A 112,731-nucleotide genomic window follows, 5' to 3' on the forward strand; every position below is an offset into this window, starting at 1 on the left:
CTTCACCACGGCGACGACGGTCGGCGCACCCTGGGCCTGGAAGGCCTGCGCGATCTGCGGCTGCGCCTGGAGGTCGACGTTGGCCAGCAGCATCCGCCCGTCGAACTCGACGGCGACGGCCTCGAGCACAGTGGTGACCTGGGTGGACTGGTCGCTGTAGGTGGCGCGGAGGTTCACGACCACGGGCACCTGCGACGAGAGCTGCACGAGCTGCGGGAAGGTCTGTTCCGTCACCTCGACGATGTACGGGCTCGGCGCGGCGGCCTGGCGTGCCGCGGCCGGCCGTGCGGCCGCATCCGCGCGTGCCTTGAGGGCGGAGAGGTCCACCGCTCCCCGCAGGTTCATGCTCGACGGCGGCATCCCGCCCCGCTGTGCTGGTGTGGACAATGCTCTGCCTTTCTGTGACTGCTACTGGTTGGAGCCGGAGAGGACCGGGAAGGGCGCGGGTCAGCGGAGGGTGGCCGACAGCAACTGCTGGGCGGCACCGATGACCCGGATCCTATCCTCGCTGCCGGCGGGCGGTACGTACATCATCACGGCCTCGCCGTAGTTGACGTCGATGCCCTTCCCGCTCACGGCCTTCCCTGTCAGTGACTGGTACACCGTGCCCTTGAGGTCGATCGTGTCGCCGCGTGCCTTCGGGACGCTGGAGTAGGTGTGGGTGAGGTATCCGAAGACCATGGCCCCGCCGTCACCGGTCAGGAGCGCCTGCGTCTGGTCCTCCTGTGCCGCGTGCGTGAAGGTGATCCTCGCCGCCTTGTTGCCGGGATCCGCGACGACGTCGGCCTGGAACCCGGTGATCGCCTCGGCGAAGGAGTTCTCCTCGAACGTCTCCGCGTTCGGGCCGGAGGGCTTCGTGAGGAAGTCGGCGATGGACGCGACGGAGGCCTGCGGTGCGCTCGCCAGGACGCCGGCGTCGTCGAGGGGCACGGGTCCGGTGGCGCCCGGAGCCGGCGGCGAGGGGAACGTGCTGCCCGGCAGCATCTGCACGGCCGAGGTCAGCCGGTAGTTCTCCCGCGGCGCCTCCTGGACCAGCAGGAGCGCCTGCGGCACCGGGTTGTCCTCACCCTGCGTCAGGGCGACGATCGTCCGGGGCCACCCGGTACCCGTGGGGACCATGTCGAGCAGGAGCGGCGTCGCGGCGACGGGCACGGGCGCCGTGGCCTCCTTGTCCTTGGCGCCCACCGCGTAGGCGCCGGTGCGGAGCTCGAGGGCTGCGCCGTCGACCCGGGGGGCGAGGAGTTCCGCGTCGGCGGCCGCGTCGGCGTCGGTCACGGTGGACGCGACGGCTCCGAGGATGCGGTCGAGCTGGGCGTCGAGGACCACGGGCGGTCCGCTGGCCTCGCTGCCGGCCGACGGCGCCCCGTTGACGGCGGCCGCGGAGGACGGCGCGGGCGACGGCGTCGTCGTCGCCATCGAGGGAGCGATGCCCAGGAGCGACCCCGACCCCACGAGGCCTGAGACCAGAAGGGCCGCGCCGGGGGCTGCGATGCGGGAGGCTCCGCCGGGAGTGCCGGCCGCGGCGTGCCGGCGGGCGTAGGCGCGCGTCCCCTCGACGGGTGCGGGCCGGTTCCCGTTCCCGGGTCGGCGGGGCGGGATCAGGAGGAGCGCGATGCCGAGCACGACGACGACTGCGCCGCCGATGATGAGCGGCAGGGCGAGGGGGGTGGACTGGTCGTTGGGAGTGGTGACGGACACCTGCGTGGGGGCGGGTGCGTCGCCGTCGGCCGCGAGCAGGATGGACCAGTCGCCTTCGATGGGCGCGTTCCAGCGGTAGGTCAGCGATCCGTCCCCGGATTCCTCCGCGATCCAGAGATCGCTGCCGCGCGGATCCGGTACCGAGTCCTCGCCCTCGGAGAATCCGGATTCCAGCGCCTCCTCGCCGGGCCCCGTGATACTCAGGTGCGCTGCGTCGCCCACCCACGCCTCCACGTCGGACGCACGCCCGACGGCGAGGGTGAAGGGACCCTCGGCCTCGACCGTCACCTCCACCGGGCCCTCGACGTCCCCTCGGGCGCCGGGCTCGATCACCGTGACCGGTCCGGCCTCGGCGTCCTGTGCGACGCCGGCGGTCACGGTCTCGGCAGGAGCCCAGACCGTCCGCTGTCCGATGCCGAGGAGCATCAGCAGGAGCCCTGCCACGATGATCGGTACTGCTGTCTTCACGCGCACTCGTTGCCTATCGTTGTCCGTGACGGCGGACCGCGTGGCCCCTTCCGCTCTGATTCCGCTCGGGTGGTGCCGCATGCCGCTGCGGCCCCACCCCGGAACAGTTCCTCAATGGTAACGACAATCGTCCGACCGATCCGGCCCCGCGCGAGCCCGGCGCACCCGGACCGTCGTTCGTCAAGAACCCGGCCGTCGGGACCCGGCTGTTAGGGTTTCGCTAGTCCTTCCTCCCGCGGCCGGACACCGCGCACGTGAAAGCAGAGCCCTTCGTTGACAGACCCCCAGGACGTCCCGCTCGATCAGCCGCTCCCGCGGCCCGAGGCGTCCGCGAACGGCAGCGACGAACGGTCGACCGACGATCAGGCACGGCCGGCCACGCGGCCGTCGTCGGCGTGGCGCTCCCTCTTCACCCTCGCCCGGAACTCGTTCCCGTCCGCCCAGCCGCGCCCCCGCTTCGAGTTCCCGCCGGACGTGGAGCCGTCCGAGGTGGCGGTGGACCATGACGTGTCCCTGGCCGACGAGCGCCTGAAGTTCGGAGGCAACAACGCGCCCACCATGCGCGCGCACCCCATCCACTTCGGTTTCATGATGAGCGTCGGCGTCGGGCTCGCGCTGCTCGCCTTCTTCATCATCACGAATGTCGGCCAGCTCCTGGTCTGGATCGGAGCGGCGCTCTTCATCGCCCTCGGCCTGGACCCGATCGTCCGCTGGCTCGAGACGAAGTACGTCCCGAGGCCCGCCGGCATCGCCGTCTCGCTCCTGATCCTCATGGGCGTGGTGGTGGGGTTCTTCGCGCTGCTCATCCCGACGATCGTGAGCCAGACCTCGCAGATCGTCGACCGCGCGCCGGGCTACGCGGACAGCTTCCTGAACTCGGAGTTCTTCACCAGCGTCGACCGGCAGTTCCAGGTCCGCGAGCGCGTCAGCTCCGAGATCGACAAGTTCTTCGCCAACAGCGAGGCCGTGGGCGGGATCTTCGGCGGCGTCCTCGGGGTGGGGACGGTGATCGTCAACGGGCTCTTCGGAGCGCTCGTGATCCTGGTCCTCGCCCTCTACTTCCTCGCATCCCTGCCGGGCATGAAGAAGTGGGCCTACCGGCTGGCCCCCCGCTCCCGCCGGCCGCGCGTCGAGGTGCTCTCGGAGGAGATCACGCGCAGTGTGGGTCTCTACGTCATCGGCCAGGCGTGCGTGGCGCTGCTCAATGCCACGTTCGCGTTCATCGTGATGTCGATCGCGGGTGTGCCGTTCTCCGTGCTGCTGACCTTCGTCGTCGTGCTCCTGGCCTTCATCCCGCTGATCGGTGCGGCCACCGCGGCCGTCCTCGTCTCCCTCATCGCCCTGACGGTGGGCTGGCAGACGGCCCTGCTGTTCGCGATCCCGTACGTCGCCTACCTGCAGTTCGAGGCGTACTTCATCTCCCCGCGGATCATGCACCGCGCGGTCGCGGTGCCCGGGGCGGTCGCGGTGATCGCGGTCATCGCGGGCGGCAGCCTCCTCGGCGTCCTCGGCGCCCTGATCGCCATCCCGACGGCGGCAGCGGTGATGCTGCTGCTCAAGGAGGTCTTCATCGCCCGCCAGGACCGTCTGTAGACCGGTCCGCCATGCGCGCGGGCCCGGTCAGCGCGTTGCCGGTGTGGACGGTGCGACGGCGGACGGGCCGGTCCACTGCGTGGGCAGCGGGAGGTCCACCTCGGGGCGCACGACGCCGACGATCTCGTTGAGGGCGCGCGCCGCGTACTTCTCCCCCACCCACAGGTGCTTCGCCCCGTCGATGCCGACGACCTCGGCCTGCGGCACGCGGGAGAACCGGGCGGCGGCAGCGTCGGGCACCAGGTAGTCGTCGAACTCCGGCACCAGGACCTTCAGGGGCAGGCCGCTGGCAGCCCAGGCGTCGAGGTCGGCGTCGCCCGCGCGGTGCAGCGGTGGCGACAGCAGGATGGCCCCCTCGATGAGTTCCGCCACCGGGTCCTGGGCGCCGTACTTCAGGCACAGCTCGGTGCCGAAGGACCAGCCCACGAGCCAGATGTGGTGCAGCCCCTGCGCCACCGCCCAGTCGACGGCCGCCTGCAGGTCCAGCCGCTCGCCGTCGCCGCCGTCGAACTCCCCGTCGCTGCACCCGCGCGGGGAGCACGTGCCGCGCGTGTTGAAGCGCAGGACGGCGATGTCGGCGAGGGCGGGCAGCCGGAAGGACGCCTTCCTGTAGACGTGGGAGTCCATGAAGCCGCCGTGCGTGGGCAGCGGGTGGAGCGTCACGAGGGTGGCCTTCGGGGTACGGCCGCCGGCCGGCGCGGCGAACTCCCCCACGAGCGTCAGACCATCGGCAGTGTGCAGCTCGATGTCGCGCCGATCGGCGGGCAGGACGGTGGACGCGCGGATCTCGATCGGCTCGTCGGTGGTGGAGGTGTGGTCGGTGATGTCGCTCGCCATGCCCCCAGTCTAGGTCGGGGCGGACCGCGGCCCGGCGCGCGAGGGCTGGACGCGTGCGCGGTCAGTAGCGGAAACTGCGGGTCTGCCAGCACCGCACGTGCCAGTGGCGGCGCTCGGCCAGCGCGGTCTGCGGACCGAACAGCGAGTCCTCCCGCCAGACGACGAGATGCGCGATCCCCGGGAGGATGAACGAATGGCACCCCGGACAGGTGTAGGTCTTGGCGGCGTTCCGCTCCGTGATGCGGCGCACCGACCACTCGCCGTCGGGCGCGCTCTCACGGCTGGGGATGCCCGCACGGGCGCGCTCGAGGTCCAGTTCGGGCGGCGGGGTCCACTTGCTCCGCGCACCACCACCGGGCCGGCTGGGTCGGTTGGAACGGGGCACCGCTCCAGTCTGCCACCCGGCCCGGTGCTGAGGCGGTCCTACCGGGGACCGGTCCGCGAATCATGCGCTGCGCTCCCCGCCCGGTAGAGTCGTCCCCGTGCGTCTTGTCATTGCCCGCTGCTCCGTCGACTACATCGGCCGCCTCCGCGCCCATCTCCCGCTGGCCACCCGGCTCCTCATGGTGAAGTCGGACGGCTCCGTGCTGGTGCACTCCGACGGCGGCTCGTACAAGCCCCTGAACTGGATGAGCCCGCCGGCGAACCTCCGCGTGAGCGCGCCCGACGAGGCCGATCGCGCCGAGGGCATCACCGAGGTGTGGACGGTGCAGCACGCCAAGAGCGACGACCGGCTGGTCATCAACATCCGCGAGCACCTGCACGATTCCTCCCACGACCTGGGCGTCGACCCTGGCCTCGTCAAGGACGGTGTGGAGGCCGACCTGCAGCGCCTCCTCGCCGAGCAGATCGAGTTGCTCGGGGCAGGGTTCACGCTGATCCGGCGCGAGTACATGACGGCCATCGGTCCCGTGGACATCCTCGCCCGCGACGCCCAGGGCCGCACCGTGGCCATCGAGCTGAAGCGCCGGGGGGACATCGACGGCGTCGAGCAGCTCACCCGCTACCTCGAGCTGCTGAACCGCGACCCGCTCATGTCCCCCGTGCGGGGTGTGTTCGCGGCCCAGCAGATCAAGCCCCAGGCCCGCGTGCTCGCCACGGACCGCGGCATCGACTGCCTGACGCTGGACTACGACGCCATGCGCGGAGTCGACGACAGCGCGTCCCGGCTCTTCTAGGGCGGCCGCGCCCGGGCCCCTACACTCGGACCATGGCTCTCTCCAGCAGAACGCCCACCGCCCTGTCCGGCCGACTGGTGACCGGCGAGGGTATCGTCGACGACGGCGTCCTGCGATGGCAGGGCTCACGCATTACCGAGGCCGGGATGTCGCACGGCGGCGCACCCGGGGAGCAACTGCCCGAGGGCTACTTCATCCTCCCGGGGCTCATCGACCTGCACTGCCACGGCGCCGGCGGGGGCGATTTCACCTCGGGCTCGGACGCCGACATTGCAGGCGCCGCGGCCCACCTGCATCGCAGTGGTTCGACGACGGTGCTCGCGAGCACGTGCGCGGCGCCGCTGGTGGACCTCGAGGCCGCGTTCGGCAGGCTCGCGGGGGCCGCGGAGTCGGGGCTGATCGCCGGCATCCACGCCGAGGGTCCGTTCCTGTCGAAGAAGCGCCACGGCGCCCAGGATCCGGCCTTCCTGATCCTGCCCACGCAGGAGGACGTCGCGCGCCTCGTCACCGCGGGCCGAGGGCACCTCACCTCGATGACGTACGCCCCGGAGCTGCCGGGCTGCGACGTCCTGGTCTTCGAACTCGTGACCCACGGCGTGATCCCCTCGATCGGGCACACGGACAGTTCGACGGAGGAGACCTCGGACGCCCTGGACCTCATCAACGAGGAACTCGCCTCGACCGGTTTCGCGGGCTTCAGCGGACGCCCGACGGCGACGCACCTGTTCAACGCGATGCCCGTGATGCATCACCGCTCCCCGGGTCCGGTCCCCCTGCTCCTGCAGAGGGCGCGCGCCGGGGAGATCGCCGTCGAACTCATCGCCGACAACGTCCATCTCCACCCGGAGACGATCCGCATGGCCTTCACGATCGCGGGCTCCGAGAACATCTGCCTCGTCAGTGACTCGACCGCGGCAGCGGGCCGCACGTCCGGTGAGTACCGCCTCGGTCGGGCCGCCATCACCGTCGTCGACGGCGCGGCCGTGCTGACGGCCACGGGTGTCCTGGCCGGCGGTGCCGGGAGCCTGCTGGACGTCGTCCGGTGCACGGTCGGAGCGGGGGTCGACGTCGTCGACGCGGTGCGCGCAGCGACCGCGGTGCCCGCGATGGTCCTGGGGCTCGGCGACGAGGTGGGCAGCCTCCACGTGGGGTTGCGCGCCGACGCGGTCGTGGTCTCGCCCGACCTCCAGCTCAAGGGCGTACTGCGCGACGGGACGTGGGTCAGGCCGATCGAGGACTGAGGCGGGCGCCTGCAGGATGACGCCGCCGGGGATCAGCGCCAGGTACCGATGCCGATGACGGGGCCGGCCTCGATCCAGGAGGAGAGGCCCGCGTACACGTCGTAGCGCATGGCGAGGTCGAACGGCTCGCCCTCGTGGGCCAGCTGGACGATGATGGCGCCGGGCTGGATCCGCACGCGTTCGGCTTCGGTGGGCGCACGCCAACCCTCGACCTCGAGGGAGCTCCGGAGGAACCGGAACTTCGGGATGGGGCTCAGCGAGAGCAGGCTGAGCCACTCCAGGTGATTGTCCGTGTAACGACAAACCCCCACCCGCCATCCCTGGGGAGGGAGGCGGATGGAGGCGTCGAATGTGCCGAGCGCACGATTGAGCTGGAACCGGCGGAGGAGGAATGCTCCGATCACGAGCACGAGCAGGCCGAAGGCGACCGCAAGGCAGATGAACGTCACACCCAGTGCCTCCATGCTGGAAGGCCTAGGCGGATTCCGGAGTCACCGAACCGCCGACCCTGGCGTTGTCCGCCACGATCACGACGCGGTTGGAATCGACCGAGAAGAATCCTCCGTCCACGCCGACCACCAGGCGCTCGCCGCTGACCGGTTCCACCGAAATCTCGCCGGCTTCAAGGATCGCGAGGATCGGTGCGTGACCGGGGAGGATCCCGATCTGTCCGTTCGCCGTGCGTGCGTTGACCTTGCGTGCCGCGCCCGACCACACGAAGTGGTCGGCCGCGACAACTTCGACCTCGAGTTCGCCCTGTGATGCCATGGGCGTTACTTACCGGTCTGCTGTTGGATCTTGGCCCACTGGCGCTCGACGTCATCGAGCCCGCCGATGTTGAAGAACGCCTGCTCCGCGATGTGGTCGAGGTCGCCGTTGCAGATCGCCGCGAAGCCCTCGATGGTGTCCTTGATGGAGACCGTCGAACCCTCGACGCCGGTGAACTGCTTGGCGGTGTAGGTGTTCTGGGAGAGGAACTGCTGGATGCGGCGCGCACGCGCGACGACGACCTTGTCCTCTTCGCTGAGCTCGTCGATGCCGAGGATCGCGATGATGTCCTGCAGTTCCTTGTTCTTCTGCAGGATCTGCTTCACGCGCACGGCCGTGTTGTAGTGGTCGTGGCCGATGTACTGCGGATCCAGGATGCGCGAGGTCGAGGCGAGCGGGTCCACGGCCGGGTACAGGCCACGGGACGCGATCTCCCGGGAGAGCTCGGTGGTCGCATCGAGGTGCGCGAACGTGGTTGCCGGAGCCGGGTCGGTGTAGTCGTCGGCGGGGACGTAGATCGCCTGCATCGAGGTGATCGAGTGGCCCTTGGTCGAGGTGATGCGCTCCTGCAGGAGACCCATCTCGTCGGCCAGGTTCGGCTGGTAGCCCACGGCGGACGGCATACGGCCCAGCAGGGTCGACACCTCGGAACCCGCCTGGGTGAACCGGAAGATGTTGTCGATGAAGAGCAGCACGTCCTGGTTCTGCACATCGCGGAAGTACTCCGCCATGGTCAGGGCCGAGAGCGCCACGCGGAGACGCGTTCCGGGCGGCTCGTCCATCTGGCCGAAGACGAGCGCGGTGTCCTTGAGGACGCCCGCCTCCTCCATCTCGACCCAGAGGTCGTTGCCCTCACGGGTGCGCTCGCCCACGCCGGCGAACACCGAGGTGCCACCGAAGTTGCGGGCCACACGCGTGATCATCTCCTGGATGAGCACGGTCTTGCCGACACCGGCACCACCGAACAGGCCGATCTTCCCACCCTTGATGTACGGCGTGAGCAGGTCGATGACCTTGATGCCGGTCTCGAGCATCTCCGTCGAGCCCTCGAGGGAGGCGAAGCTCGGGGGCTTGCGGTGGATGGGCCAGCGCTCCGTGATCTGCAGCTCGGACTCGTCGACGTCGAGCGGCTTGCCCAGGACGTTAAAGATGTGTCCCTTGACGCCGTCGCCGACGGGCACCGAGATCGCCGCTCCGGTGTCCTGCACCACGGTCCCCCGGACGAGGCCGTCGGTGGCCTGCAGGGAGATGGCGCGCACGAGGTTGTCGCCGAGGTGCTGCGAGGTCTCGAAGGTGATCAGGCGGGTCTCACCGTTGAGAGTGATCTCGGTGGTGAGGGCGTTGTACATTGCGGGGATTGCGTCGGCCGGGAACTCGACGTCGACAACCGGGCCGATGACACGTGCAATACGGCCGGTGGCGCCGGGGGCAACTGAGTCCGTACCGTGTTCAACAGTCTGGGCAGTCATCTCTCTCACTTCATTTACGTAGATGGCGTGGAACTAAGTCTAGCTGTGCACCCGGCACCCTCGAGGGCCCGGATGGGGAGGTGCGTCAGGAGGCGCTCAATGCGTCCGCGCCGGCCACGATCTCCGAGAGTTCCTGGGTGATCTCGGCCTGGCGGGCCGTGTTGCGGAGGCGGGTGTACTTCTTGATCAGCTCCGTCGCGTTGTCGCCCGCGGACTTCATCGCCCGCTGGCGGGCGGCGAGTTCGCTCGCAGCCGCCTGCAGCATGGCGGCGAAGATGCGCGATTCGATGTAGCGCGGCAGGAGGGCGTCCAGGACCTGCTCCGGCTCCGGTTCGTACTCGTACAGCGGCAGGAGGTCACCCTCCTGGGTGACTTCCTCCTCCACGACCTCGAGCGGGAGCAGACGCATGACCGACGGCTCCTGCACGACCATGGAGCGGAACTTCGTGTAGACGACGTGGATCTCGTCCACGCCGCCGTCCTCGTAGTCCTTCAGGAATGCCGCGAGCAGCGCCTCGCCGACCTCGCGGGCCGTAGCGAACTCGGGAGCGTCGGTGGAACCCGTCCAGACCTTCTCGTAGTCGCGGCCACGGAAATCGAAGTAGACCTGGGACTTCCGGCCGACCAGGAAGGCCTGGATCTCCTTGCCCTCCGATCGGAGCGTCTCGAAAAGACCCTCCGCCTGCTTGAGCGCGCTGGCCGAGTACGACCCGGCGAGACCGCGGTCCGAGGTCATCACCAGGACGGCGGCACGTCGGACCTCGCCGTGCTCGGTGGTCAGCGGGTGGTCTATTTCAGACTGCGACGATACGGCCGAAACGGCACGGGTGATCGCGTTGGCGTACGGCAGTGCCGCCGCCACACGCGAACGTGCCTTGCCGATGCGAGAAGTCGCGATCAGCTCCATCGCCTTGAAGATCTTCCGCGTCGACGTGGTCGAGGCGATCTTCTGGCGGTAGACCCGGATCTGGGCTCCCATTGTTGTCCTTTCCTCCGCCCCCGCTACGGGAAGCGATCAGGCCAGGGTCCTGCCGACGGGAGGGGCCGTGCCCCTCCCGTCGTGCAGATCCTCTAGCGCTTCTGTCGAACGATCTTCTCCTGCTCGACCGAATCCGCGTCGATCGCCTGGAATTCCTCGTGACCTGCGCCGAAGCCGTCCGCCCCGGCACCGAAGAAGCCCTGCTTGAAGCCGGTGATCTGCGACTTCAGCTCCTCGGCGGTCGAATCCTCGAGCTTGCCCGTCTGGGCGAGCGTGGTGAGGATCTGCGACTTGTGCCCGAGGTGCTCCAGGAACTCCGTCTCGAAGCGGTTGATGTCCTCCACCGGGACATCGTCGAGGTGGCCGTTGGTCCCGGCCCAGATGGACACGACCTGCTGCTCGACCGGCATCGGCGAGTACTGGCCCTGCTTCAGCAGTTCCATCAGGCGTGCGCCGCGGGTCAGCTGCTGGCGCGACGCCGCATCCAGGTCCGAGGCGAACATGGCGAAAGCCTGCATGTCGCGGTACTGGGCAAGGTCCAGCTTCAACGTGCCCGAGACCTTCTTCATCGACTTCACCTGTGCGGCACCGCCCACGCGGGACACCGACACGCCGACGTCCACGGCGGGACGCTGGTTGGCGTTGAAGAGGTCCGACTGCAGGAAGATCTGGCCGTCGGTGATGGAGATGACGTTGGTCGGGATGTACGCCGAGACGTCGTTGGCCTTCGTCTCGACGAGCGGGAGGCCCGTCATCGAACCGGCACCGAGCTCGTCGGAGAGCTTGGCACAACGCTCCAGCAGGCGGGAGTGCAGGTAGAACACGTCGCCCGGGTAGGCTTCGCGTCCCGGCGGACGCCGCAGCAGGAGGGACACCGCACGGTAGGCCTCGGCCTGCTTCGACAGGTCGTCGAACACGATGAGGACGTGCTTGCCGCCGTACATCCAGTGCTGCCCGATGGCGGAACCGGCGTAGGGGGCGAGGTACTTGAAGCCCGCGGGGTCGGAGGCGGGAGACGCGACGATGGTCGTGTACTCCAGGGCGCCCTTGTCCTCGAGGGTCTGGCGGACGGCGGCGATGGTCGACGCCTTCTGGCCGATGGCCACGTAGATGCAGCGGACCTGCTTGTTCACGTCACCCGAAGCCCAGTTGGCCTTCTGGTTGATGATGGTGTCCACGGCGATCGCGGTCTTGCCGGTCTGGCGGTCGCCGATGATCAGCTGGCGCTGTCCACGGCCGATCGGGATCATCGCGTCGATGGCCTTGAGGCCGGTCTGCATGGGTTCGTGCACCGACTTGCGCTGCGTGACGCCAGGAGCCTGGGTCTCGAGGGCACGGCGTCCTTCGGCGACGATCTCACCGAGGTCGTCGATCGGCTGGCCCAGGGGGTCGACGACGCGACCGAGGAAGGCGTCACCGACGGGAACCGAGAGGATCTCGCCCGTCCGGTGTACTTCCTGGCCCTCTTCGATCCCGTTGTAGTCACCGAGCACGACGACACCGATTTCCCGGGTGTCGAGGTTCTGGGCGAGTCCGAGCGTGCCGTCCTCGAACCGCAGCAGCTCGTTGGCCATGACGGAGGGAAGACCCTCGACACGGGCAATGCCGTCACTGGCGGTGGTCACGCGGCCGACTTCGACGCGCTCCGCGTTTCCGGGCTCGTAGGACGCCGCAAAGTCGTTCAACGCACTACGGACGTCTTCGGCGTTGATGGTCAATTCGGCCATCTCAGTCCCTGCTCTCCTGTGTTGTGATCACCATGGGATGCGTGGCGACCGGTGTGTGATTCAGTGGGTGTGGCGCGGATCGGACAGGGCGCGAGCGCCCTATCCCGCCAGCTTGCGGCGCAGTTCGGACAGCCGCGTGATGACGGTCGAATCGACCATCTCGTCGCCCACGCTGACACGGACTCCGCCGATCAGTGTGGGGTCTACCTTGACGTTGACCTTGAGCTCGCGGGCGTACATCGCGTTGAGGCCGGACTCCAGCCGCTCGAGCTGGCTTGCCGTCAGCGGACGGGTGACGCTGACGTTGGCAATCCAGCGCTGCTGGCGCGCGGCGACCAGTTCGAGGAACCGTTCGACGAGGATCGCGGGCTTGAGTCCGCGCGGCGAGCGCACGGCCTGGCTGATGAGGAGCCTGCCCGCGGGCCCGGCCTGCGGCACGAGCTTCAGGCCGAGGACGACCTTCGATTCCGGGGTGGCCTGCGCATCCGAGAGCGCCCTCTGCAGGGCGTGGTTCGAGGCGACCACCTGGGTGAAGGAGTACAGCTCGTTCTCGAGCCGGTCCAGGCCCTCCACACCGCTGCCCTGCTCGGCCACCGCGATGACCACGGTCGCCGCGAGGGTCTCCAGGGCATCACCGATGTCGCGGGCGTTGGCCCACCGCTCGCTGACGAGGTCCCTGACCACGGCTGCGGCTTCGGACGAGACACGGCCGGCGATCAGCTGGTCGACGAGCACCGCCTTGTCCTTGCCGGTGCGGGACGGGTCGGTGAGCGCACGGCGCAGACCGGCGTTGGTGTCGAGGATCGACAGCACGCCGAACAGCTCTTCCGCGAGGCCGAGGGTTGCGCCCTGCAGTCGGGACTCCAGCCCTTCACGGACCGTTGCCAGGGACTGGCTCGATACTCCTGCCATTACTTCGCCGCACCTGCACTGTTCGAGACCGCACCCTGCGACGAAGTCTCGAGGTCGGCGAGGAAGCGGTCGATGACGCGGGAGGAACGGGCGTCGTCGGCGAGGGACTCCCCGACGATCCGGCTGGCCAGATCGGTCGCGAGCGTACCGACCTCGGTACGGAGCGAGACCACGGCGGCCTGGCGCTCGGCCTCGATCTGCACGTGGGCCTGCTCGGAGATGCGTGCCGACTCCGCGGCCGCCTTCTCCTTCAGGTCCGCGAGGATCTGCGCACCTTCGGCGCGCGCTTCCTCACGGATGCGGTTGGCCTCGGTGCGGGCATCCACAAGCTGCTGCTTGTACTCCTCCAGCGCCGCGTTGGCTTCCGCCTGGGCGGCTTCCGCCTTGGCGATACCACCCTCGATGGCAGCCGTTCGTTCTTCGAACGTCTTCTCGAATGCCGGCATGACGTACTTGATGACGATGAACATCAGCACGGCGAAGCCGGCCAGTGTCACGAGGAACTCCCACCAGTTCGGTGCGAGCGGGCTCGAGCCCTCCTCCGCCGCCATAATCGCTGCGTTAAGCATTTTTCACCCGTCTTTCTTCAGCTTGTCTTCGGTCGGTCAGGGCGGCCTTGTCAGGCGCCGATGACGAAGGCGAAGACGAGGCCCAGGATCGCGAGGGCTTCGGTCAGCGCGAGGCCGAGGAAGGCGATGGGCTGGAGGACACGCTGTGCCTCAGGCTGGCGAGCTACGCCATTGATGTAGGCCGCGAAGACGAGACCCACACCGACACCACCGCCGATTGCGGAGAGACCGTATCCAACGAGGTTGAGGCTACCCTGTACTTCCATTGTGTTCCTTTCAAGATGCCGCCTTGATGCGACAGGTTGTTTGGGATCATCCCCGACGGGGAAGACTTGTGTGAATCAGTGGGCGTCGGCGTTGAGCGCGCCTTCGATGTAGATCGCGGCCAGCAGCGTGAAGACGTAGGCCTGCAGGACCATGATCAGGGCCTCCAGCATGTACATCGCGACGGCGCCGAGGAGGACCAGGACGCTGGTGCCCTGCAGCAGGATGTTGCCCGTCATCACCATGTACTCGATGGCGGATCCAGCGAGGGTCACGATCAGGTGGCCGGCGAGCATCGTGGCGAACAGTCGCAGCGAGTGGGTGACCGGACGGACGATGAAGTTCGAGATGATCTCGATCGGCACGACGATCGGCAGGATGTACCAGGGGACGCCCGAGGGGACGACGGCCAGCTTGAAGTACCGCAGGCCGTGCTTCCGGATACCGATGCCTACCCAGAGGAGGTAGAAGATCGCCGCGATGGCGTAGGCACTGCCCGGGTGCGAGAAGGTGGGCAGCTGCAGGAACGGGATGGCCCCGAAGATGTTGTTCACCAGCACGAAGAAGAAGGCGGTGAAGAGCCACGGGACGTACTTCATGAAGTCCCGGCCGCCGATGATGTCCTTGCCGATGGAGTTGCGGACGAAGCCGTACGCCGACTCACCGAGGAACTGCACCTTGCCGGGGACCATCTGGCGGCGTCGTGACGCGATCAGGAAGAAGGTGGCGATGATGACCACGGACAGGATGACCATGAGCATCTGCTTGCCGAAGCCGGGGTCGAACCAGACGCCGTAGGGGTCACCCCAGGGGAGGATGTCCCGGTAGTGGGTGTCCTCGATCGTCGGGGCTACGAATCCCTCTTCGGTAGTTGCGGCCGGGAGCGCAAGCGCGATCAACGCGTTTCCTCTCTGCAGTGTCCATCGTTGGGCAAGATCTGTTCGGCCGCAGCGTGACTGGTCCGACTCATGAAGTTATGGGGATTCACTACGGTTCTTCCTCGGCACCGGGCGTCGACCGGGATCCGCCGTGCGGATTCGGTGTGTGGTTCCGGGTGAGGTTGTGCATGTGGGAGAGATAGAAACCCCCTGCTGCACCTAAGAACGCTCCCGCCAGCACTAACCAGCGCGTGTCGAGGAGATTATCCAGCCCCCAGCCTATCAAACTCCATACCGCGATCCCGCCAATCATGTAGCTCAGGACGGCGATGCCGGCGTTGTAGCCGCCGTTGGAGAAACGGGCCTCGCCCGGCGCCGGACTGCCGTCGGCGGGGTCGTCGGGACCCGGGGAGACACCGCTCATATCAGGGTCCTTCCGGTGGCCGCGTGGCCGGGCGCGTCGCGGCCGTCCCGGGCTGGTCGTCGTAGAGGGGCGTGCGGAGCCGCGAGAATGCGACGACCTCGGCCACTTGCCAGACGATCACGGTCGCGAGGGCGCCCCAGAAGAACCACGTGCGCTCGAGCCAGTCCGGGGTGCCGAACAGGAACAGGACGGCGCCGAATCCGACGACCTTGATGGCGTAGGTGACGGCGAACAGTCCGAGCGCCCCGGACGGATTGGTCCTGCCCGTGAAGTGGCCGATCAGGAGGCTGATGCCGAAGAACACGATGACGAGGGCCGCGCCGAACAGTACGCTCAGGCCGGCGGTGGCTGAGGCGGCGACCAGCGCCGCGGCAGCAAGCAGGACTGCGGTCGCCGCGCCCCCGGCGGCACTCCACCCGAGGATGCGGAGCCAGGGACTCCGGGTGGGTCCCGACGCCGGGATGAGCGTGGCGTCGTCGGCTCCGGTGGCCGGGTTCTCCGGTCGTGGCACGTGCTGTCCGCTCTGTTGGCTGCGCCGTGGGCGCCCTGCTGGTCCCCGGTCGACGGCGTCGTGAGGGTTGGAGCCGGATGCGCGGGACCGCAGGTCACCGCGCCCGGCGCCTGAAATTCTACCCCACGGCGGGGTTCGCGCCCCGGCTCAGGCCCCCACCGCCGTCCGACGACGGGCGATGGCGCGGAAGATCCTCGGCGAGAAGAGGTACAGCGCGACCACGGCCGCGGCGAACAGCGAGGCGGGCACCGCGAGGGGTGCGGCGGCGGTGGCGAGCACGAAGCCCGCGGCCCCGGTGAGCGAGGACAGGACACTCACGAAGAGTGCGACCTGCACGTGGGTGAGCCCGGTGTCGGTGAGCCTCTGGTACACGTGCTGACGGTGTGCGACGTAGAGACGCTCCCCGCGTCGTGCCCGGCGCAGGAACGTGGTGAACGTGTCGGCGAGATAGATGAGCACCGGCGAGAGGAGGTACTCGAGGTAGACGCCCGCGAGGAGCCCCGTGACCGCGATGGCCGCGATCGACGCTCCGAGCAGGTAGCTGCCGACGTCGCCCAGGAACACGAAACCCCGGCCGAGGTTCCAGGGCAGGAAGCCCGCGAAGGCGGCCGCGACCACGAGCCCCGCGACCGTCAGCCACAGCTGGTCGCTGAGGACCCCTGCCCACGAGTAGAAGAGGCCCACGACCACCCCGTGCATGCCGGAGATCCCGTTGATGCCGTCCATGAAGTTGGCCGCGTTGATGTAGGTGGCCACGGCGACGGCCCCGACCGGCACCCACCAGTAGCTGCTGTCCTCGATCGTCGTGGCGAGGACGATCGTACCGAGCGCACCGATCAGGAGCTGCGCGGCGGCGCGCACCCTGACGGACAGTCCCCTGAGGTCCTCGATCCAGCCGAGCGTCGCTGCGGCGGCCACCATGCCGATGACGACGAGCACGAGCGAGCGGTCGACGGCGACCAGGCGGATGGCGAGGGAGACGGCAAGGGCCACGAGGATCGCGATCGCGACGGCCATCCCCATGCCCCGGATCACGACGGTGCTGTGCGAGGAACGGCTGTTGGGGATGTCGACCACGCCCCACCGCTTCAGCAGGGGCTTCACGACGAAGGGCAGCGCGAGGGACAGTCCCAGGGCGACGAGCCCGACGATCACCAGTTGCGCGGTCATGCGGCGGGCCCTGCGGTGCCGGCGGTGGACGGTGCGGTGCGGGCGGAGTGCTCCACGGCGTCACCCAGGAGGACACCGATCTGCCCCTGTCCGAAGCCGCCCTCGGCCTTCCAGCGCTGGAGGCTCAGCGTCTCCGGATGCAGCGGCGCCACCGACGTGTGGGAGATCTTCGGGTGGAGGGGGCGGGAGTCGTTCTCACCGACGCCGATCAGGTCCTCGTGCATCTTCTCGCCGGGCCGCAGGCCCGTGAAGACGATGTCGATGTCCTTGCCGGACATCGCGATCATGCGCTGGGCGACGTCGAGGATCTTCACGGCCTCGCCCATGTCGAGGATGAGGACCTCCCCTCCCCTGCCGATCGCCCCCGCCTGGACGACGAGCTGGCAGGCCTCGGGGATGGTCATGAAGAAGCGCGTCACCTCGGGGTCGGTCACGGTGATCGGACCGCCGTTGCGGATCTGCTCGGTGAACAGCGGGAGCATGGACCCGCGGCTGCCGATCACGTTGCCGAAACGGACCGACACGTACCCCCTGCCCGTGTCCTCCGCATGCCACGAGGTGAGTTTCTCGGCGACGCGCTTGGAGTGCCCGAGGACGCTCGTGGGGTCCGCTGCCTTGTCCGTGGAGATGTTGACGAAGTTGGTCACGTCGACGGCGGCCGCGGCACGGAGGACGTTCAGCGAACCCTGGACGTTGGTCTTCCAGGCTTCCTCCGGATACTGCTCCAGCAGCGACACGTGCTTGAGGGCGGCCGCGTGGAAGACGACCTCGGGCTTGCGGTCCTCGAAGATGTTCAGCAGCGCGTCCGCGTCCCGGATGTCGGCGAGGACGGTGTCACGACCGGTCAGCAGGCCGCGCCCGGTGAGGGAGATCTGCGTGGACTGGAGGCCCGTCTCGTCGCGGTCGAGCATGATGAGCTCCGCCGGGGCGAAGGTCGCCAGCTGGCGGCACAGTTCGGAGCCGATCGACCCGCCGGCCCCGGTCACGAGCACGCGCTTCCCGGTGACGTACCCGGCGACCTCGTCCGGATGGATGTCCACGGGACGGCGACCGATGAGGTCCTCGACGGCGACCTCCCGGAAGTCCGCGATGGCGGCGCCGGCGGCGCCGAGCATGTCCCGCAGCGGTGGCAGGACGAGCACCCTGATGCCGAGCCCCGCGACGAGGTCGGAGACGCGGCGCACCTGCGCGGCCTCCACCTCCGCGAACGCGATGACCAGGACCGAGGCCTGCGTCCTCGCCGCGATGTCGCGCAGGTCGTCGACCCGCCCGAGGACCGGCACGGTGGAGAGCCGCAGGTGCTTCTTGGCAGGATCGTCGTCGATCAGGCCGACGGGGAAGTAGGGAGAGCCCGGGTCCTGCATCATGCGGCCCACGAGCGAGTTGCCGAGGAACCCCGCCCCGTAGATCAGCGTGCGCTGCGCGTCCTCGCCGGGCTTCGCCTTGCTCTCCACGTACATGCGCTTCAGGTAGCGGGTGGCGGCCAGGAACATGCACGCGAAGGGGAAGGCGATGATGCCGATGCTGCGCGGGACCTCGATCACCGTGAAGAACGCGACGCTGACCAGCACCAGGATGACGGCGACGAGCACCGCCACGATGACGAGCAGCTTCGCCTCGTGGAAGCTCCCGAAGCTGTACCTCCCCCGGTACAGCGCGAAGCTGAGCCCCACCACCAGCTGGGCGACGACGGCCACCGCGCAGAACGTGGCGATACCCGGGACGTTGATCTCCTTGACGAGGAGCTCGTAGCGGAGGATCAGCGCGAGGAGGATGGCCACGATCCAGGCCGCGGCGTCGAGCAGGTACTGCGACCACAGCCAGATCGCCGGTTTGTCGCCGGAGGAGGCTACGGCCGTGGAGCCGGGTGTCCGGGCGGAGGCCCGGCCTTCGTTGAGTCCCATGATTCCTAACGGTGTCATGCAGGCGTCCACCGCGTCACCGGGCGTGGCTGCGGCCCGGAAGCCCCGCACCCGTGGTGTGGGGACACGTCCGACCGGGGCTGGAACACGGTGTAATAGACTGCTATTACCCCAGAATACTAACTGCCCCACCTGTGCCAGGCCCGTTGCGCACTGTCAGGGCGCGGTCCGGAAGGAACAGGTTGCACGTCCCCGACGCCGGCTCGCCCCGTGTCTTCCTCGTGATCACGACGTTCAACCGGGCGGCCCTCCTGCGGGAGCTCCTCGACTCGATCGCGGCCCTCGAACCCGCGCCGGCCGGCGTCGTCGTGGTCGACAACGCCAGCACCGACGCCACCGGCGACGTCCTCGCCGATGCGCACCTCCCGGTCCCCCTCTTCGTGGAACGCCTGCCCGTGAACGTGGGCGGCTCGGGCGGGTTCGCGGCCGGCGTCGCGCGCGCCCTCGAGGAAGGAGCCGACTGGCTCTGGCTGATGGACGACGACGTCGTCGCCCTCCCCGACGCCCTCGCGTCCTTCGCGCCCTGGATGGGGCGGTACTCGTGCATCCACGGACGCCGCTACGACGCCGCCGGCCGGCCCTTCTTCTGGCAGCACGTCCTCGACGAGTTCACCGGCGTCCACTTCCCGGTGCGGGGTGACGTCTTCGCGGCGTCGCCGGTCTTCCACACCAATGTCGCATGCTTCGAGGGCATGCTGGTCGCGGCCGACGTCGTCCGCGAGATCGGCCTGCCCGACGCCCGGTTCTTCCTCAACGGGGACGACCTCACGTACGGGTGGCTCGTCTCGCAGCGGTACCCGGTGGCGTACGTCGACGCCTTCGTCCTCCGGAAGACGCGCGCGCAGCGGCAGGTGGACCTCGGCGTCCGGCACCTGAACGAGTCGAGCGACCTGTCACGGTTCTGCGGCATGCGCAACCGCGGGTACCTCGCGCGGTACCTCCGGCTGCACGGCCGCTACCACCGGGTGGGGTTCGGCCTCGGGACGCTCCTGTCCGCCGGCAAGGAGCTCGTCCGCCTTCTCGCCGTCGAGCGCTCCGTCTCCGGCGCCTCCCAGGTGTGGCGCGGGTGGAGGGCCGCCCGGGTGATCCTGCGCGATCCCGACTGGCAGCCGGAACCGCCCCTGCGGGACCCGGCCGGCCGGACGGGCAGATCCTGATGCGCTGGCTGGTGCTCGGCGGTTCCGGCTTCGTCGGCTCCGCCGTGCTGCGGACCCTGCACGCGGCGGGCATCGACGCGCACGCGCTGCCGGCGCCACGGCTGGCGACGACCGCCGATGCGCCGCAGGCACTCCTCGCCGCCGCGGATGCCACGGACACCACCGGGCTGGAGGCCGCGATGGCAGGGTACGACGTCGTCGTGAACGCGGCCGGCCTCGCCACCCCCTCGGCGACCGCCGGGGCGGACCTGCTCGGCGCGAACGCCCTGCTGCCCGCCGTCCTCGCCCGGGCAGCGTCGGCCGCCGGCGCGCGGCGCCTCGTCCATCTCAGCAGCGCGGCCGTGCAGGGCCGGACGCCCCTGCTGGACGAGACCGGGACCGTGCGACCCTTCTCGGCGTACTCGCGCAGCAAGGCGCTCGGCGAACAGGTCCTGGACCTCGTGGCGGCGCGGGAGCAGTCCCTGTCCGTCGTGACGGTGCGGGCCACCTCGGTGCAGGGCGAGGGGCGTCCGACGACGGCGGCCCTGGCGCGTCTCGCCCGCTCGAACCTCGCATCCGTGGCGTCCCCGGGCACCGCACGATCGCCGATCACCTCGGTGGACTCCCTCGCGGACCTGGTGCTGGCCCTCGGTGCCCACCCCGGGGCTCTTCCGGCGCGGGTCCTCCAGCCCTGGGAGGGACTCACCGTGCGGACTGTCCTCGAGGCGGCGGGCGGACACCCCCGGGTGCTACCGGCGGCGCTGTGCCGGGCGGCGGTCCGTGGCGGCTACGTGGTGTCGTCCCTGGTGCGCGGTCGCCTCGACGGGCATGTTCGCCGCGTCGAACTCATGTGGTTCGGTCAGGACCAGGTGCCCGGGTGGGCCGACGCGCAGGGCCTGACCCCCACGGCCCGGATCCGTCAGGTCCTCGCCGGCGCGGACCGTGCGGCGAAGGATGCCGGCGGGCTCTGACCTACTGCCCGGCGGCGGGCTCGGACCTACTGCCCGGCGTCCCCGCGTCCGGCCCGGCCGGGGTCCCGCCGTCGATCCCTACGACGCCGGGCACCACGTCCCGCAGCTGCTCGAGCGACACGGTGCCCTGCCGGACCACCCGGAGCACCTCCCCCGTCGTGTCGACGATGGTGGATCCCGTGCCTCCGGCGTCGGCCCGCGGCCCGGCGTCGAGGTAGACGGCCACCGACTCGGCGAGCTGCTCGGCGGCCTCTGCGGCCGTCGTCGCGGCCGGCCGGCCCGTCCGGTTCGCGGAGGACACCGCGAGCGGTCCCGTGAGCGTCAGCAGTTCGAGGGCGACGTCGTCGTCGGGCATGCGGAGCGCGACGGTCCCGAGGGTGTCGCCCAGGTCCCAGGTGAGTGACGGTTGTGCCAGGCAGATGAGGGTGAGGCCACCGGGCCAGAACGCCTCGGCGAGACGGCGGGCGTCGGGGTGGATCTCGGTCGCCAGGCCGTCGAGCGTTTGGATCCGCGGGATGAGCACCGGCGGTGGCATGTTCCGTCCGCGTCCCTTGGAGGCGAGCAGGGTGGCCACGGCCTGCGGCGAGAAGGCGTCCGCCCCGATGCCGTAGACGGTGTCGGTCGGCAGGACGATGCATTGCTTGAGCGCTACCGCGCGCTGGGCGGCCGCCAGCCCTTCGCTTCGCTGGGTGGGCTCGGAACAGTCGTAGCTCGTTGTCACCCGATCATCCTTTCACTGCTACCCGCGGCCATGCACATCGGCGCATCCGCCGGCCGGCCGGCGGGCGATCAGGACGGGGGCGGCGGCCCGAAGCCGGTGCCGCGGAGCCCCGCGGAATACGCCGTGAACCACGCGCGCAGGCCGGTGAGGTCGCGCTGCGTGATGAAGTAGTAGGGGAAGCCGATGACGTCCGCCCCGAACCACCGGAGGTTGCGGTACTTGCGGGCGAGGTAGGCGCGGTTCCGGAAGTAGGAGAAGCGCTTGAAGTCGCCGTCGGGGATCACCGGGGTGATGAAGCCACCGAAGATCGGCTTCATCTCCGACCACGTGGCCGGGTGGCGCACCGCGACGGTCGCGAGCGTCCCGTACCTCAGGCCGGCCTTCCGCACGCGCGCCAGGAAGTCCACCTCGTCGCCGCGGATGAAGAACTTCATGTCCGGCAGGCCGATCTTCGAGAACACGTCCGCGCGGATCAGCGCGCCGTTGAAGAAGTGCACCATGTCGGGCAGGTAGCCCCTGGACTCGAGCACGGCGCGGTCGTTGGTCAGCAGCCCGTTGATGCGGAAGTTGAAGGACAGCCGCGAGGGGTCCGACGTCGCGGCGACGAGCGGGCTCACGATGTCGAGGTCGTGTTCCAGCGCGGCCTCCAGCAGCTCGGCGAGGCAGCGCCCGTCCTCGGGGTGGCCGTCGTCGTCCATGAGCCAGATCCACTCCGCTCCGCTCGCGATGGCCGCGAGGACGGCGAACGCGAAGCCCCCTGCTCCGCCGAGGTTGGCCTCCGACCGCAGGTAGTGGATGGTGCCGCCGGCCGCCGTGGCGGCGTCGACGACGTCCGTCGCGGGCTTCGTCCCCGAGTCGACGAGGGCCACGGTCCCGATCGGCGCGGTCTGCTCCGCGAGGGACCGCAGGAGCTGTGCCAGCTCGTCGTGCCGGTCGTAGGTGACCGCTGCGACGGCGACCGTCGCCTGCGGGGCGGCGTCCGGCCGTCCGGGTGGGGTGTGCTCCGTCATCGGTGTGCCTCTCGGGGGGTGTCGGGGGATGTGCGGGCGGTCGTCGACACGGCACTCGTGGCGCGATCGCGGCCGCTGAGGTCCTGATGCGTGGTGATCGCGGTCCAGGCGCCCGTCCGCTCGAGGTAGGCGGCGACCCACGGCGCCTGCACCTCCGCGTGCTCCATCACGAAGTACCCGCCGGGCCTGAGCAGGCGGGCCGCGGACCGGGCAGCCGCGCGGGGCAGTTCCATGCCGTCCGCTCCCCCGCCGTACAGCGCCATCCGTGGATCGTGCTCGGCGACCTCCGGTTCGTTGGGGACGGCCTCCGCGGGGATGTAGGGCGGGTTGGAGACCACGACGTCGAAGGTCCCATCGTGCTCCGGCAGGGCGGTGGCGAGGTCGCCCTGCACCAGGTGGACCCCGAAGCGCGCGAGGTTCGGTCCCGCCCAGGCGAGTGCGAGGTCGCTGAGTTCGACGGCGTACACCTGGGCGCCGGGCACCTCGTCGGCGACGGCGGCGGCGATCGCCCCGGACCCCGTGCCGAGGTCGACGATCCTGGGCGCGGCGAGACCCAGCGCCCGATCGATCACGAGTTGCGCGACGGTCTCGGTCTCCGGCCGCGGGACGAAGACACCGGGCCCGACGGACAGGTCGACGCGGCGGAAATGGGCCACCCCCGTCAGGTGCTGCAGCGGCACGCGCCGGGCACGCTCGTCGACGAGGGCCTGGAAGCCTTCGGGGACGGGCGTGCCGATCAGGGCCAGGGCACGCACCCGACCGCGTGAGACTCCCAGCAGGTGGGCGGCCAGCAGCTCGGCGTCGACCCGCGGACTGGGCACCCCCGCCGAGCGCAGCTGCCGTTCGGCGGCCCGCAGGGCCTCCTCCACGGCTACTCGTCCGCGCCGATGGCGTCCAGGCGGGCCTGCTCGTCCATCTCGATGGCCGACTGCACCACCGGTTCCAGGTCGCCGTTCATGACGGCGTCCAGGTTGTAGGCCTTGTAGCCGGTCCGGTGGTCGGCGATCCGGTTCTCCGGATAGTTGTACGTGCGGATGCGCTCCGAGCGGTCCATCGTCCGGATCTGCGACTTCCGGATGTCCGAGTTCGCGGCGTCGATCTTCTCCTGCTCGTGGGCGAGGATGCGTGAGCGGAGTACCCGCATCGCGGCCTCGCGGTTCTGCAGCTGGGACTTCTCGTTCTGCATCGCGACGACGATCCCGGTGGGGAGGTGCGTGATGCGAACGGCCGAGTCGGTGGTGTTCACGGACTGGCCGCCCGGGCCCGAGGACCGGTAGACGTCGATCTTGAGGTCGTTCTGGCTGATCTCCACCTCTTCGGGCTCGTCCACCTCGGGCAGGACGAGCACGCCCGCGGCCGATGTGTGGATGCGGCCCTGCGACTCGGTGACGGGTACGCGCTGGACGCGGTGCACCCCGCCCTCGAACTTGAGGCGGGCGTAGACGCCCTCCGCGGGGTCGTTCGAGGACCCCTTGATGGCCATCTGGACATCCTTGTAGCCGCCGAGATCCGACTCGTTGGCGGAGAGGAGCTCGGTCTTCCAGCCACGGGACTCGGCGTAGCGGGTGTACATGCGCAGCAGGTCGCCGGCGAACAGTGCGGCCTCGTCGCCGCCCTCACCGCCCTTGACCTCGATGATGACGTTGCGGCTGTCGTTCGGATCGCGCGGGATCAGGAGCCGGCGCAGCTTCTCCTGCGCTGTTGCGAGCTGCTCCTCGAGGACGGGGACCTCGGCCGCGAACTCGGGATCCTCGGACGCCATGCCGCGGGCCGCCTCGAGGTCGTCGTCGAGCGCGCTCCAGCGGTTGTGCGCGTCGACGATGCGCCCCAGCTCGGCGTACCGGCGTCCGAGCCTCCGGGCCAGCGCCTGGTCGGCGTGGACGGCCGGGTCGGCGAGCTGGTCCTGCAGCTCGGAGTGTTCGTCGAGCAGGCCCTGGATGGACTCAAACATCGGATGTACCTCTTTCGGCTTGTGCAGCCAGTCTACGAAGGTCGAGAAGGCAGAGAGGACCACGCGGCGGTGCTCCATCCGGCCGATCCAGCCGTCTCGACGCAGGATGCCGGTTAAAGGAGGAAGCCGTCCGGGACGAGCCGGCCAGGATATGGCCCGCTCGTCCCGGACGGCTGCCCGGTGCTAGTCGGAGTCCTTGGAGCCCAGGGTGGTCTTCTGGACCTGCATCAGGAACTCGACGTTGGACTGCGTCTCCCGGATCTTGTTGGTGAGCAGCTCCAGTGCCTGCTGGGTCTCGAGACCCGACAGCACGCGGCGCAGCTTCCACATGATCTTGACCTCGTCGGGCGAGAGCAGGTTCTCCTCGCGACGCGTGCCGGAGGCATTGACGTCGACGGCGGGGAAGATGCGCTTGTCGGCGAGGTTCCGCGAGAGGCGGAGCTCCATGTTGCCGGTGCCCTTGAACTCCTCGAAGATGACCTCGTCCATCTTGGAACCGGTCTCCACGAGGGCGGTCGCGAGGATGGTGAGCGAGCCACCGTTCTCGATGTTGCGCGCGGCACCGAAGAAACGCTTCGGCGGGTACAGCGCCGCGGAGTCGACGCCACCGGAGAGGATACGGCCCGACGCCGGAGCGGCCAGGTTGTAGGCGCGGCCGAGGCGGGTCATGGAGTCGAGGAGGACGACGACGTCCATGCCCATCTCCACGAGGCGCTTGGCGCGCTCGATGGAGAGTTCGGCGACCGTGGTGTGGTCGTCGGCGGGGCGGTCGAACGTCGAGGCGATGACCTCTCCCTTGACCGTCCGCTGCATGTCCGTGACTTCTTCGGGACGCTCGTCGACCAGGACCATCATGAGGTGGACCTCAGGATTGTTGATCGTGATGGCGTTGGCGATCGCCTGCAGGATCAGGGTCTTGCCGGCCTTGGGCGGCGACACGATCAGGCCGCGCTGGCCCTTGCCGATCGGGGCCACGAGGTCGATCACGCGGGGACCGATCTTCTTCGGGTCCGTCTCGAGGCGCAGACGGTCGGAGGGGTAGAGCGGCACGAGCTTCGCGAACTCGACGCGGTCCTTCAGCTCCTCGGCAGGCTTGCCGTTGATGGAGGTGACGCGGACCAGGGCGTTGAACTTCTGGCGTGCGCTGGCCTGGGTCTCGCCCTCGCGGGGGGCGCGGATGGCGCCCACGACGGCGTCGCCCTTGCGGAGGTTGTGCTTCTTGACCTGGGCGAGCGAGACGTAGACGTCGTTCGGGCCCGGCAGGTAGCCGGAGGTGCGCACGAAGGCGTAGTTCTCGAGGACGTCGAGGATGCCCGCGACGGGCAGCAGGACGTCGTCGTCGGTGACCTCGACGTCGTCGACCTCGGGGTTCTGGTTCCGGCCACGACGGCGGTCGTTGCGCTCGTTGCGGTCGCGGAACCGGCTGTTGCGGTCCTCGGGGCCGTTACCACCGTTGCGGTTCGCACGGTTGCGGCGGTTGCGCCCGCGACCCTCGTCCTCGTTGGAGCCGTTGCGGTTGTCACTGCGCTCGTTGCCGCTGCGGCCGCCGTCGTTCTGGCCGTCGTTGGTCGACTGGCTGGTCGACGGGCTGTTGAACTGGCTGCCCGACTGGCCGTTCGACTGGTTGCCGGACTGGTTGTTGGAGCCGTTGCCCGAACGGTCGTCGTCGCGACCGTTGCGGGAACGGCTGCGTCGCTCACCGCGGTCGCTGCGCGCGTCGCCCTGCTGCCCGGACGGGGACTCGGCCTGCGCCTCGCCCTGCCCGGCGTTCTGGGACTCGCCCTGCGAACCGTTCACGGACTCGTTCTGGCCCGACTGCGCGTCCGGGCGGTCCTCGCCGCGACGGTTGCGACGGTTGCGCTGGTTACGCCCGCCGTTCTCGCGGTCACCGCGGTCCTGCTGCTCGGAGCCCGAGCCGTCCTCGGCGCCGTCCCGCGACGGGGCTTCGGCCTGGTCGGCGGTCTCGGTCGTCGGCACGGACACGACGCCGTCGCTGCCTGCTCGGCGGTTGCGGTTGCGGGTGCGGGGCTGGCGCTCGGCCGGGGCGGACTGCGCGTCCTGGTCCTGGCCGTCCTCTGCCCCGCCCGGGGTGCCCGCCGTGGCCGGGCGCTCGGCGTCGGCGCTGCGCTCGGTGCGGACGCTGGGGGCCTTCTGGCGGTCGGCGACCGCGGAGCCGCGCTGGTGGTCCGAGATCGCGGAGACGAGATCGCTCTTGCGCATCCTCGATCCACCGGTGATGCCGAGCTGACCGGCAAGCGCCTGCAGCTGGGCGAGCTTCAGGCCGGCAAGACCGCTGCTCTTGGAAGTTGTTGCGCCGGTTTCTTCAGCGTCTTGGGTGGCCACACCTGGTAACAGGTCAGTGGTTTCAGTCACGAAGGATCCTTCCCCCTCGTCGGGCGGCCACATGATCAGTGGTCCGCGGTGGTTTGCCCCGTGCCGCATATGAAGCAGGCGGGGGATCAGCCGAACCGGATGAGATCCGGCAGACCTGGGTGATGCTGGGAGCCTGAGAATGTCCCTGCGCGGGAGGTTGAGTCCATACGCTCCGGGATAGATCGGAGGCTACACCGTCAGGATGTGCTGCTGCTGATGGGACCTGCAGTGTTGCGGCGGTCCAGACAGGACGGCCGACTCAACAGAAGCACACGGTACTTCCCGAAACGTACTCTTCGAGATGCACAGTAGGTCGGCGTGACCGCCTCGCTACCCCTGGTGCCCTCTTATTTTAGCACCTTCCCGCTCCACTGCCAGCCGGAGGACCCGCCACGCCCCCGGCGTGTCGCCGGTATCGATCAGGCGTCGGAGTTCCCCCTCGGCGGCGTCGGCACCGGACTCCCCCACGGCGAGGGTCAGCACGCTGGGTCCCGCCCCGGAGATGGTGCTGGCGAACCCGGCGGCACGCAGCCCGCGCAGCAGGGTGGCACTCGGCAGCATGGCCGGGGCGCGGTAGTCCTGGTGGATCGCATCCTGCGTGGCGGGGAACAGCAGGGACGGATCGGTGCCGAGCGCGTGCACGATCAGGGCTGCCCGCCCGGCGTTGGCGGCGGCACTGGCGTGGGACACCGACGCCGGCAGCAGCGCCCGGGCGCTCTCGGTGGACAGCGCCCGGTCCGGAACCGCGAGGATCGGGATGACGTCCGGGTGCACCTCGACGCGCGTGCTGTGGAACGCCCGCCCGCTCTCCCAGGAGATCGCGAGGGCGCCCACCAGGGCGGGAGCCACGTTGTCCGGGTGTCCCTCGATCGAGGCCGCCCACTGCAGGAGGTGTGCGGCGTCCGTGCGTTCCCCGACCGGCAACAGCGCGTTGCCTGCGAGGACCCCCGCGACGATCGCCGAGGCCGAGGACCCCATGCCCCTGCCGTGCGGGATCACGTTCACCGTGTCGAGTTCGAGCCCCGGAGCGCGGCGCCCCGCCCGGTGGAGGGTGCTGATCAGGGAGCGTGCCACGAGGTGGCTCCCGTCGAGCGGCAGGTCGCCGGCGCCCTCCCCGGTGGGTCGCACCGTCACCGAACCCGAGGTCGTCGTGCGGACGCGCACGGTGTCGTAGAGCGAGAGAGCGAGTCCGAGCGCGTCGAAGCCCGGTCCGAGGTTCGCGCTCGTCGCGGGGACCCTGACCTCGACGTCCTGGCCGGCGTCGACGGTCGGGAGGTCGAGCACATCCTCCGGCAGGGGTGCCGCGTGCAGCATGTCAGTCCTCGAGTCCCAGCGCGGCGGCGACGCTCACGACGTCGAACTCCACCTTGGTGGGCTCCACGTCGGCACCGTCGGCGGTCCGCAGCGCCCACTGGGGGTCCTTGAGGCCGTGGCCGGTGACGGTGATGACGATCGTCTTGCCCTCCGGGACGAGGCCCTCGGCGTGCTTCTTCAGCAGGCCGGCCACGCCCGCGGCGGACGCGGGCTCCACGAAGACGCCTTCGCGGGAGGACAGCCAGCGGTGGGCGTCCAGGATCTGGTCGTCGGTCACGGCCTCGATGAGTCCGCCGGACTCGTCACGTGCGGCGACCGCGAAGTCCCACGACGCCGGGTTGCCGATGCGGATGGCGGTCGCGATGGTGTCCGGCTCGGTGATGGGGTGCCCCTTGACGAGCGGTGAGGCGCCCTCCGCCTGGAAGCCCCACATGATCGGGGTGTGCGTGGCGACGGCGGGGAGCTCCCCGTGGTACATGGAGTCGTAGGGCGCGGCGTACTCCTTGTAGCCCTTCCAGTACGCGCTGATGTTGCCGGCGTTGCCCACGGGCATCAGGTGGTAGTCCGGGGCGTCGCCGAGGGTGTCGACGACCTCGAAGGCCGCCGTCTTCTGACCCTCGAGCCGCGCGGGGTTCACCGAGTTCACGAGGAACACCGGGTACGCCTCCGCGAGCTTCCGGGCGACGTCGAGGCAGTTGTCGAAGTTGCCGTTGACCTGCAGCAGCTGCGCGCCGTGGGCGATCGCCTGGCTCAGCTTGCCCATCGAGATCTTGCCATCCGGCACGAGCACGGCGCACGTGATGCCGGCCTGCGTGGCGTAGGCGGCGGCCGAGGCGGAGGTGTTGCCCGTGGACGCGCAGACCACGGCCTTCGCCCCGGCGGCGACGGCGGCGGTCATCGCCATGGTCATGCCGCGGTCCTTGAAGGACCCCGTGGGGTTCATCCCCTCGACCTTGAGGTAGACGGTGGACCCCGTCAGCTCGCTCAGGTGCCGGGCGTGCACGAGCGGCGTGCCGCCTTCGCCGAGGGTGATGACCTCGGTGGCGTCGGTGACAGGCAGGCGTTCTGCGTATTCGCGGATGACTCCGCGCCACTGGTGGGCCACTTAGATTCCCTCTACTCGGAGCACGGATGAGACGGCGGTGATGACGTCGAGCGCGGCGACCTGCCGGACGGTCGCGGCGAGGGACGCCTCGGGCGCGCGGTGGGTGACGATGCGCAGCTCGGCGGTGGTGGCGCCGTCGGGTCCGCCCTGGTGGATGCGCTGGCGCATCGTCTCGATGGAGACGCCGTTCTCGGCGAAGATCTGGGCGATCCGGGCCAGGACGCCCGGCTGGTCCGCGACCTCGAGCCCGATGCAGTAGCTCGTGCGGACGGTGTCGATGCCGAGCGGCGGGACGTGCCCGGTGGTGGTCTCGGTGCGGCCCGGGCCGCCGAGCACCATGCGGCGGGCGGCACTGACGACGTCGCCCAGCACCGCCGAGGCCGTGGGGGTGCCGCCGGCGCCCTGGCCGTAGAACATCAGTTCCCCGGCGTTCTCCGCCTCGATGAACACGGCGTTGAAGGCACCGCGGACGGCGGCCAGCGGGTGGGAGCGCGGCAGGAGGGTGGGGTGGACGCGCACGCCGATCCCGGCCTCACCGGCGTCGTCGGTGAGGATCTCCGCGATCGCCAGCAGCTTGATGACGTAGCCGTCCTCCGCCGCGGCCGCGATGTCGTCGGCCGTGACCGAGGTGATGCCCTCGCAGTGGACGTTGTCGAGGGCGAAGCGTGTGTGGAAGGACAGGGAGGCGAGGATCGCGGCCTTCGCGGCGGCGTCGTGGCCCTCGATGTCGGCCGTGGGATCCGCCTCGGCGTAGCCGAGGTCCTGGGCTGCCTTCAGCGCATCCGCGAACTGGGCTCCCGTGGAGTCCATCTGGTCGAGGATGTAGTTGGTGGTGCCGTTGACGATGCCGAGCACCCGGGTGATGCGGTCGCCGGAGAGGCTGTCCCGGATGGGCCGCAGGATCGGGATCGCACCGGCGACGGCGGCCTCGTAGGAGAGCTGGACGCCGGCGGCGTCGGCCTGCTCGTAGAGCTCGGGGCCGTCCTGCGCGAGGAGCGCCTTGTTGCCGCTGACCACCGTCGCCCCGTGCTCGATCGCGCGGAGGATCAGCGACTTGGCCGGCTCGATGCCACCCATGAGTTCGATGACGATGTCGGCGTCCTCGACGAGCTTCTCGGCGTCGAGCGTCAGGAGCCCGGCGGGCAGCCGGACGTCGCGCTCGGCGTCCAGGGTGCGGACGGCGACCCCGATGAGTTCGAGGGGCGCTCCGGCACGGCGGCCGAGGTTCTCCGCGTCCTCGAGCAGGATGCGGGCAACCTGCGAGCCGACGTTGCCGCAGCCGAGCAGGGCGACGCGGAGGGGCTGGCGGGAAGGCGTGGCTGGAGTGTTCATGCGGTCCGAGGGGCTCCTGGTTCCGGGGCGGGCAAGGCGGGGTCGTGCGGGGCCGGGTGACGCTGGACGTCCCTGCGGAACAGGTCCTCCTCGGTCTCGCCGCGCACGATCAGCCGGGCACGGCCGTCGGCCACCGCCACGACGGGCGGACGGGTCAGGTAGTTGTAGTTGCTCGAGAGCACCCAGCAATAGGCTCCGGTGCCCGGCACGGCGAGGAGGTCACCGGCACCGGTGTCCTCGGGGAGGTAGACGTCCCGCACCACAATGTCACCGCTCTCGCAGTGTTTCCCAACCACGCGGGAGAGCACGGGGTCCGCCTCGGGCGTCCGGGACGCGAGGACGGCCGAGTAATCCGCGCCGTAGAGCACCGGACGGGCGTTGTCGCTCATGCCGCCGTCCACCGACACATAGCGTCGCGGGTGCGTAACGGAGGCGTCCTGCAGCTCCTCGGAGCCGTGGGCCGCGGCGTCCACCCGGACGGTCTTCGTGGTGCCGGCGGTGTACAGCGTGAACGTCGTGGGGCCGACGATGGCGCGGCCCGGTTCGATCGAGATCCGGGGGACCTGCAGGCGCAGCTCGCGGCAGGTCGCGCCGACGACGGACGCCATGGCGCGGGCGATCTCCGCTGCCGGTCGCGGCTCGTCCTCCTCGGTGTAGGCGATGCCGTAGCCGCCGCCGAGATCGAGTTCGGTGAGCTCGACGCCGTGCCGGTCCCGGACCTCCGCGAGGAAGCCGAGCAGCCGCTGCGCCGCCAGTTCGAAGCCCTCGGGCTCGAAGATCTGGGACCCGATGTGGCAGTGCACACCGAGGAGGTTGATGCCCGGGTGGGCGAGGGCGTCCGCGACGGCGCGCGCGGCGGGTGACGAGGCGCCGTCGTCCTCTGGCGGGCGTCCTCCCCCGACCTGGCCCGGGCCCTGCTCGGTGGTCAGCGACAGGCCGAACTTCTGGTCCTCGTGCGCCGTGGCGATGAACTCGTGGGTGGAGGCGTGGACCCCCGGCGTCAGGCGGAGCATGACGTTGGCGCGGCGCCCGCGCTGCACGGCCAGGTCTCCCACGAGGGCGACCTCCTGCAGGCTGTCGACGACGATCCGGCCGAGGTCGGCGTCGATGGCGCGCGTGATCTCCGCCGCCGACTTGTTGTTCCCGTGCAGCCCGAGCCGGTGGCCGGGCATGCCGGCGCGGAGGGCGACGGCGAGCTCGCCGCCGGAGCAGGTGTCGAGCCCGAGTCCCTCCTCCCGCACCCAGTGGGCCACCTCGGTGCACAGGAAGGACTTGCCCGCGTAGAACACGTCCACCCCTCCGCACAGGTCGCGGAAGGCCTCGTTGAAGGCGTCGCGGAACGTGGCGGCACGCGAGCGGAAGTCGCGCTCGGACATGACGAACAGCGGGGTGCCGTAGTCCGCGGCGAGATCGGCCACGGAGACGCCGTCGACGCGCAGGACGCCGTCGTCGCCGCGCTCCACGTCCTCGGCCCACAGCTTCGGCTCCAGCCGGGCCTGGTGCTCAGGGAGCGACAGCCAGGCGGGCGCGAGCGGTGACGCTCCGTCCGGCGCGGTCATGCCGCTCACATCCTCTCCGGCGCGGAGACACCGAGGAGGTCGAGGCCGTTGGCCAGGACCTGCCGGGTGGCGTTGTTCAGCCAGAGGCGTGAGCGGTGGACGTCCTCGATCGGTGCGTCGCCGAGCGGCGCGACACGGCAGGCGTCGTACCAGCGGTGGTAGGTGCCGGCGATCACCTCGAGGTGGCGGGCCACGCGGTGCGGCTCCCGGAAAGTGGCGGCCTGAGCGACGACGCCGGGGAACTGGCCGAGCGCGGCCAACAGCTCACCCTCCGTGGGGTGGCTGAGCGACGCCGCGTCGAAGGAGCCGGTGTCCACTCCCGCCGAGACCGCGTTGCGGGCGACGGCGTGGGTCCTGGCGTGGGCGTACTGCACGTAGAACACGGGGTTCTCGTTGGTGTTCTTCCGCAGCAGCTCAGGATCGATGGACATGGCAGAGTCGGCCGGCGAGCGCCCCAGGGAGTACCGCAGCGCGTCCTTGCCCAGCCAGTCGAGCAGATCCCGCAATTCGATGATATTGCCGGCACGCTTGGAGAGCCGGGCGCCGTTCACCGACACCATCTGGCCGATCAGGACCTGGATGTTCTGTTCCATGTCGTCGCCGGCACAGGCTGCGATGGCCTTCAGGCGGCCGATGTAGCCGTGGTGGTCCGCCCCTAGGAGGTAGATCTTCTCGGGGAAACCACGGTCCTTCTTGGAAAGGTAGTAGGCGGCGTCGGAAGCGAAGTAGGTGGGTTCACCCTTGGCTCTGATGAGGACGCGGTCCTTGTCGTCACCGAAGTCGGTCGTACGGAGCCATACGGCGCCGTCCTCGTCGAAGACGTGTCCCTGTTCCCGCAGGCGGTCGACTGCCTGCTCCACGGCGCCGCCGTCGTGCAGCGCCGACTCCGAGAAGAACACGTCGAAGTGCACACCGAAGTCCGTCAGCGTCTCCTTGATGTCGGCCATCTGCGCTTCGTAGGCGAGGGCCCGCACGATCGGCAGCGCGGCGTCGTCGTCGAGGTCCGCCACGTCGGGGCGGGCGGCGAGCACCGTGCGGCCGAGATCGGCGATGTATTGGCCCGGGTAGCCGCCCTCGGGTGTCGGGCGGCCCTTGATGGTCGCGAGGACGGAGTCCGCGAAGTTGTTCATCTGCGTGCCGGCGTCGTTGATGTAGTACTCGGTGGTCACGTTCGCGCCGCTGGCCCGGAGGACGCGGGCGATGGAATCACCGAGGGCCGCCCAGCGTGTGTGGGCCAGGTGCAGCGGTCCGGTCGGATTCGCCGACACGAATTCCATGTTGACGGTGTGGCCCGCGAGCGCCTGGTTGGTCCCATAGGCAGGGCCCGCCTCGACGATCGTGCGGGCGAGCTCGCCCGCTGCTCCGGCGTCGAGCGTGATGTTGAGGAAGCCGGGGCCCGCGATCTCCACGCTCTTGACGCCCTCGATACCGGCGAGGCGCTCGCTGAGGATCTGGGCGAAGTCGCGGGGATTCATCCCCGCCTTCTTGCCGAGCTGCAGGGCGATGTTCGTCGCCCAGTCGCCGTGCTCACGATTCTTCGGCCGCTCGACCCGCACCTCCGAGGGAAGGTCGATGGTGAAGTCACCGGCCTCGACGGCGGCCTTCAGGCATGCGGAAATGGCGGCAGAGAGTTCTTCGGGAGTCACTCGTCCAGCATAGCGGCGCGGCCCCGGCCCCCCGGATTTTCGTGACGAGGGTCAAGCGCACGCGGAATCCACGGTTGAACCGTCCGCAGCGGCCACGGAAACGAATGGACGCATAGATCGTTGGGCTGACCACTGATGTTAGTTTCAGGTTCAATGATGTCGACGGTTCGGATGCCCGCTCCGTCCCGTCGCGGCACCCCGACAGGAGCACCCAGTGACCAGAACAGGCCTGACCCGAACGGCTGCCCGCGCGGCGGCCGGCACGCCCGGCTTCCCCCGCCATAGGAGGGTCCTGACGGCGCTCGCCGCCGTCTCGATCCTCGGCGCTGCAGGCTGCGCCGGCGCCGACGCAGAAGAACCCGCCCCAGGAGCGCCGGCCTCCGGACAGCCGGCGGCCGACGCCCCGGCCGAGACGTCGGCTGCCGGCGGATCCACCGGCGAGGCCTACAGGGACGGCACCTACACCGGGACGGGCAGCTACCAGTCCCCCGCCGGGCAGGAGGAGGTGGGCGTGACGCTCACGCTCGAGGCCGACGTCGTCACCGCCGTCGAGGTGGAGCCGATGCCCGACAACCCCACCACCACCGAGTACCAGGGCCGTTTCGCGGGCGGCATCTCCGACGTCGTCGTCGGGAAGAAGCTGGACGAACTCTCCGTGGACAAGGTGGCCGGTTCGTCCCTGACGAGCGGCGGGTTCAACGACGCCCTGGGCAAGATCAAGAACGAAGCGCAGCTCTAGGCGAGTCGGCGTGGCGGACTCCTTCGGCTTCGAGGCGATCGGCACCGGCTGGCGCGTGGACACCGGCGCTGCACTGGTGCCCGGCCAGCGGGCACAGCTGCTACGCCTTGCCGGGGAGTACGACGCCCTCTACTCGCGGTTCCGCGCCGACTCCGGCGTCACGGCCCTGGCCGCTGCCGGCGGCTCGCTGCCCCTGCCTCCCCACGGCGCGGAGCTCGGGCTCCTGCTGCGCTCGCTGTACGACCTCACGGACGGCGGCGTCTCGCCGCTCGTGGGTGACCCTCTCGCCGCGCTGGGCTACGACGCCGACTACTCGCTGACGCCCGCGAAGGAGCCTGCCCCCGCCCGGGCCTGGGACGACGTCCTGACCTGGACGGACGACGGCGTCACGCTGCGCGAACCGGCGATCCTGGACGTCGGTGCCGCCGGCAAGGGACAGCTCGTCGACCTCATGCTGGAGTACCTGTGCGCCGAGGGTCACGGGGACGTCGTCGTCGATGCCAGCGGGGACATGCGCAGGGCGGGCGACGGAACCATCACCGTCGCCCTCGAGCACCCCTACGACCCGTCGTCGGCGATCGGTGCGGTTCGCCTGGGGACCGGCGCGCTGTGCGCGTCCGCGTCGAACCGCCGAGCCTGGGGCGATGGCCTGCACCACGTCCTGGACGCGAGGACCGGCCGGAGCGTGGACACCGTCGTCGCGACCTGGGTTCTCGCGGAGGATGCGATGACCGCCGACGGCCTGTGCACCGCCCTGTTCCTCACCGATCCCGCGGACCTCGCGGGATCGTTCGAGTTCGACTACGTGCTGATGTACTCGGACGGACGCGCCCGCTATTCCGCACCCCTCGCAGGAGCCCTGTTCTCATGACCGCAGCACTCGACGGCCTCCTGGGCCGCATCACCATGTACCGGCTGACGCTGACACTCCTGGCGATCCTGACCGTCGAAGCGCTGGTCCTCTCGCTGGCCGGCCTGCTGGCGTTCACCCCCGCCGAGATCGGCGGAACCCTGGTGGCTGCCGTGGGCGGCACGATCATCGGCACCCGCCTGATGGCGCTGATCCTCCGGCTCCGGCCCCACGGCGAGTCCTCGCTCATCACGGGACTGATCCTGTTCCTGATCATGTTCCCGTCGGGCACGGGAGCCGGACTCGGGGGCATACTCGCCGCGGGCGTGGCGGCAGGAGCCTCGAAGTTCCTGCTGGCCGTCAGGGGACGCCATGTCTTCAATCCGGCGGCGACGGGGGCAGTTGTCGCCACCCTCCTCGGAGTGGGGGTTGCCGGGTGGTGGGTCGCGAACGCCTACATGCTCCCCGTCGTCGCGGTCGGCGGTGCGCTCCTGCTCCACCGGACGCGGAGGATGTCCATGGCGGCAGCATTCCTCGTGGTCACCGTCGGCATCCTGCTCTACGGCCTGGTGCAGAACGGCATGATGCCCGGAGCCGGCCTCCAGCTCATCCTGACCTCGTACCCTGTGCTGTTCCTGCTCGGCTTCATGATGACGGAGCCGCTGACCCTGCCGCCGCTCCGGTGGCAGCAGTGGCTCGTCGCCGCCGTCGTGGGCGTGGTGTTCGCCCTTCAGCTGTCCATCGGCCCGGTGTTCCTCGGGCCCGAGTTCGCCCTCGTGCTCGGCAATGCCGTCGCGTTCGCCATGGGGCAGCGCCGGGGCGTGCGGCTGTCCCTTGCGGGAAGGCGGCAGTTGACTCCGACCAGCACGGAGCTGGTCTTCGCGACCCGGCGCCCCGTACGGTTCCGGGCCGGGCAGTACATGGAGCTGGACCTGCCGCATCGCGGGGTCGACGGCCGCGGCAGCCGCCGGGTCTTCAGCATCACCTCCGCGCCGCAGCGGCGCGATGCCGTGACGTTCGGCCTGCGGACCACGGAGGCGGGCAGCTCCTTCAAGAACGCCCTCCTCGACCTCCCGGACAACGCGCAGGTCACCGGGACGCTCGTCGGGGGCGACTTCCGCCTCCCCCGCGATCCGGCGGTCCCGGTCCTGCTGGTGGCCGGAGGTATCGGCGTGACGCCGTTCATCAGCCAGCTCCGTGACCTCGGCGAGCGCGGCGAGGAACGCGACGTCGTGCTCGTCTATGCGGTCCGCAGCGAGCAGGAGATCGCCTTCCGCGACGAGCTGACCGGCCTGGGGACGCGCGTCGTGCTGTACATGCCGACGTCCGGTGATGCCCCGGCCCTGCCCGCGGGGTGGACCCTCGCGGGGGCCGAGCCGACGGCGGACAACCTCCTCGCGGCGGTGCAGGACCTCCCCCGCCGCAGGGTCCTCGTCTCGGGCTCCCCCGCCTTCATCGGACGCCTGCGTGCGGCGGTACGCACGGCGGGCGTCTCCCGTGTGACCACGGACGCCTTCCTGGGCTATTGAGCCGACGGTTGATCGGCAGCCCGGTTCGGGGCCTGTTCCGCACCCGCGATGCGGCATACTCTGGGCCTCACGGTGGTCGGTGAGGAAGAGGAGTGAGCGATGAAGATAGCCCTGACGAGTCTGTTCGTCGATGACCAGCGGGAGGCACTCGCCTTCTACACCGATGTGCTGGGCTTCGTGAAGCGCCAGGACATCCCTCTCGGCATCCATTCCTGGCTCACCGTGGTGTCCCCCGAATCGCCCGACGGACCCGAGTTGCTCCTGGAGCCGTCCAGCCACCCGGCGGTGAAGCCGTACCGGGACGCCCTTGTCCATGACGGCATCCCGCTGGCCCAGTTCGCGGTCGCGGACGTCGAGGCCGAGCACGCCCGACTGACCGGCCTGGGCGTGGTCTTCACCCAGCCGCCGCTCGACATCGGCGCCGCCGTCGTCGCGATCTTCGATGACACGTGCGGCAACCTCATCCAGCTCATGGAACCGAAGCCGGACGAGTGATCGCTCCCGACTCCGGTGCCGGGGTTCACCGCCTTCGACGACCGAGGGGGCGCGGCGCGTGGTCCGTGCCAGCCGCCCTTGCCGCGTGCGCCCTCTCGGGATGTGGCTACGGGTCCGTCTCCTGCCCCAGCTGGGCGGGCTTTCCGACGCCGCAGGAGAAGTACGACGCCGCCGACCTCGTGATCGTCACGTCGTCGAGCACGCGCGACGGGACAGCGCGCATCTTCGGGGTCGATGCCCACGCGTACGAGGTCCGGGCGGACGAGGTCCTGAAGGGCCGGGTCGATGGAGGAAGCGTGCGTATCTCGTCGATGCCCGACTCCTGCAGCGGCACCGCGGAGTACCCGGACGGCGACCCCCTGGATACCTCCGATGCTCTGCTCGTGTTCGCCACCCGGCAGGACGGCGAGTGGTTCACGCTGACACCGCTCGACGGCACCCTTCCCTACACGCAGGAAGCGGTCGATGCCCTCGCCGGATAGGTCTCGTGGCGACGAAGCACGTCGATCCCTCGGCGGGGCATCGGCGAGGTCGATCCGACCGTGCTCGTGCGACATGGCAAGCTGGCGGGATAGCTGACGCAGCGTGGCACCAGGCGATCGACCGCTTCTACGAGCAGGAGTTCGACGACGCCGATCCGCAGGGCTCGATCGCGAGGATGCGGGATCTCGTCTCGGTTCGGCCCGAGGGCGATGCAGAAGCACTTTTCGAGTTGGGCGGGGTCCACGATGCTCTCGGGCTCGAGAACGAGGCGATCCCGCTGTACCGGCGAGCCATCGGAGCAGGGCTGGAGGGCTCGAGCGCGCTGCGCGTCTCCATCCAGCTGGCGAGCACGCTGCGCAACACCGGCAACCCCGCCGAAGCCGTGGCGATCCTCGAATCGATGCCCGACGCCGGCGTCGATGAAGGCGCACGGCAGGCCTTCCTTGCCCTGGCACTGCATGACGCAGGCCGCCACGGGGACGCACTGAGGACAGCGCTCCTCGCCCTCATCCCCACCCTCGACGGTTACCGCAGGGCGCTCACCGACTACGCGGCTGAACTGCCGGGTACGGTCACGAAAAGCTGAGGGAGCCGCACCCCTCGGGACGGCATCCGGTGCGTCACCTGTGCGAGAGTGGCGCCATGACTCTGGATGACGAGCTCGACCTGATCGTCGGGCGTCGGGACCGCGACAACATGCGGCCGACCATCGATGCGCTGCTCCCCCTCCACGCCGCATACCCCGAGGATGCGCGCGTACTCTACGAGGTCGGCGGGGCCTACGACACCGCCGGCCGGGAGGACCTCGCGCAGGCATTCTATGAGAAGGCTCTTGCTGCCGGGCTCGAGGGGGACCTGCTGCGCAGGTGCTACCTCCAGTACGGATCGACGCTCAGGAATCTGGGCGAGTACGGGACGTCGCTCGAGGTCCTCGGAACCGCGCGCGGATTGTTCCCCGACTCCCCTGCCCTGGCGGTCTTCGAAGCCATCAGTCTGCAGGCTGCGGGCCGGTCGAACGAATCCGTCGCGTCACTGCTCGATCTGGTGGTGGCCCACCTCGGCGCTTCCGATATCGGGCGTTACGAAGCGGCGATCAGCGGCAACGCGGCCTGCATCCGCTCGATGGAAGGGGCCGTGGAACACCTTCCACGAGCAGTGGACACGGACGAGCCCCTGGCCTGATGGACTCACGGCAGGGTCCCGGACCTCCGGAGCGCGAGCGACGTCACGGGACAACGACCACCTTGCCGAGCGCGCGCCCCTCGCCGACATGGGTGAGGGCCTGCGGTACCTCGCCGAGCGGGAAGGTGCGGTCGATGTGGATGTCGAGATCGCCGTCGATGCACTGCTGCGCGACGGGTTCGAAATGCGCTGGGCCCTGTCTGACAGCGAGGACGCCGAGCCGCCGCCCGGTGAGGAAGCCCGAAGCGGCTCCGACGGCGACAACCTGCAGGAGCGTTCCCACGGTTCCGCCCACGCAGAGATACCGGCCGCCGCGGGTCAGCGCCCTCCGGTAGGCGAACGCGGATCGCTGGGCGACAAGATCGAGCACCAGGTCGTAGGGCTCGAGTCTGGTGAAGTCCTGGCGGCGGTAGTCGATCACCTCGTCGGCCCCGAGGTTCCGCATGAAGTCGAGCTTGCCGGCGTTGTCCACGCCTGTCACGTGTGCGCCCGAGAGCCTGGCGAGCTGGATCGCGAAGGATCCCGAGCCGCCGCCCGCCCCGTTGATCAGCACGCGCTGCCCGTGGTGCGCGCGGGCGGTTCCCTGGAGAGCGATCGAGCCTGCCTGCGGTAGCGTCGAAGCCTCCGCGAACGTCAGCTCGGCAGGCTTGTGGGAGAGCGCGGCGGCGGGGACCACTGCGTACTCGGCGAAGCCGCCCTTGAGTCCCAGATTGTCGCCGTACACCTCATCGCCGACCCGGAACCGGGTGACGCCGGAGCCGACGGCGGTCACGCGTCCGGCGATGTCGGAGCCGAGCACCGGGCGGGCCGGGGCGCGCAGCCCGCCGAGCCGTGCGTACATCGGCTTGCCGCGAAGCCCCTCCCAGTCCGACAGATTGACCGACGTCGCAGCGACCTCGACGAGCACCTGATGTGCTCTGGGCGTCGGCATCGGGATATCGCTCAGCCTCAGCACGTCCGGTGGGCCGTAGCGCTCGTAGACGACGGCCTTCACGCGGCTCTACCCTCCAGGCAATACACGGAACCGACCATGCGCATCAGGATACTCACGCTGGAAGGAGGCGGATCGAGGGCACGGCCCTCCGGACCGAGCACCGCACCGAGGCTGAGCGTGGTCAGCGCCGCGAGGACGATCCCCACGAGCTCCCGGCCCTTGGGCGGAGCGCCGCCCGTCCTGAATCCCTCGGCGGGTGAATGACCCCCGGTTCCCGGCAGATACCGGATGGTCAACGCCGTCAGCAGCCCACAGAGCACCAACCACGGAACAGGCCACCACGCAGGAGCGGGACCCCCGAGGAACTGATCCGGCAGCCCGACGAAGACGAACTGCTGGACCGCCGCGACCGAAGCGAGAAAGCCGTACGCAATGATCGAGATGGGAACACCCAGAACCGCTGCCAGAACGAGCGCAGCGATGTAGGCCCTGGAACGAATCACGGCAATCGGATCGATACCGGGCGGTGATACGGCCGCCCCGCTCCTTCCCGGCAACCCGACACGCAGGCAGCCCACGTTCGCCCGGAAGGCGGACTCCCCGTGGACTGAGGCACCGAAGTACTCGACAGAACGATGTCGGTGCGCCCTTGCTCGCAGGTGGGCATCCCTTCTCCTTCCGCCGCCCACACGGTTGCCAAGCTATTGCTTTCGGTGCACGCGACCATCACCAGTTGCGGGTGAATCAGAACCAGACCCCCCGCCCGATGAAGGCACCGTCGCCGCGCTCGTCCTGTACTCCACACAGCCGAATACCTTCACACCTTCGCCGGCTCTGCCCTGGCAGACGCCGCGTTCCTTCGCTGCCTTGATCCTGTCGGCCCACCGGCGGTACCGCCGTCGGGCGAACGTGAGGTCCGCGAGCCGTCATGGATCGTCCTCGGTCGGGGTTGTCTATCGCGGGCGGATCGGGTCTCCTAGGGTATGAAGCATGGACGACGTCGGCGGGTTGCGCGCGGACCGGGTGCGCCGCCGGCTGGGTGACACGCTCGCCCTCGATGGGGTTTCGCTCGCTGTCGAGCCCGGGCAGGTGCATGCCCTGGTAGGCCTCAATGGTGCGGGCAAGACCACTCTCCTGCGTGTGCTGCTCGGCATGCTCAGTGTTGACTCCGGATCGGTCACGCTCGGCGGTGTTGCGCTCTCCGGGGTCGAGCCCGCGGCATGGGCGGGGGTCGGGCACACTCTCGAGACGGCTTTTGCGTACCCGGAGCTCGATGTACGGCAGAATCTGGAGATCGCCGCGCGTCTTCGCCTCGTCGGGTCGGACCGGATCGACGGAATGGTCGAGTGGTCTCTGTCTGCCTTCGAACTCGGTGCGTATGCCGGGGTGGCCGCGCGGCGGCTCTCGCAGGGCAACCGGCAGCGGGTCGGGCTCGCGGCGGCGCTGCAGCACGCGCCGGGCACCGTCGTGCTCGACGAGCCGTCCAACGCGCTCGACCCCGCCGGCGTTCTCCTGCTGCGCGAGACCCTGCTGCGACGTCGCGATGATGGCGCCGCGATTCTCGTGTCCAGTCACCACCTCGACGAGGTCGCCCGGATCGCGGACCGCATCACGCTGATGAACAGGGGACGTGTCATCGGCAGCCTCGATCCCGACACCCTCGACCTCGAACGCTCCTTCTTCTCCGCGGTACACGCCGACGACGAGGCACGACGATGAAGTACCTCGGCGTCGCGTTCGCCGTCGAGGCGCGGAAGGCCGCGGCTTCCCAGGTCTTCCGTACGATCACGTGGCTGCTCCTGGCCGGCCTCGGCGTGCTGAGCGGCAGCCTCGTGCTGGCCGTGCAGGCCGGCAACGAGCAGGTCGCCGGGCAACTCGGACCGCTCGGCGCCCTCGACGGCTGGCCATTGCTCATCGGCGCGGTGATGCAGATTGCGGCCGCCGGAGGGCTGCTCGCATTCGGCGTCGCCGTGAGTTGGATCGTTGCACGTGAGTTCGCCGATGGAACGATCACCGGCCTCTTCGCACTCCCCATCCGCCGGTCGACCATCGCGGTCGCGAAACTCGCGGTGTTCCTCGTCTGGGCGGTGATGGTCGCGCTCGGGCTGACGGTGACGACGGGGCTGCTCGGAGTGCTGCTGGGATACGGGCTTCCTACGTACGAGAGCGGTTTCGCTTTGCTCCGGTTGTTTGTGCTGTCGGTGTTCACCGCGCTCTCGGCGGCGCCCGCGGGCTGGGCCGCGACGCGCGGTCGCGGGATCCTGCCGGGCATCGCGGCCACGATCGTGATCCTCGTGATCGCTCAGGTGGGCGTGCTGTCCGGCCTGGGTGGATGGGCACTGTTCGGGGCTCCCGCCTTGTGGGCGATGACGCCAGGAGCCGTGACGCCGATCCAGCTTCTACCGACACTGCTCGCCTCCGCGGCATTCGCCGGTGCAACCGCCGTCGCCTGGAACCGGCTGCAGCTCGACCGGTGACAGGAGGCTCGCGTGTGCGACGCAACGGGACATCCCCATTTCGTCGATGTCTTCCGTCTTCACCTATTTCCTGGTGTCGTGCTGCTCGGAAGCCGGCTGCCGCCTGGTCCGGAGGCGGGCATGGGTGGCGTCGAGGTGGTTCGTGATCGCGGCCGTCACCATCGGCATGTCAGGGTAGGGGAACGGGTGACCGGCGTCCTTCAGCCACAGGCCGCGGGCGGACGGGATGGCTGCGGCGAGGCGGTGGCCGTGCTCGATCGGCAGGAGCGCGTCGGCGTTGCCGTGTATCACGAGGGTGGGTGCCGTGATGCCGGCCAGCAGGTGGTATCGGGAGCGGGTGACGGCGACAGCTGCCTGGTGCTGCAGCAGTGCGCGGAGGTTGAGTCCGTGTCGTTCCCGCAGGTCGTAGAGGATGATCCTGGTCCACTCTTCCACGTCGACGGGTTCGTCTCCGCCGTGCGCGACCAGTCCCGTCAGGAGCTCCTTCACGCGATTCGTTTCCCCACCGAGCAAGCGGTATCGCAGCAGTGGGAACCCCGCAATCGCAGACCGGATCAGCGGCCAGGTCCGAGGTCCGGGCATCGAGGGGTCGGTCGGGTCCGCCGAGGTGGACATGAGGGTGAGGGAGCGGACACGCTCAGGGTGGGCGAGCGCGACCTCCTGGGCGACGAATCCTCCGAGGGATAGCCCGACGACGTGGATCCTATCGACGCGGAGCTCGTCGAGGACGGCGATCGCATCGTTCGCCATGTCGATCAAGGAGTACGGGTGCTTCCGGCTCCAGCCTGTCATCCAACTGGACGCGCCGGTGCCCCGGTGGTCGTACCGGACCACGCGGTACCCCGCCGCCGCCAGCCCGCGCAGGAACGCGGGCGGCCAGAACAGGGAGCCCACACCGAGTGAGGAGTCGAGCAGTACGACACCCCTCTCCGCACCGACAGGAGGGAGGGACTCGTACCAGATCCGGACCCCGCCGGACCGGGCGTACCCCGATGTACCGCTGACGACTCCCGTCACGGGGCCGGCGCGGATGAGGGCAATCATTCTCCCGGTGCCGGGCGGCAGGCGAGGCCCTCGCCACGTCAGAAGCGCCGCGAGTCCGGCAAGCCCCGACGCCGCCGATGCAAGCACCACCCGTCTCCTCATCGGCTCAGCATAGAAGACACCAGCAGGTATGCGGGCCGGCCGGATGGGTTTCTCTCAGGGATACCAAGGGCTGCCTTCGAACGGAGTTATCTGTCCTCCTCGTGTCCAGCTTCGAACAACAGCATCCGGGTACGGCCACTCGAATCTCGCACCTCGAAAGGATGCAGCACGGCCGGTCGAACCATCACCACTCCCCGTGTGAACCGCAGCGGTAAGCGACGCTTTCTTGTAGCGCACCAGGCTCGGGCGGTGCGCGGCATCGCCCCCACCGTCGCTTGCAAGCGGCTGCAGCTCGGTCGGTGACAGGAGGGCACGGTGGCGCGACACGCCACCATGCCGAGGATGTCATCCGATAACGTCACGTCGTCGAAGCGCGATCGTCGCCAGGACGACCAGGACTGTGCTCACCCCCCACAGGAGCACAAGCCCTGCCCAGTCGGTGCCGTCGGTGAGCGGCCGGTCGCGGTACGCCCAGGAGTACGGTGAGACCGCGCGAAGCCACTGTGCGTCTGTCACCTGGTTCGCTATCGCGTTTCCCACGTATGCAAGGACGGCGATGCCCGCGCCGGCACCTACGGCGAGGATCCGTCGGCCCGTGACGGCGCCGACGAGAAGGGCGAACCCGCCCGCCAGGGCTGCGAGTCCGACAAGCGCCGCGGAGGTGCCCACTGCATCGGGCGGGTCGATGGCGAGTTCGGCTGGTTCGATGAGCATGACCACGATCGCCGCGGCGAGCAGCCCGAGCCAGGCCAGTCGAACGATCACCGACAGTGCCGACTCGAGTGCGACCTGCGTGCGGCTGACCCCGTGCGCGAGCGTGAGCTCGAGCTGGCCCGACTCCTCGGCGCCGGCAATCGCCGACGACCCCCAGGACACCGCGGCGATGACCAGCAGCAGGAATCCGATGAGCCCGTAGAACGTGCTCTGCACGTACCCCGGACCTGACGCGATCTGCTCGTAGCCGAGCGTTTTCACGAGCTCGGGCGGGAGACTGTCGATGATCTGCTGCATCTCACCGTTGCCTCCGATGCTCGGAAACAGTGGCAGGTACAGCAGCAGCGCGGCTGCGACCCCAAGACTCCAGCCCAGGAGTGAACGCCACGAGTCACCGAGCGAACGACGGAAGACCGGCAGGATTTTAGACATGAGCCGCCTCCTCGACGCTGCCGGAACCGTAGAGCTGGAGCACCGACTCCTCGAGATCCGGTTCCTCGACCGTGAGGTCGACAACCCGGTGGCGGGCCAGCAGCTTCACGAACGGATCGATGTCGCCCTCGACTTTCGCCGCGAGGCGCGCGATCCCACCGCCTCCGTCACCGGTGACGGCTATGTCGCTGAGTCCGGGCAGTTTCTCGAGGTCCCCGCGCAGCAGTGCAAGGGAGGTCCCGTCGACGCCCGCCCGCACATGCCGGATGCTGCTGAGGCGCAGCGAGTCGACGCGACCCTGAGCGACGATCCTGCCACCACTGAGCACCGCGACCTCGTCGGCGGTCTGCTGGATCTCACTGAGCACGTGCGAACTGAGCAGAACCGTCTGACCCGCGTCGCGCGCCTCGCGCACCATTTCAAGGAAGGTTCGCTGCACGAGTGGGTCGAGCCCGCTCGTCGGCTCGTCGAGCACCAGCAGTTCAGGGTGGTGCATGAATGCCTGGATGAGTCCGAGTTTCTGCTTGTTGCCCTTCGAGAGCGCGCGGACCGGTCGGTCGAGGTTCACGCCGAGCCGATCGGCGAGCCTGTCGATCGTCCCTGGTGGAACCGGACCGCTGATCTCGGCGAGATGCCGGAGCAGTTGCCGGCCCCGAAGGCGTCCCTCGAGCCGCAGTTCCCCGGGGACATAGCCGATACGCCGCCGGAAGGCCGGGCCGCCCTCGCCGGGCGTGGTACCCAGGATCCTCGCGGTTCCGGACGTCGGCCGGATGATGTCGAGCAGGATACGCAGGGTCGTGGTCTTGCCGGCCCCATTCGGGCCGATCAGTCCGAATACCGCCCCTGGTGTCACGTCGAGATCGAGGCCATGGAGTGCTTGATGTGCGCCGTAGCGTTTGGTCAGTTCGAAGGTTTCGATAGCAGGGATCATCGCCCCGTGTTCCTTTCGTGCGAATGAAGTGGATGGAGTCAGGACCGGCGGGGGCGCGGCGGGTCCGGGTCCTGATTGGGGTCGTTCTCCCCTTTGTCGGAGCGAGGTCCACTCGTCCTCGTCAGTGCCTCGCGCGCGGCGACAAGCATCCGATCGTCGGAGTAGAGGCCGTGCGTGTAGAGATCGAGAATCGGGATCGTCGATCGACGGATGCCTTCCTCGCTCAGTTGGTCGAGGCCGAGACCCCGCGTGACCTGCCGGCGCATCACCAGTGGGGCCAAGCCGTGCAGCGTGAGGTACAGCGCGAGGATGTCGCGGTCTTCGGGCTCCCGCATGATGCCTGCGGCGATTTGCTCGTCCAGCATCCGGGACGTACCGGTGAGCAGCGCGTCGAAAAGCTCATCCGCGGCGGTTGTTCCCGAGGACAGCATGCGGGCGAGGTAATCGATGAGCGGATGAAACCGATCAACATCGGCTAGCCAGCGAGCAATTGCCGAGGTCGCGTCTCGGGTCAGTTCGTCCTTCCGGCCGACGAACTCCTCCACCACGTAGCGGTCGCACGCCTGACGCAGTCCATCCTTTGAGCCGAAGTGATGCAGCACGAGCCCAGGGCTGACATCCGCCGCAGCGGCAATCGCACGAACAGTTGTTGTGCCGAAACCGTCGCGCCCGAAGAGAGCCACCGCAGCGTCACGTATCCGCGCGCGGGTGCTCAGATCTTCGGATGCTGAACGCATGTTTAATATGCTAGACGCCCGTTCAGTTCACCACTACACCCTGGAACGAATTCTTGTCGTCCTCCTACAACGGGCCACTCCGTTCCTGAACGACCATCCGCGCAGAGATATTCGAAGTCACGTGTGCCCGACGTGGTTTCGATCGACGTCGTCTGCTCCGGCCGTCGAGTGGTTCGGGAGATCACTTTCGGGTACATCTCGCCGAAGCGCATGCGGACTTACCAGGTGAGGCCGTTTGAAGTCACTGTTGATCGGAGGGTTCGTGGAATCGGCCGACGAGACCGGCGGCATCGGAGACGACTTCCCCGACCACTCTCCAGTCAGGACCCGCCGGCGGCGTGAACGGTAAGGATCCCTGCACGGCACGATCCGCGCTTTCTCCGGATCATGAATGCTTACGTGTCGCCGAGCTTTGCAGGTGTTCTTCGGACGCGTTGGGGTGAGCTCTTGGGGACGCGCTCGACGAGTCCGCGGGCTTCGAGGTCGACTTTGGTGTAGCGGACGTAGTTGGCGAGCCGTCCGTTGGGGAAAGCCGGATGGGACCCGAGTCTGGTTTGCCCTTCGTTGACGATGACCTGCAGCGGCACGGTGCCGTCGTCGGCGGCGAAGGCGTCGATCGTGGTCAGGATGACATCGACGAGCAGCTCGTACTGCTCGAGCGCGATGGTCCATCCGTCCAGGCCATCAGGCCGGGTCGCGTTGAACATCTGCACCCGCCCGCGTTTCCGGGCACGTTCATCTTCAGCCCATGCCCGTGGAGCAACGGCCGCCGAGTGTGGGTCAGCGGACATGCGGCGCCTCTACGAGGTCCTTGAGTTGCTGCAAGTCCTTCACGTGCAGCGGCCGGATCGAGCGGCGCAGCCACCTGTTCGCCAGGGGTTTCAGGATGCGCGGCACGGGAGGATCGACATCGAAGGCAAGCGCCACTCGGGTCCGGGTCGGTGTCGCGGAATCGATATGGAAGTCGACGTTCGGGCTCACCCAGCGACCGCGGGGGCCCCTATTGCGCATCGTATTCCGGATCACACCGGCGTCAGCGGAAACCAGGGTCTGGCGACCCTGTTCGACGCCCTTCTGGTCGGCGAAGACGATCTGGGAGCCGGGACTCGTCCCGTCACCGTCGACCCGGCAGGTGAACCCGGTGGCTTCGGGCCACGCCGACCATTGCATCAGGGTGTGCTGATCACGAACGGCCTGATACACGACGTCCCTGGGTGCTTCGATCGTGATGGTCTCGGTCCACTTCATGAGATGCCTCTGAAAATAGTCAAACGATTTGACTGTAATATACTCGAGCTAATGGACTTTGACACTCAGCATCCTTTGCTTCTGGCGTGCAGGGCGCTCGGAGCGGCATTCGACGCTCATGACGCACTCGTGGCCCAGCGATTGGGGGTATCGCGGACCGAACTTCGGCTCCTCAACCGGTTGGAAGGAGGGTCGACCTCGCAGGTCGACCTCGCGCACCACCTGCACGTCACCCGCGCGGCGGTGACCACGATCGTTGATCGACTGGCTGCTGCAGGTTTGGTCGCCCGCGAGCCGTCACCGACGGATCGCAGGGTGAAACTGGTGACACTGACGCCGAAGGTCTGGCAGATACTGGGCCGGCACTATCGCCCTGCCGCCCAACGTGTCCTCGCGCTTACCGAAACGATGTCAGCCATCGACGCAGATCGTCTTACAGGCCACATCAAATCGATCACAGCTGCCCTCGGCTCCGGCTCCTGAGTAGATACATGCCGTCCGCCGGAGGATCCTCGCTCAGTGGATGGCGAGTTCAATAGCGAGTACTGCCAGTCCGAGCGCCGCCATGATGGCAAGGACCAGGATCTTGAGCCATGGCCTCACGCGCAGACGACGCACGGCGACCAGCGTGACCACGATCAGCGTGGCGACGAGCGCTACCGCTATCAGCCGGAGTGCGGGTGCCAGTTCGAGCACGCCAAAGGCGCTGAGCCCGAGGATCGCCATCGGTGCCAGAAGCACTCCCAGGGACCCGAAGCTGACATAGGTGAGGTGGGCGAGTTCGGCCCGGGATGGCAGGGAACTCTCCCGCACCATGTGCGCGGTTACATCTGCGACGAACACCGCCAGCAGCGTGCCCACGACGGTGAGCAGCAGCGTCAACGCGGCGCCGCCTACTGTGGCGTGTTCGGAGTCGCGTTCGAAGGCGATCGTCACGGCCAGGGTGGTGAACGTGACGTACACACGCTCCTTCAGAACCTCAGAGCGTTGCTGCGCGTCCGCGCCGGGAGGTCCGCTGAAGAGGACTGGAGCCACGTTCTGCTCCTAGAGTCGCTGCACCACAATCCGTGGTGTCTCACCTATGGGGAGGAAGTGCATCTGCCTGCGGGCCGCGATGCCGGCGGCAATACCGTCGGCATCGAGGTGCTGCCCGCCAGCATCACCTTCCCGCCGATGCCTTGCTATCGGCGTCCTTTCGAGCCAACGCCGCGTCGAGGACCCTGTACTCGGCTTCTTCTACCGCCCAATAGGCATACGCGATCGCGAATCTCGCGTCGTCCTCGGCGTCCTCTGCTGTTCGCTGCGCGGCCTTGACGTCGTGCTCTGCCTTCTTTGATCCGATGTCGCGACGGATCGACGCGATGTCATCGTCCCAGCTCTTCTGCACGTCGCTCCACCACGCGGCGACCCTTCCCTGGTTCGCTTCGGCGGTCTCGCGCAGCCGGTCCGTGCCCTTCTGCAGCGAGTTCCGTGCGCTCTGGACGTCCTGCTGCAACTTCGCGTGCGCATCCTGCTCGGCGGCGGCAAAACGGTCTTCAGCCTCTTTGGCTCTGGCCGCGAGCCTGCTCAGATCATCGGAGAGGGGCATGAGGATTTCCTTTCTCACTGTGGTGACTCCGATTGTGCGGTGACGGGAGATCGTTGTCTCCGGGGCAGCGGCGCCCGTCCGAGAAAGCGAGTCCCACCGTCCTCCTACACTCACCCTTGGGCCTGTGCACGTTCAGGGCCGAAAGTCCTTCGAATCAGGTGTGCGCACTGAATCGTCAACGGGAGGCGCATCAACAGCACGCCCGGTTGACCGGCGAAGTGCAGTGGGCCGCCCTGCGGAGCGCCTCCCGACGGCGCGATGTCCATCGATCCTGAACATCAAAAGAGGGTGATCACGCCGCGGCCGTTGCTCAGGATGCGGAACAGACACGATGCTGCCCCTGGGACGTCCTGTGACGGGAGGTTTTCGAGGTTGTCTCTTGTCTGGTGTGGTCTACCAAGCAATAATTCAACCAACATGTTGGTGGACGAATCGGAAAGGAGGTGAGTGATGACGCACCGGCTGGCAGCCGCTATCGTCGCCGCGTCGCAAAGGTGGTGGGTGATTGCTGTGACCGCCGCCGCGACGGCGGCCTCCCTGATCGTGCTGCAGGGTGTGGGTGCCCGGGTTGATCAACTCGTCGGGTATCCGCCGTTCGACCTGCAGACGCCTCTGGGTGTCGAGTCGATCCTCGTACAGGCTCCGCTGTACGACGGGCCCGCACGGCAGGCCTACCTCTTGTTCCTTCTGGTCGACACGGTTTTCCCCCTGGCGGCTTCCTTGCTCCTCTGCCTCGTTCTGGCGCGGTCGCTGACGGTGTTGCAGCGGCTGCGGGGGCTCCCGTCGGTCACCAGGGTGGTGCTCATCCCGCTGGTCGGGGCGCTGTTCGACTGGACGGAGAACGTCTTTTTCGCCCTGGCGATCTGGAACCCGGAAGGCCTCGGGTCATGGGCCCTGATCGGGGTGGGAGTGAAAGCGGCGAAGGTCGCGCTGAGCGTCGTTCTCCTCTCCGGCCTGGTACTCGGCTTCGCGGTCCTCATGCTGACCTGGTCGACCGTGGCGCACCTGCGGACAAGCAGACCGGTGACCCGAACGCAGCGGATCGATCAACCTCCCGCCAGTGCATCTTCCCGTCCATCTCCGGGTTCCGACCCCGCGGCGGGAGCCTGAGATGGCACGGCCGACAAGCCTCAACAGTCCCTCCCGCGCGAAGTTGCTCACCGAGGCGGAGAAGTTGTTCGCTGCCCGCGGATTCTCATCGGTCAAGCTGCGGGACATCGCGGAGGCCTCGGGCCTGCATCACGCCTCGATCTACTACTACTTCCCGGGCGGCAAGGAACAGATCTATGTCGACGTGATGACAGCCAGCTTCCACGAACATCGCCGCGGACTCGAGGAAGCCGTCGCGACTGCTCCTTCCGGAGTCCGGGGCCCGCTCTACGCCGTGGCGGATTGGTTCACCTCCCACCCCCCGGTCGATGTGGCGAGGATGGCGTTGGCCGATTTCCCTGCCCTCCCTCCAGCCGCGGCGGACGAGCTCGCTGCGCTGGCGTACGACTCGCTGCGAGAACCTATCTCGACCGCACTCGCGGCGGCGCGGGATGCGCAATCCGAGACGCTGTCGATCACGGACCTGAATCAGGCAGCGATGGCCCTGGTAGCCCTCGTGCAAAGCGTCCACTCCGTGCCGGCCCGGTACCTGCAATCCCCCGAAGCGAAAACGGAGCTCGGCCGCGGTTTCGTGGATATGCTTCTGGACGGCTGGATACGGAGGGAACAGAAGTGACTCCCGAAGAGCTGCCGTCGCCGCCGAACCGGACTCCAGACCTCGACGACAACTTCTCGGACGGACTGTCCACGCGGTGGTGGGTCCCGCACTATCTGCCGCATTGGACGACGCCGGACCGATCCGAAGCCCGCTACCGCGTCACTCCGGAGGGTGTCGAGCTCAGGATCGAAGCCGATCAACGCGACTGGCGGCCCGAGGACGCGCCTCTGCGCGTCTCGAACCTCCAGACCGGCACCTATTCGGGTCCGGTCGGATCTCCGAACGGAACACACCGCCATCGCGATGACGAACTCCACGTTCGAACCCAGACCCCACAGCGACTGCTGTTCGCGCCCTCCAGCGGGCGCATCGACGTAACCGTCACGGCCAGCCGAGACGAGGGCTGCATGCTGGCGGCGTGGCTGGTCGGCACCGAGCATCTCTCTGCCGAGCATTCTGGAGAGATCTGCATATTCGAGATCGACGCTGAGACGATCGGCGAGACCACCATTGCTCGTTCCGGTATCAAGGCGCACCACGACTCCCGATTGGTCACGGACATCGCCGAGGTCGCCGTCCCCCTCGACGCCGCCGAGCCCCACACGTGGACCGTGATCTGGGGCAACAACGAAACGATCATCGGCTGTGAAGGCCGCGTTGTGCGGCGCCTGACCCAAGCGCCGACCTACCCGCTGCTCCTCATGATCGACCTCTTCGAAATCGGGCCCGCCTCAGGCCGCTACCCCAAGGCAGCAACCATCCACCACGTCCAGGCGTGGAACTTCAGCCGCACGTAGCTGCCTTCAGCACCATGGCCCGGTCAGTCGATGCGATCCACGACCCGCGCATGCACCTCCTCAACGGGACGTCCGTCCCCGCCAAGGAGGCACCTCATCCGCTGATGGGTTCTGCGACTACTGCAAACTTGCCCTAAGCCCTTGTGAGCGTCGCGCAACTTCCTCGGGCACAGCGGATACCTCGCTGGGTATGGCTTAGTGGTGTGCGGCGCTTCGGACCATCTCCGCGATGAGTGCGGGCTGCTCGAGGCTAGGCAGGTGTGCCACGTCAGGGAGGACGCGTCCTGCCCCCTGTCCAATGCGGCGTGCGGTCTCCTTGTAGAACGGCACGTCGCAGGGCGGATCGAGGTCACCCCAGGTGCACAGCACCGGCACGGTCACCTCGCCGAGTCGGGTCCAGGCATCGACACCGGCACTGCCGGCAGAATCGGGTGCAGCGGCCGCCAGGATCTTCCGGTTCATCGCCTCGAAGAGGGCACGGACATCTCCTGCGACGCGGCCTTCCGCGGCTCCTGGGCCGTCCAACCACAGGTGGGCAAGCGCCCGAATCCTGTCGTCGTCTGCCACGGTCGGGTTGTCTGCACGTGCCATGAGCGGGGCGGAGGAGTCGTCCGGTTCCCAGTCGAACGGGGTGTCCTCGTCGGTCATTCCTGATACCGCAGCGCCGATCAGCACGACTTCGCTGACGCGATCAGGATGCAGCAGCGCCATATCCAGCGCGACTGCCCCGCCCATCGAGTTGCCGACGAGAAGGGCCCGGTCCAGGGCGAGTTCGTCCATGACGTGAAGCAGGTCGTCCACGTGTGTGAATGACGATGAGTCCGCCGCTGCCGGGGTGTCTCCGTAGCCGCGTCTGTCATAGGCGATGAGATCGAGACCGTCGCCCTGCAGCGCGTCCGCCACCGTGGTCCAGGATCGCCGGTCGGCGACACCAGCGTGCAGGAGGACAACCGCAGGTCCCGGTGCTGACCACCGCGTCACAGCCAGCTGACTGCCATCCGAGGCCGTGACCATGAGTTGCTGAGCATTCATGGACCTGAACCTACTTCAAACACAAGACCATCCACAGAGTTCTTCGTCCTGACGGGGTGCCCACCAGCCGATCGGGAGCGCCACCACGATGCCGCGGATGGTTCCGGTGTCATGGCGGCCTACCCTGATCGATCAGGGAGGGATGAAGAAGTAGCCGACCGCTCACCGCATTGATGAGACGAAGCGCGATGACCGCTGACCGCGTATTCTTCGGCATGCGGACCACGGGGTACGACGGAAAGGCACCGGCCGGTAACGGATGCGTTTGCGCGCACCAATGCGTCGGCGTCGCCACATCCGATGAGAGCACCCAGGCCTACGTCGGTGGTTCGCGACCATACAAGTCCGGGAGCATCGAATCATCGCCGTTCGCACCGTCGTTCTGCCCGGCGGGCTGGTCAGCACCATGACCGGGACACCGTTGGAGTTGAACCGGGCGAGCATGTCGCCAAGCCCGTCCGTGCGAGCCTCGGTGACCGCAGCCACGTCCTCCGTCGGCTCGAGCGTCAGCAGGAGCATCCCGCCGTCCTGCCGTAACTGCTCCGCGGCGGACTCGATCAGGTCAGGATCTCTTCCTCGTCGAAGGAGAAGTCCGACAACGTGACGGCCGCTGCGGGCCGCTCACCGAGTTTCGCGGCGAAGCCGGCTCGGACGACATCGCGTCACGAACCGATCGGTGAGTTCGTCCCGTCCGCGCTGTCCATGACGTAAACGACCTCGGAAGGATCGGGCCATTCCGTCAGGAGACTTTCGACGAACTCGACGGTCTCCTGGTCGGACGCTTCTGCAGTCAGGTGATCCAACCGGCCGGCGGAAAGCTGCAGGAGGACCTGATGCGGCGCACCTTCCGGTCCGACGAATTGAGCGCGCACCGGGAAGACCTGGTCATGGGGCACTGCGCGCGGCACGTCGGCTGGGACTTCGAAGTACACGGTCGAGGTGAATTCGTCGGCCCAGTGGACCTCGTGCGCGACGGCCAGCTGCGCGCGGAGCTCGCGAACTCCCGCTGTTTCGGTCGCATCGAGCATGCCTTCGATGAGGCCTCGAATGCGCGGGTCCAGCGACCTCACCTGCTCAGGTTCATCGTCCAGCATCGCCATGAACTGCTCCCTCCTGGCTGCAGCACGGTCACCGAGGAAACCAGCGAAGGTGAATGCTGCGGTGCCTGCTGCCATCCACCGGCGCGGGTGCCGCGTGCCGGCCCGCCGAAGTTTTTCCTCGAGACGGGCATCGATCACATCTCCGACATCGGCAAAGCGAAGGGCGGCGGCTGCTGCCGCAAGCCCCGCAAGTGCCCGCAACAGTGATCGCCTGCCACCGACCGTGACGCCGATGTACAGGCCGGTGACAGCAGCGGTCGCGACGTGGACAACGCGGCGCTGCTGGTCGTCCAGCTTGGATGGATCGATGAGGGTAAGACCCCCCATGATCGCCGTCGATGTGATGCCGAAAACCGGTGACGCCGGATCGGCCAATAGGTGCTGCTTCGCATGAGTCACGAGTGGTCCTCCATCGATGAGATGATCCTTGTCTACCACGGAAGAACGAGACCGCTGTGGTGTTGATCGGCCCACGCACGCCTAAGTGTTGGCAGAGCCATCGGGCCAAGCGGGGTTCTCGGTGCAGACGGCGGGGTGGAGCTTGTTGCAGCCTGCCTGCGCTGCGCGCTGTTCCACCCGGGCGCAGAGCGCTGCCGGGACCGGCGCCTCACAGGAAGCCTCCAACGGAACTGTTCAATGCATGAAGCCACTGCTGTCTCTGTCGCGGTCGTACTTCCCGCAGTGCCCGCAACGCCTGTAACGACTGCCGTCGTCGGTAGATTCGATGTGCCAGAGATGGCGCAGATTCAGTGTGCACAACACGTTTTGAAGCATGACCCTTCCTCTCGAGAGCACAATCGGCACGTACGCTACCTGAGCAGACCTCATGGGGATGACGGGCAGGGCGTGACGGCCGACCAATGATCACGCAGCCGGCCGTCAAAGCGACCTGCAAGCCACGGCTGGGCCCGGCGATGACGCCCGGTCTCGTAGGGGCTAGGGAGATACCACATCGTCGTCGAAGACGGCCCTGGGCCGTTGCGGCAGATCGTCGATCAACTCGTTCAGCGCAAGGGCTACGAGGTTACGGTCCCCCACCGGAAGCGGATAGACGCCGTTGAGATAGGCATCGAGCTCGAAGGCCCGGACGTTGCCCCCGATGCTGAAGTAGTGCAGCCAGAGCTCCTGCACGGTCAGTTCCGCGGCGTCGGCGGCGAACCGTGCGCTGCGCTGTTGAGCCTGTGCGGTCATAGCGAGACCTGCTTACACGTGCGACCGGAAACGGAACGTGCCCGTGCTCCTTGAAACACCACTGAAGAACCGGAATATCTCCAGATGGACACTCAGTACCTCAAGTTTAGGCCTGGGCGGGAGGCGCCGGGAAAATACCAAGAACCCTGCCTCTACGAGCAGCTCCGGATGATCAGCACTCACGCCAGACCACTCCTGAGAAGTAGGACCGGTGCGCCGACGGTTCAGCGCACCGCGTTCTTGACGAGGGCAATGATCGCCATCTCGGCCTCGTCGGTCAGCTCGTTCACTGCGTAGGAAGTGGGCCAGAGTCCGGAGTCATCGTCGAGGCGGGCCTCGGTCGAGAAGCCGAAGGTCGAGTACCGTTCGCTGTCGGTGTGCCCACTCCTGAAGAAACACACCACTTTCCCCTTGCGCGCGTAAGCGGGCTGACCGTACCAGAGCTTCGGTGACAGCTCGGGGGCATGGGTGGTGACGATGGCGTGGATGCGCTCCGCTGCGGCGCGGTCGGGCATCTCCATCCCAGCGATCTTCGACAACACCTCCAGTTCCTCGGCAGCTGCTTTACCACCGCGTGTTCGGCTTGCTTCTTTCTTGAGTTCGGCGGCACGCTCTGTCATGGCAGTCCGCTCCTCCTCCGAGAAACCACCCGAGTTGGTGCTGCTCTTGCTGGTATCCGCACTCATCAGTGTCACTTCCTTCTCGTGGCTGTCTGTACTTCCGACGCCGGCGGGTTGACGTTGCGGGCTGCTGTCCGGCGCTTGGGAACCCGAGCCCGGGCCTTTTGGTTCATGGTTCGGTGCCCCGAGTAGGTCTGATCGGTTCCAGCAGCGGGGCTGGTGGTCAGCTGGCGCGGGCGCGGTCTTCGCGTTTGCGTCCGGCGCGCGCGGCGAGGAACAGCAGGGACCCGACGATGATGTAGGCGACGGCGCCGAGCCAGACGATCCCGGTCTGCTGCGTGAGGAGTGCGATGCTGGCGATGATCGCGAGTACCGGCACGACCCGCGGGGCTGTGAAGTGGTCGTGGTCGACCTTGTCCTTCTTGAGGACGAGGACACTGACGTTGGCCGAGAGGAACACCAGGAGCAGTAACAGCACGGTCGTCTCGGCCAGTGTCGAGAGGTTTCCGGTGAGGGTCAGTGCGATGGTCAACGCGGCGACGACGACGATCGAGACCCATGGGGTGCGGCGTCCCGGCAGCACACGACCGAATGCGCGCGGGAGGAGTTCTGCTTCTGCCAGTCCGTAGCCGACGCGGCTGGCCATGACCATGAACAGCAGCGCACCGTTCGCGATGGCGATCAGGGCGATCAGGCTGAACAGTCCGAGCGGAATCCCCACCCCGCTGGCGGCGACGACGTCGAGCAGCGGGCCGGTGGATTCGGCGAGGTCGGCCGGGGGCAGGACGATGACCGCGCCGAGGGCGATGAGGAGATAGACGACGGCCGCGGTGCCGATGGCGCCGAAGAGGGCGCGAGGATAAGCCCTGGAGGGGTTACGGACCTCCTCAGCCATGTTGGCGGCTGCCTCGAAGCCGAGGAAGGAGAAGAACGCGACGATCGATGCGGCGAACGCGCCCTGGAGCGGTGGTACGTCCGGCGCGAACTCGAGCAGCCGGGATGGTTCACCGTTACCGCTGGCGAGCACGATGGCGGCAACGACGATGACGAGCACGAGGCCGGTCACCTCAATGATCGACGCGATGAGGTTCGCGGTGAGGGACTCCCGGACGCCGCGAAGATTGATCAAGGTCAACAGGATGATGAACACCACCGCTGCGGGAGCGGCCGGCACATCGATGAGCGCTGTCAGGTAGTCGCCGGCGAAGGCATTCGCGAGGGCAGCGGCCGTGGTGATGCCCGAGGCCATCATGAGGAAGCCCACGAGGAAAGACAGATAGGGAATGCCGAAGGCCCGGTCGACGTAGCGTGCGGCTCCTCCCGCGTGCGGGTACTTTGTGATGAGTTCCGCGTATGTCCCGGCAGTGAGCAGTGCTACGACCAGTGCGATAAGCAGCGGTATCCAGATCGCACCCCCGATGTCAGCCGCCATGGTGCCCACCAGGGTGTAGATGCCGGCACCGAGGGTGTCTCCCACGATGAACGCGAACAGCAGCGGGGCTCCGATCGCCCGCTTCAATCCACTTGGTGCACCTGATGTAGTCGTGCCGGGCTCGTTGGTCATCGCACTATTGGAGTCCGATTTCCCGCCCAACGCAACCGACTCGATGAATGCAGGACTCCGCGGACCTGCGATCCAGTTCGCTCGACGCCGGTGCTGCACGGCTCAAGATCCTCTTGCGGACAATCTTCACCATGGCCGCAGCACTGCCCACCGCCCGGATCACCTCGACCTAGCAGGAACTCACCGGTCCCGAATGGCTCGACCTCGACTTCGATCTCGAAGGCCAAGCGCACCACCCATTGGATGCAGCGCACCTGGACTCCCGGACGCATCCAATGCAGAACGACCACACCCGACCTCAATGTCACAGGCCCCGACCACGACAGATGTGTGGCGTCGGAATGTACTCGACCAAGTGGCGTTGCGACGTGCCCGACGCAACATGTCCAACCCCTTCATGCGTCCTTTTCGCACGCGTCTCCGATCGGAACTCTGCAGTGCACCCTGTCGATCCCGGGGGCGCTCGGTCCAGGACCGAGGTCGTGCTCGCTGTGCCCCTGCGTAGCTAGCTGGGCAAGGGCTCGACCGATGTGGAAATGTAGACGGCAGCCTGGGTCCGCCGCTGGAAGCCCAGTTTCGCCAGGATCGAGGACACATGGTTCTTGATGGTTTTCTCGGCCAGGAACAGTTCGCCGGCGATTTCCCGGTTGGACAGCCCCTTCCCGATCAGGGTCAGGATCTTCCTTTCCTGCGTCGTCAGGCGGGCGAGGCGGGCATCTTCCTCCGGTGGATCGTTCAGCCCGGCAATGATGCGCTCCTTCATGCCGGGCTCGAACAGGGACTCACCCGCGGCGGCCCGGAGGACTTTCCCGACCAGATCCGAGCCGAGAATCTCCTTCAGGATGTACCCCGCGGCACCGGCGAGTATCGCCCCGCGCACGGCCTGGCGATCGTCGTAACTGGTCAGAATGACGCAGGAGAGGGAAGGGTTGATGGAGCGCACATTCCGGCATACCTCGATCCCCGTTCCATCCGGGAGCCTCACATCCAGGATCGAGACGTCCGGTGACAGGGCCGGGATCCGGCGCGTGGCTTCCTCGGCGGAACCGGTCTCCCCGACAATCACACACCCCTCGGTCTCCAACAGTTCTCGCAGCCCCCGCCGCACCAGTTCGTGGTCATCGAGGAGGAATACCGTGACGTCCTTCACCTGCTGAGCCTTATCGCCTGCATCCGGGCCCCCTTTCACGCCATCCAACTGGCTCTTCATGAATTCGTGATGACACCAAATGTCAGCTTCATCCCCTGCCAGCCGCGCCTGCTAGGGCCATACGTCCCTGAAAGGACGGATTGATTCCAACGATCATCGCCGCCTTCGACGGCTTCTTCGTGGGACTGATGACGGCTCATTGGTCGCCGTGGGAAATCTAGCGGGACTCCGCGGGTTCCGTGGGCTCCGCACGGTGTGGGGTTTCGTCCGGTGCTCCGACGGCCTCTTCGGGGAGCCGTCCGGTGAGGAACAGGGCGGCGGTCGCCAGCAGTGCGGCCAGAGCCAGTGCCACCCGCAGTGCTTCCAGCCGCGAGTCCGAGTTGACCGCCATGATGGCATCAGCGGCTTCCGGGTCGATGTCGGCGTTGTCCAGCGCTTCCTGGAGCTGCGTATCGGAGATGAACGGGATACCACTGGCCAGCTGGACCGATGCTTCCTCCTGCACCGAACTCGGAACCGCGGGATTATTCTGGATGCCGGCCATGAACGAGGTACTCAGGGTCGCGATGAGTACCGACCCGATCAGCGCGGTACCCAGGGAGGCCCCGAGGTTGGTGGCCGTATTCTGCAGCCCGCCGACCTCCGCGCTCTGGGAGTCCGGGACCGCCGAAACCGTGATGGCGCCCAGCTGCGACGACAGCGCCCCCAATCCGAAGCCCATCAGCAGCATCGGGATTGCGACGATGCCGGCATCCGCCCCTGGATCCATACCTCCCACGAGGATGAGAATGCCGACGATCATCAACATCAGACCCAGGCGGATGACACGGCGCGGGTTCGCACGGGGCCACACCTTCGGGATTCCTGCCGCGGCCAGAATCAGCGCCACGGACAGCGGGAAAATCCGGATCCCGGTCTCCAGAGCGCTCAGTTCCAACACCACCGACAGGAACAGCGGAATGGTGAAGAACACGCCGGCCTGCACGAGGAATTGAGCGAAGAATATACTGAGCCCCCCGGTGAGGCGCTCGTTCCGGAACAGTCCGGGGTCGATCAGCGGCTCGCCGCCCACTGCGGCAAGATGCGTTGTTCTCCGCAGGAACACATAAAGGACGAGCAGCCCGCCGATCATCAGCCACACCACAGGGGACAGACCCAGAACCGTCGGCGCGCCGGGCTTCGACTGCACCCATCCCCACTCACCCGAACGCAGCACGGCATAGACAACCATGGCCAGTCCCACGATCGACAATGCGGATCCTACGAAATCGAGCCGGACCTTGGCCGCAGGGACGTCCTCGACCCTGCGCAGAACCAGCAGGATCGCCAGGACGATGATCACCTCGCCGACGAAAACATAGCGCCACGATGCGAACGTGGTCACGGCGCCACCGATGAGAGGACCTGCGGCGACCGCCATGGCCCCTGCAGCGGCCACCAGTCCGTATGCCCCGGCTCGGCGTTCCGGCGGGAAGTTGGCCGCGACGAGCGACACGATCGCGGGCATGATCAATGCAGCCCCTATACCCTCCAGAAGGGACCAGCCGACGAGCAGCACTCCCAGGTTCGGCGCAAGCGCCGTCGTCAGTGAACCTGCGGCATAGATGATCAGACCCAGCGCGAAAGCACGCCGACGGCCCATGATGGTCCCCACCTTGCCGCCGGTGATCATCAGCGACGCCATGACCAGGGTGTACAGGGTGATAGCGGTTTGGATGCCGGTGATCGTCGTCCCAAGGTCCGCGGCCACCGTGGCCATCGAGACGTTCATCACGGAACTGTCGAGAGTCATCAGGAACTGGCCGGACGCCAGGACGGCCAGAACAAGCCCGGAGCCGGCCCGTGACTTCTGCACACTCAACACGTGGCCTCCGCCTGCAGATCACTGACCGTGGCCTGGACGTCGGCGGCTTCATCCCGCAGGGAGGCGATCGCCTGACTCAGGGTGGCATCGTCGGGAACAGCCTCGACGGCTCGAACCAACTCATCCTTGGCCGTCCGCACAGCGCCCACCTGGTCCTCCGCGACGTCCTGACTCGCTTCGATCAGGTCGTCGTAGGTTGTCACGACCTCATCCCGCGCCGCATCGAGCTGTTCCACGGTGACACCCGGCGTGAGTGTTTGTTTGAAAGCTGTCAGGGCCGCAGCAAAGTCGCTCGCTGCCGTGCACACCTCCGAGACGTTCTCCGGCGCCCTACTGCTGGCGCTTGTGCTGGGGATCGAGGTGCCGGGGGTCGACGTGCCGGGGGTCGACGTGTCACAGCCCGTGAGCACTGCGACAGCTACCCCGAGTGCGACGACTCCAGCAAGGCCCGGGCCTGATCTCGACATCGGAGGCTCCTTTGGAAATGCTTTCCCGGGACCGTCTCAGCCAGGCTGAAGACCCCGTTTTCTCAGCGTTACGGGCGGTCCGACAGGCGGCCGCAGTCACATCCTGTGTGCCGGTGCCGAGCGGCGCGTCACCCACCCGGGGTGACCCCACTCGGGCGCTGGGCTTGAAGACCTGTCCTGGCAGTTCGGCGGGGCGGCCGTGAGGTTCGTACCGCAGGGCCGATATGGGACTATCGAAATGCCCGCCGCGACGCCCGTCAGCATCGGTCCTACGGTGGAACTCCTGGACAATGAGGAGGGGCGCTGCCTAGGCAGCGCCCCTCCGTGTAGCTGGTGGTGCCGGCGGATCTACCCGCCGTTGAAACTACGGTGTGCGACGGCCTGTGCCGTCGGTGGTGTCGCCGACGTCGGTGCCGTCGGCGTCGAGGATCTCGATCTTTTCCTTGCGGACCTCTTCGGTGACGGTTTCCTGGGCGGTGACGGTTTCCTTGTCGAGGCGGACGCGCTCGACCGGAACGGCTTCCTTCTCGACCACGGGGCGCTCGGCGTGGAGGACGACTTCGTGTTCCTCTTCGCTGATCGACGGGCCGTCGAGGGCGTCACCCCGGTTGGCGTCGGTGATGGGCTCACGCTCGATGCGAACCTCTTCGTGCGTGACGGGAACAGTCTTGGTGACGTTCTCCGTGACGACGTACTTGCGCAGACGGGCACGGCCGGCTTCGCGGCGCTCGGTACCTATGTGGAGCTGCTCTTCCGAGCGGGTCATCGCGTCATCGGTGGTGGGGCCGGAGGTGTCATGACCCACCGTGGTGCCCGAGCGGTCGTGACGCTCGTCGCCGGCCTGGTACCCCGCCTCGTAGCCGGCAGTCCCTCTCGTGGTGCCGGCGGTGGTGCGGGTGGTGTCGCTGTCGAGGAAGTCGCCGCCGGACGTGCCCGTGGTCCCGGCAGGCGTACCGGTGGTGTGTCCGGAGAGGCCGTAGTGACGGTAGAGGCGGTCCTCTTCTTCGGGGCTGAGGTCTCCGTCGGACTCGATGCGGGGCGCGTCCTTGACCTGATCCTTCGTGTACCCGATGGTCACATCGTTGCCGTTGACGTTCGCTCCCTGCAGGGGCGCGAAGGACTCCGAGGTGCCGAACAGGCCGGTCTTGACGGTGACCCAGCTCGGGTCCTGCGTCTGGTCATCCAGGTACACCTGGCCCACCGATCCGATCTTGGATCCGTGGGAGTCCAGGACGTGGCCGCGGCCGGAGAGGATGGTGTCGATGTCGTTCTGCGTGATCATGAGATCTCCTTCCGGAGGAACCGGGAGTGATACCCGGCGTCCTCCGATCTACGTGAGGCAATGACTGATGTGGAACCGGACCCGTGTGGGGCCGGTCGATGTCGCTGGTCCTGCTGATGTGTTGCTGGGGCGGTGCCGGAGGCCGGTGTTAGTGGGTGATACCGGTCTGGTGGTCGATGCCGACCTGGTCGACCTTGCGGTGGAAGCGCATGCCGGCCTTTCCGCCGAGAATGGCCCCGATCAGGGGGACCAGGACGGCGATCGCGAGGGCGATGAGGCCGCTGGCGGTGAGCAGGCTGCCGTCGACGGGGATCTGCGGCGCGCCGCCGATGCTCGAGAGGACGTTGAACTGGTCGCCGGCGATGGCGGCGAGGATCGCGACGATGATCGCGATGATGATGCCCCATACCCACACGGCGACGCCCTGCTTCACACCGTCGAAGCGGGCCATGCGCCCGGCGACGTACCCGCCGCAGTAGTAGGCGACGAACAGGATGATCGCGAGGACGATCCCGCTGACGATGCCGAGGGTCTCCGCGTTCTGCGTAGCCTGGTTCGCGGCGTCCGAGGCGCCGCTGGTGTTCGCGGCCCCTACACCTGCACCGACTGCGGTGGCGAGCGCGCTGAGCAGGACGGTCAGTCCGATGGCGGTGAGCCAGCCGAAGAACGCCGAGCCCCACTTGATGCCGCCGAAGCGTTCCTTCTCCGCAGCGACGACGTCGTTCCTGCGGCTCCTGGGGGTACTCGCCCCGGAAGTGTTGTTCTCTGCCATGTCAGATCTTCTTTCGTCTCAGTCATACACGTGCCGCTTCGTGGGAACCTTCTCCGAACTGCGCCTCCGACATAGCGTCGGAGGGTCCGAAGTGGAAGGCCGCGGCAGCGCGCGGTTGATTGTTCGCCCGCCTTCAGGCGTTGAAAGAGCCTCGTCATAACTCCTTCGCAGAGGCATGCCTCCACGTACACAACCTAAGCATACTGATAGTAAGGCTGCTTTGCTTCACAGGCTGAGCAACCTACTGGGGCCTTGACATCTGCATGCATCACCATCGCTGCGGCTGCTGCTGCTACGCGCCGAAGGTCGATCAGGCCCTCGAGCTGTGGCTCGGACCGGAGCCGTATCTGCGTACTCTTCTTCGTGCCGCAGCTGCGTGCTGGAGCGACTAAAGGGCGGCGGGACACCGCCCTCCAGGAGGAGTCCGTCAGGCAGCGGTGATGATGAGGGCGGCGCTGTGGCCGCCGAATCCGAAGGCGTTGGTGATGGCAGCTTTCGAGGCGGCACATCCCGTCGTCGTATTGATGATGTTCAGATGGATCTTCGGGTCGGGATTCTCGTAGTTGAGCGTGCCGGGAAGCTGTCCTGTCCGAAGGGCCTCGATGGCCACGATGGCGCCGAGCGTTCCGGCTCCTCCCAGCAGGTGACCGGTCATGGACTTGGTCGAGGTGACAGGCACATCATTGCCGACCACCGCAGTGATCGCACCGGCTTCGAGCAGGTCACCGATGGGGGTGGACGTGGCGTGCGCGTGGACGAAGTCGACATCCGACCCGGTCAGCCCTGCCATCGCAAGAGCTTTTTGCATGACCCGGTGTTGGATGGCTTGATCCGCGGCCACAATATCCCCTGCATCAGAGGTGACGGCGGCCCCTGCGATCCGCCCCAGGATCTCGGCTCCCCGCGCCCGGGCGAAGTCCTCCCGCTCGAGGACGACGACGCCGGCACCCTCGGCGATCACGAACCCGTTCCGGTCCCGATCGAAAGGCCGCGAAGCACCCGCCGGATCCCCTTCACTCGTGGACAGAGCCCGGAGCTGGGCGAAACCGCTGATCGCCAATTCGTTCACGCAGGCATCCACTCCCCCGGCCACGACGACGTCGACCGCCCCCGACATGATCATCTCGACGCCCTGGGCAATCGCTTCGGCCCCGGAGGCACAGGCACTCACCGGCGTCCGGGCGCCTCCCTGCGCGCCGATATCGATGGACACCCACGCCGACGGACCATTGGCCATGATCTGCGTCAACGTATGCGGAGACACTCGACGCGAGCCCTGGGCATCCAAGGTCCGGACCTGGGACAACACCGTACCCAGACCTCCGTAACCGGACCCGATGACCACGGCGAGCCTGTCCGGCTCGACGGCCGGCTTGCCGGCCTGGTGCCATGCCTCCCTTGATGCGACCAGTGCGAAATGCCCACACCGATCCATCCGCCGATATTCCCTGGTGGAGAGCGATGCCGCGGGATCGGCGGCAACAAGACCGGCAACCCGTACCGGCAGCTCCTGCGCCCATGGCTGGTCCAGGACCGCGATGCCGGACCGACCCTCGATGAGGCTGTCCCAGGTTCGGGCGACCGTCTCTCCGACAGGAGTCATGGCCCCCATCCCTGTCACCACCACCCCGAGTGCATTCGCGACCATCAACCCGTCCTTCCACTGATCCGATAAAGGTGTCCCATTCGCCCGCGACACTGCCCGTCAGCGGCTGGGACTCATCCCAGTACCTCACGAATACCTCCGCAATCCCATTGAACAGCCGCCTGAGGAACAGGATGCGTATCGGAGCTGGAGCAGTTCGTGGTGGGCGAATCCGATGAGGCCGTCCTTGGAGCAGCTGACCGAGCACCTGACCGAGCACCCGATGCAACTGTCGCCGCACTCCTCCACCCCGTGGCACGGATTCCTATACTGGGCCCATGATGATGTCGCTGCTGTTCGGTGTGGTGGCTTCCAGTGCGCTGATCATCGGAGCAGTGATCGGGGTCCGGTTCGATCTGCCCAAACGGGTGCTGGCAATCCTTCTGTCCTTCGCGGCGGGGTCTCTCATCACCGCGCTGGCGTTCGAGCTGTTCGAGGACGCCTTCGAACAGGGCGGGATCTGGCGGGCAGCGCTTGGCCTACTCGCGGGCGCCCTGGTCTTCACCGTTCTCAGCGCACTCCTCGACCGGTGGGCCCAGGCCGGTCCCGAACCGGAGGCCGCAGACGACTATCAGGGCAGCGCCAAACTGGACACCGACGCCGCGGCGACTGGGGAGACATCCTCCAAGGCATCGACGCGCGGCGCAGCAGGTCTCGCTCTTCTGGCCGCTGTCACACTCGACGGCGTGCCCGAGAATGTGGCGCTGGGCGTCGCCCTCGGCGGAGGAACCGGCGGACTGGCTCTGCTGGCCGCGATCTTCGTGTCCAACCTCCCCGAAGCTCTCGTAGGAGCATCATCCATGCGCGCCCAGGGCAGGTCGACGGGACGCATCCTCGGACTGTGGGGCGCCTGCGCGGTGTTGCTGGTCCTGGCCGTCGTGATCGGCGCCGGCCCCCTGTCCGGGGCAGACCCGGAAGCCATTTCCCTGCCCCTGGCCTTCGCCGCCGGCGCTGTGATCGCATCTCTGGCCGACACCCTCATGCCCGAAGCCTACGAGCACGGCGGACCCGCAGTTGCCATGAGCACCGCCGCCGGCTTCGTCCTCTCCTTCGTCCTCTCCCTCATCTGACCGCCGGCAGAGATCGCTCGAGATCGACTCCCGCAACGGCGCAGACCATCCCTCTCGGCAATCGGTGCAGCACCACTCCGCGTTCGACGTCGCCGCCCTCCTGGCGAGTGGCTTCGTCCTGACGGCCGGCGTCGTGTCACAGGGGCCCGACCACCCGATCATGTAAAAGATCCTTGACACATCCCCGAGGCAGGCATAGCTTGTGCGTGTCAATAATGTTTTACAAGGGAGTGGCCGTGTCAGCGCAGGAGAAGAACGCGTGGATTCTCGGAATGGTCGCGGTGCTCGGGTACGCGGTCTACCTCCGCCTGCTGCTCGGCAGCGGCTTCGGCGCACTGACGGAGCGCCCTTACGCGCCGATCATGCTCTGGACCATCGTGGGCGGGATCGTCGCCGGCATCGTGATCAACATCCTTGTCGGCATCGTCTCCGGTATGTTCCGACGGGATGCCGGGCGCGTCGACCAGCGGGACCGGCAGATCGCGCGATTCGGTGACCAGGTCGGCCAGTCGTTCGTCATCCTCGGCGCTGTCTCGGCGCTGTTGCTCGCGATGCTCGAGGCGGACTCCTTTTGGATCGCGAACGTCATCTACCTGGGGTTCGTGCTGTCCGCGGTCCTCGGATCGATCACCAAGGTCGTCGGCTACCGGCGGGGGCTGCCGGAATGGTGAAGCCCACCCGCGTCCGCAACAGGATCCGCGCCCTGCGCGCCACGCACGGCGAGATGACCCAGGCCGAGCTCGCAGACCGGATCGGCGTCACCCGCCAGACCGTGATCGCCATCGAGCAGGGCCGCTACTCCCCCACACTCGAGCTCGCGTTCCAGATCGCGCGAGTCTTCGGCGTCGGACTCGACGCCGTCTTCCAGTACCCGGACACCGACGAAGGAGCATCCACATGAGGGCGATCGTGCAGGACGAATACGGAGACGCGGACGTGCTGCGCCTCGAGGAGGTCGAGCGGCCGGAGCCCGGGCGCCACCAGGTCCTCATCCGCGTCCGCGCGGCAGGCGTCGATCCCAGTGTGTGGCACATCATGGCGGGCCGGCCCATCGGCGTGCGACCTGCCTTCGGCGTCCGCAGGCCGCGGCAGCGCACCCGCGGGGCGGATGTCGCGGGCATCGTCGAAGCGGTGGGCCCCGAGGTCACTCGGTTCGCCCCGGGCGACGAGGTCTTCGGCGTCGCATCCGGCAGCTTCGCCGACTTCGCGCTCGCCTCGTCGGAGAAAGGGCTGGCGCCCAAGCCTGCAGGGTTGAGCTTCGCCGAGGCGGCGGTCCTCCCGATCTCCGGCTGCACCGCGCTCCAGGGTCTCCGCAGGGGTGGCGTGGCAGCGGGCACGCGCGTGCTCGTGCTCGGCGCTTCGGGCGGCGTCGGATCATTCGCGGCACAGTTGGCGAAGGCGTCCGGCGCCCACGTCACGGGAGTAGCGAGCACAGGCAAGCTCGACTTCGTCCGCGGCCTCGGCGCTGACGAGGTGCTGGACTACACCCGGCAGGACCCGGTGGACGGCACACGCCGCTTCGACCTCATCCTCGACACCGGCGGCAACCGCCCGCTGCGGAAGCTGCGGCGGGCCCTCGCCCCCGATGGAACGCTCGTCCTCGTCGGCGGGGAGGGCGGCCGTGGACTGCTGGGCGGCTTCGAGCGGGCCATGGTCGGCGCACCGGCCCTGTCGCTCGTCACCCGTCAGAAACTCCGGGGTCTCATGGCCGTCACAAGCCGCGACGATCTCGCTGCCCTCACGGGGTTCGTCGAGGCGGGCCTGCTGCGCGCGCCGCTCGAGCGTACCTTTCCCCTGGAAGAGGCTCCGGACGCCATCCGCTACCTGCACGCCGGGAAGGTCCGCGGCAAGGTCGCCATCACACTCTGACCGCTGGCGCGGATCACCGTGGGGCGCCCCGGTCGCGGGCGGACACTTCCGCGGACCCGAGTGCCCGGCGCTCCGCTCCCCGCGCCGGCGTTTTCCCCACACAAGCGCCACCTGCTAAGCTCGATGAGTCCCTAACGGGTACGGGAGTTCCCGTATCTGCCTTCGTAGCTCAGGGGATAGAGCGTCTGCCTCCGGAGCAGAAGGTCGTAGGTTCGAATCCTATCGAGGGCACATCCACCGCCGTCGGCCATCAGGCCGGCGGCGGTTCTGTTTTGGTAGGCTCCACAGGATGCGGGCCTCGGGGTGCGCACGGGCACCGACCGGCGGGGGGATCGTGGGGACAGCAGCCGGACCGCCGCGCGCCTCCGCCGCCCTGACCCTGGTCGTCCTGGTCCTCGTCGTCCTCGCCGCAGCCTTCGTCGGCGACTTCTCCGCCGATCCCGTGATGGACCCGGCGGTCAGCTCCCCCCGACAGCCGGAGTCCCCCGCCCCGACCGTGACGGTCACGGCCTCCTCCCTGCCCGACGGCGAGCGCATCGTCGTCGACGGAGGCACCCTGGCGGCGGTCACGCTTGTCCTCCTCATGCTCGCGCTGGCCCTCCTGACGCGGTTCCTGCTGCGCTTCCGCGGCCGGCACGGACCCGGCGGGGCTCCCCTGGAGCAGGCCGATCTCGACCACGCCGGCACCGTCGCCCCCGCATCGGTGACGCTGCCGGCGTGGGCGGCGACGTCGCATGCCGCGCTGGTGAGCGGCGGCGCCACCTCGGACACGATCATCCGGTGCTGGCTCGACCTCGAGCGCGTGTGCGCGGAGGCGGGCGCCGGCCGCACGCCCTCGCAGACGACGTCGGACTTCGCCTCCGCCCTGGCTGCCACCCTCGATGTCCCTCCCCTGCCGCTGACCACCCTCAACCACCTGTACCAGCGCGCCCGCTTCGGGCAGGAAGGCCGGAGTCGTTCCATCGATCCCCTGGGTCCCGCCGATCGGGACACGGCGGTGGCGAGCGTGGACGAGCTGACGCGGTCCCTGGCCGCACGCGCCCGGCACCCGGGGGTCCGGCCGTGAAGCGGTCCGCATGGGCCGTCACGGTCGTGCTCGTCGGCCTCGCGCTCGTCGCCGTCTGGTTCTTCGGGCTCGACGCCCGCCACGGCGTCGTCCTCGTCGGCGCAGCAGGCGCTGCGGGCATCGCGAACGGTGTCCTCGAGGCCGTCGATGTCCCGCGGATCGTCCTGGCGCGTCCGCCCGAGCCGGAGCGCGGCCTCGCGGACGTCCAGTCGCTCGAGTTCTCCCTCGCGTCGACGGACCCCGGGATGCGCGCGGTCCTCGAGGTGCACGGCCTTGCCCGCTCCGTGGCGGCGGCGCGGCCCGGCACGCCCCGCAGTGAAGGGCTCGATGCCTTCCTCGATGAGGTCCGGCCCCCCGCGCTGACCCACCGCGAGCTCCGGGAGCTCGGCGCGGAACTGGAGCGCATCGTCCTCGCCCCGCAGACCGACCCGACGCCGATCCATCGCCAGGAGGCCCCATGACCGAGCCGAGCTCCTCCCCGTCGAGCGCCGCCGCGGACCCCGGCGCGGTCCTGAGCGGCCCTGCCGACACACCGGGCGCGGATCGGCTCGATGCCGCTCGCGTTGGCCGCGAGGTCCTCGCCCGCGCGGGGACGGTCGTCGTCGGCGCCGAGGGCGCCCTGCGCCTGGCCCTCGCGGCCGTGCTCGCGGGTGGCCATGTCCTGTTCGAGGACCTGCCCGGCCTCGGGAAGACCCTTGCGGCCAAGACCCTCGCCCAGGCGTTGGGGCTCGACTTCCGGCGCCTGCAGTTCACGCCGGACCTCCTGCCCTCGGACGTGACCGGCTCGTCCATCTTCAACCCGGCCACCCGGGAGTTCGAGTTCAAGCCCGGCCCCATCTTCGCGGGCCTCTTCCTCGCCGACGAGATCAACAGGACGTCCCCGAAGACCCAGTCCGCGCTCCTCGAAGCCATGGCGGAGGCGCAGGTGTCCGCCGAAGGCACCACCCTGCCGCTCCGGCGCCCCTTCCACGTGTTCGCCACCTCCAACCCCATCGAGTTCGAGGGCACCTACCCGCTGCCCGAGGCACAGCTGGACCGCTTCCTGGTCCGCCTGCGCTTCGGCTACCCCGGCCCCGGCGGCGAGCAGGACATCATCACGCGACGCATCGCGCGGCGGCAGGACGAGACGCGGGTGGCGAGCGTGACCACGGCCGAGGGACTGTTGCGCCTGCAGGCCGCCGTCGAATCCGTGGGCGTGGACGACGACGTCATCGACTACGCGGTCCGGCTCACCGCCGCGACGCGGAACCATCCGGCGGTCGAGGTGGGCGCATCCCCCCGCGGGTCGCAGGGACTGGTCCTGCTCGGCCGCGCGCTCGCGGTCCTCGACGGCCGCACCTTCGTGCTGCCGGAGGACGTGAAGGAGGGCGCAGCGGCCGTCCTCGCGCACCGGCTGACGCTGACGCCGTCGGCCTGGGCGCAGGGCGTGGCGACGGAGAAGGTGGTGCGGGAGGTGCTGGCCGAGGTGCCCACCCCGCCGACCGTGCCCCGTGGCTAGGGCCGCCGCCGTCCGGTCCCCCGTCTGGGCTCTCGCCGTCATCATCACGCTCGTCTGCGTGGTGGCGGGCCTGGTCTCCGGCCGCCCGGACACCGTGGCACTCGCGGCACCGCTCGCCTTCCTCGCGCTCGCCGGGCGCGCGGGGCCGCAACCCGGGAGCGCGTGCGAGGTGCGCATCACCGCGGACCGGCGGACCGAGACCCGGGGCCCGCGCCTGCGCCTGCTGCTGGCCCCGAGGGACGACGGCGGCACCCCGGACCCGGGACGCCTGGTCGTCACCACCCTGGCTGCCCCGGGGTACCCTCCGGACGCCGTCGTCCTGCTGGCCGGAGAGGAGTGCCCCCTGCTGGTGGACGCGCCGCCCTCCGGGGAGCGGGACGTCCTCGCCTACGGCGCCGCGAGTTTCGGTGCCGACCTCGCCCGGCCGTCCGCGTTCGTGGCCGCGCCACCGGTGCGCGTGGGCATCCTGCCGCCGATCGGCGCGACCCTCGCGCGCCCTGTCTCCCGACGGCTGGTGGGCCTCGCCGGCACGCATCGCTCGGGACGCCCGGGCGACGGCGGCGAGCTGCGGTCCGTCGCTCCCCTGCAACCCGGAGACCAGCTGCGGAGGATCGACTGGCGTGCCACGGCCCGCCGGTCGGCCGACCAGGACCGGCTCATGGTGCGGCGCACCTTCGCGGACGCGGAGGCCTCGGTCCTCCTCGTCGTCGACCAGGCGCACGATCTGCCGTCCTCGACCGCCGACTGGTTCGCTGCGGCTCCTCCACGCCTGGCGGCCGGATCGCTGCACGTGGCACGGACGGCCGCCACGACGGTCGCGGCCTCCTACCTCTCCGTCGGTGACCGCGTGGGCGTCGACGACCTGTCCGGCACGCGGCGCGCCCTGCGCTCGGCAGCCGGAGCACGGCATCTCGAACAGATCCGGGTCCGGCTCGCCGGCACGGCGGTGGTGCCGCGGCGGCGGCGCCGGAGGGATCCCGTGCCGCCGCAGGGCGCCGTCGTCGTCGTGTTCTCCGCCTTCCTGGACGGCGAGCCGGCACGCCTGCTGCGGCTCTGGCACGCGCAGGGGCATGTGGTGGCGGGGGTCGACTGCATGCTGCCGCTCGACCGGACGGAGACGACGGCGGCGCAGGCCGAGGCGGTGCGGCTCACGCTCCTGCGGCGTCGCCTCCTGCTCGAGGACCTGCAGGGCGACGGCATCCCGGTGATCGCCGGGGCGACCGCCGACGCGCAGCCGGCCGCACGGCTCGCTCCGCAGCCCGGCCGGGCGGGCGGCCTCGGTGCGCCTTTCGGGCCGGACCTCGAGACCGGATTCCGGCTGCTGGCGCGCCGGGCCGGGCGGCGTACGGGCCAGGGGTCCGCCCGGAGGACGCCATGACCCTGCAGCGGGGTGCCCGGACTCCGGGTTCGCCGGCCGTGCCCGACCGGCGGGGCCTCGTACCCCTGTGGGTGGTGCGCAGCGCGACCGCCCTCCTTGCCGTTCTCCTCGGCAGCATCGCCTGGAGCGGCTCCCTGTGGATCGTCCTGCCCGTCGTGGTGGCCGTGGGCGCGGCGGTGCTCCCGTCGGTCGGCGTGGTGGCCCTGTCCCTGCTGCTGCTCGTCGTCGCCTACGCGGTGAACGTGCCCGCCGGGTCCCCGTGGCTCCTCGTGGTCGTCGCCGGGCTGCACACCGTCTTCATCCTCTACCTCCTGCTCCTGCACCTGCCCCTGCGGGGATGGGTCAGCGTCGCGGCGCTCCGTCGGCTCGCCGTGTCCTTCCTCCGGATCCAGGCCGTGGCGCAGCCGGTGGCCGTCCTCGCCCTCCTGCTGGGCGATGCCGGATCCAGCCTGCCCGCGGTGCTGGCCGGTGTGGCGGCCCTGATCGCGTGGGCGGAATGGCTCATCCGGCGCCCGGGCCCCTGACACGCACCACGGCGGACCATCCGGGGAAGAGACCTGGATCAGGACAGCTCCCGTCCGCTTTCCGCCGTACCGTTGACCCATGATCGAGACCTCGGCGCGCCTGCTGCAGCTCCTCTCGCTCCTCCAGCTCCGGCGCGAGTGGACCGGACCCGCCCTCGCGCAGCGCATGGCGGTCACGGAGCGGACGGTCCGGCGGGACATCGGGAAGCTCCGCACGCTCGGCTACCCGATCAACGCCTCCCCCGGGGTAGCCGGCGGATACCAGCTCGGCGCCGGGGCCCAGCTGCCGCCCCTCCTGCTCGACGACGACGAGGCGCTCGCCGTCGCGATCGGCCTGACCGCGGTGACGGCCAGCCCGGTCTCCGGCGTGGGGGAAGCCTCGGTGCGCGCGCTCACCAAACTCGAACAGGTCCTGCCGCCCCGGCTGAGGCCCCGCTTCGCGGGACTGCGCTCGGCGGTGACGCGCATGGCCGCGGTGAGCACCCCGGTGGACCCGGAGATCCTGACCGCCCTCTCCGCGGCGATCACCGAGCGTCGCAGCGTCGCGTTCCGCTACGACCGGCACGACGGCGAGTCCTCCCGGCGCGTCGTCGAACCGTACCGGCTCGTGGACACCGGCCGGCGGTGGTACCTGGTGGCCTTCGACCGCACGCGGGAGGACTGGCGGACGTTCCGCGTGGACCGGTGCCGGAGCGTGCCGGTGGCACGGGACCGCTTCGTGCCGCGCCCGCTGCCCGCGCCCGACCTCGCGGTCTACGTGCAGGAGTCCATCACGCGCTCGCCCTTCTCCTACGATGCCGTCATCCGGTTCCACGCGCCGCTCGAGGAGCTGGCAGCGCACGTCCCGCCCAGCACGGGCACCCTCGAGGCCGACGGCGACCACCACACGCTCCTGAGGGCGGGCTTCGACTCCCTCGACTTCCCGCTGGCCTATCTGGCGAGCTGGGACATCGACTTCGAGGTCCTCGAACCGGCCGCGATGCGTGACCGCGCCGCCGTCGTCGCCGACCGGCTCCGCCGCGCAGGCGAGCCCACAGGGACGGCGGCGCCGGGCCTGCTGCACGACGGCGGAGGGCCGGAGCCCGGCCCTCGGTGAACATCCCGCCTGCGGCCCGGTGCGAGGAACTAGACTGGCAGGCAACTATGCCACTGACTATTTCCTACCCCGCGGATCTTCCCGTCTCGGAACGCCGGGCCGACATCATGGCCGCCATCGCGGCCAACCAGGTCACCATCATCGCCGGCGAGACCGGGTCCGGGAAGACGACGCAGATCCCCAAGATGTGCCTCGAGCTCGGCCTGGCGGAGCACGGGCTGATCGGTCATACCCAGCCCCGGCGCCTCGCGGCCCGCACCGTCGCCGAGCGCATCGCCGAGGAGCTGCAGGTGCCGCTCGGCGAGGAGGTGGGCTACCAGGTCCGTTTCACCGGGTCGGTGGGCCGCCGGACGAAGATCAAGCTGATGACGGACGGCATCCTCCTCGCCGAGATCCAGCACGACAGGATGCTGCGCAAGTACAGCACGATCATCATCGACGAGGCCCACGAGCGCAGCCTCAACATCGACTTCATCCTCGGCTACCTCAAGCGGATCCTGCCCGAGCGCCCGGACCTGAAGGTCATCATCACCTCGGCGACCATCGACCCCGAGCGCTTCGCCGCACACTTCGCCGCCGATGCCGCCGTCGCGGACACCTCCCCCGCACCCATCATCGAGGTCTCGGGCCGCACGTACCCGGTCGAGATCCGCTACCGGCCCCTGGACCAGCCGCCGGGCGGGCTCGACGACGGCGAGGGCGGCGCGGACAGCGAGCTCGAGGAGGAACGCGATCCGCTCGACGCCGTCTGCGACGCGGTGGACGAGCTGTCCCTCGAAGCCCCCGGCGACGTCCTCGTGTTCTTCTCCGGCGAGCGCGAGATCCGCGACGCCGCCGACGCCCTCCGCGCACGCATCCAGTCCACCACCCGCCTGCGCGGCACGGAGGTCCTCCCCCTCTTCGCGAGGCTCTCCCTCGAGGAGCAGCACCGCGTCTTCCGCCCCACCGGCAGCCACCGCCGCATCATCCTCGCGACGAACGTCGCGGAGACCTCCCTCACCGTGCCCGGCATCAAGTACGTCGTCGACACCGGCACCGCACGCATCTCGCGCTACTCGCACCGCACCAAGGTGCAGCGACTGCCGATCGAGCGTGTCTCCCAGGCCTCCGCGAACCAGCGGTCGGGCCGCAGCGGCCGGGTGTCCGACGGCATCGCCATCCGCCTCTACTCGGAGGAGGACTACGCGTCGCGGCGGCCGTTCACCGAGCCGGAGATCCTGCGGACCAGCCTCGCCGCGGTCATCCTGCAGATGGCGGCCATGGGCGTGACCCGCAGCCCCAAGGACATCGCGGAATTCCCGTTCGTCGAGCCCCCCGAGACCAAGGCGATCAACGACGGCGTCGCCCTGCTCCGTGAGCTCGGTGCGCTGAAGGACGACGGCGGCCTGTCCCCGGTGGGCCGCAAGCTCTCCCAGCTCCCCGTGGATCCCCGCCTCGGGCGCATGATCGTCGAGGCCGGGACGCGTGGCTCCGTCAAGGAGGTCATGGTGCTCGCCGCGGCGCTGACCATCCAGGACCCGCGGGAGCGGCCGTCGGCGGACCAGCCCGCCAGGCAGCAGCAGGCCGCGGAGAAGCACAAGCGTTTCGTGGACGAGAACTCGGACTTCACCGCCTACCTCAACCTGTGGCGGTACCTGCAGGAGAAGCAGGACGAACTCTCGTCCACGCAGTTCCGCAAACTGTGCCGCACCGAATTCATCAACTACCTGCGCGTGCGCGAGTGGCAGGACCTGTTCCAGCAGCTGCGCCAGCTCGCGAAGCCGCTCGGCATCACCCTGCCCGCGGGCCCCGTGGACCCCGTGGGACTCCATGAGCAGATCCACATCAGCCTGCTCGCGGGCCTGCTCGGCAACATCGGCCTCTACGACCAGCGCAAGCGCGAGTACTCCGGCGCACGCGGGACCCGCTTCGCCGTGTTCCCCGGGTCCGCGCTGTTCAAGAAGTCACCGGACTGGGTCATGGCCGCCGAACTCGTAGAGACCTCCCGGCTCTGGGCACGCGTCGTGGCGCGCATCGACCCCCTGTGGGCCGAGCAGGTGGCGCCGCACCTGGTGAAGCGCACGTACAGCGAACCGCACTGGTCCCGGAAGATGGGCTCGGTCATGGCGTACGAGAAGGTGACGCTCTACGGCGTGCCGATCGTGCCCCAACGCCGCATCAACTACGGGCGGATCGATCGGGAGGTGGCCCGCGAGCTGTTCATCCGGCACGCCCTCGTCGAAGGCGACTGGAAGACCCACCACACGTTCTTCAGTCGCAACCAGGCCCGCCTCGCCGAGGTGGAGGAACTCGAGAACCGGCTCCGACGGCGGGACCTGCGGGTCGACGACGAGACCCTGTTCGAGTTCTACGACCAGCGGATCGGCCCGGACGTCGTCTCCGAGCGGCACTTCGACTCCTGGTGGAAGCAGGCACGCCACGAGCAGCCCGACCTGCTCGACTTCGACCCGGAGCAGCTCCTCAGCGAGGACGCGGCGGAGCTCGACGAGACGGCCTTCCCCAGTACCTGGCACCAGGCGGGCTTCGAGCTGCCCCTGGCCTACGAGTTCTCACCCCTCACCCCCGGCGCGCACGACGGCGTGACCGTGACCATCCCCGTCCTGTTCCTGAACCAGCTGGACCCGAAGCCGTTCCGCTGGCAGATCCCCGGCCAGCGCGTGGAACTCGTCACCTCACTCATCAAGTCGCTGCCGAAGCAGGTGCGGAAGAACTTCGTGCCCGCCCCGGACGTCGCCCGGGGCGCCGTCGCCGCCCTCGCGGCCGACTTCGATCCCGCGCAGGACGACCTCGAGGCGTCCCTCGAGCTCGCCCTGCGCCGCCTGCGGGGCCATGTCATCCCGCCCGGGTCGTGGACCTGGTCCGCTGTGCCGCCGCACCTGCTCATGATGTTCCGCATCGTCGACGCCGGCGGTCGCGTGCTCGACGAATCCCGCGACCTGGAGGCGCTCAAGGAGGCCCTGGCACCGGCGGTCAGCCGCGCGATCGCGGAATCCCTCGGAGCGACGCCCGGGAGCACCCGCCCGGCGGGCGGTCCGGGCCGCGGGGGCCGCGGGAAGGCGTCCGCCGGTCCCGCCGGCCGGAACGGCACGCGGACCGAGCCGGCAGGCCGCGGCTCCGGGCGGACGCACGCAGCGGACACCGCGGCGGGCGGGCAGGCCGAGCAGGGCGCCGCCCTGCCCCACGGAGCGGTGGCCGTGGCGGAGGCGCCCGCGGTCGCCGAGCGGACGGGCGAGAGCACCTGGGTCTTCGGGGACATCGAGCGCGAGGTGTCCCGCACGGTCGCCGGGCACCGTGTCACGGGGTTCCCCGCCGTCGTCGACGAGGGAACCTCGGTGGGCCTGCGGGTGTTCCCGACCGCCGGCGAGCAGTCGACGGCGATGCGGGCCGGGATCATCCGGCTCCTGTCACTGCGCATCCCGAGCCCGGCGAAGTACGTCCTGGAGCACCTCAGCAACACCGAGAAGCTCACCTTCAGCCAGAACCCGCACGGCAGTGTCGCCGAGCTCATCCGGGACTGCTCGCTCGCGGCGATCGACAAGCTCGTCCCGGAGCAGCTGCCCTGGACCGAGGAGGCGTTCAACCGGCTGTACGAGGAGGTCCGAGCGGAGCTCATCGACACGGTCTTCATCGTGACCGCGACGGTGGAGAAGGTGCTCGCCAGCAACCGGCGCATCCAGAAGCAGCTCAAGGGGACCACGAGCCTGGCACTGATCACGGCCCTGAACGACGTCCGGAGCCAGCTCGAGCACCTCGTGCGACCCGGCTTCGTCGCGGCCACGGGCTACGCCCAGCTGGCGCACCTCCCGCGCTATCTACGGGCCGTCGAGGTGCGGCTCGAGAAGCTGCCGACCAGTGTGCAGCGCGACGGCCTCGCAACGGCGGTCGTCCAGCGGCTCGAGGACGAGTACGACGACGCCGTCGCGTCCCTCGCTGCAGGTCGGCACCGGCCGGCGTCCCTGGCCCGCGTCCGCTGGATGATCGAGGAACTGCGGGTGAGCCTGTTCGCGCAGGACCTCGGCACCGCCTACTCGGTTTCCGAGAAGCGTGTCAGGACGGCCCTCAACGAGGCCCTCGCCGAGACGCGCTGACCGCGACCCGCAGGGCGCCGTCCGGTGACGGAGCACCGGACGGCATCCGGTCGCCCCTGGCCCGGGCGGTGAGGTTCCGTGCCCTCTCGGCGACCGACGTCCGCGGATCGCCGGCCAGGCGCTCGAGCTGGGGGTCCAGCCACGCACGCAGGGCGGGATCGCCGGCGGACCAGGCGGACAGCGTCTCCATGGTGTTGATCAGCACGATCCAGTCGTGCTGCTGCTCCAGGTTGCGCTGGAGGATCACCGTGGCGCGGCGGCGCTGGTCCGGCGTCAGGTCCGGGGTGAGCCGCAGGAGCAGCTTCGCGAGCGTCCACTGTGCGGAGGGCTGGTCCAGCATGCCGACGTCGTCGATGAGCCGGTCCGCGAACGGGACCAGCCACTCGTGCCGCGCGGCCTCGAGGCGTTTGAGGGCGCTCGAGGTGCGCAGCCGCACCACCGGGTCGGTGCTGCCGTAGCACCCGAACAACTCCTCCAGCCGCGACCGGTCCGCCACCACGAGTTCCACGACCTCGACCGTGCGCCCCATCGAGTTGGGATGCCCGCCGGTCAACATGCTCTCGATAGCTTCCATGCACCGGCAACCTACCAGCGGGGAGCGGTTCGCGGTAGCGGCCGGCGGCCCGTTCAGGCGGGGACGGAGGCGGAGTGTCCGGCGTCGCGCAGCGCGCTCCGCAATGCCTCGGCACTGCGGTCCATCGCGGCGGGGTCCGGCGCGTGGTCCACGCGTCGGATGTCGAAATCCTCCGGTGACTGCGTCGGCCAGACATGCACGTGCAGGTGGGGCACCTCGTAGCCTTCGAGCAGGACCCCCACGCGCTTCGCGCCGAAGGCCGTCTCCTGCGCCCTGCCGATGGTCTGGGCGACGGCCATCACCCGGGTCAGGGTCTCCGGATCGGCCTCGAGCCAGTGCGGGATCTCCCGCCGCGGGACCACGAGTGTGTGCCCGGGGGTGATCGGGGCGATGGTGAGGAACGCGACGACGTCGTCGTCCTGCCACACGAAGCGTCCGGGGATCTCGCCGTCGATGATTCTGGTGAAGAGCGTGGCCATCGGTGGTCCTCCTGGGATTGCTGCCGGCGGGACACCGCGGCGCCCCCGGCCTGCGGGCAGCGGGATGCCGCCACGCAGGGGCGGCGGCGCGGGTCGTCCTGGGGTCATGCCCCGACGCTACCGCGCCACCGTGCGGCGGGGCCACCACGGGCCCCGCCGCACGGTTCGTCCCGCACCCGGGTGGCGTCAGGCACCCGTCGCGACGGGCAGTCCCTCGGTCGTCGACCACTGGGACCACGAGCCCGGGAACAGCGCCGCGTCGAAGCCGGCGATGTCCAGCGCGGCGATGGCATGCGCCGCGGTGATGCCCGACCCGCAGTAGACGGCGGTGCGCCCGCGGCCGGCACCCAGGGCGCCGAAGCGGCGGCGGAGCTCCTCCGCGGACCGGAAGCGGCCGTCGTCGCCGAGGTTGTCGGCCGTCGGGGCGCTGACGGCTCCGGGGATGTGCCCGGCCTGCGGATCGATCGGCTCGTGCTCCCCGCGGAAGCGTTCACCGGCGCGGGCGTCGAGGATCACGTCGCGGTGCGCGGGGTGGAGCAGGTCGGGGATGGAGACGACCGGCATGTGGCCCGAGGTGAGGTGGACGCTCCCGATGCAGTGCCGCTCCTCCCCGCCCTCGACGTCGCACCCTGCCGCGCGCCAGGCCCCCAGGCCGCCGTCGAGGAGGCTGACCGACGCGAAGCCGGCGTCGCGCAGGAGCCACCAGAGGCGGGCCGCCGCAAGGTTCCCGGAGTCGTCGTAGACCACCACGGTGTCGCCGTCGTTGAGTCCCCATCGGCGGGCCGCCTCCTGGAGGGCCGCCGCGTCGGGAAGGGGGTGGCGCCCGAGCCCGGGACCGCCCGGGGCACACAGCTCCGTCTCCATGTCCACGTACACGGCGCCGGGTATGTGGGCTTCGCGGTAGTGTCCGTGGCCGTGGGGGTCGCCTAGGGCCCAGCGCACATCCAGCAGGATGGTCTGCGCACCGGAGGTCATCCGGTCCCGCAGCTCCTGCACATCCATCAGAGTCTTCATCGAGATCTCCTGTCGGAACGTGTGACCGGACCGCGGGCTCACCGCGGCCGGTCCTGATGCAGGCCAGTCCACCACACCGGCATGCGCCCACCAAGGAACCCGCCCGGCGACCGGGGAGGGCAGGCCCGGGTCAGACGTCCGCGCCCTCGCGGACCGCGAGGTGCCGGAAGGACGTGCCGTACCGGGCTCCCAGGCGCGTGAGGTGGCCTTCGACGATGCCGAGCCCGGCCTCGTTGAGGAGGGCGTCGTGGATCTGGAACGCGCGGGGCGCCCGGACCGACGCCACGAAGTCCACGACCTCGGCGAGCTTCGACCACGGCGCGTGCACCGGGACCAGCAGGGTCCCGACGGCGATCCCGTGCGGCACGATCAGCGAGTCGCCCGGATGGTAGACGGATTCCTCGACGAGGAAGCCCACGTTGGCGATCACGGGGATCAGGGGGTGGATCAGGGCGTGCTGTCCGCCGAAGGTCCTGACCCGGAACCCGCCGGCCGTGAACTCCTCGCCGCCGGCCACGGGATGCACGCGCTCCTCCGCCGCAGCACCCAGACCCTCGACGACGGCGTCGACCACGGCCGGCGGCGCCCACAGTCCCATCGAGGGGTCAGCCGCGAGCACGGCGACCACGCGGTCGACGGCGACGTGGTCGGGGTGCTCATGTGTGATGAGGACGGCGGCGGCACCCTCGAGCGCCTCCTCGACCTCGGAGAAGGACCCTGGATCGACCACGAGCACGGAGCCGTCCTGCTCGAGCCTCACGCACGAATGGGTGTACTTGGTCAGCCGCATCGCCTCAGACTACCGCCGCCCGCGCTGATAATCTTGACTCTGATCCCGGGCACCCGAGCCCGCAGGAAGGGTAGGACATGACGCCTGAGGCGACCTCCGAGGCAGGACCGCGGACGGGGACGGCCGCGCCGTCAGCGCGACCCACACCGCCCGCACCGCCCACCCGCAGGGGATCCGAGCAGCGCGTCACGCGGCAGCGGCGTGCGGTGAGCGCCGCCCTCGACGCCCTCGACGACTTCGTGAGCACGCAGGAGCTCCACCGCGTGCTCCACGAGCGCGGCGAATCGGTCTCGCTCGCCACCGCCTACCGCATCCTCCAGTCCATGGCCGACGACGGCCTCGTGGACGTGCTGAGGAACGGCGACAACGAGGCGGTCTACCGGCGTTGCGCCGTGGAGCACCACCACCACCACCTCCTCTGCCGGAACTGCGGACGCGCCGTGGAGATCGAGGCGCCCGCCGTCGAGCAGTGGGCCGCCCGGATCGCGGCGGAGCACGGCTTCTCGGACGCCGCCCACACCGTCGAGATCCAGGGCCTGTGCCCGGAATGCACAGCGGCGAGGGACCGGCCCTGAGCCGTCCTCCCACGGTGCACAGCATCTCCCCTGCCCGCGCCACCGCAGTCCTGGCGCTGATCATGTCGGTGCGGGCGACTAGGCTGGTCCCGTGATGTCTCCCGACAGTTCCGTCCCCGCCGGGCCGGCCCCGGCCGGTGCCGGACGCGGTCGTGCCGCCTCGGCCGGCGACGCGGATCCCGTCCTCGATCTCGTGGACGCCGTGCGCCGCTACCGGGATGCCGAGAGTTCCATGCGGGGCCAGAGCAGGGAATCCATGCACCTCGGCAGGACCGACATGACAGCGCTGCGCTTGATGCTGCGTGCGCGCCAGGCGGGGCACCCGCTCAGTGCCGCTGCCCTCTCCCGTGAGCTCGGGATCTCCTCGGCCGCCACCACGGTGCTGGTCGACCGCCTCGAGCAGAGCGGCCACGCCGAACGGCGTCGGAGCAGCACGGACGGGCGTGCGATCGAGGTGTGGCCGACGGCGACGACCGAGCACGAGGTGCGGTCGACCATGGGCACCATGCACGAGCGGATGATGCAGATCGCCTCCGCACTCCCGCCCGAAGACTGCAGCACCATTCACCGCTTCCTCGACGCTTTGGGGCAGGCGATGACGGAGCTGGACTTCCCCGCGACCGGGACCGCCGGCCCGCCTGCCTGATCCGGGATCCCGCGAGGATCCGCAACCGACCATGTATCTAGGGAGACTGACTACTAGATGATCTAGGATAAGGCCATGGATCCTTCGGACGAGCGGCAGGGAGCGGGCTACTGGTACCCCCCGTCCGGCGGGGGTGCCACCCACCAGCCGGCGACCGGCGTCGACGTCCTCAACGCCCTTCGCGCCTACCGGACCGTGGAGAGCGGCCTTCGCCGGGAGCTCAGCCAGCGACTCGGCATCAACGAGACCGATCTCGGAGCGTTGCGCTACCTCCTCGGCGTCTGGCAGGAGGACGAGGGGGCCAGCCCCAAGGAGCTCGCGCTGGCCCTCGGGATCTCGAGTGCATCGACCACCCTCGTCATCGACCGGCTCGAGAAGGCCGGCTTCATCCGGCGTCGCCGCCACCCGGTCGACCGCCGCGCGGTGATCCTGGAACCCGGCGACAGGGCCACCGAGGAGTTCCGGTCCGCCTTCGACATCGAGAAGCGTGGTGTCCTCGCCGCCGCGAACGGCCTCACGGGCGAGGAGACCGAGACGGTCACCCGCTTCCTGCGGAGCATGGAACGAGCGATCGCGGACGCCGTCCAGCAGCCGGGTCACACCTCCGGCTCCTAGGCCTTCCCGCTTCCCGGGATCGTCCGTGCCGGGGCGTCCGCGCTCAGGCCGGGACGCCGGCGGCCATCCGCCGCGATCCGGCCGCGTCCCCGGGCAGGCGCGATCTCCGCACCGAGCGGCGGGACCCGATCAGGCGGCACAGGAGGTAGATGGCGAACGAGATCGTCGTGACGTACGGGCTGATCGGGATGCGGCCGCCCAGCGCGAGCAGGATCCCTCCCACCACGGAGGTGCACGCGAACACCACGCTCAGCAGGACCACGACGCCGGGCGCGGACGAGACCTTCAGGGCAGCGGCGGCCGGCGTGATCAGCAGCGCGAGGACCAGCAGGGCACCGACCACCTGGATGGACAGGGCCACGGAGATGCCCAGCAGGACCATGAACAGGATCGAGAGACCCCGGACCGGCACGCCGCGGGCCTCCGCGAGATCGGGATCCGCGCTCGCGAACGTGAGCGGGCGCCAGATCGCGGCCAGGGCGAGCATGACGACGACAGCGCACCCCACGAGCAGGTTCAGCTGCACGTCGTCGACCGAGACGATCTGCCCGGTCAGGAGGCCGAACTTGTTGGCGGCACGCCCCTCGTAGAGGGCGAGGAACAGGATGCCCAGGCCGAGGCCGAAGGGCATCACGACGCCGATGATCGAGTTCCGGTCACGGGCGCGGATTCCCATGAGTCCGAGGACGAGCGCGGCGAGGACGGAGCCGACGAGGGAACCGGCCACCACATTGGCCCCGACGAGCAGCGCGAACGCGGCCCCGGCGAAGGACAGTTCGGCGATGCCGTGCACCGCGAAGGCGAGGTCCCGCATCATGACGAAGATGCCGATCAGCCCGCCGAGGAGTCCGAGCACCGCCCCGGCGATGAGCGAGTTCCGGACCAGCGGCAGCAACTGGGCGTAGTTGTCGAACGTGAAGATGGCGTCGAAGACGTCCTGGAAGTCCATGGCCTAGGCGCTCTCGTGATGGTGGGTCGTGGCGTCCGGCAGACCGACGACGACGATCCTCCCGTTGCTGTGGAGTACCTCGACAGGGCTGTCGTAGAGGTCGGAGAGCACGTCGCTCGTCATGACCTCGGCGGGGCTGCCCACACGGAACTTCCCGTCCGCGAGGTACAGCACGCGGTCCACGTAGTCGATCACGGGGTTGATCTCGTGGGTCACGAACACCACGGCGCTGTTCTTCTCATGGCACTGCCTGTTGATGAGCGAGCTCACCGCCTGCTGATGGTGCAGGTCCAGCGACAGCAGGGGCTCGTCGCACAGGAGGACGGCCGGGTCCGTGGCGAGGGCCTGCGCGGCCCGCAGGCGCTGCTGCTCGCCTCCCGAGAGGAGGCCGACGGGCGCATCCGCATAGGAGTCGGCGCCGACGTCGTGCAGGAGCCGGTCCACCTGCTCGCGGTACCCGCGGCCCCTCAGGCGCAGTCCCCAGCGGTGGCCGTCCACTCCGAGGCCCACGAGGTCGCGGGCCCTCAGCGGCGTCTCGGCGGGAAAGGATTTCTGCTGCGGGATGTATCCGAGCGCCCGGCTGCCACGCGTGATCGGGCCGCCGTGGACGGTCGCCGTGCCGGAGTCGAGCGGCTGCAGACCCAGCAGGACCTTCAGGAAGCTCGTCTTGCCCGAGCCGTTGGGGCCCAGGACCGCGAAGAACTCGCCGGGCATGATGTCGAGGTCCAGCCCCTCCCACAGGGCGCGGTCACCGAAGGACAGCGCCGCGTCCCGCAGGCTGATCGCCGGCCGGGCGTCCGTCCCCTCGGAGGAGGAGGACGCCGACCGGGGCACTGTCGAGGTCATGCGGAGCGGCTTCCAGTCTGTCGTGGTTCAGGAGTGGTTCCGGGTGGTGCAGGAGCGTGGTGCGGGTTCTTCAGGAGCCGAGGGCGGCTTCGATGCTGTCGGTGTTGCCCGCCATCCAGGACACGTAGTCCTCGCCGTCGGGCAGGGTCTCGGTGAACTCGACGACGGGCAGGCCCGCCTGGTCGGCGACGGAACGGACGGCTTCCGTCTGTGCTCCCTCGGTCTGGCCATTGTAGGCAAGGAAGGCGAGGCTGCCACCCGAGACGAGGGCCTTCATCTCCTCGAGCGCCGCCACGGGGACGTCGGACTCCTCCTCGATCGCCTCGATGAAGTCCTCCGGTGTGACGTCCTCGAGCCCGGCCGCCTCCAGAAGGTACGCGGGGACGGGCTCCGTCACCGCGACCTGCGCGCGGTCGCCCCCGCGTGCCGACGCCAGTGCGGCCAGCCGGTCCTGGAGGGGCTGCAGATCCTCGATGAAGGCGTCGGCACGCTCGCGGTAGGCATCGGCGTTCGGCTCGTCGAGTCGGGCCAGCTCGTCCGCGATGGCGTCGGCGAGCGTCGCCATGGCGGGCAGGTCGTACCAGAGGTGCTCGTTGAAGGATCCGTGGCCGTGCTCCTCCTCGCCTGCGTGCTCCCCGTCCGCGTGCTCCCCGCCTGCGTCTTCCTCGCCGGCATGCTCCTCGCCTGCATGCTCCCCTGCGCTGCCGGGCTCCTGGAGGCCGGACAGCTCGACGGCGTTGAGCACCGTCTCGACGCCGGTCTCGTCCGCGAGGCGCCCGAGGAAGGTGTCATACCCTCCGCCGTTCTCGATGACGAGGTCCGCCTCCGAGACGGACAGCTTGTCCTGCACGGTCGGCTCGTACGAATGCGGGTCCTGGCTCAGGCTGTTCACCACCGAGGTGACCTCGACGTCGTCGCCGCCGATGGCCGCGGCGATACCGCCGTACACGTTGGTGGCGGTGACGACCGTGATCGCCCCCCCGCCGGCGTCCGCCTGCCCGTTCGCAGCATCGGACCCGCCGTCTCCGCAGGCGGCAAGACCGAGGGCCGAGACTGCCACCAGGGCAGGAAGAGCGAGACGGCGGGGAACTGGCATCGTGGAACCTCGATCAGACTAATGAGAATTGTTCAGGTTAGTGCTTCGAGCATAACCCAGACGCGAACCATTCGCATTTCACCGGACCGGTCAGGAGGTGACCGGCGCGTCGGGACCGCCGATGCCCTCCCCCGACCTCCGCGCGCCCTGGTTCTGCGTGGCGTCGCGGATCTCGCCGATGAGCTGTTCGATCACGTCCTCGAGGAAGAGCACGCCGCGCGTCGAGCCATCGGGCCCGAGGACGCGCGCCAGGTGCGACCCTGTCCGCTGCATCACGGTCAGGGCGTCCTCGATCTCGTCGTGCAGCGACAGGTTGGCCAGCGTGCGGACCTTGTTCTCCGTGATGGGCCTGCGGTACATGGCCTGCGGCATCGACATGATGTCCTTGAGGTGCATGTAGCCGGTGAGGTTGCCGTGTTCGTCCACCATGACGAACCGGGAGAACCCGGTCCGTCCGACCGCGCGCTCGAAGTCCTCCGGCGTCGCATCGGTGCGGACGGTGACGAGCCCACTGAGCGGCACCATCGTCGTCTCGGCCGTCTGCCCGGAGAACTCCAGCGCACCGGTGATGAGACCCGACTCGTCGTCCACGAGTCCACTCTTCGTGGACTCCTCGACGATCGACTGCACCTCCTCCAGCGTGTAGGTCGAGGACACCTCGTCCTTCGGCTCCACCCTGAGGGCGCGGAGGATATGGTTCGCGGCCCAGTTCAGCGAGGAGATCACCGGGTTGACCACCCGCGCGATCATCACGAGCGGCGGGGCCAGGAGGAGGGCAGCCTTGTCCGCGACCGAGACCGAGATGTTCTTCGGCACCATCTCGCCGAAGGTCACGTGCAGGAAGGTCACCAGGACCAGGGCGATCCCGAAGGCCAGCCCTCCGGCGAGGCCCTCGGGGATGCCGACGGCTTCCAGCGGCACCACGAGCAAATGGTGGATCGCGGGCTCCGCGACCTGCAGGATCAGGAGCGAGCAGACCGTGATGCCCAGCTGCGCGCAGGCGAGCATGAGGGAGACGTGCTCCATGGCCCAGATCGTGGTCTTCGCCCGCTTCGACCCCGTGTCCGCCAGGGGCTCGATCTGGCTGCGGCGCGCCGACATGATGGCGAATTCGGCGCCGACGAAGAACGCGTTGCCGGCCAGGAGGACGACGAGCCAGACGATTCCCGCCCAGTCGCTCATCGGTGGTCCTTCCGGTAGGCCGTGCTGCCGGCGAAGACGGGCCCGGTGGTCGATTCGGCACCCGAGGACCCCTGGGGCACGGGCTGGTGCTCGGGCACGACGGCGCTCTCGTCGTCGTGCTCAGGGGTGGGCGCGGGACGGAACTGGACGCGGTCGATGCGCCGTCCGTCCATGCGTTCCACGGTCAGCGTGCCCGCGGGGACCTCGACCGCGTCCCCGGGCGCTGCGACCCGGCCGAGCTCGGCCATGATGAACCCGGCCACGGTCTCGTAGCCTGCCTCGTCCGGCACCACGAGCCCGGGGATCTGCAGGGTGACCTCGTCGGGACGCATGAGACCGGGGAAGAACCAGTCCCCTGCAGCGCTCTGCAGGACGCCCAGTTTCAGTTTGTCGTGCTCGTCCGCGACCTCGCCCACGATCTCCTCGACCAGGTCCTCGAGCGTGGCGACACCGGCGGTGCCGCCGTACTCGTCGAGCACCACGGCCAGCTGGAGGTTCGCTTCGCGCAGTTCACTGAGGAGCGAATCGAGGTGCACCGTCTCGGGGACACGCAGGACGTCGGTCATGATGGTGCCGGCGGGCAGGTCCGCGCGCTTGTGGCGCGGTACCGCGACGGCCTTCTTGACGTGGACCACGCCGCGGATGTCGTCCGCGGAGTCGCCGATCAGCGGGAAGCGCGAGTAGCCGGTGCGGCGCGCGGCCTCGACGACGTCGGCCACGGACTGGTCCGAGTCGATCACCTCCATGCGGATGCGCGGGGTCATGACGTCGGCCGCCGTCCGCTCGGAGAAGCTGAAGGTGCGCGCCAGGAAGTTCGCGGTGCCCTGGTCCAGCGTGCCCATCTCGGCGGATCGACGCACGAGCGAGGAGAGCTCCGACGGCGTCCGCGCGCCGGAGATCTCCTCCTTCGCCTCGAGTCCGAAGATGTTGAGGATGCGGTTGGAGAACCCGTTCAGCACGAGGATGGCGGGCTTGAAGACGGCGGTGAACATCAGTTGCGGGCGGGCCAGGGCACGGCCCACCCGGAAGGGCAGCGCGATGGAGAGGTTCTTGGGGACCAGCTCGCCGATGAGCATCGACAGCAGGGTCGCCAGGACCATCGCGATGATGAGCGAGGCGGACCCGACGACGGCCTCCGAGAGGCCGAGCGCGGAGAGCGGCGTCTCGAGGAGCTTGCCGACGGAGGGTTCCATGACGTAGCCGGTCAGCAGCGTGGTCAGCGTGATGCCCAGCTGGCAGCTGGAGAGCTGGGTCGAGAGCGACTTGAGGCAGCGCAGCAGGGGTGCGGCCTTCGTGTCCCCCTCGTCCACGGCGCGCTGGACGTACGTCTGGTCGAGGGCCACGAGGGCGAACTCGACGGCCACGAAGAAACCCGTACCCAGCACGAGCAGGAGGCCGGCAGCCAGGTAGATCCACTCCACCGCTACTTCCCCTCCCCGATCAGGTCCGGGCGGGAGAGCAGCGGTCCGCGTTTAAGGGGGTCCGCGGTGTCCGACGGGGCAGGCAGCGCACCCTGGTCGGAATCGGCGTCCACGGCTCGTCCGGGGTCCCCGGGCAGCGGGTGGGCAAGGGAGGAGGGTGCGCCGGCGTCGAGCCGGCCCCTGGGAGGACTGTCCATAAGACTCCCAGTTTACGTGCCGGGCCCCCGTCCGGCGGACGCAATCCGCGCGGCACCCCCGGCTTCTTCGCTCACAGCGCAACGGGGGTCCGGGCGCCGCGGCATCGGCGCCCGGACCCGCCCCTACCAGCTCTGCGGGAGCGGGCGCCCCTCCTCGTAGCCGGCGGCGGACTGCACGCCGACCACCGCGCGGTCACGGAACTCGGCCAGCGTGGCCGCCCCGGCGTAGGTCATCGAACTGCGGACGCCGGCGGTGATCATGTCCAGGAGGTCCTCGACGCCCGGCCGTGCCGGGTCGAGGTACATCTTCGAGGTGGAGATCCCCTCCTCGAACAGTCCCTTGCGGGCTCGCGCGAAGACGTCGTCGCTCCGGGTCCGGTTCTGCACGGCCCGGGCGGAGGCCATCCCGAAGCTCTCCTTGTACCGGCGCCCGCTGCTGTCGGTCTGCAGGTCGCCCGGGCTCTCGTAGGTCCCGGCGAACCAGGAGCCGATCATCACCTGGCTCGCGCCTGCGGCGAGGGCGAGGGCGACGTCACGCGGGTACCGCACGCCGCCGTCGGCCCACACGTGGGCGCCGAGCTCGGCGGCCGCCTGGGCGCACTCGTGGACGGCGGAGAACTGCGGGCGGCCGACCGCCGTCATCATGCGCGTGGTGCACATGGCACCCGGACCCACGCCCACCTTGACGATCGAGGCCCCGGCGGCGACGAGGTCGCGCACTCCCTCGGCGCTGACGACGTTCCCGGCGACGATCGGCACCGTCGGGTCCAGGCCGCGCACGACGGCGAGCGCGTCGAGCATCTTCCGCTGGTGGCCGTGGGCGGTGTCGACGACCAGGACGTCGACACCGGCGTCGAGCAGTGCTGCCGCCTTCGCCCCGACATCACCGTTGATGCCGACGGCGGCCGCCACGCTCAGCCTGCCCGCGGCGTCGAGCGCGGGCTCGTAGATGGTGGAGCGCAGCGCCCCGGTCCGGGTGATGACGCCCTGGAGCACGCCGTCGCGCACCACCGGCGCCAGGGAGACGCGGGACCCGTCGAGGTCCTCGAAGGCCTTCTGCAGCGCGACCGCCGGATCGGCGTCGAACATCGACGCCTCGAAGGCGGCGGGCGCCGGGCGCATCACCGACTCCAGCGAGGCGAAGCGGTCCACCCCCTCGCAGTCGTCCGCGTCGACCACGCCGACACAGGCACCGGCGTCGTCCGTGACGAGGACCGCCCCGTGCGCGCGCTTGTGCATGAGGTGCAACGCATCCACCACGGTGTTGCCGGGCTGCAGCTGCAGCGGTGTCTCGAAGACGGGATGGCGTTCCTTGACCCACGAGGTGACCTCGGAGATGACCTCCACGGGGACGTCCTGCGGCAGGACGCCGATGCCGCCGCGCCGCGCGATGGTCTCGACCATGCGCCGCCCGGTCACCGCCGTCATGTTGGCGACGACGAGCGGGATCGTGGTGCCCGTGCCGTCGTCCGAGGACAGATCGACGTCGAAGCGGGAGATGACCTCGGACGTGGAGGGCACGAGGAACACATCGGAGTAGGTGAGGTCGGTGGTGGGCGGATTGATGAAGCGCATGGTTCTCCTTGATAGACAGCCGCAAAGAGTCTAGTGCGTCCCGGCCCTGCTGATTGGATTGTTCGTTCCTCCTGTCACTACACTTGGACAGGGTCCAGACACGGCGTCGCGCCGATCCTGCCGACCGCACCGCGCTCAGGGCAACTTACGGAAGAGGCGTATACCAAGTGCCAGAACAGACCAGCCACCGTCTACCTGAAGAATTCGGCGGGAACGAGTGGCTTGTTGACGAGCTCTACGAGCAGTTCAAGCGGGACCGCCACTCGGTGGACCGCAAGTGGTGGGAACTCTTCGACTCGTTCGACGCCGAGGGTGCGCCGTCGGGGAACGGCCGCAGCGGCGCGGACGCCCCGGCGGACAGGGCGACGCCGCCCGCCGTCACGAAGCCCGCCGCCCCGGCACCGGCCAGCCCGCCGTCGGCCTCCCCGTCGGCAGCGAATCTCTCCACGCGGGAACTGCCGGTCGTGAAGACCGAGACCGCGGCGCCGAAGGCCTCCGGAGAATCGCCTGCGAGCACCCAGCAGAGCGGCAAGCCTCCCGTCGCCAACGAGCCGGCGAAGAAGCCGGACTCCTCGCGCGAGGACAAGCCCGCAGCAAAGCCCATCCCCGCACAGCTTCCCGCCTCGGACCGGAACCCCGAGATGGATGAGAACAAGGTCAGCGTGCTGCGCGGCCCCGCGAAGGCGATCTCCACCAACATGGAGGCGAGCCTCAGCGTACCGACGGCGACGAGCGTCCGCGCCATCCCCGCGAAGCTGCTCATCGACAACCGTGTGGTCATCAACAGCAACCTTGCCCGCGCCCGCGGCGGCAAGGTGTCCTTCACCCACCTGATCGGGTACGCCATCATCCGCGCGCTCGCCCAGTTCCCCTCCCAGAACGTCTACTACGACGTCGTCGACGGCAAGCCGTCCGCGGTGCAGCCCGCCCACGTGAACTTCGGCCTGGCCATCGACATGCCGAAACCGGACGGCACGCGCTCGCTCGTGGTGCCGAACATCAAGAAGGCCGAGACCATGAACTTCTCGGAGTTCTGGCACGCCTACGAGGACCTCGTGAAGAAGGCCCGCGCCGGCAAGCTCGGTGCCGACGACTACGCGGGCACCACCGTGTCCCTGACCAACCCGGGCGGCATCGGCACGGTGCACTCGGTGCCGCGCCTGTCCAAGGGTCAGGCCTGCATCATCGGCGCGGGCGCCCTCGAGTACCCCGCCGAGTTCCAGGGCTCCAGCGAGAAGACGCTCGCGAAGCACGCGATCAGCAAGACCATCACCCTGACCTCGACCTACGACCACCGCGTGATCCAGGGCGCCGGCAGCGGCGAGTTCCTGCGCATCATCCACCAGCTGCTGCTGGGTGAGCAGAACTTCTACGACGAGATCTTCGAGTCGCTGCGCATCCCCTACGAGCCCGTGCGCTGGAGCGCGGACATCCAGGTCGATCCGATGGACCAGATCAACAAGGTCGCCCGGATCCAGCAGCTCATCCATGCGTACCGCGTGCGCGGGCACCTCATGGCGGACACCAATCCGCTCGAGTACGTCCAGCGCAAGCACGCCGACCTCGACATCCGCACGCACGGCCTGACCCTGTGGGACCTCGACCGCGAATGGCCCACGGGCGGCTTCGGCGGCCAGCCGTCGCTCAAGTTCCGCGACATGCTCGGGGTGCTCCGCGACGCCTACTGCCGCACCACCGGCATCGAGTACATGCACCTGCAGGACCCCGAAGAGCGCCAGTGGTTCCAGGACGAGCTGGAGCACCCGTACTCCAAGCCCAGCCGCGAGGAGCAGCTGCGCATCCTGCACAAGCTGAACTCCGCGGAGGCGTTCGAGACGTTCCTGCAGACCAAGTTCGTCGGCCAGAAACGCTTCTCCCTCGAAGGCGGCGAGTCCCTGATCCCGCTGCTCGACGCCGTCATCTCCGGCGCGGCCGACGACGGACTCGACGAGGTCGCCATCGGCATGGCGCACCGCGGGCGGCTCAACGTCCTCACCAACATCGCCGGCAAGACCTATGCCCAGGTCTTCCGCGAGTTCGAGGGGACCCAGGATCCGCGCTCGGTCCAGGGCTCGGGCGACGTCAAGTACCACCTCGGCACCGAGGGGACGTTCACCTCCGACGCCGGCAACGAGACGAAGGTCTACCTCGCCGCGAACCCGTCCCACCTCGAGGCGGTGGACCCCGTGCTCGAGGGCATCGTCCGCGCCAAGCAGGACCTGCTGGACCAGGGTGAGACGTTCCCCGTCCTGCCGATCCTCATCCACGGCGACGCGGCCTTCGCGGGCCAGGGAGTGGTGGCGGAGACCCTCAACCTCTCCCAGCTGCGCGGCTACCGCACCGGCGGCACCATCCACGTCATCGTGAACAACCAGGTCGGCTTCACCACGAGCCCGACGTCGTCGCGCTCCTCGGTGTACTCCACCGACGTCGCGAAGATGGTCCAGGCACCCATCTTCCACGTCAACGGCGACGACCCCGAGGCCGTGGTCCGCGTGGCCCAGCTGGCGTATCAGTTCCGCCAGAGGTTCAACAAGGACGTCGTCATCGACATGGTCTGCTACCGCCGTCGCGGCCACAACGAGGGCGACGATCCCTCGATGACGCAGCCCATGATGTACAACCTGATCGAGGCCAAGCGTTCCGTCCGGAAGCTGTACACCGAGGCGCTGATCGGTCGCGGGGACATCACGCAGGAGGAAGCCGAGCAGGCACTGCGCGACTACCAGGAGCGCCTCGAGCGCGTCTTCGCCGAGACCCATGCGGCGCAGACCTCCCCGATCCCGGTCATCGCCAAGGACCCGCAGGCGGTCTCGGACCTGGAACGGCCCTACGCGCAGCAGTCCGACAGCGAGGCTGCAGCCGCCCCGCAGACGGCGATCAGCACGGAGACGCTGGCGCACATCGGAGCGGCGCACACCGCGATCCCGGAGGGCTTCACGGTCCACCCGAAGCTCAAGGCACTGCTCGACAAGCGCGAGCAGATGTCCCGCGAAGGCGGGATCGACTGGGGTTTCGGCGAGATCGCGGCCTTCGGCTCCCTCCTCATGGAGGGCGTCCCCGTCCGGCTCGCGGGCCAGGACTCCCGCCGTGGCACCTTCGTGCAGCGGCACGCCGTCTTCCACGACCGCGCCACCGGGCACGAGTGGCTGCCGCTCGACGACCTCAGCGAGGACCAGGCCAAGTTCTGGATCTACGACTCCCTGCTGAGCGAATACGCGGCCATGGGCTTCGAGTACGGCTACTCGGTGGAGCGTCCCGACGCCCTCGTGATCTGGGAAGCGCAGTTCGGTGACTTCGTCAACGGCGCGCAGACCATCATCGACGAGTTCATCAGTTCCGCGGAGCAGAAGTGGGGACAGCGGTCCTCGCTCGTCCTGATGCTGCCCCACGGCTACGAGGGCCAGGGCCCCGACCACTCGTCCGCGCGCATCGAACGCTTCCTGCAGATGTGCGCCGAGGAGAACATGGTCGTCGCGAACCCGAGCAACGCCGCCTCGCACTTCCACCTGCTGCGCCGGCACGCCTACACGCGTCCGAGGAAGCCGCTGATCATCTTCACCCCAAAGCAGCTCCTCCGCCTCAAGGCGGCCGCGAGTTCGGTGGAGGACTTCACGCAGGGCACCTTCCGGCCCGTCATCCCCGACACGCTCGAGACACCCGGGAAGGACGTCGAGCGGGTCATCCTCGTCTCCGGCCGGCTCTACTACGACCTGCTGGCCTCGCGCCAGAAGCTCGACGACGGCAGGACGGCCATCATTCGCGTGGAGCAGCTCTACCCGCTGCCGGTGGAGGAGATCAGGGCCGCACTGGACACCTACCCCGGGGCGGAGCTCGTATGGGCCCAGGACGAGCCGGCCAACCAGGGACCGTGGCCCTTCATCGGGCTCAACCTCCCCCAGGAGCTCGACCGGCCCCTCCGGCTCGCGTCGCGCCCCGCCTCGGCCTCCACGGCGACGGGTTCGGCGAAGAACCACGCCAAGGAGCAGGAACTCCTGATCAAGCTGGCGTTCGGCCGGCAATAGTAAGCCATCAGTATGATGTCGGGTGGGGCTCCGGTCCCACCCGATGTCTTTAAGGGCCTGTCAGCGGCATGCCCGGGCAGCCATGCACTTTTCGACGAGTACACCGAGGAACCAGTGGAACAACGCAGAATCCGGCTAGCAGCAGTGGGCGACGAACTCCTCGCAGGGCTCGGTGATCCGAGGGCTCTCGGCTGGCTCGGTCGCGTGATGGCGCGGACCCGACCCGACAACGTGTCCGTCGAGGCGTACAGCCTGGCCGCTCCCGGTGAGGGCACCGAGGCCCTGGCGAACCGCTGGCTGCAGGAGGCGGGGCGCCGCTTCGCCGACGGCTACGACAACCGCCTGGTGATCGGGCTGTCGGACCGCGACCTGGACCTGGAGCTGTCCACCGCGAGGAGCCGCCTCAATCTCGCGAACATCCTCGACGGCGCCTCGCAGTCGAGCGTCAAGGCACTCGTCGTCGGACCTCCCCCCGGGCTCGACCCCGAACGGAACCGCCGCCTGGCCGATCTGTCCGCCGCCTTCGGTGACGTGACCACGCGCCGCAAGCACGTCTTCGTCGACACCTTCAGCCCCCTGCTCGCCCACGAGCAGTGGCGCCATGACCTCGCGTCCAACGGCGGGACGCCGGGCCAGGCCGGCTATGGCCTGATGGCTTGGCTCGTGCTGCACCGCGGGTGGTTCCAGTGGCTGGAAGTGCCCGCGCCAGAGTAAGGCATCCACGAGCTGGAGGGCCCCGGGGACACGCTGTCCGCGGGGCCTTTCTCATTGCTCAGACGCCTTATGTTTCGCCGGGGTAACAAATGGGTTATCAGTGACTTACTGAGTGTCCGAAGGCAACGATCCTTCGCTATGCTGACCGAGTGTGATTGCCGTCACGGCGGCAATCCGCCTCGTGGGACATTGCTGCGTCCCTCGCGCCCAGCACAGTAAGGACTATCGAATGCGTAATAAGCGCACATTGACGCTCGCCGCACTGTCCATCGGAGCGCTCGCCCTGAGTGCCTGTGGATCGGCGGGCGGGACCGCCGCGGCCCCGGCCTCGGAAAGTGCCGAGGAGAACCTGGCCACGACGATCAACGTCGCGATCAGCCAGGCTCCGACCGGCTACAACGGCAACACGGCCGCCACGAACTCCGTCTACAACACCTACGTGGACAACCTGACCTCGGGCGGGTTCGCTGCCTTCACGGCGGCAGGGGAGCTCGAGGCCAACCCGGACTTCGGCTCGTACGAGAAGGTCAGCGATGACCCGCTCACCGTCAAATACACCATCAACGAAGATGCTGTGTGGTCCGACGGCGTGCCGATCGACTACGACGACGTCCTGCTCACCTGGGCAGCCCTGTCGGGCACGCACCCCACCGGTGAGAAGGATCCCGAGACGGGCGCCGAGTCGGACCTCTTCCAGGCCGCTTCGACCAACGGCTTCGCCCTGATGGACATGATCGAGGGCGAGCCGGGCGACAAGGAGTTCGAGGTCGTCTTCTCGGAGCCCTACGCCGACTGGGAAGCCCTCCTCACGCCGGGTACCCTCATGCCCGCGCACATCGCCGCCGAGCAGGGCGGGCTGTCCCCTGAGGGTGACGGCGCCGAGCTCGTCGAAGCCGTCAAGGCGACCGACATCGCAGCACTCACGCCCGTCGCCGAGTTCTGGAACACCGGCTGGGACTACGAGGTGGACCTGCCGACCCTGCCGGACACCGCGCTGCTCCCCTCGTCCGGCCCGTACAAGCTGGACAACGCGACCAACGGCACCCTGACGCTCGTGAAGAACGACCAGTACTGGGGTGAGGAGCGGGCCGGCCAGACGGACATGATCGTCTTCAAGACCGTCGTCGACGAAGAGGCCGTCCAGGCCCTCCAGAACGGCGACGTCGACGTGATCGACCCCTCCAGCCCCACGGTCGACACCAAGGCCGCCCTCGAGCAGATCGGCGAGACCGTCACGGTCGACACCGGCACCTCACTGACCTTCTCGCACATCGACCTCGACCAGCGTCCCGGCGCCGTCTTCGAGGACCTCAAGGTCCGTCAGGCCTTCAACGCCTGCACGCCCCGCGCGGACATGGTCGACAAGTTCGTGACGCCGATCGATCCCGAGGGAACGGTCATGAACCTGCGCGAGTACCAGCCCGGACAGCCCGACTACGACACGGTCCTCGACGGCGCTCCCGCCGCCCAGGGTGACGGTGCCGCGGACATCGAAGGCGCCAAGGCCCTGCTCGCCGAGGCCGGCAAGACCGAGCCCGTCAAGGTCTCGCTGATGTACGCGTCCACCAGCCAGCTGCGCGCCGACATGGTGGCACTGGTCAAGGACTCCTGCGACAAGGCAGGGTTCGAGATCATCCCGCAGCCCGAGGCCGAGTGGAGCGCCAAGCTCTCGCAGCCCGGCGCGTGGGACGCAGTGCTCTTCGGCTGGGCCGGTTCCGGCCTCGTCGCCTCCGGTGAGTCGATCTACGTCTCGGGTGGCGAGCAGAACTTCGGCGGCTACGCCGACGAGGAGGTCGACCGCCTCTGGAGCGAGATCGTCACGAACACGGACGAAGAGCAGGTCGTGCCCCTGAAGACCGAGCTCGAACAGCGTCTCGCCGAGACGCAGTACAACGTGGTGCTCTACGCGAACGCCGACATCATCGGGTCCTCCTCGAAGCTCGAGGGCGTCGAGATGAACCCGACGCAGACCGGTATCACCTGGAACGCCTACAGCTGGACGAAGCAGAACTGATTGCAGCCTTCCGCTGACGCATGAGGACGGGCAGGCCCGCGGGCCTGCCCGTCCCTGTGCCCGGCACCGCTACAGCCTGCACCGTTCCCAAGGAGCCCCCACGTGTTCTACTTCATCGCCAAACGAACGATCATCTCGTTCTTCATCATGCTTGCAGCCACCACGCTGATGTACTTCCTCACCATCTCGTCGGGTGATCCCTTCGAGGACCTCGGTGAGACCAGCGGCCCGGAGAAGGCCGCCACCATCGCCGCCCGCACAGCGGCCATGAACCTGGACGTCCCTCCCATCCCCCGCTACTTCCTCTGGTTGCAGGAGGTCGGCCACTGCCTCGTCCCCGGCGGAGTGAGCTGCACCCTCGGCATGGACCGCTCCGGTGCCGCAGTCCTCCCCCAGCTCGAGAACGCGATGGGCTCGACGCTGCGCCTCGTCGTCGTGGCGACCGTCCTCGCCCTCGTGCTCGGCGTGATCGTCGGGATCGTGACGGCGATCCGCCAGTACAGCGTCTTCGACTACTCGATCACCTTCATCTCCTTCCTGCTGTTCTCGCTGCCCCTGTTCTGGCTCTCCACGCTCCTCAAGCAGTATCTTGCGATCGACCTCAACACGTGGCTGGCCAATCCGCAGTTCTCCTATCTCACGATCGCCCTGATCGGGGTGATCGCCGGCGTCATCTGGGCGGTGGTCGTCGGTGGCGACCGGAGGCGGCGCCTGGCCACCTTCGGCATCGCTGCCGCGGCCACCGCCGTCGCGCTCTACCTCCTCCTCGTCACCGGCTGGTTCGTCAGCCCGGGCCTCGGCGTCGTCGGGATGCTGGTCTCCGCCGCGGGCATCGCCGTCCTGTGGACGGCCCTCCTCGCCGGCTTCCGCCGTCGGCGCGTCCTGAACGCCGCCCTCGCGGCCGCCGGCGTCAGCTTCCTCGGCTACCTCGTCTCGCTCCTCATCCTCGATGATCCGACCTGGTTCGTCGTGCTGGCGCTCGTGATCGTCACGGCGGTGCTCGCCTACGTCGTCGCCGGGGTCGTCGGGGGCCCGTTCCGCGCCCAGGCCGCGAAGATCGGCGCCGTCATCGCGGTGTCGGTGAGCCTGCTGATCCTGCTGGACCGTCTCCTGCAGGCCTACCCGACCCTGTCCGCCAAGGCGGGAGGACGGCCCATCCCCACCACCGGCTCGCAGTCCGCCAACCTGGCGGGAACGTTCTGGGAGATCAACCTCGACTACGCGCTGCACCTGATCCTGCCGACCATAGCGCTGACGCTCATCTCGTTCGCCACCTACACGCGGTACACCAGGGCCAGCCAGCTCGACGTCATGAACCAGGACTACATCCGCACCGCACGGGCCAAGGGCCTCAGCGAGCGCACCGTCCTGGTCAAGCACGCGTTCCGCAACGCGATGATCCCGATCACCACCCTGATGGCGTTCGACTTCGCCGGTGTCCTCGGCGGCGCCGTCATCACGGAGCAGGTCTTCGGCTGGAACGGCATGGGCAAGATGTTCATCGACGGCATCAACCACGTGGATCCCGGGCCGGTCATGGCCTTCTTCCTCGTCGTCGGCACCGCGGCCGTACTGTTCAACATGCTCGCCGACATCGCCTACGCGTTCCTCGACCCGCGCATCACCCTGAGCTAGGACCCGATCATGAGCAATCACCAGAACCCGCGGGACGATTCCCGCCCGTCGGTCGAATTGTCCGAGATGACCCTGCAGAGCCAGGACACGGACATCGCCACGGCCATCCCCACCCGCGAGCAGACCGACCGCATCCGGACCACGGAGGCCAAGAGCCAGGGGCGCCTCATCCGGGAACGGTTCTTCCGGCACAAGGGCGCCCTCGCCGGCATCGCGCTCCTCACGCTGATCTTCCTCCTCGCGTTCACCTCGATCGGCTTCGCGGGCATCCCCGGCTGGTGGGACAAGGACTACGACGTCCTCGCTGACCGGTTCAACGAAGGCAAGCCCACCCTGACGCTGTGGCCGTTCAGCCTGGGCGAGCACCCGTTCGGCCAGGACGTGCTGGGCCGCGACTACTTCGCCCTGACGATGCGCGGCATCCAGACCTCGCTGATCATCGCGTTCGTCGTCGGCATCGTGGCCATGGTCATCGGCACCACGGTCGGCGCCGTCGCCGGCTACTTCCGCGGCTGGACCGAGGCCTTCCTCATGCGCATCACCGACGTCGTGATCACCATCCCGACCGTCGTCATCGCGGCCGCGGTCGCGGGCATCGTCGCCGAATACGGCATCATCCCCTTCGCCGTCTTCCTCGGCCTCGTGACCTGGACCGGCCTCGCGCGCCTGGTCCGCGGCGAGTTCCTGTCCCTGCGCGAGAAGGAGTTCGTCGAGTCCGCGAAGTCGGTCGGAGCCAGTTCCGCCCGCATCATCTTCCGCCACATCCTGCCCAACACGGTCGGCGTGATCATCGTCTCCACGACGCTCGCCATCTCCGGGGCCATCCTCCTCGAGACAGCCCTGAGCTACCTCGGCCTCGGCGTCACGGCCCCCGACACCTCCCTCGGCAAGGCCATCAACGACAACCGCTCGGCGCTCACCGTCCGGCCGTGGCTGTTCCTGTGGCCCGGCGCCTTCATCATCGGCATCGCCCTCGCCGTCAACTTCATCGGTGACGGCCTGCGCGACGCATTCGATCCCAAGCAGACAAGGGTGAAGCAGTAATGAGTTCCAGTACCGTCACCATCTCGGACGAGCAGGCATCCCCCGTCGACGGACCGATCCTCGCCGTCCAGGGCCTCGGCGTCGAGTTCAACGTCGACAACGAGTGGGTCATGGCCGCCGAGGACGTCTCCTACGAGATCCACCCCGGCGAGATCCTCGCGATCGTCGGCGAATCCGGCTCGGGCAAGAGCATGTCCTCCATGGCCCTGCTCGGGCTCCTCCCCCGCAACGGGCGCTCGCACGGCAGCGCGAAGATGCTCGGCAAGGAACTCATCGGCGCCTCGCAGGGCACGCTCCGGCGGGTCCGCGGCAACGAGATCGCGATGATCTTCCAGGAGCCCATGACCGCCCTCAACCCGGTGCTGACCGTCGGCGAGCAGATCCGCGAAGCCGTCGAGCAGCACACCGAGCTCTCCCCCACGCAGGCGAAGAAGCGGTCCATCGAGCTCCTGCGCATGGTGGAGATCCCGGAGCCGGAGCGCCGCTACGACAACTTCCCGCACCAGTTCTCGGGTGGCCAGCGGCAACGCGCCATGATAGCCATCGCCCTGGCCAACGACCCGATGCTGCTCATCGCGGACGAGCCGACGACGGCGCTGGACGTCACCGTCCAGGCCGAGGTCCTGGACCTCCTGCGCAAGCTCAACAAGCGGCTCAACAGCGCCGTGCTCCTGATCACCCACGACATGGGGGTCGTCGCCGACCTCGCGGACCGCGTCGTCGTCATGGAGCGCGGGCGGATCGTCGAGGCTGCGCCGACGGCGCAACTGTTCGCGGCCCCGGCCGAGGCCTACACCAAGCAGCTCCTCGGGTCCGTGCCCCACCTGGGCTCGAAGGTGGGCGGCGTCCTCACGGACGTCGAGGTGGTCGACGGACACCTGAGCATCCACGAGGAGTACGCCGCGGCGACCCTGCGCGCGCGCGAGTCCCACACCGCGTCCGGCGTCGTCCCGGCGCTCGAACTCACGGACGTCGACATCGAGTACCCCGGGCGCTTCCGCCAGCCGCCCTTCAAGGCGGTCTCGGGTGTCTCCCTCACCATCAACCCGGGCGAGGTCATGGGGCTCGTCGGGGAGTCGGGCTCGGGCAAGTCCACGATCGCGCGCGCCGTCACCGGCCTGATCAGGACCTCCGGAGGCCGGGTGCGGATCGGCGGCACGGACATCACGGAGCTCAGCGCCCGCCAGCTCCTGCCGCTGCGCAAGCGCTTCGCGATCGTGTTCCAGGATCCCGCGGCGTCCCTCAACCCGCGGATGTCGATCGGTGAGAGCATCGGCGAGCCGCTGTTCCTGCACGAGAAGCTGAACCGCGCGGACCTGGACAAGCGGGTCGCGTCGCTGCTGGAGGACGTCCAGCTGCCGGTCGCCTTCCGCAACCGGTACCCGCACGAGCTCTCGGGCGGCCAGCGCCAGCGCGTCGGGATCGCCCGCGCGCTGTCGCTCCAGCCCGACCTCCTCGTCGCGGACGAGCCGACGTCGGCCCTCGACGTCTCCGTGCAGGCGAAGGTCCTCGACCTGCTGCAGGAGCTCCAGCGCGAGCGGGGCTTCGCGTGCCTCTTCGTCAGCCACGACCTCGCCGTCGTCGAACTGCTCGCGAGCCACATCGCGGTGCTCAACAAGGGCGTGCTCGTGGAGCAGGGCAGCACGGAGCAGATCCTGAAATATCCCCGTGACCCGTACACGCGCCGGCTGCTCGCGGCGGCGCCCGTGCCGGACCCGACGGAGCAGTCGCTGCGGCGCCGGCAGCGCTCGGCGATCCTGGCGGCAGGCGTGGCCGAGTAGCAGTCCCCGCACGACGACGAAGGACCCCTCCAAGCGGAGGGGTCCTTCGTCGTCGTGCGGGAGTCCCGCTCAGTGGCGGAAGACGATCTTCCCGAACAGGTCGCCGTCGAGCATCCGCTGGAACCCCTCGGCGGCGTCGTCGAGCGGGAGCACGGCGTCGATGACGGGCCGCACCCCGGTGGCCACCAGGAAACGCGTCAACCGGACGAGCTCGTCCCGTGTCCCCATGGTGGAGCCCAGCACGCGCAGCTGCAGGAAGAACACGCGGTTGAGGTCCGCCGAGGGGGCCGGGCCGCTCGTCGCGCCGCACGTGACCACGGTGCCGCCCGGTACGAGGGACTTCAGGGAGTGGGCCCACGTGGCCTCCCCCACGGAATCGAAGACGACGTCGACGCGCTCCGGCAGGCGGGCTCCGGCATCGAACGCCTGCTCGGCCCCGAGGTCGAGGGCCCGTTGCCGCTTCTGCCCGCTGCGGCTCGTCGCCCACACCCGGAAGCCGGCCGCGGAGGCGAGCGCGATCAGGGCCGAGGCGACCCCGCCTCCCGCTCCCTGGACGAGCACCGTCGAGCCGGGGGCCGCGGGCGAGACCGTGAACAGCATGCGGTACGCCGTCAGCCACGCGGTGGGCAGGCAGGCCGCCTCCTCGAAGGACAGTTCCGCCGGCTTGGGCACCAGATTGCGCTCGGGGACCCAGACGTAGTCGGCCATCGTGCCGGGGTGGCGCTCGGACAGGAGGGAGCGCTTCGGGTCGAGGGTCTCGTCACCGCGCCAGCCCTCCGAGGAGACGACGCCGTGCACGATCACCTCGTTGCCGTCGTCGTCGATCCCCGCCGCGTCGCAGCCGAGGATCATCGGCAGGCTGTCCTCCCGCAGGCCGACGCCCTTCAGCGACCACAGATCGTGGTGGTTCAGGCAGGAGGCAACGACCCTCACCCGGACGAAGCCGTCCGGCGCCGCGGGGATGTCGAGGTCCCCGACGGTGAGGCCGGCGAGAGGGGTGTCCGCGGACTGGGTTGCGGCGTAGGCGGCGCGCATACACAAGCTCCTTCGATCATGGATGGTCCCCCAATCCTAGGCGGCGGGCTGTTTAGGCGACGCCCCTCGCCGTGTGGGAGACTTGGGTGCAGTTCTGCACGACTACAGAGCCTGAAGAAGAAGGAGGCAGCCATGAGCAAGCGAGCACGCAAGCGTCGCGACCGGAAGCGTGGTGGCGCGAACCACGGTAAGCGCCCCAACACCTGAGTCCAGGCGTACGAGGCGTCCTCCGACACCGGAGGACGCAGACACAGAACCTCCGGTCCCTGAAGGGGCCGGAGGTTCTGTGTTGATCGGGTGAACCGGGTTCTGTGTCTCCCGGGTCGTCAGTGGTCCACGGTCTTGAGGTGGCTGATCCGGTCGAGGATGCTCGCCTTCAGGGTCGAGGGCGCCACCTCGGTGCAGGATCGCTTCACGACGGACCGGATGACGCACTCGAGGTCGTGCTCCTCGGCGCACTGTGGGCAGTCGTTGAGGTGATCCTTGATCTCGACGAGGTCCTGGTGGGACAGCGCACCGTCCAGGTACTCGTACAGACGTTCGATCCTCGCATCGGCGCAGTCGCCCATGCTCCCGCAATCGCTCATTTCTCCATCTCCTGTTCCTTACCCTTCGCGCCCGCTGCGACCTTGGCCTTCGCGCCAGCACCGGTGCTGGCGCCCAGCCCGCGATCACGCGCGTACTCCGCGAGATGCTCGCGGAGCAGCTTGCGGCCGCGGTGCAGCCGGGACATGACGGTCCCGATGGGCGTGTTCATGATTTCTGAGATCTCCTTGTACGCGAAGCCCTCGACGTCCGAGAAGTACACCGCGAGCCTGAATTCCTCGGGGATGGCCTGCAGCGCGTCCTTCACGTCCGAATCGGGCAGGTGGTCGAGCGCCTCCACCTCGGCCGAGCGGAGCCCGAGGGAGGTGTGCTCGGCAGCCTTGGCCAACTGCCAGTCCTCGATGGTGTCCGAGTGCGACTGGAGGGGTTCGCGCTGCCTCTTCCGATACAGGTTGATGTAGGTATTGGTGAGGATGCGGTACAGCCACGCCTTCAGGTTGGTGCCCGGCTTGTACTGGTGGAAGGCCGAGAACGCCTTGGTGTAGGCCTCCTGCACCAGGTCCTCCGCATCGCTGGGATTGCGGGCCATACGCATGGCGGCCGAGTAGAGCTGGTCGACGTACTGCATCGCATCACGCTCGAAGCGTGCCTTGCGGTCGGCTTCCGACTCCGTCGACACGTCCAACTGTGCATCTTCGGCCTGGTTGCTGCCTGCGGGGGCTGTGGTATTCATCGAGCCAAAGTCTACGCGTTCCCGCCGTTGCGACACCGTGGTGTCGACCCGCCCGGGAGACGTCGACAACTGGAAATCCGGTCTTTCGACCGTCGCGGTACACGCACCTGTCATCCCTAATCCCTTCTCCCGTTCCCATGTCCGTTACGCCTGTTCCAACCCCTCCCCCCGCCCCCTTATTCCTGTCCCCGCACCCGCCGTACGCGGACCGTCCCCTCCCGGCTGCGCCGCAACCCCACGCGCTCGCGGGCTCGCGGATCGTCCCCGGTGGTGGGGCATGCAAAACTAGGACCAGCGTGCTTCGTACCCGAGAAACCGATGCCCGGCCGACCCGCCGGCAACCAGGAGGCAGTTATGACCCTTGTCCGCGTAGTAGCCCGACCCTTGATCGCCAGCAGCTTCGTCGTGAGCGGCGTCGATCGACTCCGTACGGCGGGTGCCACGGCACCGCAGCTCAAGCCCGTCCTCACCGGCGTGGCGAAGATCGTCCCCTCGGCCGGCGCGATCACCGGCAACGAGAAGCTCGTGGGCCAGGTCCTCGGCGCCACGCAGGTCGGCGCGGCCATCCTCCTGGGTATCGGCCGGTTCTCCCGGGTGGCGGCACTGCTGCTGACGGTCACCACCACGGTGAACGCGCTCGTCGACTACCGCTCGGCCGATGCATCGAGCCCCGAGGGCAAGAAGGCCCGCCGCTCGCAGCTGCTCAAGAACCTCTCGCTGATCGGCGCCGTCCTGCTCGCCGCCGTCGACACCAACGGACGCCCCGGCATCGCCTGGCGCGCCGAGCACCTCGCGACGGATGCCAGGAAGCAGCTGAAGAAGGCCGACAAGGCCGTCCGCAAGACCGCGTCCGACGTCGTCGGTTCCTAGGCTCGATGGCAGCGTCATCAGGCGGGGTGCCCCACCGGACCGGATGGAGGGCACCCCGCCTGACCCGGCCCGTGGACGCCGACATCTCGGTTCCCGGTTCCAAGTCCCTCACCAACCGCTATCTCGTGCTTGCCGCACTGGCGGACGGCCCCTGCCGCCTGCGCCGGCCCCTGCACTCACGTGATTCGGCCCTCATGATCGCCGCACTGCGGGCGCTCGGCGCCGTCATCGAGGAGGTCCCCGGCGACGGCGACTTCGGCCCGGACCTCCGGGTGATCCCCCTGCGGAGCGGCGGGCCGGCCTCGCGTGCCGTGGACTGCGGCCTCGCGGGCACCGTCATGCGCTTCGTGCCCCCGCTGGCCGGCCTGGTGTCCGGCACCACCACGTTCGACGGCGATCCGCACGCGCGCCGCCGCCCCATGGGCAGCATCATCGACGCCCTCCGGGGCCTCGGCCTCAGGATCGACGACGGCGGGGCCGGGTCCCTCCCTTTCTCTGTGCAGGGCGAGGGCCGGGTGCACGGCGGGCACCTGGTCATCGACGCCTCCGCGTCCTCGCAGTTCGTGTCGGCGCTGCTGCTCGCCGGCGCGCGCTTCACGGACGGGCTGCACCTCGAGCACGTGGGCAAGCCCGTGCCCAGCCTCGACCACGTCCGCATGACCGTCGAGACCCTGCGGGCGGTCGGCGTGGCCGTCGACGACTCCGTGCCGAACCACTGGCGCGTCTCCCCCGGGCCGATCACCGCGTTCGACGCCGCCGTGGAACCCGACCTCTCCAACGCCGGCCCCTTCCTCGCCGCCGCCGTCGTCACGGGCGGCACCGTCCGGGTGCGGAACTGGCCCGAGGCCACCACGCAGGTCGGCGACGCCTGGCGGCGCATCCTGCCGCTGATGGGCGCCACGGCGGACCTCGACGGCGGGGTCCTCACCGTCACCGGCGGGGCGTCGGTGGACGGCGGGACCTTCGCCGACACCTCGGAGCTCGCCCCCACCGTCGCCGCGCTCTGCGCCCTGGCCACGACGCCGTCGACCCTCACCGGCATCGCGCACCTGCGCGGGCACGAGACCGACCGGCTCGCTGCGCTCGTCGCGGAGATCAACGGGCTCGGCGGGGACGCGGAGGAGACGGCCGACGGCCTCGTCATCCGCCCGGCACCGCTCCACGGCGGTCTCTTCAGCACGTACGACGACCATCGGATGGCCACCGCGGGCGCGATCATCGGACTCGCCGTGGACGGCGTGGACGTCGAGAACATCGGCACCACGGCCAAGACCATGCCGGAGTTCCCCGATCTCTGGGCTGCCCTCGCGCGCACCGCGGGCGAGCCGGGATCCGACCGCGCGCCGCTCTCCACCGCACCCGTGGCCAGGGCATGAGCGAGACCGGCAACCGCCGCGGATCGCGGGCCTGGGACGAGTCCGACGTCCGCATCCGCCCCAACAAGAAGGGGACCCGTCCGCGGACCAAGAACCGCCCCGCCTACGAGGACGCCGAGACGGGCCGCGTCGTGACGGTCGACCGCGGACGCTACACCACCGTGGTCGACGAGGGCACGGCCGGCGAGCGGACGGTCATCGCCGCGCGGGCCCGCGAACTGCGCCGCAACGCCGTCGTCGCGGGTGACCTCGTGGCCCTAGTCGGTGATCTCTCGGGCGGCCCCGACTCCCTCGCGCGGCTCGTGCGCATCGAGGAACGGACGACGGTGCTGCGCAGGAGCGCGGACGACACCGACCCGGTGGAGCGCGTGGTGGTCGCCAACGCGGACCAGCTCGTGATCGTGGTCGCGGCCGCCAACCCCGAGCCGAGGACGGGCTTCATCGACCGGGCGCTCGTCGCCGCCTACGACGCCGGTATCGAACCCCTGCTGTGCATCACCAAGGCCGACCTCCGCGACCCCGCGCCCCTGCTCGCCAACTACGAACACCTGGACCTCCGCGTGATCATCAGCCGGACGGACGACAGCACAGGCATCGAGGCCACCTCCGACGACGGCGAGTCCGCGCACCTGTCCTCCACCGCCGTCGACGCCCTGAGGGAGGAGCTCGACGGACAGGTGAGCGTACTGCTCGGCCACTCCGGCGTCGGCAAGTCCACCATGGTCAACGCCCTGACGGGTTCCACGCGCGCGACGGGCGGCGTGAACGCGGTGACCGGCAGGGGACGGCACACGTCCTCCTCCGCGCTCGCACTGAAAGCCGCGGATGCCGCGCCCGGCACCTGGATCATCGACACCCCCGGCATCCGGTCCTTCGGGCTCGCGCACGTGGAGGCCGACAGGATCCTCAAGGCGTTCCCCGACCTCGACCCCGGGACCGAGCGCTGCGAGCGTGGCTGCCGGCACGACGACCACGCCGTCGGATGCGGCCTGGACAGCTACGTGGCCGAAGGCCTCGCCGGCGACTCCGGGCCCGTGCGCCTGGCCTCGCTGCGGCGCCTGCTCAGCGCCGGGACGGCCGAGGCGCGAGGCAGCTCACACGACGCCAAGGAACTCGGACACCAGTGATCGGCCCGATCACTGGTAGGCTCGATCCTGTTGTTGTTTGCGCATTACATCTCTAAGCCTTGACCCTCCACCTGGAGTTCGACAGCTTTTTTGATAAGCGGGTAACGAACTGCACGATGAGCCCCGAACGTCGGGACGCTCTCACATGGTAAGGAAATCTCAATGGCTACTGGCACAGTGAAATGGTTCAACGCCGAAAAGGGCTTCGGCTTCATCGCTCCCGAGGACGGCGGCGCTGACGTGTTCGCCCACTTCTCCGCGATCAACTCGAACGGCTACCGTTCCCTCGAAGAGAACCAGAAGGTCAACTTCGAGACCACCCAGGGTCCCAAGGGTCCCCAGGCCGAGAACATCACCGTTCTCTGATTCCTCCGACACCGCCTGGCGGTGACGGTCAGAAAGCCACCGCGCGGCGCGAGCCCCCGGTGGCTTTCTGCTGTTCCGGGCCACTCCTCGCGCCCCGCACGGGATGCGCCCACCGAGACGATAGGTTGAACGGTATGAGTTTCACGCAGGGCTACAACGACGACCTCCGCCTCGCCCACATCATGGCCGATTCGGTGGACGACCAGACCATGTCGCGCTTCAAGGCGCTCGACCTGCGGGTGGAGACCAAGCCGGACCTCACGCCGGTGACGGACGCCGACAAGAGCGCGGAGGAGGCCATCCGCGGGCAGCTCTCCCGGGCACGGCCCCGGGATGCGATCCTCGGCGAGGAGTTCGGCAGCACCGGGTCCGGTTCGCGCCGCTGGGTCATCGACCCGATCGACGGCACCAAGAACTTCGTACGCGGCGTCCCGGTCTGGGCCACGCTCATCTCGCTCATCGACGACGGCAAGCCCGTCGTCGGCCTCGTCAGCGCTCCCGCACTGGGCAAGCGCTGGTGGGCGGCCCAGGGCACCGGCGCCTACACCGGGAAGTCCCTCGCCGCCGCACAGCGCCTCCGGGTCTCCAACGTCTCCCGCCTCGAGGACGCCTCGCTGTCCTACTCCAGCCTCTCCGGCTGGCGCGAACGCGGGACGCTCGCCGAATTCGTGAACCTCACCGACCGGGTCTGGCGCACGCGTGCCTACGGTGACTTCTGGTCCTACTGCCTCGTGGCGGAGGGAGCGGTGGACATCGCCTGCGAACCCGACCTGAACTTGTACGACATGGCGGCGCTCGTGCCGATCGTCACCGAGGCCGGAGGGCGCTTCACCTCCCTCGACGGCGAGGACGGACCTCACGGCGGCAACGCCCTCGCGACCAACGGCACCCTGCACAGCGAGGTGCTGCGGACCCTCAACCCCGATGTGGATGACCTGCTCTAGCAGCACGCGCAGCGCGGCGGGCACGCCGTGGTGAAGGGCGGGCCGCGGCTCGGGGAGGAACGCCGGAGGGATCTCGCCGCCGCTTACCTGTCCGGAGCAGGCCGCTACGATCGCGTACGCCCCGGCTACCCCGAGGCCGCCGCCGACTGGATCATCCCCGCCGGCGCCCGCCGCGCAGCCGACCTCGGCGCCGGGACCGGCCTCTTCACGGAACTGCTCGTGGAGCGCGGAGTCGCGGTGACGGCGGTGGATCCCTCCGAGGACATGCTGGCCGTCCTCGGAGACAGGCTGCCCGGGGTCCCCGCCGTCCGGGGCACGGCGGAGGAGACCCACCTCCCGGAGGCCTCCCTGGATCTGCTCACCCTGGCGCAGGCGTGGCACTGGTGCGACCACACCGCCACGGTCCGGGAGGCAGCACGGGTCCTGAAGCCGGCGGGCCGGCTCGCCCTCCTGTGGAACCAGCTCGACGTCTCGGTCCCGTGGGTGCACCGGCTGTCCCGCATCATGCACGCCGGTGACGTGTTCTCGCCCTCCTACCGCCCCGTGTTCGGGGCCGCCTTCGACGCCCCGGAGGACCTGGTGGTGCACTGGACCCAGGAACTGGACGTCCCCGGCATCCTCGACCTCGCGCGGTCCCGCAGCTACTACCAGCGGGCGGCGCCCGCGCTGCAGGGCCGCGTCGAAGCGAATCTCCGGTGGTACCTCACCGATTACCTCGCCTTCGCCGGGACGGCAACGCTCCGCCTGCCCTATTACACCCACGCCTGGCGTACCTCCCTGCGAACGGCCTAGATTTCGGCATGCCTAAACGGTAGATTTAGGCATGCCTCAAAACCGGTGGTGGACGTCCTGCCGGGCCACGGTGCTCCAGTGCCTGGTCCTCGCCGTCCTGGTCACCGGGTGCGCCCGTCAGGCCCCGCCGTCCTCCGCCCCCGACGACCGCCCGCGCGTCCTGACGACCTTCTCGGTCCTCGCCGACCTCGTCGACACCGTGGGCGGCGGGCACGTCCGCGTCGAGTCGATCACCAAGGTGGGAGCGGAGATCCACGGGTACGAACCCACGCCGTCCGACCTCGTGCGGGCCCAGGACGCAGACCTCGTCGTCGACAACGGGCTGGGGCTGGAGCGCTGGTTCGAGCGGTTCCTGAACTCCGTCGACGCACCCCATGTGGTCCTGTCCGACGGCGTCGAACCCGTCGACATCCGCACCGGCGACTACCGCGGACGGGCGAACCCCCACGCGTGGATGTCCCCCGTCGCCGCACAGACCTACGTGGACAACACCGTCGCGGCCCTCTCCGAACTCGCCCCGGAGCATGCCGCCGACTTCGCGGCGAACGGCCGGCAGCTCAAGGCCGAGCTCGCGGCCCTGCTGGCCGACTTCCGCGAGGACCTGGCGGACGTCGACGCCGCGGCACTCGTGACCTGCGAGGGGGCCTTCTCCTATCTCGCGCGCGACGCCGGGATCCAGGAGGCGTTCATCTGGCCGGTCAACGCCGACTCCGAGGGGACGCCACGGCAGATCCGCGGTGTCATCACGTTCGTCGAGGAGAACCGCGTGCCGACGCTCTTCTGCGAATCCACGGTCAACCCCTCCGCCCAGGAACAGGTGGCCCTCGCCACCGGCGCCCGGCTGGGCGGAACGCTGTACGTCGACTCGCTGTCCGGACCCGAGGGGCCGGTGCCGACGTTCGTGGACCTCATCCGCTACGACCTGGACACCATCGCGGAAGGACTCACACGATGACCACCCCCCGGGAGGCAGAGCCCGTGCCTGTCATCGACGTACGGCACCTCACCGTCCGCTACGACGACGTGCTGGCCCTGGACGATGTCAGCGTGCACCTCGCGCCCGGGAGGATCTGCGGGCTCATCGGCGTCAACGGGTCCGGGAAGTCGACGCTCTTCACCTCCCTCATGGGTCTCCTCACGCCCCAGGCTGGGTCCGTGAAGCTCTTCGGGAGCTCCATCGCCCGGGCGAGGAAGAGCGGGCTCGTCGCCTACATGCCGCAGGCGGAGGGCGTCGACTGGACCTTCCCGGTGTCGGTGTCGGATGTCGTGGGCATGGGCCTGTACGGGCGGCTCGGGACGGCACGCCGGCTGCGGGCGGCCGACAGGGCGGCCGTCGACGACGCACTGGAGCGCGTCGGGCTGTCGGAACTGAGGAGGCGCCAGATCGGGCAGTTGTCGGGCGGGCAGCGCAAACGCGTGTTCATCGCGCGGAGCATCGCCCAGGACGCCCGGCTCCTGCTCCTCGACGAGCCGTTCGCGGGGGTCGACCAGTCGAGCGAGCACACCATGACCGCACTCCTGAAGGCGTTGCGGGACGAGGGGCGATCGGTACTCGTGTCCACGCACGACCTCGCGGGGGTGCCGGACCTCTGCGACGAAGCCGTCCTCCTGCACCAGCGCGTCCTGGCGCAGGGCGAGCCGTCGCAGGTCCTGACCCACGGAAACCTCGCCCTCGCCTTCGGCCCCCTGCCCGCCGGTATCCCCTCCGCCTCCCCCGGTGCGGCTCCCTCCTCACCGAAGGGAGCGCCCTGACATGGACGTCCTCGCGTTCCTCCTCGAACCGCTCCAGTACGGCTTCCTCACGAGGGCCCTCGCCGTCACCGTCGCAGCGGCCGTCGTCGCCGCGGTGCTCTCCTGCTGGCTCATCCTCATGGGGTGGTCCCTGATGGGGGACGCCGTGTCGCACGCCGTCCTGCCCGGCGTCGCCCTCGCCTACATCCTCGGCATCCCCTTCTCCATCGGAGCGTTCGTGTTCGGCGTCGGGGCCGTGGCTCTGATCGGGCTCGTCCGGTCCACCACCAAGCTGAAGGCCGATACCGTGATCGGCGTGGTCTTCACCGGCCTCTTCGCCGCCGGTCTGGCCATCGTCTCGGCCACGCCGTCTCAGATCGACCTCATGCACATCCTGTTCGGCAACGTCCTCGGGGTGTCCGCCGGCGATGTCCGGCAGGTGCTGATCCTCGGCGCGGTGACCCTCACCGTCCTCCTCGTGAAGCGACGCGACCTCACCCTGCTGGCCTTCGACCGCACGCACGCCCACGTGATCGGCCTGAACACCCGGTTCCTGTCCGCGCTCCTCCTCGGCCTGCTCGCGCTGACCGTCGTCGTCGGCCTCCAGGCCGTGGGCATCATCCTCGTCGTGGCCATGCTGATCACGCCGGGCGCCACGGCGTTCCTCCTCTCCCGCAGTTTCGACCGCATGCTGGTGATCGCCGTCGTGCTGACCGTGGCCGCGTCCGTGGCCGGCATCTATGCCAGCTACTACCTCGACATCTCCACCGGTGCCGCCGTCGTGCTGTGCCAGGCCCTCGTGTTCGCCGTCGTCTACCTCGTGGGCCGGCCGGACGGCATGCTCTGGCGGGCACGACGACGACGCAGGACGGTCGCCCCGTCCAGCACGCCCGCCGCGACGTCGCTGCGGGACGCCTGATGACGGGCCGCAGGGGAGCCGTGCTCAGCATCGAATCGACGAGCGTGCAGGACTACGTGAAGGCCATCTACGCCTTCACGGAATGGCAGGCGGAGCCGATCACCGCCACGCACCTGGCCGTCCGCCTCACCGTCGCGAACTCGTCCGTCACCGGGATGGTGGGCAAGCTGGTGGGCCTGGGCCTGGCCGAGCACCGCAAGTACGGGCCCATCGGCCTCACGCCGTCGGGCCGGGCACTCGCCCTCGCGATGGTCCGCCGCCACCGGCTCATCGAGACCTTCCTCGTCACGGAGCTCGGCTACGGCTGGGACGAGGTGCACGACGAGGCGGAGTTGCTCGAGCACACGGTCTCGGATGCCTTCGTGGAGCGCCTCGACCACAAACTGGGCCGGCCCACGCGCGACCCGCACGGTGATCCGATCCCGGGGGCGGACGGCCGCGTCCACTACCCTCCGGCGCACCGGCTCGACGGCCTGGACGAAGGCCACCTCGGCAAGCTCGCACGGGTCAGCGACGACGACCCCGAGGTGCTACGCCTCCTCGACCGGCACGGCGTCGCCCTCGACGCCGTCCTCCTCGTGGCCCGCCGCGGCCCTGGGCCGTCGATCGAGCTGCGCCTCGGTGCAGACCCCTCGGCGCCCAGCCTCTCCGCGGACGGCGCCCTCGCGCGGTCGCTGTGGATCGAGAGCACCGTCCCGCACGAGGACTGCACGATCGACGCCGCGTCACGACGGCGTGGCGTCTCCTCCTAGACTGGTCGGGACCTGCCTTGCCCCGCGCCCTGCCAGCTGAACGGAGTGCCCCGATGACCACACTCGGACTCGAAGAGGAGTACCTGCTCCTCGACCCGCGGTCGGGGCTGCCCGCCCATCACGCCGCCGAGGTGGAGGGCATGCTCGAATCCCATCCGGAGGTTGACTCGGACGAGATCCAGCGGGAGTTGCTCTCGTGCCAGATCGAGACGGCCACCCCGGTCTGCTCGACCCTGACGGAGGCCGAGGAGTCGCTGCTGAACTTCAGGAGGAAGTTCGCGGACGCTGCCGCCCGGACGGGGAGTATCGGCGCGGCCACCGGCACGGCACCGCGGATCCCCCAGGCGTATCCGGAGCTCACCGACAAGCAGCGCTACGAGGACCTCCGGGCCAGCGCGCCCGGCATCGTGGGCGACCAGTTCGTCAACGGCCTGCACGTGCACGTGGGCGTACCGGATCCCGAGCAGGGCGTGCAGGCGCTCAACCGGATCCGGCCCTGGATCCCCCTGCTGGCCGCCCTGAGCGTGAATTCGCCGTACTGGCTGGGCCGCGACAGCGGGTTCGCCAGCTGGCGGGTCATCCACTATCGCCGCTGGGCCGTCCAGGGAATCGCCCCGTACTTCGCCGACGCCGCCGACTACGAACGCCGGATCACCCGCCTGGCCGCCACGGGTGCGATCCTCGACCGCGGTGTCCTCACCTGGGTCGCACGGCTCTCCGACCACTACCCCACGCTGGAACTCAGGGCGTGCGACGTCCAGCTCGAAGCCCGGGACTCGGTGCTGCTCGGCGCCCTGACGCGCGCGCTCGTCGTCACGGAACTCCGGGCGGCCGAGGCCGATACCGCTCCCCTCGTCCCGGATCCGGAACTGCTGGACGCAGCCCTCTGGCAGGCCGCACGCGACGGCATGGGGCGCCACCTCGTGGACCTCGCCACGGCCGAGCCCGTGCCCGCGGAGCGGCACCTCGCGGCCTTCCTCGAACACATCGGCCCCGCCCTCGAGGACGAGGGCGACACGGACTGGGTCAAGGCAAGCATCGAGACCATCGCCGAACGAGGCACCGGCGCGCAGCGCCAGCGCCGCGCCATGCACGACGGCGGCATCGACTCGCTGCTGTCTCTCCTCGGACGGACTCTCACCGAGGGCGCGTAGGGGCGTCAGGCAGGCGGGGCGAAGGGATCAGGGAAGGCCGGGGTCGGCTCACCGCTGATCGCCGGCCGGTTCGAGTACGGCTGATGTCCGTGCTCGTCCTTCACCCCGTAGGCGCGGGCCACTTCCGCGGCGACCAGCGGCAGGCCCGTGAGACGGAGAACGTGCGGGTCGGCGGCCAGTGCCACGACGGCCCGACCGACGAAGAGGGGCGTCTCGCGGTTC

General features: G+C 69.1%; 114 protein-coding genes and 1 tRNA gene (2 of these 115 cut by a window edge). 52 read left to right on the forward strand and 63 right to left on the reverse strand.

The window, feature by feature from the left end:
• Positions 1–387, reverse strand: partial view of a co-chaperone YbbN gene (locus AC4D2F_RS04295; protein ID WP_490909611.1) — the 5' end (the start) only. Its footprint begins 567 nt before the window's first position; the window shows 387 of its 954 coding nt (coding positions 1–387); it begins with the start codon at positions 385–387; its stop codon lies beyond the left edge, outside the window.
• 60 nt (positions 388–447) lie between these two features.
• The gene (locus tag AC4D2F_RS04300; protein WP_490909612.1) at positions 448–2,166 is read right to left on the reverse strand and encodes a DUF8094 domain-containing protein; all 1,719 of its coding nucleotides are present in this window, start codon (positions 2,164–2,166) and stop codon (positions 448–450) included.
• A 273-nt stretch (positions 2,167–2,439) separates the two neighbouring features.
• On the opposite strand from AC4D2F_RS04300, the gene AC4D2F_RS04305 reads away from it, so the two are divergent.
• The gene (locus AC4D2F_RS04305) at positions 2,440–3,759 is read left to right on the forward strand and encodes an AI-2E family transporter (RefSeq protein ID WP_104165636.1); all 1,320 of its coding nucleotides are present in this window, start codon (positions 2,440–2,442) and stop codon (positions 3,757–3,759) included.
• Positions 3,760–3,786: 27 nt separating this feature from the next.
• Here AC4D2F_RS04305 and AC4D2F_RS04310 read toward each other — a convergent pair whose 3' ends face one another.
• Positions 3,787–4,596 (reverse strand): alpha/beta hydrolase, encoded by an 810-nt coding sequence (locus AC4D2F_RS04310; protein ID WP_490909613.1) that lies wholly within the window; start codon positions 4,594–4,596, stop codon positions 3,787–3,789.
• 61 nt (positions 4,597–4,657) lie between these two features.
• The gene (locus tag AC4D2F_RS04315; RefSeq protein ID WP_490909614.1) at positions 4,658–4,981 is read right to left on the reverse strand and encodes an Rv1322 family protein; all 324 of its coding nucleotides are present in this window, start codon (positions 4,979–4,981) and stop codon (positions 4,658–4,660) included.
• Positions 4,982–5,078: 97 nt separating this feature from the next.
• Between AC4D2F_RS04315 and nucS the strand changes: the two genes are divergently transcribed.
• A complete protein-coding gene (nucS, locus tag AC4D2F_RS04320; RefSeq protein ID WP_490909615.1) occupies positions 5,079–5,774 on the forward strand; it encodes an endonuclease NucS in 696 nt (231 codons plus the stop codon).
• A 32-nt stretch (positions 5,775–5,806) separates the two neighbouring features.
• Positions 5,807–7,015 carry an N-acetylglucosamine-6-phosphate deacetylase gene (locus AC4D2F_RS04325; protein WP_490909616.1) on the forward strand — a complete coding sequence of 403 codons (1,209 nt, stop codon included), beginning with the start codon at positions 5,807–5,809 and terminating at the stop codon, positions 7,013–7,015.
• A gap of 32 nt (positions 7,016–7,047) precedes the next feature.
• Here the strand turns inward: AC4D2F_RS04325 and AC4D2F_RS04330 are convergent, their stop codons facing one another.
• The 13 genes from AC4D2F_RS04330 to AC4D2F_RS04390 form a co-directional block, all read right to left on the reverse strand.
• Entirely contained in the window at positions 7,048–7,479 is a 432-nt protein-coding gene (locus AC4D2F_RS04330) for a DUF2550 domain-containing protein (protein ID WP_104165643.1), read from the reverse strand.
• Positions 7,480–7,489: 10 nt separating this feature from the next.
• Positions 7,490–7,783 (reverse strand): F0F1 ATP synthase subunit epsilon, encoded by a 294-nt coding sequence (locus AC4D2F_RS04335; protein WP_104165645.1) that lies wholly within the window; start codon positions 7,781–7,783, stop codon positions 7,490–7,492.
• Between the two features lie 5 nt (positions 7,784–7,788).
• Complete coding sequence (gene atpD / locus AC4D2F_RS04340; RefSeq protein WP_490909617.1) at positions 7,789–9,252, reverse strand: F0F1 ATP synthase subunit beta; 1,464 nt, start codon at positions 9,250–9,252, stop codon at positions 7,789–7,791.
• A gap of 85 nt (positions 9,253–9,337) precedes the next feature.
• Positions 9,338–10,231 carry a F0F1 ATP synthase subunit gamma gene (locus tag AC4D2F_RS04345; protein ID WP_490909618.1) on the reverse strand — a complete coding sequence of 298 codons (894 nt, stop codon included), beginning with the start codon at positions 10,229–10,231 and terminating at the stop codon, positions 9,338–9,340.
• Positions 10,232–10,323: 92 nt separating this feature from the next.
• Positions 10,324–11,958, reverse strand: coding sequence for a F0F1 ATP synthase subunit alpha (atpA, locus tag AC4D2F_RS04350; protein ID WP_104165650.1), 1,635 nt, complete (start codon positions 11,956–11,958; stop codon positions 10,324–10,326).
• Positions 11,959–12,057: 99 nt separating this feature from the next.
• The gene (locus AC4D2F_RS04355) at positions 12,058–12,870 is read right to left on the reverse strand and encodes a F0F1 ATP synthase subunit delta (protein WP_490909619.1); all 813 of its coding nucleotides are present in this window, start codon (positions 12,868–12,870) and stop codon (positions 12,058–12,060) included.
• Positions 12,870–13,439: a F0F1 ATP synthase subunit B gene (locus AC4D2F_RS04360; protein ID WP_104165654.1), complete on the reverse strand. Its 570-nt coding sequence runs from the start codon at positions 13,437–13,439 to the stop codon at positions 12,870–12,872. Before AC4D2F_RS04360 ends, AC4D2F_RS04355 begins: the two co-directional genes overlap by 1 nt.
• Before the next feature lie 50 nt (positions 13,440–13,489).
• On the reverse strand, positions 13,490–13,705 hold the full coding sequence (locus tag AC4D2F_RS04365; RefSeq protein WP_104165655.1) for an ATP synthase F0 subunit C: 216 nt from the start codon (positions 13,703–13,705) through the stop codon (positions 13,490–13,492).
• Positions 13,706–13,780: 75 nt separating this feature from the next.
• Positions 13,781–14,602, reverse strand: a complete 822-nt coding sequence (gene atpB / locus AC4D2F_RS04370) for a F0F1 ATP synthase subunit A (RefSeq protein WP_104165657.1) — start codon at positions 14,600–14,602, stop codon at positions 13,781–13,783.
• 88 nt (positions 14,603–14,690) lie between these two features.
• Entirely contained in the window at positions 14,691–15,005 is a 315-nt protein-coding gene (locus AC4D2F_RS04375) for a hypothetical protein (protein ID WP_490909620.1), read from the reverse strand.
• A gap of 1 nt (position 15,006) precedes the next feature.
• Positions 15,007–15,516: a Cg1360 family ATP-synthase-associated protein gene (locus AC4D2F_RS04380; protein WP_490909621.1), complete on the reverse strand. Its 510-nt coding sequence runs from the start codon at positions 15,514–15,516 to the stop codon at positions 15,007–15,009.
• Positions 15,517–15,663: 147 nt separating this feature from the next.
• Positions 15,664–16,686: an MraY family glycosyltransferase gene (locus AC4D2F_RS04385; RefSeq protein WP_490909622.1), complete on the reverse strand. Its 1,023-nt coding sequence runs from the start codon at positions 16,684–16,686 to the stop codon at positions 15,664–15,666.
• Positions 16,683–18,590 carry a polysaccharide biosynthesis protein gene (locus tag AC4D2F_RS04390; protein ID WP_490909623.1) on the reverse strand — a complete coding sequence of 636 codons (1,908 nt, stop codon included), beginning with the start codon at positions 18,588–18,590 and terminating at the stop codon, positions 16,683–16,685. Before AC4D2F_RS04390 ends, AC4D2F_RS04385 begins: the two co-directional genes overlap by 4 nt.
• Before the next feature lie 200 nt (positions 18,591–18,790).
• Between AC4D2F_RS04390 and AC4D2F_RS04395 the strand changes: the two genes are divergently transcribed.
• Positions 18,791–19,765 (forward strand): glycosyltransferase, encoded by a 975-nt coding sequence (locus tag AC4D2F_RS04395; RefSeq protein WP_181033550.1) that lies wholly within the window; start codon positions 18,791–18,793, stop codon positions 19,763–19,765.
• Entirely contained in the window at positions 19,765–20,715 is a 951-nt protein-coding gene (locus AC4D2F_RS04400) for an NAD-dependent epimerase/dehydratase family protein (protein ID WP_490909624.1), read from the forward strand. Before AC4D2F_RS04395 ends, AC4D2F_RS04400 begins: the two co-directional genes overlap by 1 nt.
• Before the next feature lies 1 nt (position 20,716).
• On the opposite strand, the gene AC4D2F_RS04405 is transcribed toward AC4D2F_RS04400, so the two are convergent.
• From AC4D2F_RS04405 to argS, 10 genes are all read right to left on the reverse strand, one after another.
• The gene (locus AC4D2F_RS04405; RefSeq protein ID WP_490909625.1) at positions 20,717–21,436 is read right to left on the reverse strand and encodes an L-threonylcarbamoyladenylate synthase; all 720 of its coding nucleotides are present in this window, start codon (positions 21,434–21,436) and stop codon (positions 20,717–20,719) included.
• Positions 21,437–21,504: 68 nt separating this feature from the next.
• Positions 21,505–22,446, reverse strand: coding sequence for a glycosyltransferase (locus AC4D2F_RS04410; protein WP_490909626.1), 942 nt, complete (start codon positions 22,444–22,446; stop codon positions 21,505–21,507).
• Positions 22,443–23,315: a peptide chain release factor N(5)-glutamine methyltransferase gene (gene prmC / locus AC4D2F_RS04415; RefSeq protein ID WP_490909627.1), complete on the reverse strand. Its 873-nt coding sequence runs from the start codon at positions 23,313–23,315 to the stop codon at positions 22,443–22,445. Before prmC ends, AC4D2F_RS04410 begins: the two co-directional genes overlap by 4 nt.
• 2 nt (positions 23,316–23,317) lie before the next feature.
• A complete protein-coding gene (gene prfA / locus AC4D2F_RS04420) occupies positions 23,318–24,397 on the reverse strand; it encodes a peptide chain release factor 1 (RefSeq protein WP_490909628.1) in 1,080 nt (359 codons plus the stop codon).
• Positions 24,398–24,580: 183 nt separating this feature from the next.
• Entirely contained in the window at positions 24,581–26,770 is a 2,190-nt protein-coding gene (gene rho, locus AC4D2F_RS04425) for a transcription termination factor Rho (protein ID WP_490909629.1), read from the reverse strand.
• Positions 26,771–27,100: 330 nt separating this feature from the next.
• Positions 27,101–28,084, reverse strand: a complete 984-nt coding sequence (thrB, locus tag AC4D2F_RS04430) for a homoserine kinase (RefSeq protein WP_490909630.1) — start codon at positions 28,082–28,084, stop codon at positions 27,101–27,103.
• Between the two features lies 1 nt (position 28,085).
• Positions 28,086–29,189, reverse strand: coding sequence for a threonine synthase (gene thrC, locus AC4D2F_RS04435; RefSeq protein ID WP_490909631.1), 1,104 nt, complete (start codon positions 29,187–29,189; stop codon positions 28,086–28,088).
• A complete protein-coding gene (locus AC4D2F_RS04440) occupies positions 29,190–30,521 on the reverse strand; it encodes a homoserine dehydrogenase (protein ID WP_490909632.1) in 1,332 nt (443 codons plus the stop codon).
• Entirely contained in the window at positions 30,518–32,080 is a 1,563-nt protein-coding gene (locus AC4D2F_RS04445) for a diaminopimelate decarboxylase family protein (RefSeq protein WP_490909633.1), read from the reverse strand. Before AC4D2F_RS04445 ends, AC4D2F_RS04440 begins: the two co-directional genes overlap by 4 nt.
• A gap of 5 nt (positions 32,081–32,085) precedes the next feature.
• A complete protein-coding gene (gene argS / locus AC4D2F_RS04450) occupies positions 32,086–33,726 on the reverse strand; it encodes an arginine--tRNA ligase (RefSeq protein ID WP_104165682.1) in 1,641 nt (546 codons plus the stop codon).
• A 214-nt stretch (positions 33,727–33,940) separates the two neighbouring features.
• Here argS and AC4D2F_RS04455 point away from each other — a divergent pair, with 214 nt between their 5' ends.
• From AC4D2F_RS04455 to AC4D2F_RS04485, 7 genes are all read left to right on the forward strand, one after another.
• Positions 33,941–34,465 carry an FMN-binding protein gene (locus AC4D2F_RS04455; protein WP_490909634.1) on the forward strand — a complete coding sequence of 175 codons (525 nt, stop codon included), beginning with the start codon at positions 33,941–33,943 and terminating at the stop codon, positions 34,463–34,465.
• A gap of 10 nt (positions 34,466–34,475) precedes the next feature.
• Positions 34,476–35,336: an FAD:protein FMN transferase gene (locus AC4D2F_RS04460; protein ID WP_490909635.1), complete on the forward strand. Its 861-nt coding sequence runs from the start codon at positions 34,476–34,478 to the stop codon at positions 35,334–35,336.
• Positions 35,333–36,844: an FAD-dependent oxidoreductase gene (locus AC4D2F_RS04465; protein WP_490909636.1), complete on the forward strand. Its 1,512-nt coding sequence runs from the start codon at positions 35,333–35,335 to the stop codon at positions 36,842–36,844. The genes AC4D2F_RS04460 and AC4D2F_RS04465 overlap by 4 nt, the downstream gene beginning before the upstream one ends.
• Positions 36,845–36,943: 99 nt before the next feature.
• Positions 36,944–37,339, forward strand: a complete 396-nt coding sequence (locus AC4D2F_RS04470) for a VOC family protein (RefSeq protein ID WP_104165690.1) — start codon at positions 36,944–36,946, stop codon at positions 37,337–37,339.
• A 65-nt stretch (positions 37,340–37,404) separates the two neighbouring features.
• The gene (locus tag AC4D2F_RS04475; RefSeq protein WP_490909637.1) at positions 37,405–37,821 is read left to right on the forward strand and encodes a hypothetical protein; all 417 of its coding nucleotides are present in this window, start codon (positions 37,405–37,407) and stop codon (positions 37,819–37,821) included.
• A gap of 5 nt (positions 37,822–37,826) precedes the next feature.
• A complete protein-coding gene (locus AC4D2F_RS04480; protein WP_490909638.1) occupies positions 37,827–38,408 on the forward strand; it encodes a tetratricopeptide repeat protein in 582 nt (193 codons plus the stop codon).
• Positions 38,409–38,464: 56 nt separating this feature from the next.
• Positions 38,465–39,004 carry a tetratricopeptide repeat protein gene (locus AC4D2F_RS04485; RefSeq protein ID WP_490909639.1) on the forward strand — a complete coding sequence of 180 codons (540 nt, stop codon included), beginning with the start codon at positions 38,465–38,467 and terminating at the stop codon, positions 39,002–39,004.
• Positions 39,005–39,047: 43 nt separating this feature from the next.
• Here AC4D2F_RS04485 and AC4D2F_RS04490 read toward each other — a convergent pair whose 3' ends face one another.
• Together AC4D2F_RS04490 and AC4D2F_RS04495 are read right to left on the reverse strand one after the other, a co-directional pair.
• Positions 39,048–39,998 carry an NAD(P)-dependent alcohol dehydrogenase gene (locus AC4D2F_RS04490; RefSeq protein WP_490909640.1) on the reverse strand — a complete coding sequence of 317 codons (951 nt, stop codon included), beginning with the start codon at positions 39,996–39,998 and terminating at the stop codon, positions 39,048–39,050.
• The gene (locus AC4D2F_RS04495) at positions 39,995–40,516 is read right to left on the reverse strand and encodes a hypothetical protein (protein WP_490909641.1); all 522 of its coding nucleotides are present in this window, start codon (positions 40,514–40,516) and stop codon (positions 39,995–39,997) included. The genes AC4D2F_RS04490 and AC4D2F_RS04495 overlap by 4 nt, the downstream gene beginning before the upstream one ends.
• 412 nt (positions 40,517–40,928) lie before the next feature.
• Here AC4D2F_RS04495 and AC4D2F_RS04500 point away from each other — a divergent pair, with 412 nt between their 5' ends.
• Both AC4D2F_RS04500 and AC4D2F_RS04505 read left to right on the forward strand, forming a co-directional pair.
• A complete protein-coding gene (locus AC4D2F_RS04500; RefSeq protein WP_490909642.1) occupies positions 40,929–41,657 on the forward strand; it encodes an ABC transporter ATP-binding protein in 729 nt (242 codons plus the stop codon).
• A complete protein-coding gene (locus AC4D2F_RS04505) occupies positions 41,654–42,415 on the forward strand; it encodes an ABC transporter permease (RefSeq protein ID WP_490909643.1) in 762 nt (253 codons plus the stop codon). Before AC4D2F_RS04500 ends, AC4D2F_RS04505 begins: the two co-directional genes overlap by 4 nt.
• A 63-nt stretch (positions 42,416–42,478) precedes the next feature.
• Here AC4D2F_RS04505 and AC4D2F_RS04510 read toward each other — a convergent pair whose 3' ends face one another.
• The 6 genes from AC4D2F_RS04510 to AC4D2F_RS04535 all read right to left on the reverse strand — a co-directional run bounded on the left by AC4D2F_RS04510 (position 42,479) and on the right by AC4D2F_RS04535 (position 47,623).
• Positions 42,479–43,459 (reverse strand): alpha/beta fold hydrolase, encoded by a 981-nt coding sequence (locus tag AC4D2F_RS04510; RefSeq protein ID WP_490909644.1) that lies wholly within the window; start codon positions 43,457–43,459, stop codon positions 42,479–42,481.
• 447 nt (positions 43,460–43,906) lie between these two features.
• Positions 43,907–44,707: an ABC transporter permease subunit gene (locus AC4D2F_RS04515; RefSeq protein WP_490909645.1), complete on the reverse strand. Its 801-nt coding sequence runs from the start codon at positions 44,705–44,707 to the stop codon at positions 43,907–43,909.
• The gene (locus AC4D2F_RS04520; protein WP_490909646.1) at positions 44,700–45,638 is read right to left on the reverse strand and encodes an ABC transporter ATP-binding protein; all 939 of its coding nucleotides are present in this window, start codon (positions 45,636–45,638) and stop codon (positions 44,700–44,702) included. Before AC4D2F_RS04520 ends, AC4D2F_RS04515 begins: the two co-directional genes overlap by 8 nt.
• 38 nt (positions 45,639–45,676) lie before the next feature.
• Positions 45,677–46,375 carry a TetR/AcrR family transcriptional regulator gene (locus AC4D2F_RS04525; RefSeq protein WP_490909647.1) on the reverse strand — a complete coding sequence of 233 codons (699 nt, stop codon included), beginning with the start codon at positions 46,373–46,375 and terminating at the stop codon, positions 45,677–45,679.
• A gap of 395 nt (positions 46,376–46,770) precedes the next feature.
• The gene (locus AC4D2F_RS04530) at positions 46,771–47,082 is read right to left on the reverse strand and encodes a DUF6958 family protein (RefSeq protein ID WP_490909648.1); all 312 of its coding nucleotides are present in this window, start codon (positions 47,080–47,082) and stop codon (positions 46,771–46,773) included.
• Between the two features lie 73 nt (positions 47,083–47,155).
• Positions 47,156–47,623 carry an SRPBCC family protein gene (locus tag AC4D2F_RS04535; protein ID WP_490909649.1) on the reverse strand — a complete coding sequence of 156 codons (468 nt, stop codon included), beginning with the start codon at positions 47,621–47,623 and terminating at the stop codon, positions 47,156–47,158.
• 51 nt (positions 47,624–47,674) lie between these two features.
• Between AC4D2F_RS04535 and AC4D2F_RS04540 the strand changes: the two genes are divergently transcribed.
• Positions 47,675–48,106 (forward strand): MarR family winged helix-turn-helix transcriptional regulator, encoded by a 432-nt coding sequence (locus tag AC4D2F_RS04540; RefSeq protein ID WP_490909650.1) that lies wholly within the window; start codon positions 47,675–47,677, stop codon positions 48,104–48,106.
• Between the two features lie 33 nt (positions 48,107–48,139).
• Here AC4D2F_RS04540 and AC4D2F_RS04545 read toward each other — a convergent pair whose 3' ends face one another.
• Positions 48,140–48,658 carry a hypothetical protein gene (locus tag AC4D2F_RS04545; RefSeq protein WP_490909651.1) on the reverse strand — a complete coding sequence of 173 codons (519 nt, stop codon included), beginning with the start codon at positions 48,656–48,658 and terminating at the stop codon, positions 48,140–48,142.
• A gap of 124 nt (positions 48,659–48,782) precedes the next feature.
• The gene (locus AC4D2F_RS04550) at positions 48,783–49,211 is read right to left on the reverse strand and encodes a hypothetical protein (protein WP_490909652.1); all 429 of its coding nucleotides are present in this window, start codon (positions 49,209–49,211) and stop codon (positions 48,783–48,785) included.
• Positions 49,212–49,661: 450 nt separating this feature from the next.
• On the opposite strand from AC4D2F_RS04550, the gene AC4D2F_RS04555 reads away from it, so the two are divergent.
• Genes AC4D2F_RS04555 through AC4D2F_RS04565 form a run of 3 tightly spaced genes read left to right on the forward strand, consistent with a single transcriptional unit; the run spans position 49,662 to position 51,716 of the window.
• The gene (locus AC4D2F_RS04555) at positions 49,662–50,321 is read left to right on the forward strand and encodes a hypothetical protein (RefSeq protein ID WP_490909653.1); all 660 of its coding nucleotides are present in this window, start codon (positions 49,662–49,664) and stop codon (positions 50,319–50,321) included.
• A 43-nt stretch (positions 50,322–50,364) separates the two neighbouring features.
• Positions 50,365–50,937 (forward strand): TetR/AcrR family transcriptional regulator, encoded by a 573-nt coding sequence (locus AC4D2F_RS04560; protein ID WP_490909654.1) that lies wholly within the window; start codon positions 50,365–50,367, stop codon positions 50,935–50,937.
• Complete coding sequence (locus tag AC4D2F_RS04565) at positions 50,934–51,716, forward strand: family 16 glycosylhydrolase (RefSeq protein ID WP_490909655.1); 783 nt, start codon at positions 50,934–50,936, stop codon at positions 51,714–51,716. Before AC4D2F_RS04560 ends, AC4D2F_RS04565 begins: the two co-directional genes overlap by 4 nt.
• Before the next feature lie 195 nt (positions 51,717–51,911).
• Here AC4D2F_RS04565 and AC4D2F_RS04570 read toward each other — a convergent pair whose 3' ends face one another.
• The 5 genes from AC4D2F_RS04570 to AC4D2F_RS04590 form a co-directional block, all read right to left on the reverse strand.
• Positions 51,912–52,748, reverse strand: a complete 837-nt coding sequence (locus tag AC4D2F_RS04570; protein ID WP_490909656.1) for an alpha/beta fold hydrolase — start codon at positions 52,746–52,748, stop codon at positions 51,912–51,914.
• Between the two features lie 662 nt (positions 52,749–53,410).
• Entirely contained in the window at positions 53,411–54,247 is an 837-nt protein-coding gene (locus AC4D2F_RS04575; RefSeq protein WP_490909657.1) for a hypothetical protein, read from the reverse strand.
• A 537-nt stretch (positions 54,248–54,784) separates the two neighbouring features.
• Positions 54,785–55,039 carry a hypothetical protein gene (locus AC4D2F_RS04580; protein WP_104165728.1) on the reverse strand — a complete coding sequence of 85 codons (255 nt, stop codon included), beginning with the start codon at positions 55,037–55,039 and terminating at the stop codon, positions 54,785–54,787.
• Positions 55,040–55,263: 224 nt separating this feature from the next.
• Positions 55,264–55,725 carry a DUF1801 domain-containing protein gene (locus AC4D2F_RS04585; protein ID WP_490909658.1) on the reverse strand — a complete coding sequence of 154 codons (462 nt, stop codon included), beginning with the start codon at positions 55,723–55,725 and terminating at the stop codon, positions 55,264–55,266.
• 157 nt (positions 55,726–55,882) lie between these two features.
• On the reverse strand, positions 55,883–57,223 hold the full coding sequence (locus AC4D2F_RS04590) for an APC family permease (RefSeq protein WP_490909659.1): 1,341 nt from the start codon (positions 57,221–57,223) through the stop codon (positions 55,883–55,885).
• A 47-nt stretch (positions 57,224–57,270) separates the two neighbouring features.
• On the opposite strand from AC4D2F_RS04590, the gene AC4D2F_RS04595 reads away from it, so the two are divergent.
• Entirely contained in the window at positions 57,271–57,396 is a 126-nt protein-coding gene (locus AC4D2F_RS04595; RefSeq protein ID WP_490909660.1) for a hypothetical protein, read from the forward strand.
• A 332-nt stretch (positions 57,397–57,728) separates the two neighbouring features.
• Here the strand turns inward: AC4D2F_RS04595 and AC4D2F_RS04600 are convergent, their stop codons facing one another.
• From AC4D2F_RS04600 to AC4D2F_RS04625, 6 genes are all read right to left on the reverse strand, one after another.
• Positions 57,729–58,433 (reverse strand): response regulator, encoded by a 705-nt coding sequence (locus AC4D2F_RS04600; RefSeq protein ID WP_490909661.1) that lies wholly within the window; start codon positions 58,431–58,433, stop codon positions 57,729–57,731.
• 157 nt (positions 58,434–58,590) lie between these two features.
• On the reverse strand, positions 58,591–60,237 hold the full coding sequence (locus AC4D2F_RS04605; RefSeq protein ID WP_490909662.1) for an MFS transporter: 1,647 nt from the start codon (positions 60,235–60,237) through the stop codon (positions 58,591–58,593).
• Positions 60,231–60,473 carry a hypothetical protein gene (locus AC4D2F_RS04610; protein WP_490909663.1) on the reverse strand — a complete coding sequence of 81 codons (243 nt, stop codon included), beginning with the start codon at positions 60,471–60,473 and terminating at the stop codon, positions 60,231–60,233. Before AC4D2F_RS04610 ends, AC4D2F_RS04605 begins: the two co-directional genes overlap by 7 nt.
• A 595-nt stretch (positions 60,474–61,068) precedes the next feature.
• Positions 61,069–61,986 carry a YsnF/AvaK domain-containing protein gene (locus AC4D2F_RS04615; protein WP_490909664.1) on the reverse strand — a complete coding sequence of 306 codons (918 nt, stop codon included), beginning with the start codon at positions 61,984–61,986 and terminating at the stop codon, positions 61,069–61,071.
• Between the two features lie 148 nt (positions 61,987–62,134).
• A complete protein-coding gene (locus tag AC4D2F_RS04620) occupies positions 62,135–62,758 on the reverse strand; it encodes a hypothetical protein (protein WP_490909665.1) in 624 nt (207 codons plus the stop codon).
• A gap of 427 nt (positions 62,759–63,185) precedes the next feature.
• The gene (locus tag AC4D2F_RS04625; protein ID WP_490909666.1) at positions 63,186–64,406 is read right to left on the reverse strand and encodes a beta-ketoacyl-[acyl-carrier-protein] synthase family protein; all 1,221 of its coding nucleotides are present in this window, start codon (positions 64,404–64,406) and stop codon (positions 63,186–63,188) included.
• A 275-nt stretch (positions 64,407–64,681) separates the two neighbouring features.
• Here AC4D2F_RS04625 and AC4D2F_RS04630 point away from each other — a divergent pair, with 275 nt between their 5' ends.
• The 12 genes from AC4D2F_RS04630 (at position 64,682) to hrpA (ending at position 76,992) form a co-directional block, all read left to right on the forward strand.
• Entirely contained in the window at positions 64,682–65,473 is a 792-nt protein-coding gene (locus AC4D2F_RS04630; RefSeq protein ID WP_490909667.1) for a ZIP family metal transporter, read from the forward strand.
• A gap of 236 nt (positions 65,474–65,709) precedes the next feature.
• A complete protein-coding gene (locus AC4D2F_RS04635) occupies positions 65,710–66,144 on the forward strand; it encodes a hypothetical protein (protein WP_104165745.1) in 435 nt (144 codons plus the stop codon).
• Positions 66,138–66,374, forward strand: coding sequence for a helix-turn-helix transcriptional regulator (locus AC4D2F_RS04640; RefSeq protein ID WP_104165747.1), 237 nt, complete (start codon positions 66,138–66,140; stop codon positions 66,372–66,374). The genes AC4D2F_RS04635 and AC4D2F_RS04640 overlap by 7 nt, the downstream gene beginning before the upstream one ends.
• Positions 66,371–67,342 carry an NAD(P)-dependent alcohol dehydrogenase gene (locus AC4D2F_RS04645; RefSeq protein WP_490909668.1) on the forward strand — a complete coding sequence of 324 codons (972 nt, stop codon included), beginning with the start codon at positions 66,371–66,373 and terminating at the stop codon, positions 67,340–67,342. The genes AC4D2F_RS04640 and AC4D2F_RS04645 overlap by 4 nt, the downstream gene beginning before the upstream one ends.
• A 158-nt stretch (positions 67,343–67,500) precedes the next feature.
• Positions 67,501–67,573 (forward strand) — tRNA-Arg (locus AC4D2F_RS04650).
• Positions 67,574–67,676: 103 nt separating this feature from the next.
• Entirely contained in the window at positions 67,677–68,408 is a 732-nt protein-coding gene (locus AC4D2F_RS04655) for a DUF4129 domain-containing protein (RefSeq protein WP_490909669.1), read from the forward strand.
• Positions 68,405–68,869, forward strand: coding sequence for a hypothetical protein (locus AC4D2F_RS04660; RefSeq protein WP_490909670.1), 465 nt, complete (start codon positions 68,405–68,407; stop codon positions 68,867–68,869). Before AC4D2F_RS04655 ends, AC4D2F_RS04660 begins: the two co-directional genes overlap by 4 nt.
• Positions 68,866–69,906: an AAA family ATPase gene (locus AC4D2F_RS04665; RefSeq protein ID WP_490909671.1), complete on the forward strand. Its 1,041-nt coding sequence runs from the start codon at positions 68,866–68,868 to the stop codon at positions 69,904–69,906. Before AC4D2F_RS04660 ends, AC4D2F_RS04665 begins: the two co-directional genes overlap by 4 nt.
• Positions 69,899–71,284, forward strand: a complete 1,386-nt coding sequence (locus tag AC4D2F_RS04670; RefSeq protein WP_490909672.1) for a DUF58 domain-containing protein — start codon at positions 69,899–69,901, stop codon at positions 71,282–71,284. Before AC4D2F_RS04665 ends, AC4D2F_RS04670 begins: the two co-directional genes overlap by 8 nt.
• Positions 71,281–71,808 carry a hypothetical protein gene (locus AC4D2F_RS04675; protein ID WP_490909673.1) on the forward strand — a complete coding sequence of 176 codons (528 nt, stop codon included), beginning with the start codon at positions 71,281–71,283 and terminating at the stop codon, positions 71,806–71,808. The genes AC4D2F_RS04670 and AC4D2F_RS04675 overlap by 4 nt, the downstream gene beginning before the upstream one ends.
• Before the next feature lie 79 nt (positions 71,809–71,887).
• Positions 71,888–72,904 carry a helix-turn-helix transcriptional regulator gene (locus tag AC4D2F_RS04680; RefSeq protein WP_490909674.1) on the forward strand — a complete coding sequence of 339 codons (1,017 nt, stop codon included), beginning with the start codon at positions 71,888–71,890 and terminating at the stop codon, positions 72,902–72,904.
• Between the two features lie 47 nt (positions 72,905–72,951).
• The gene (gene hrpA / locus AC4D2F_RS04685; protein WP_490909675.1) at positions 72,952–76,992 is read left to right on the forward strand and encodes an ATP-dependent RNA helicase HrpA; all 4,041 of its coding nucleotides are present in this window, start codon (positions 72,952–72,954) and stop codon (positions 76,990–76,992) included.
• Here the strand turns inward: hrpA and AC4D2F_RS04690 are convergent.
• The 4 genes from AC4D2F_RS04690 to AC4D2F_RS04705 all read right to left on the reverse strand — a co-directional run bounded on the left by AC4D2F_RS04690 (position 76,964) and on the right by AC4D2F_RS04705 (position 79,849).
• Positions 76,964–77,566: a hypothetical protein gene (locus AC4D2F_RS04690; RefSeq protein ID WP_146067388.1), complete on the reverse strand. Its 603-nt coding sequence runs from the start codon at positions 77,564–77,566 to the stop codon at positions 76,964–76,966. The two genes, hrpA and AC4D2F_RS04690, sit on opposite strands and share 29 nt — an antisense overlap.
• A 53-nt stretch (positions 77,567–77,619) precedes the next feature.
• Positions 77,620–78,045 carry an HIT family protein gene (locus AC4D2F_RS04695; RefSeq protein ID WP_490909676.1) on the reverse strand — a complete coding sequence of 142 codons (426 nt, stop codon included), beginning with the start codon at positions 78,043–78,045 and terminating at the stop codon, positions 77,620–77,622.
• A 186-nt stretch (positions 78,046–78,231) separates the two neighbouring features.
• Positions 78,232–79,059 (reverse strand): sulfurtransferase, encoded by an 828-nt coding sequence (locus AC4D2F_RS04700; protein WP_490909677.1) that lies wholly within the window; start codon positions 79,057–79,059, stop codon positions 78,232–78,234.
• Between the two features lie 130 nt (positions 79,060–79,189).
• The gene (locus tag AC4D2F_RS04705; protein WP_490909678.1) at positions 79,190–79,849 is read right to left on the reverse strand and encodes an MBL fold metallo-hydrolase; all 660 of its coding nucleotides are present in this window, start codon (positions 79,847–79,849) and stop codon (positions 79,190–79,192) included.
• A 77-nt stretch (positions 79,850–79,926) separates the two neighbouring features.
• Between AC4D2F_RS04705 and AC4D2F_RS04710 the strand changes: the two genes are divergently transcribed.
• The 3 genes from AC4D2F_RS04710 to AC4D2F_RS04720 all read left to right on the forward strand — a co-directional run bounded on the left by AC4D2F_RS04710 (position 79,927) and on the right by AC4D2F_RS04720 (position 81,685).
• Positions 79,927–80,424, forward strand: coding sequence for a Fur family transcriptional regulator (locus AC4D2F_RS04710; protein ID WP_104165772.1), 498 nt, complete (start codon positions 79,927–79,929; stop codon positions 80,422–80,424).
• A gap of 94 nt (positions 80,425–80,518) precedes the next feature.
• Positions 80,519–81,070: a MarR family winged helix-turn-helix transcriptional regulator gene (locus AC4D2F_RS04715; protein ID WP_104165774.1), complete on the forward strand. Its 552-nt coding sequence runs from the start codon at positions 80,519–80,521 to the stop codon at positions 81,068–81,070.
• A 75-nt stretch (positions 81,071–81,145) separates the two neighbouring features.
• A complete protein-coding gene (locus AC4D2F_RS04720) occupies positions 81,146–81,685 on the forward strand; it encodes a MarR family winged helix-turn-helix transcriptional regulator (RefSeq protein ID WP_490909680.1) in 540 nt (179 codons plus the stop codon).
• 43 nt (positions 81,686–81,728) lie between these two features.
• Here AC4D2F_RS04720 and AC4D2F_RS04725 read toward each other — a convergent pair whose 3' ends face one another.
• From AC4D2F_RS04725 to guaB1, 7 genes are all read right to left on the reverse strand, one after another.
• On the reverse strand, positions 81,729–82,634 hold the full coding sequence (locus AC4D2F_RS04725; protein ID WP_490909681.1) for a metal ABC transporter permease: 906 nt from the start codon (positions 82,632–82,634) through the stop codon (positions 81,729–81,731).
• A gap of 3 nt (positions 82,635–82,637) precedes the next feature.
• Positions 82,638–83,417: a metal ABC transporter ATP-binding protein gene (locus tag AC4D2F_RS04730; protein ID WP_490910521.1), complete on the reverse strand. Its 780-nt coding sequence runs from the start codon at positions 83,415–83,417 to the stop codon at positions 82,638–82,640.
• A 133-nt stretch (positions 83,418–83,550) separates the two neighbouring features.
• Positions 83,551–84,576: a metal ABC transporter solute-binding protein, Zn/Mn family gene (locus AC4D2F_RS04735; RefSeq protein ID WP_490909682.1), complete on the reverse strand. Its 1,026-nt coding sequence runs from the start codon at positions 84,574–84,576 to the stop codon at positions 83,551–83,553.
• A 90-nt stretch (positions 84,577–84,666) separates the two neighbouring features.
• Complete coding sequence (locus tag AC4D2F_RS04740; RefSeq protein ID WP_104165782.1) at positions 84,667–85,758, reverse strand: hemolysin family protein; 1,092 nt, start codon at positions 85,756–85,758, stop codon at positions 84,667–84,669.
• Positions 85,755–87,179 (reverse strand): hemolysin family protein, encoded by a 1,425-nt coding sequence (locus tag AC4D2F_RS04745; RefSeq protein ID WP_104165784.1) that lies wholly within the window; start codon positions 87,177–87,179, stop codon positions 85,755–85,757. The genes AC4D2F_RS04740 and AC4D2F_RS04745 overlap by 4 nt, the downstream gene beginning before the upstream one ends.
• Before the next feature lie 2 nt (positions 87,180–87,181).
• Positions 87,182–87,376 (reverse strand): hypothetical protein, encoded by a 195-nt coding sequence (locus tag AC4D2F_RS04750; protein ID WP_490909683.1) that lies wholly within the window; start codon positions 87,374–87,376, stop codon positions 87,182–87,184.
• A 123-nt stretch (positions 87,377–87,499) separates the two neighbouring features.
• Positions 87,500–88,951 carry a GMP reductase gene (gene guaB1, locus AC4D2F_RS04755; RefSeq protein WP_490909684.1) on the reverse strand — a complete coding sequence of 484 codons (1,452 nt, stop codon included), beginning with the start codon at positions 88,949–88,951 and terminating at the stop codon, positions 87,500–87,502.
• A gap of 167 nt (positions 88,952–89,118) precedes the next feature.
• Between guaB1 and AC4D2F_RS04760 the strand changes: the two genes are divergently transcribed.
• The 6 genes from AC4D2F_RS04760 (at position 89,119) to AC4D2F_RS04785 (ending at position 100,164) form a co-directional block, all read left to right on the forward strand.
• Positions 89,119–92,976 (forward strand): multifunctional oxoglutarate decarboxylase/oxoglutarate dehydrogenase thiamine pyrophosphate-binding subunit/dihydrolipoyllysine-residue succinyltransferase subunit, encoded by a 3,858-nt coding sequence (locus AC4D2F_RS04760; RefSeq protein WP_490909685.1) that lies wholly within the window; start codon positions 89,119–89,121, stop codon positions 92,974–92,976.
• A 114-nt stretch (positions 92,977–93,090) separates the two neighbouring features.
• Positions 93,091–93,690, forward strand: a complete 600-nt coding sequence (locus AC4D2F_RS04765) for a GDSL-type esterase/lipase family protein (RefSeq protein ID WP_104165790.1) — start codon at positions 93,091–93,093, stop codon at positions 93,688–93,690.
• A 229-nt stretch (positions 93,691–93,919) separates the two neighbouring features.
• Positions 93,920–95,704 (forward strand): ABC transporter family substrate-binding protein, encoded by a 1,785-nt coding sequence (locus AC4D2F_RS04770; protein ID WP_104165792.1) that lies wholly within the window; start codon positions 93,920–93,922, stop codon positions 95,702–95,704.
• Positions 95,705–95,806: 102 nt separating this feature from the next.
• A complete protein-coding gene (locus AC4D2F_RS04775) occupies positions 95,807–97,339 on the forward strand; it encodes an ABC transporter permease (protein ID WP_490909686.1) in 1,533 nt (510 codons plus the stop codon).
• A gap of 9 nt (positions 97,340–97,348) precedes the next feature.
• On the forward strand, positions 97,349–98,383 hold the full coding sequence (locus AC4D2F_RS04780) for an ABC transporter permease (RefSeq protein ID WP_231554534.1): 1,035 nt from the start codon (positions 97,349–97,351) through the stop codon (positions 98,381–98,383).
• Positions 98,383–100,164: an ABC transporter ATP-binding protein gene (locus AC4D2F_RS04785; RefSeq protein WP_490909687.1), complete on the forward strand. Its 1,782-nt coding sequence runs from the start codon at positions 98,383–98,385 to the stop codon at positions 100,162–100,164. Before AC4D2F_RS04780 ends, AC4D2F_RS04785 begins: the two co-directional genes overlap by 1 nt.
• 69 nt (positions 100,165–100,233) lie before the next feature.
• Here AC4D2F_RS04785 and AC4D2F_RS04790 read toward each other — a convergent pair whose 3' ends face one another.
• A complete protein-coding gene (locus tag AC4D2F_RS04790; RefSeq protein ID WP_490909688.1) occupies positions 100,234–101,199 on the reverse strand; it encodes a zinc-binding dehydrogenase in 966 nt (321 codons plus the stop codon).
• Between the two features lie 132 nt (positions 101,200–101,331).
• Here AC4D2F_RS04790 and AC4D2F_RS04795 point away from each other — a divergent pair, with 132 nt between their 5' ends.
• On the forward strand, positions 101,332–101,406 hold the full coding sequence (locus AC4D2F_RS04795) for a 50S ribosomal protein bL37 (RefSeq protein WP_369299106.1): 75 nt from the start codon (positions 101,332–101,334) through the stop codon (positions 101,404–101,406).
• Between the two features lie 119 nt (positions 101,407–101,525).
• Here AC4D2F_RS04795 and rsrA read toward each other — a convergent pair whose 3' ends face one another.
• Together rsrA and AC4D2F_RS04805 are read right to left on the reverse strand one after the other, a co-directional pair.
• Positions 101,526–101,786 (reverse strand): mycothiol system anti-sigma-R factor, encoded by a 261-nt coding sequence (gene rsrA / locus AC4D2F_RS04800; protein WP_104165803.1) that lies wholly within the window; start codon positions 101,784–101,786, stop codon positions 101,526–101,528.
• Positions 101,783–102,478 (reverse strand): sigma-70 family RNA polymerase sigma factor, encoded by a 696-nt coding sequence (locus AC4D2F_RS04805; RefSeq protein ID WP_219815680.1) that lies wholly within the window; start codon positions 102,476–102,478, stop codon positions 101,783–101,785. Before AC4D2F_RS04805 ends, rsrA begins: the two co-directional genes overlap by 4 nt.
• Before the next feature lie 354 nt (positions 102,479–102,832).
• Here AC4D2F_RS04805 and AC4D2F_RS04810 point away from each other — a divergent pair, with 354 nt between their 5' ends.
• The 11 genes from AC4D2F_RS04810 (at position 102,833) to AC4D2F_RS04860 (ending at position 112,509) form a co-directional block, all read left to right on the forward strand.
• The gene (locus AC4D2F_RS04810) at positions 102,833–103,348 is read left to right on the forward strand and encodes a DoxX family protein (RefSeq protein ID WP_104165806.1); all 516 of its coding nucleotides are present in this window, start codon (positions 102,833–102,835) and stop codon (positions 103,346–103,348) included.
• Positions 103,349–103,353: 5 nt separating this feature from the next.
• Positions 103,354–104,724: a 3-phosphoshikimate 1-carboxyvinyltransferase gene (gene aroA / locus AC4D2F_RS04815; RefSeq protein WP_490909689.1), complete on the forward strand. Its 1,371-nt coding sequence runs from the start codon at positions 103,354–103,356 to the stop codon at positions 104,722–104,724.
• Positions 104,721–105,851, forward strand: a complete 1,131-nt coding sequence (rsgA, locus tag AC4D2F_RS04820) for a ribosome small subunit-dependent GTPase A (RefSeq protein WP_490909690.1) — start codon at positions 104,721–104,723, stop codon at positions 105,849–105,851. The genes aroA and rsgA overlap by 4 nt, the downstream gene beginning before the upstream one ends.
• Before the next feature lie 162 nt (positions 105,852–106,013).
• Positions 106,014–106,217 (forward strand): cold-shock protein, encoded by a 204-nt coding sequence (locus tag AC4D2F_RS04825; RefSeq protein ID WP_043446208.1) that lies wholly within the window; start codon positions 106,014–106,016, stop codon positions 106,215–106,217.
• 134 nt (positions 106,218–106,351) lie between these two features.
• Positions 106,352–107,161, forward strand: coding sequence for a histidinol-phosphatase (gene hisN, locus AC4D2F_RS04830; protein WP_104165812.1), 810 nt, complete (start codon positions 106,352–106,354; stop codon positions 107,159–107,161).
• Positions 107,162–107,191: 30 nt separating this feature from the next.
• Positions 107,192–107,953 (forward strand): class I SAM-dependent methyltransferase, encoded by a 762-nt coding sequence (locus tag AC4D2F_RS04835; RefSeq protein WP_490909691.1) that lies wholly within the window; start codon positions 107,192–107,194, stop codon positions 107,951–107,953.
• 31 nt (positions 107,954–107,984) lie between these two features.
• Positions 107,985–108,908, forward strand: coding sequence for a metal ABC transporter substrate-binding protein (locus AC4D2F_RS04840; RefSeq protein ID WP_490909692.1), 924 nt, complete (start codon positions 107,985–107,987; stop codon positions 108,906–108,908).
• Positions 108,905–109,705 carry a metal ABC transporter ATP-binding protein gene (locus tag AC4D2F_RS04845; protein WP_490909693.1) on the forward strand — a complete coding sequence of 267 codons (801 nt, stop codon included), beginning with the start codon at positions 108,905–108,907 and terminating at the stop codon, positions 109,703–109,705. The genes AC4D2F_RS04840 and AC4D2F_RS04845 overlap by 4 nt, the downstream gene beginning before the upstream one ends.
• A 1-nt stretch (position 109,706) precedes the next feature.
• Positions 109,707–110,603, forward strand: a complete 897-nt coding sequence (locus AC4D2F_RS04850) for a metal ABC transporter permease (protein WP_490909694.1) — start codon at positions 109,707–109,709, stop codon at positions 110,601–110,603.
• Complete coding sequence (locus AC4D2F_RS04855) at positions 110,603–111,355, forward strand: metal-dependent transcriptional regulator (protein ID WP_490909695.1); 753 nt, start codon at positions 110,603–110,605, stop codon at positions 111,353–111,355. Before AC4D2F_RS04850 ends, AC4D2F_RS04855 begins: the two co-directional genes overlap by 1 nt.
• A gap of 53 nt (positions 111,356–111,408) precedes the next feature.
• Complete coding sequence (locus AC4D2F_RS04860) at positions 111,409–112,509, forward strand: carboxylate-amine ligase (RefSeq protein ID WP_490909696.1); 1,101 nt, start codon at positions 111,409–111,411, stop codon at positions 112,507–112,509.
• Between the two features lie 5 nt (positions 112,510–112,514).
• Here AC4D2F_RS04860 and AC4D2F_RS04865 read toward each other — a convergent pair whose 3' ends face one another.
• Positions 112,515–112,731, reverse strand: the final stretch of a protein-coding gene (locus AC4D2F_RS04865; RefSeq protein ID WP_490909697.1) for an SDR family NAD(P)-dependent oxidoreductase. It continues 668 nt past the right edge of the window; the window shows 217 of its 885 coding nt (coding positions 669–885); its start codon lies off the right edge, out of view; the stop codon is at positions 112,515–112,517.

This window comes from Arthrobacter sp. TJ-263, from assembly GCF_058269155.1.

Bases quoted from the DNA above. Each gene is read 5' to 3' on its own strand.
- AC4D2F_RS04805 (WP_219815680.1), bottom strand. From the start codon at position 102,478: ATGAATACCACAGCCCCCGCAGGCAGCAACCAGGCCGAAGATGCACAG.
- AC4D2F_RS04355 (WP_490909619.1), bottom strand. From the start codon at position 12,870: ATGGCAGGAGTATCGAGCCAGTCCCTGGCAACGGTCCGTGAAGGGCTG.
- AC4D2F_RS04725 (WP_490909681.1), bottom strand. From the start codon at position 82,634: ATGGACTTCCAGGACGTCTTCGACGCCATCTTCACGTTCGACAACTAC.
- AC4D2F_RS04665 (WP_490909671.1), top strand. From the start codon at position 68,866: ATGACCGAGCCGAGCTCCTCCCCGTCGAGCGCCGCCGCGGACCCCGGC.
- AC4D2F_RS04530 (WP_490909648.1), bottom strand. From the start codon at position 47,082: ATGTTCAACGCGACCCGGCCTGATGGCCTGGACGGATGGACCATCGCG.
- AC4D2F_RS04720 (WP_490909680.1), top strand. From the start codon at position 81,146: ATGGATCCTTCGGACGAGCGGCAGGGAGCGGGCTACTGGTACCCCCCG.
- AC4D2F_RS04595 (WP_490909660.1), top strand. From the start codon at position 57,271: ATGCAGGACTCCGCGGACCTGCGATCCAGTTCGCTCGACGCCGGTGCT.
- AC4D2F_RS04695 (WP_490909676.1), bottom strand. From the start codon at position 78,045: ATGGCCACGCTCTTCACCAGAATCATCGACGGCGAGATCCCCGGACGC.
- AC4D2F_RS04465 (WP_490909636.1), top strand. From the start codon at position 35,333: ATGACCGCAGCACTCGACGGCCTCCTGGGCCGCATCACCATGTACCGG.
- AC4D2F_RS04410 (WP_490909626.1), bottom strand. From the start codon at position 22,446: ATGACGGAGCACACCCCACCCGGACGGCCGGACGCCGCCCCGCAGGCG.
- atpD (WP_490909617.1), bottom strand. From the start codon at position 9,252: ATGACTGCCCAGACTGTTGAACACGGTACGGACTCAGTTGCCCCCGGC.
- AC4D2F_RS04645 (WP_490909668.1), top strand. From the start codon at position 66,371: ATGAGGGCGATCGTGCAGGACGAATACGGAGACGCGGACGTGCTGCGC.
- AC4D2F_RS04385 (WP_490909622.1), bottom strand. From the start codon at position 16,686: ATGACCGCGCAACTGGTGATCGTCGGGCTCGTCGCCCTGGGACTGTCC.
- AC4D2F_RS04345 (WP_490909618.1), bottom strand. From the start codon at position 10,231: ATGGGAGCCCAGATCCGGGTCTACCGCCAGAAGATCGCCTCGACCACG.
- AC4D2F_RS04470 (WP_104165690.1), top strand. From the start codon at position 36,944: ATGAAGATAGCCCTGACGAGTCTGTTCGTCGATGACCAGCGGGAGGCA.
- AC4D2F_RS04365 (WP_104165655.1), bottom strand. From the start codon at position 13,705: ATGGAAGTACAGGGTAGCCTCAACCTCGTTGGATACGGTCTCTCCGCA.
- AC4D2F_RS04390 (WP_490909623.1), bottom strand. From the start codon at position 18,590: ATGGGACTCAACGAAGGCCGGGCCTCCGCCCGGACACCCGGCTCCACG.
- AC4D2F_RS04630 (WP_490909667.1), top strand. From the start codon at position 64,682: ATGATGATGTCGCTGCTGTTCGGTGTGGTGGCTTCCAGTGCGCTGATC.
- AC4D2F_RS04400 (WP_490909624.1), top strand. From the start codon at position 19,765: ATGCGCTGGCTGGTGCTCGGCGGTTCCGGCTTCGTCGGCTCCGCCGTG.
- AC4D2F_RS04540 (WP_490909650.1), top strand. From the start codon at position 47,675: ATGGACTTTGACACTCAGCATCCTTTGCTTCTGGCGTGCAGGGCGCTC.
- AC4D2F_RS04850 (WP_490909694.1), top strand. From the start codon at position 109,707: ATGGACGTCCTCGCGTTCCTCCTCGAACCGCTCCAGTACGGCTTCCTC.
- AC4D2F_RS04860 (WP_490909696.1), top strand. From the start codon at position 111,409: ATGACCACACTCGGACTCGAAGAGGAGTACCTGCTCCTCGACCCGCGG.
- AC4D2F_RS04570 (WP_490909656.1), bottom strand. From the start codon at position 52,748: ATGAATGCTCAGCAACTCATGGTCACGGCCTCGGATGGCAGTCAGCTG.
- AC4D2F_RS04500 (WP_490909642.1), top strand. From the start codon at position 40,929: ATGGACGACGTCGGCGGGTTGCGCGCGGACCGGGTGCGCCGCCGGCTG.
- AC4D2F_RS04690 (WP_146067388.1), bottom strand. From the start codon at position 77,566: ATGGAAGCTATCGAGAGCATGTTGACCGGCGGGCATCCCAACTCGATG.
- AC4D2F_RS04505 (WP_490909643.1), top strand. From the start codon at position 41,654: ATGAAGTACCTCGGCGTCGCGTTCGCCGTCGAGGCGCGGAAGGCCGCG.
- AC4D2F_RS04525 (WP_490909647.1), bottom strand. From the start codon at position 46,375: ATGCGTTCAGCATCCGAAGATCTGAGCACCCGCGCGCGGATACGTGAC.
- AC4D2F_RS04440 (WP_490909632.1), bottom strand. From the start codon at position 30,521: ATGAACACTCCAGCCACGCCTTCCCGCCAGCCCCTCCGCGTCGCCCTG.
- AC4D2F_RS04855 (WP_490909695.1), top strand. From the start codon at position 110,603: ATGACGGGCCGCAGGGGAGCCGTGCTCAGCATCGAATCGACGAGCGTG.
- AC4D2F_RS04780 (WP_231554534.1), top strand. From the start codon at position 97,349: ATGAGCAATCACCAGAACCCGCGGGACGATTCCCGCCCGTCGGTCGAA.
- atpA (WP_104165650.1), bottom strand. From the start codon at position 11,958: ATGGCCGAATTGACCATCAACGCCGAAGACGTCCGTAGTGCGTTGAAC.
- AC4D2F_RS04335 (WP_104165645.1), bottom strand. From the start codon at position 7,783: ATGGCATCACAGGGCGAACTCGAGGTCGAAGTTGTCGCGGCCGACCAC.
- AC4D2F_RS04680 (WP_490909674.1), top strand. From the start codon at position 71,888: ATGATCGAGACCTCGGCGCGCCTGCTGCAGCTCCTCTCGCTCCTCCAG.
- AC4D2F_RS04825 (WP_043446208.1), top strand. From the start codon at position 106,014: ATGGCTACTGGCACAGTGAAATGGTTCAACGCCGAAAAGGGCTTCGGC.
- AC4D2F_RS04510 (WP_490909644.1), bottom strand. From the start codon at position 43,459: ATGATTGCCCTCATCCGCGCCGGCCCCGTGACGGGAGTCGTCAGCGGT.
- AC4D2F_RS04705 (WP_490909678.1), bottom strand. From the start codon at position 79,849: ATGCGGCTGACCAAGTACACCCATTCGTGCGTGAGGCTCGAGCAGGAC.
- AC4D2F_RS04620 (WP_490909665.1), bottom strand. From the start codon at position 62,758: ATGGCAGAGAACAACACTTCCGGGGCGAGTACCCCCAGGAGCCGCAGG.
- AC4D2F_RS04485 (WP_490909639.1), top strand. From the start codon at position 38,465: ATGACTCTGGATGACGAGCTCGACCTGATCGTCGGGCGTCGGGACCGC.
- AC4D2F_RS04840 (WP_490909692.1), top strand. From the start codon at position 107,985: ATGCCTCAAAACCGGTGGTGGACGTCCTGCCGGGCCACGGTGCTCCAG.
- AC4D2F_RS04770 (WP_104165792.1), top strand. From the start codon at position 93,920: ATGCGTAATAAGCGCACATTGACGCTCGCCGCACTGTCCATCGGAGCG.
- AC4D2F_RS04640 (WP_104165747.1), top strand. From the start codon at position 66,138: ATGGTGAAGCCCACCCGCGTCCGCAACAGGATCCGCGCCCTGCGCGCC.
- AC4D2F_RS04615 (WP_490909664.1), bottom strand. From the start codon at position 61,986: ATGATCACGCAGAACGACATCGACACCATCCTCTCCGGCCGCGGCCAC.
- AC4D2F_RS04715 (WP_104165774.1), top strand. From the start codon at position 80,519: ATGTCTCCCGACAGTTCCGTCCCCGCCGGGCCGGCCCCGGCCGGTGCC.
- AC4D2F_RS04445 (WP_490909633.1), bottom strand. From the start codon at position 32,080: ATGACCGCGCCGGACGGAGCGTCACCGCTCGCGCCCGCCTGGCTGTCG.
- AC4D2F_RS04700 (WP_490909677.1), bottom strand. From the start codon at position 79,059: ATGAAGACTCTGATGGATGTGCAGGAGCTGCGGGACCGGATGACCTCC.
- guaB1 (WP_490909684.1), bottom strand. From the start codon at position 88,951: ATGCGCTTCATCAATCCGCCCACCACCGACCTCACCTACTCCGATGTG.
- rsgA (WP_490909690.1), top strand. From the start codon at position 104,721: ATGAGCGAGACCGGCAACCGCCGCGGATCGCGGGCCTGGGACGAGTCC.
- AC4D2F_RS04555 (WP_490909653.1), top strand. From the start codon at position 49,662: ATGACGCACCGGCTGGCAGCCGCTATCGTCGCCGCGTCGCAAAGGTGG.
- AC4D2F_RS04375 (WP_490909620.1), bottom strand. From the start codon at position 15,005: ATGAGCGGTGTCTCCCCGGGTCCCGACGACCCCGCCGACGGCAGTCCG.
- AC4D2F_RS04520 (WP_490909646.1), bottom strand. From the start codon at position 45,638: ATGATCCCTGCTATCGAAACCTTCGAACTGACCAAACGCTACGGCGCA.
- hisN (WP_104165812.1), top strand. From the start codon at position 106,352: ATGAGTTTCACGCAGGGCTACAACGACGACCTCCGCCTCGCCCACATC.
- AC4D2F_RS04585 (WP_490909658.1), bottom strand. From the start codon at position 55,725: ATGAGTGCGGATACCAGCAAGAGCAGCACCAACTCGGGTGGTTTCTCG.
- AC4D2F_RS04325 (WP_490909616.1), top strand. From the start codon at position 5,807: ATGGCTCTCTCCAGCAGAACGCCCACCGCCCTGTCCGGCCGACTGGTG.
- AC4D2F_RS04310 (WP_490909613.1), bottom strand. From the start codon at position 4,596: ATGGCGAGCGACATCACCGACCACACCTCCACCACCGACGAGCCGATC.
- thrB (WP_490909630.1), bottom strand. From the start codon at position 28,084: ATGCTGCACGCGGCACCCCTGCCGGAGGATGTGCTCGACCTCCCGACC.
- rsrA (WP_104165803.1), bottom strand. From the start codon at position 101,786: ATGAGCGATTGCGGGAGCATGGGCGACTGCGCCGATGCGAGGATCGAA.
- AC4D2F_RS04750 (WP_490909683.1), bottom strand. From the start codon at position 87,376: ATGGACAGTCCTCCCAGGGGCCGGCTCGACGCCGGCGCACCCTCCTCC.
- AC4D2F_RS04675 (WP_490909673.1), top strand. From the start codon at position 71,281: ATGACCCTGCAGCGGGGTGCCCGGACTCCGGGTTCGCCGGCCGTGCCC.
- AC4D2F_RS04590 (WP_490909659.1), bottom strand. From the start codon at position 57,223: ATGACCAACGAGCCCGGCACGACTACATCAGGTGCACCAAGTGGATTG.
- AC4D2F_RS04580 (WP_104165728.1), bottom strand. From the start codon at position 55,039: ATGACCGCACAGGCTCAACAGCGCAGCGCACGGTTCGCCGCCGACGCC.
- AC4D2F_RS04330 (WP_104165643.1), bottom strand. From the start codon at position 7,479: ATGGAGGCACTGGGTGTGACGTTCATCTGCCTTGCGGTCGCCTTCGGC.
- AC4D2F_RS04710 (WP_104165772.1), top strand. From the start codon at position 79,927: ATGACGCCTGAGGCGACCTCCGAGGCAGGACCGCGGACGGGGACGGCC.
- AC4D2F_RS04535 (WP_490909649.1), bottom strand. From the start codon at position 47,623: ATGAAGTGGACCGAGACCATCACGATCGAAGCACCCAGGGACGTCGTG.
- AC4D2F_RS04790 (WP_490909688.1), bottom strand. From the start codon at position 101,199: ATGCGCGCCGCCTACGCCGCAACCCAGTCCGCGGACACCCCTCTCGCC.
- aroA (WP_490909689.1), top strand. From the start codon at position 103,354: ATGGCAGCGTCATCAGGCGGGGTGCCCCACCGGACCGGATGGAGGGCA.
- AC4D2F_RS04600 (WP_490909661.1), bottom strand. From the start codon at position 58,433: ATGAAGAGCCAGTTGGATGGCGTGAAAGGGGGCCCGGATGCAGGCGAT.
- AC4D2F_RS04515 (WP_490909645.1), bottom strand. From the start codon at position 44,707: ATGTCTAAAATCCTGCCGGTCTTCCGTCGTTCGCTCGGTGACTCGTGG.
- AC4D2F_RS04550 (WP_490909652.1), bottom strand. From the start codon at position 49,211: ATGCCCCTCTCCGATGATCTGAGCAGGCTCGCGGCCAGAGCCAAAGAG.
- hrpA (WP_490909675.1), top strand. From the start codon at position 72,952: ATGCCACTGACTATTTCCTACCCCGCGGATCTTCCCGTCTCGGAACGC.
- prfA (WP_490909628.1), bottom strand. From the start codon at position 24,397: ATGTTTGAGTCCATCCAGGGCCTGCTCGACGAACACTCCGAGCTGCAG.
- AC4D2F_RS04845 (WP_490909693.1), top strand. From the start codon at position 108,905: ATGACCACCCCCCGGGAGGCAGAGCCCGTGCCTGTCATCGACGTACGG.
- AC4D2F_RS04625 (WP_490909666.1), bottom strand. From the start codon at position 64,406: ATGGTCGCGAATGCACTCGGGGTGGTGGTGACAGGGATGGGGGCCATG.
- AC4D2F_RS04810 (WP_104165806.1), top strand. From the start codon at position 102,833: ATGACCCTTGTCCGCGTAGTAGCCCGACCCTTGATCGCCAGCAGCTTC.
- AC4D2F_RS04785 (WP_490909687.1), top strand. From the start codon at position 98,383: ATGAGTTCCAGTACCGTCACCATCTCGGACGAGCAGGCATCCCCCGTC.
- AC4D2F_RS04360 (WP_104165654.1), bottom strand. From the start codon at position 13,439: ATGCTTAACGCAGCGATTATGGCGGCGGAGGAGGGCTCGAGCCCGCTC.
- AC4D2F_RS04735 (WP_490909682.1), bottom strand. From the start codon at position 84,576: ATGCCAGTTCCCCGCCGTCTCGCTCTTCCTGCCCTGGTGGCAGTCTCG.
- AC4D2F_RS04740 (WP_104165782.1), bottom strand. From the start codon at position 85,758: ATGAGCGACTGGGCGGGAATCGTCTGGCTCGTCGTCCTCCTGGCCGGC.